General features: G+C 36.7%; 92 protein-coding genes and 1 riboswitch (1 of these 93 running past the window's edge). Of the genes, 50 read left to right on the top strand and 42 right to left on the bottom strand.

All coding sequences use genetic code 11. From position 1 onward, the window contains the following. Both DCO46_RS03790 and DCO46_RS03785 read left to right on the top strand, forming a co-directional pair. Positions 1 to 191 carry the 3' end of a biliverdin-producing heme oxygenase gene (locus DCO46_RS03790; RefSeq protein WP_165828827.1) on the top strand. Its footprint begins 415 nt before the window's first position, so the window shows 191 of its 606 coding nt (coding positions 416-606); its start codon lies beyond the left edge, outside the window; its stop codon occupies positions 189 to 191. Then, complete coding sequence (locus DCO46_RS03785) at positions 188 to 2,455, top strand: ATP-binding protein (protein WP_116751244.1); 2,268 nt, start codon at positions 188 to 190, stop codon at positions 2,453 to 2,455. The genes DCO46_RS03790 and DCO46_RS03785 overlap by 4 nt, the downstream gene beginning before the upstream one ends. Positions 2,456 to 2,466: 11 nt before the next feature. Here DCO46_RS03785 and DCO46_RS03780 read toward each other — a convergent pair whose 3' ends face one another. From DCO46_RS03780 to DCO46_RS03760, 5 genes are all read right to left on the bottom strand, one after another. Further along, positions 2,467 to 3,423, bottom strand: a complete 957-nt coding sequence (locus DCO46_RS03780) for a phytanoyl-CoA dioxygenase family protein (protein ID WP_243416248.1) — start codon at positions 3,421 to 3,423, stop codon at positions 2,467 to 2,469. A 107-nt stretch (positions 3,424 to 3,530) separates the two neighbouring features. Beyond that, on the bottom strand, positions 3,531 to 4,745 hold the full coding sequence (locus DCO46_RS03775) for a hypothetical protein (protein ID WP_116751243.1): 1,215 nt from the start codon (positions 4,743 to 4,745) through the stop codon (positions 3,531 to 3,533). A 49-nt stretch (positions 4,746 to 4,794) separates the two neighbouring features. Next, positions 4,795 to 7,152: a TonB-dependent receptor gene (locus DCO46_RS03770; RefSeq protein ID WP_116751242.1), complete on the bottom strand. Its 2,358-nt coding sequence runs from the start codon at positions 7,150 to 7,152 to the stop codon at positions 4,795 to 4,797. Positions 7,153 to 7,221: 69 nt separating this feature from the next. Beyond that, positions 7,222 to 7,692 (bottom strand): DUF4625 domain-containing protein, encoded by a 471-nt coding sequence (locus tag DCO46_RS03765; RefSeq protein ID WP_116751241.1) that lies wholly within the window; start codon positions 7,690 to 7,692, stop codon positions 7,222 to 7,224. A 10-nt stretch (positions 7,693 to 7,702) separates the two neighbouring features. Continuing rightward, positions 7,703 to 8,623: a DUF4625 domain-containing protein gene (locus tag DCO46_RS03760; RefSeq protein WP_165828825.1), complete on the bottom strand. Its 921-nt coding sequence runs from the start codon at positions 8,621 to 8,623 to the stop codon at positions 7,703 to 7,705. Between the two features lie 1,067 nt (positions 8,624 to 9,690). Here DCO46_RS03760 and DCO46_RS03750 point away from each other — a divergent pair. Continuing rightward, positions 9,691 to 10,290: a murein L,D-transpeptidase catalytic domain-containing protein gene (locus DCO46_RS03750; protein WP_116751238.1), complete on the top strand. Its 600-nt coding sequence runs from the start codon at positions 9,691 to 9,693 to the stop codon at positions 10,288 to 10,290. Positions 10,291 to 10,365: 75 nt separating this feature from the next. Here the strand turns inward: DCO46_RS03750 and DCO46_RS03745 are convergent, their stop codons facing one another. Together DCO46_RS03745 and DCO46_RS03740 are read right to left on the bottom strand one after the other, a co-directional pair. Continuing rightward, entirely contained in the window at positions 10,366 to 10,590 is a 225-nt protein-coding gene (locus tag DCO46_RS03745) for a hypothetical protein (protein ID WP_124019541.1), read from the bottom strand. Between the two features lie 132 nt (positions 10,591 to 10,722). Beyond that, complete coding sequence (locus DCO46_RS03740; protein ID WP_116751236.1) at positions 10,723 to 13,101, bottom strand: outer membrane beta-barrel family protein; 2,379 nt, start codon at positions 13,099 to 13,101, stop codon at positions 10,723 to 10,725. Between the two features lie 109 nt (positions 13,102 to 13,210). Here DCO46_RS03740 and DCO46_RS03735 point away from each other — a divergent pair, with 109 nt between their 5' ends. The 4 genes from DCO46_RS03735 (at position 13,211) to DCO46_RS03720 (ending at position 18,258) form a co-directional block, all read left to right on the top strand. Then, positions 13,211 to 14,851, top strand: a complete 1,641-nt coding sequence (locus tag DCO46_RS03735) for a histidine kinase (RefSeq protein WP_243416247.1) — start codon at positions 13,211 to 13,213, stop codon at positions 14,849 to 14,851. Continuing rightward, positions 14,848 to 15,543 (top strand): LytR/AlgR family response regulator transcription factor, encoded by a 696-nt coding sequence (locus tag DCO46_RS03730; RefSeq protein WP_116751234.1) that lies wholly within the window; start codon positions 14,848 to 14,850, stop codon positions 15,541 to 15,543. The genes DCO46_RS03735 and DCO46_RS03730 overlap by 4 nt, the downstream gene beginning before the upstream one ends. A gap of 68 nt (positions 15,544 to 15,611) precedes the next feature. Continuing rightward, positions 15,612 to 16,379, top strand: a complete 768-nt coding sequence (locus DCO46_RS03725; protein ID WP_116751233.1) for an AraC family transcriptional regulator — start codon at positions 15,612 to 15,614, stop codon at positions 16,377 to 16,379. A 79-nt stretch (positions 16,380 to 16,458) separates the two neighbouring features. After that, positions 16,459 to 18,258, top strand: a complete 1,800-nt coding sequence (locus DCO46_RS03720; protein ID WP_116751232.1) for a S41 family peptidase — start codon at positions 16,459 to 16,461, stop codon at positions 18,256 to 18,258. 54 nt (positions 18,259 to 18,312) lie between these two features. Here DCO46_RS03720 and DCO46_RS03715 read toward each other — a convergent pair whose 3' ends face one another. From DCO46_RS03715 to DCO46_RS03705, 3 genes are all read right to left on the bottom strand, one after another. Further along, positions 18,313 to 18,528 (bottom strand): hypothetical protein, encoded by a 216-nt coding sequence (locus DCO46_RS03715; RefSeq protein ID WP_116751231.1) that lies wholly within the window; start codon positions 18,526 to 18,528, stop codon positions 18,313 to 18,315. 162 nt (positions 18,529 to 18,690) lie between these two features. Continuing rightward, positions 18,691 to 19,182 (bottom strand): acyl-CoA thioesterase, encoded by a 492-nt coding sequence (locus tag DCO46_RS03710; RefSeq protein ID WP_116751230.1) that lies wholly within the window; start codon positions 19,180 to 19,182, stop codon positions 18,691 to 18,693. A 53-nt stretch (positions 19,183 to 19,235) separates the two neighbouring features. After that, on the bottom strand, positions 19,236 to 19,817 hold the full coding sequence (locus tag DCO46_RS03705; protein ID WP_116751229.1) for a TetR/AcrR family transcriptional regulator: 582 nt from the start codon (positions 19,815 to 19,817) through the stop codon (positions 19,236 to 19,238). Between the two features lie 175 nt (positions 19,818 to 19,992). On the opposite strand from DCO46_RS03705, the gene DCO46_RS03700 reads away from it, so the two are divergent. Next, the gene (locus tag DCO46_RS03700) at positions 19,993 to 20,598 is read left to right on the top strand and encodes a DNA-3-methyladenine glycosylase (RefSeq protein ID WP_116751228.1); all 606 of its coding nucleotides are present in this window, start codon (positions 19,993 to 19,995) and stop codon (positions 20,596 to 20,598) included. Here the strand turns inward: DCO46_RS03700 and DCO46_RS03695 are convergent. Then, positions 20,595 to 21,107, bottom strand: a complete 513-nt coding sequence (locus DCO46_RS03695; RefSeq protein WP_116751227.1) for a GNAT family N-acetyltransferase — start codon at positions 21,105 to 21,107, stop codon at positions 20,595 to 20,597. The genes DCO46_RS03700 and DCO46_RS03695 overlap by 4 nt on opposite strands. Before the next feature lie 200 nt (positions 21,108 to 21,307). Here DCO46_RS03695 and DCO46_RS23410 point away from each other — a divergent pair, with 200 nt between their 5' ends. Then, positions 21,308 to 21,748 carry a c-type cytochrome gene (locus DCO46_RS23410; RefSeq protein ID WP_410503660.1) on the top strand — a complete coding sequence of 147 codons (441 nt, stop codon included), beginning with the start codon at positions 21,308 to 21,310 and terminating at the stop codon, positions 21,746 to 21,748. A 90-nt stretch (positions 21,749 to 21,838) separates the two neighbouring features. Here the strand turns inward: DCO46_RS23410 and DCO46_RS03685 are convergent, their stop codons facing one another. From DCO46_RS03685 to DCO46_RS03655, 7 genes are all read right to left on the bottom strand, one after another. Next, positions 21,839 to 23,206, bottom strand: coding sequence for an alginate export family protein (locus DCO46_RS03685; RefSeq protein WP_116751226.1), 1,368 nt, complete (start codon positions 23,204 to 23,206; stop codon positions 21,839 to 21,841). Between the two features lie 2 nt (positions 23,207 to 23,208). Beyond that, entirely contained in the window at positions 23,209 to 24,231 is a 1,023-nt protein-coding gene (locus DCO46_RS03680; protein WP_124019540.1) for an MBL fold metallo-hydrolase, read from the bottom strand. Positions 24,232 to 24,471: 240 nt separating this feature from the next. Beyond that, positions 24,472 to 26,322, bottom strand: a complete 1,851-nt coding sequence (locus tag DCO46_RS03675) for an amidohydrolase (RefSeq protein ID WP_116751224.1) — start codon at positions 26,320 to 26,322, stop codon at positions 24,472 to 24,474. An 8-nt stretch (positions 26,323 to 26,330) separates the two neighbouring features. Then, a complete protein-coding gene (locus tag DCO46_RS03670; RefSeq protein WP_116751223.1) occupies positions 26,331 to 27,347 on the bottom strand; it encodes an alpha/beta fold hydrolase in 1,017 nt (338 codons plus the stop codon). 49 nt (positions 27,348 to 27,396) lie between these two features. Beyond that, positions 27,397 to 28,185, bottom strand: coding sequence for an alpha/beta hydrolase (locus tag DCO46_RS03665; protein WP_116751222.1), 789 nt, complete (start codon positions 28,183 to 28,185; stop codon positions 27,397 to 27,399). A 301-nt stretch (positions 28,186 to 28,486) separates the two neighbouring features. Further along, positions 28,487 to 30,433 (bottom strand): sigma 54-interacting response regulator, encoded by a 1,947-nt coding sequence (locus DCO46_RS03660; protein WP_116751221.1) that lies wholly within the window; start codon positions 30,431 to 30,433, stop codon positions 28,487 to 28,489. Further along, positions 30,418 to 32,700, bottom strand: coding sequence for a sensor histidine kinase (locus DCO46_RS03655; RefSeq protein ID WP_116751220.1), 2,283 nt, complete (start codon positions 32,698 to 32,700; stop codon positions 30,418 to 30,420). Before DCO46_RS03655 ends, DCO46_RS03660 begins: the two co-directional genes overlap by 16 nt. A gap of 327 nt (positions 32,701 to 33,027) precedes the next feature. Here DCO46_RS03655 and egtD point away from each other — a divergent pair, with 327 nt between their 5' ends. The 5 genes from egtD to DCO46_RS03630 all read left to right on the top strand — a co-directional run bounded on the left by egtD (position 33,028) and on the right by DCO46_RS03630 (position 38,161). Next, positions 33,028 to 34,023: an L-histidine N(alpha)-methyltransferase gene (gene egtD, locus DCO46_RS03650; RefSeq protein WP_116751219.1), complete on the top strand. Its 996-nt coding sequence runs from the start codon at positions 33,028 to 33,030 to the stop codon at positions 34,021 to 34,023. Positions 34,024 to 34,036: 13 nt separating this feature from the next. Then, positions 34,037 to 35,221: an ergothioneine biosynthesis protein EgtB gene (egtB, locus tag DCO46_RS03645; protein ID WP_116751249.1), complete on the top strand. Its 1,185-nt coding sequence runs from the start codon at positions 34,037 to 34,039 to the stop codon at positions 35,219 to 35,221. 295 nt (positions 35,222 to 35,516) lie between these two features. Beyond that, positions 35,517 to 36,014 (top strand): nuclear transport factor 2 family protein, encoded by a 498-nt coding sequence (locus tag DCO46_RS03640; protein ID WP_116751218.1) that lies wholly within the window; start codon positions 35,517 to 35,519, stop codon positions 36,012 to 36,014. 27 nt (positions 36,015 to 36,041) lie between these two features. Next, a complete protein-coding gene (locus DCO46_RS03635) occupies positions 36,042 to 36,995 on the top strand; it encodes a polysaccharide deacetylase family protein (protein WP_116751217.1) in 954 nt (317 codons plus the stop codon). Between the two features lie 29 nt (positions 36,996 to 37,024). Then, positions 37,025 to 38,161, top strand: a complete 1,137-nt coding sequence (locus tag DCO46_RS03630) for an alkene reductase (protein WP_116751216.1) — start codon at positions 37,025 to 37,027, stop codon at positions 38,159 to 38,161. A gap of 43 nt (positions 38,162 to 38,204) precedes the next feature. On the opposite strand, the gene DCO46_RS03625 is transcribed toward DCO46_RS03630, so the two are convergent. Beyond that, positions 38,205 to 42,167 (bottom strand): hybrid sensor histidine kinase/response regulator transcription factor, encoded by a 3,963-nt coding sequence (locus DCO46_RS03625; RefSeq protein WP_116751215.1) that lies wholly within the window; start codon positions 42,165 to 42,167, stop codon positions 38,205 to 38,207. Positions 42,168 to 42,558: 391 nt separating this feature from the next. Here DCO46_RS03625 and DCO46_RS03620 point away from each other — a divergent pair, with 391 nt between their 5' ends. The 17 genes from DCO46_RS03620 (at position 42,559) to DCO46_RS03535 (ending at position 74,011) form a co-directional block, all read left to right on the top strand. Then, a complete protein-coding gene (locus DCO46_RS03620; RefSeq protein WP_116751214.1) occupies positions 42,559 to 43,353 on the top strand; it encodes a hypothetical protein in 795 nt (264 codons plus the stop codon). Positions 43,354 to 43,535: 182 nt separating this feature from the next. Further along, positions 43,536 to 44,552: a family 43 glycosylhydrolase gene (locus DCO46_RS03615; RefSeq protein WP_243416246.1), complete on the top strand. Its 1,017-nt coding sequence runs from the start codon at positions 43,536 to 43,538 to the stop codon at positions 44,550 to 44,552. Between the two features lie 224 nt (positions 44,553 to 44,776). Next, on the top strand, positions 44,777 to 46,942 hold the full coding sequence (locus DCO46_RS03610) for a TIM-barrel domain-containing protein (protein ID WP_116751213.1): 2,166 nt from the start codon (positions 44,777 to 44,779) through the stop codon (positions 46,940 to 46,942). Positions 46,943 to 47,001: 59 nt separating this feature from the next. Next, the gene (locus DCO46_RS03605; protein WP_116751212.1) at positions 47,002 to 47,982 is read left to right on the top strand and encodes a glycoside hydrolase family 43 protein; all 981 of its coding nucleotides are present in this window, start codon (positions 47,002 to 47,004) and stop codon (positions 47,980 to 47,982) included. A gap of 761 nt (positions 47,983 to 48,743) precedes the next feature. Then, positions 48,744 to 51,866, top strand: a complete 3,123-nt coding sequence (locus DCO46_RS03600) for a SusC/RagA family TonB-linked outer membrane protein (RefSeq protein ID WP_116751248.1) — start codon at positions 48,744 to 48,746, stop codon at positions 51,864 to 51,866. 18 nt (positions 51,867 to 51,884) lie between these two features. Further along, positions 51,885 to 53,777 carry a RagB/SusD family nutrient uptake outer membrane protein gene (locus DCO46_RS03595; RefSeq protein ID WP_116751211.1) on the top strand — a complete coding sequence of 631 codons (1,893 nt, stop codon included), beginning with the start codon at positions 51,885 to 51,887 and terminating at the stop codon, positions 53,775 to 53,777. Between the two features lie 17 nt (positions 53,778 to 53,794). Then, the gene (locus tag DCO46_RS03590; protein WP_116751210.1) at positions 53,795 to 54,958 is read left to right on the top strand and encodes a SusE domain-containing protein; all 1,164 of its coding nucleotides are present in this window, start codon (positions 53,795 to 53,797) and stop codon (positions 54,956 to 54,958) included. Between the two features lie 278 nt (positions 54,959 to 55,236). Beyond that, positions 55,237 to 57,546 carry an RICIN domain-containing protein gene (locus DCO46_RS03585; protein ID WP_116751209.1) on the top strand — a complete coding sequence of 770 codons (2,310 nt, stop codon included), beginning with the start codon at positions 55,237 to 55,239 and terminating at the stop codon, positions 57,544 to 57,546. A 19-nt stretch (positions 57,547 to 57,565) separates the two neighbouring features. Then, positions 57,566 to 59,704: an RICIN domain-containing protein gene (locus DCO46_RS03580; protein ID WP_165828823.1), complete on the top strand. Its 2,139-nt coding sequence runs from the start codon at positions 57,566 to 57,568 to the stop codon at positions 59,702 to 59,704. 101 nt (positions 59,705 to 59,805) lie between these two features. Beyond that, positions 59,806 to 63,051 carry a TIM-barrel domain-containing protein gene (locus DCO46_RS03575; RefSeq protein ID WP_116751207.1) on the top strand — a complete coding sequence of 1,082 codons (3,246 nt, stop codon included), beginning with the start codon at positions 59,806 to 59,808 and terminating at the stop codon, positions 63,049 to 63,051. Positions 63,052 to 63,255: 204 nt separating this feature from the next. Continuing rightward, the gene (locus tag DCO46_RS03565) at positions 63,256 to 65,460 is read left to right on the top strand and encodes a TonB-dependent receptor (protein ID WP_116751205.1); all 2,205 of its coding nucleotides are present in this window, start codon (positions 63,256 to 63,258) and stop codon (positions 65,458 to 65,460) included. 236 nt (positions 65,461 to 65,696) lie between these two features. Beyond that, positions 65,697 to 65,900: riboswitch (cobalamin riboswitch) on the top strand. Between the two features lie 109 nt (positions 65,901 to 66,009). Next, positions 66,010 to 68,058 (top strand): TonB-dependent receptor, encoded by a 2,049-nt coding sequence (locus tag DCO46_RS03560; protein WP_116751204.1) that lies wholly within the window; start codon positions 66,010 to 66,012, stop codon positions 68,056 to 68,058. Further along, a complete protein-coding gene (locus DCO46_RS03555) occupies positions 68,055 to 69,200 on the top strand; it encodes a YncE family protein (RefSeq protein ID WP_116751203.1) in 1,146 nt (381 codons plus the stop codon). The genes DCO46_RS03560 and DCO46_RS03555 overlap by 4 nt, the downstream gene beginning before the upstream one ends. Before the next feature lie 5 nt (positions 69,201 to 69,205). Beyond that, complete coding sequence (locus tag DCO46_RS03550; RefSeq protein ID WP_116751202.1) at positions 69,206 to 70,492, top strand: PKD domain-containing protein; 1,287 nt, start codon at positions 69,206 to 69,208, stop codon at positions 70,490 to 70,492. A gap of 39 nt (positions 70,493 to 70,531) precedes the next feature. Then, a complete protein-coding gene (locus tag DCO46_RS03545; protein WP_116751201.1) occupies positions 70,532 to 71,776 on the top strand; it encodes a hypothetical protein in 1,245 nt (414 codons plus the stop codon). 4 nt (positions 71,777 to 71,780) lie between these two features. After that, positions 71,781 to 73,001, top strand: coding sequence for a hypothetical protein (locus DCO46_RS03540; protein ID WP_116751200.1), 1,221 nt, complete (start codon positions 71,781 to 71,783; stop codon positions 72,999 to 73,001). A gap of 65 nt (positions 73,002 to 73,066) precedes the next feature. Then, a complete protein-coding gene (locus DCO46_RS03535; RefSeq protein ID WP_116751199.1) occupies positions 73,067 to 74,011 on the top strand; it encodes a DUF4465 domain-containing protein in 945 nt (314 codons plus the stop codon). A gap of 103 nt (positions 74,012 to 74,114) precedes the next feature. Here the strand turns inward: DCO46_RS03535 and DCO46_RS03530 are convergent, their stop codons facing one another. From DCO46_RS03530 to DCO46_RS03495, 8 genes are all read right to left on the bottom strand, one after another. After that, positions 74,115 to 74,504, bottom strand: coding sequence for a hypothetical protein (locus DCO46_RS03530; RefSeq protein ID WP_116751198.1), 390 nt, complete (start codon positions 74,502 to 74,504; stop codon positions 74,115 to 74,117). A gap of 89 nt (positions 74,505 to 74,593) precedes the next feature. Next, positions 74,594 to 75,148 (bottom strand): YceI family protein, encoded by a 555-nt coding sequence (locus DCO46_RS03525; RefSeq protein ID WP_165828821.1) that lies wholly within the window; start codon positions 75,146 to 75,148, stop codon positions 74,594 to 74,596. A 5-nt stretch (positions 75,149 to 75,153) separates the two neighbouring features. Next, positions 75,154 to 75,537, bottom strand: coding sequence for a c-type cytochrome (locus DCO46_RS03520; protein ID WP_116751196.1), 384 nt, complete (start codon positions 75,535 to 75,537; stop codon positions 75,154 to 75,156). Positions 75,538 to 75,556: 19 nt separating this feature from the next. Then, positions 75,557 to 76,399: a DUF5777 family beta-barrel protein gene (locus DCO46_RS03515; RefSeq protein ID WP_116751195.1), complete on the bottom strand. Its 843-nt coding sequence runs from the start codon at positions 76,397 to 76,399 to the stop codon at positions 75,557 to 75,559. Positions 76,400 to 76,406: 7 nt separating this feature from the next. Beyond that, positions 76,407 to 76,811 carry an OB-fold protein gene (locus tag DCO46_RS03510; protein WP_116751194.1) on the bottom strand — a complete coding sequence of 135 codons (405 nt, stop codon included), beginning with the start codon at positions 76,809 to 76,811 and terminating at the stop codon, positions 76,407 to 76,409. A gap of 130 nt (positions 76,812 to 76,941) precedes the next feature. Continuing rightward, a complete protein-coding gene (locus DCO46_RS03505) occupies positions 76,942 to 79,476 on the bottom strand; it encodes a carboxypeptidase-like regulatory domain-containing protein (RefSeq protein ID WP_116751193.1) in 2,535 nt (844 codons plus the stop codon). After that, positions 79,477 to 80,376: a FecR family protein gene (locus DCO46_RS03500; RefSeq protein ID WP_116751192.1), complete on the bottom strand. Its 900-nt coding sequence runs from the start codon at positions 80,374 to 80,376 to the stop codon at positions 79,477 to 79,479. Positions 80,377 to 80,427: 51 nt separating this feature from the next. After that, positions 80,428 to 80,943, bottom strand: coding sequence for an RNA polymerase sigma factor (locus DCO46_RS03495; protein ID WP_116751191.1), 516 nt, complete (start codon positions 80,941 to 80,943; stop codon positions 80,428 to 80,430). A gap of 218 nt (positions 80,944 to 81,161) precedes the next feature. On the opposite strand from DCO46_RS03495, the gene DCO46_RS03490 reads away from it, so the two are divergent. Together DCO46_RS03490 and DCO46_RS03485 are read left to right on the top strand one after the other, a co-directional pair. Beyond that, the gene (locus tag DCO46_RS03490; RefSeq protein WP_243416245.1) at positions 81,162 to 82,160 is read left to right on the top strand and encodes a hypothetical protein; all 999 of its coding nucleotides are present in this window, start codon (positions 81,162 to 81,164) and stop codon (positions 82,158 to 82,160) included. A 420-nt stretch (positions 82,161 to 82,580) separates the two neighbouring features. Next, positions 82,581 to 83,870, top strand: a complete 1,290-nt coding sequence (locus tag DCO46_RS03485) for a hypothetical protein (RefSeq protein ID WP_116751190.1) — start codon at positions 82,581 to 82,583, stop codon at positions 83,868 to 83,870. Between the two features lie 110 nt (positions 83,871 to 83,980). Here DCO46_RS03485 and DCO46_RS03480 read toward each other — a convergent pair whose 3' ends face one another. Next, entirely contained in the window at positions 83,981 to 84,361 is a 381-nt protein-coding gene (locus DCO46_RS03480) for a winged helix-turn-helix transcriptional regulator (RefSeq protein ID WP_116751189.1), read from the bottom strand. Positions 84,362 to 84,484: 123 nt separating this feature from the next. Here DCO46_RS03480 and DCO46_RS03475 point away from each other — a divergent pair, with 123 nt between their 5' ends. The 3 genes from DCO46_RS03475 (at position 84,485) to DCO46_RS03465 (ending at position 87,429) form a co-directional block, all read left to right on the top strand. Further along, complete coding sequence (locus DCO46_RS03475; protein WP_243416244.1) at positions 84,485 to 85,279, top strand: SDR family oxidoreductase; 795 nt, start codon at positions 84,485 to 84,487, stop codon at positions 85,277 to 85,279. Between the two features lie 41 nt (positions 85,280 to 85,320). After that, entirely contained in the window at positions 85,321 to 85,641 is a 321-nt protein-coding gene (locus DCO46_RS03470; protein ID WP_116751188.1) for a nuclear transport factor 2 family protein, read from the top strand. Positions 85,642 to 85,956: 315 nt separating this feature from the next. Further along, positions 85,957 to 87,429, top strand: a complete 1,473-nt coding sequence (locus DCO46_RS03465) for a sensor histidine kinase (RefSeq protein WP_165828798.1) — start codon at positions 85,957 to 85,959, stop codon at positions 87,427 to 87,429. Here the strand turns inward: DCO46_RS03465 and DCO46_RS03460 are convergent. The 6 genes from DCO46_RS03460 to DCO46_RS03435 form a co-directional block, all read right to left on the bottom strand. Then, entirely contained in the window at positions 87,426 to 87,953 is a 528-nt protein-coding gene (locus tag DCO46_RS03460) for a PPC domain-containing DNA-binding protein (RefSeq protein ID WP_116751186.1), read from the bottom strand. The two genes, DCO46_RS03465 and DCO46_RS03460, sit on opposite strands and share 4 nt — an antisense overlap. A gap of 144 nt (positions 87,954 to 88,097) precedes the next feature. Further along, complete coding sequence (locus DCO46_RS03455) at positions 88,098 to 89,099, bottom strand: type I glyceraldehyde-3-phosphate dehydrogenase (RefSeq protein ID WP_116751185.1); 1,002 nt, start codon at positions 89,097 to 89,099, stop codon at positions 88,098 to 88,100. A 154-nt stretch (positions 89,100 to 89,253) separates the two neighbouring features. After that, complete coding sequence (locus tag DCO46_RS03450) at positions 89,254 to 90,192, bottom strand: ring-cleaving dioxygenase (protein WP_116751184.1); 939 nt, start codon at positions 90,190 to 90,192, stop codon at positions 89,254 to 89,256. A 312-nt stretch (positions 90,193 to 90,504) separates the two neighbouring features. Next, on the bottom strand, positions 90,505 to 90,855 hold the full coding sequence (locus DCO46_RS03445; protein ID WP_116751183.1) for a hypothetical protein: 351 nt from the start codon (positions 90,853 to 90,855) through the stop codon (positions 90,505 to 90,507). Then, positions 90,855 to 91,475 (bottom strand): alpha/beta hydrolase, encoded by a 621-nt coding sequence (locus DCO46_RS03440; RefSeq protein WP_116751182.1) that lies wholly within the window; start codon positions 91,473 to 91,475, stop codon positions 90,855 to 90,857. Before DCO46_RS03440 ends, DCO46_RS03445 begins: the two co-directional genes overlap by 1 nt. 148 nt (positions 91,476 to 91,623) lie before the next feature. Further along, positions 91,624 to 91,914 carry a GNAT family N-acetyltransferase gene (locus DCO46_RS03435; protein WP_116751181.1) on the bottom strand — a complete coding sequence of 97 codons (291 nt, stop codon included), beginning with the start codon at positions 91,912 to 91,914 and terminating at the stop codon, positions 91,624 to 91,626. 420 nt (positions 91,915 to 92,334) lie between these two features. On the opposite strand from DCO46_RS03435, the gene DCO46_RS03430 reads away from it, so the two are divergent. Further along, positions 92,335 to 92,934, top strand: a complete 600-nt coding sequence (locus DCO46_RS03430; RefSeq protein ID WP_116751180.1) for a murein L,D-transpeptidase catalytic domain-containing protein — start codon at positions 92,335 to 92,337, stop codon at positions 92,932 to 92,934. A 96-nt stretch (positions 92,935 to 93,030) separates the two neighbouring features. Here DCO46_RS03430 and DCO46_RS03425 read toward each other — a convergent pair whose 3' ends face one another. Both DCO46_RS03425 and DCO46_RS03420 read right to left on the bottom strand, forming a co-directional pair. After that, on the bottom strand, positions 93,031 to 93,837 hold the full coding sequence (locus tag DCO46_RS03425) for a helix-turn-helix domain-containing protein (protein WP_116751179.1): 807 nt from the start codon (positions 93,835 to 93,837) through the stop codon (positions 93,031 to 93,033). A 33-nt stretch (positions 93,838 to 93,870) separates the two neighbouring features. Further along, positions 93,871 to 94,866 carry an SDR family NAD(P)-dependent oxidoreductase gene (locus DCO46_RS03420; protein WP_116751178.1) on the bottom strand — a complete coding sequence of 332 codons (996 nt, stop codon included), beginning with the start codon at positions 94,864 to 94,866 and terminating at the stop codon, positions 93,871 to 93,873. A gap of 196 nt (positions 94,867 to 95,062) precedes the next feature. Between DCO46_RS03420 and DCO46_RS03415 the strand changes: the two genes are divergently transcribed. The 3 genes from DCO46_RS03415 to DCO46_RS03405 all read left to right on the top strand — a co-directional run bounded on the left by DCO46_RS03415 (position 95,063) and on the right by DCO46_RS03405 (position 98,438). Beyond that, entirely contained in the window at positions 95,063 to 95,968 is a 906-nt protein-coding gene (locus DCO46_RS03415; protein WP_116751177.1) for a LytTR family DNA-binding domain-containing protein, read from the top strand. A 101-nt stretch (positions 95,969 to 96,069) separates the two neighbouring features. Continuing rightward, on the top strand, positions 96,070 to 97,221 hold the full coding sequence (locus DCO46_RS03410) for an acyltransferase family protein (RefSeq protein WP_116751176.1): 1,152 nt from the start codon (positions 96,070 to 96,072) through the stop codon (positions 97,219 to 97,221). Positions 97,222 to 97,415: 194 nt separating this feature from the next. After that, entirely contained in the window at positions 97,416 to 98,438 is a 1,023-nt protein-coding gene (locus DCO46_RS03405; RefSeq protein ID WP_116751175.1) for an LLM class flavin-dependent oxidoreductase, read from the top strand. A gap of 73 nt (positions 98,439 to 98,511) precedes the next feature. Here DCO46_RS03405 and DCO46_RS03400 read toward each other — a convergent pair whose 3' ends face one another. Beyond that, entirely contained in the window at positions 98,512 to 98,958 is a 447-nt protein-coding gene (locus tag DCO46_RS03400; protein WP_116751174.1) for a carboxymuconolactone decarboxylase family protein, read from the bottom strand. Positions 98,959 to 98,982: 24 nt separating this feature from the next. Beyond that, entirely contained in the window at positions 98,983 to 99,741 is a 759-nt protein-coding gene (locus tag DCO46_RS03395; protein ID WP_116751173.1) for a hypothetical protein, read from the bottom strand. A 194-nt stretch (positions 99,742 to 99,935) separates the two neighbouring features. Here DCO46_RS03395 and DCO46_RS03390 point away from each other — a divergent pair, with 194 nt between their 5' ends. From DCO46_RS03390 to DCO46_RS03380, 3 genes are all read left to right on the top strand, one after another. Beyond that, positions 99,936 to 101,408 (top strand): PLP-dependent aminotransferase family protein, encoded by a 1,473-nt coding sequence (locus DCO46_RS03390; RefSeq protein WP_116751172.1) that lies wholly within the window; start codon positions 99,936 to 99,938, stop codon positions 101,406 to 101,408. Positions 101,409 to 101,526: 118 nt separating this feature from the next. After that, a complete protein-coding gene (locus tag DCO46_RS03385) occupies positions 101,527 to 101,961 on the top strand; it encodes a GNAT family N-acetyltransferase (RefSeq protein ID WP_116751171.1) in 435 nt (144 codons plus the stop codon). A gap of 85 nt (positions 101,962 to 102,046) precedes the next feature. Further along, the gene (locus DCO46_RS03380; protein ID WP_116751170.1) at positions 102,047 to 102,688 is read left to right on the top strand and encodes an FMN-dependent NADH-azoreductase; all 642 of its coding nucleotides are present in this window, start codon (positions 102,047 to 102,049) and stop codon (positions 102,686 to 102,688) included. On the opposite strand, the gene DCO46_RS03375 is transcribed toward DCO46_RS03380, so the two are convergent. Further along, positions 102,683 to 103,264, bottom strand: a complete 582-nt coding sequence (locus DCO46_RS03375) for a Crp/Fnr family transcriptional regulator (protein WP_116751169.1) — start codon at positions 103,262 to 103,264, stop codon at positions 102,683 to 102,685. The two genes, DCO46_RS03380 and DCO46_RS03375, sit on opposite strands and share 6 nt — an antisense overlap. Before the next feature lie 150 nt (positions 103,265 to 103,414). On the opposite strand from DCO46_RS03375, the gene DCO46_RS03370 reads away from it, so the two are divergent. Beyond that, positions 103,415 to 103,858, top strand: a complete 444-nt coding sequence (locus tag DCO46_RS03370) for a carboxymuconolactone decarboxylase family protein (RefSeq protein WP_116751168.1) — start codon at positions 103,415 to 103,417, stop codon at positions 103,856 to 103,858. Between the two features lie 81 nt (positions 103,859 to 103,939). Here DCO46_RS03370 and DCO46_RS03365 read toward each other — a convergent pair whose 3' ends face one another. Further along, positions 103,940 to 104,395 carry a DoxX family protein gene (locus DCO46_RS03365; protein WP_116751167.1) on the bottom strand — a complete coding sequence of 152 codons (456 nt, stop codon included), beginning with the start codon at positions 104,393 to 104,395 and terminating at the stop codon, positions 103,940 to 103,942. A 382-nt stretch (positions 104,396 to 104,777) separates the two neighbouring features. Here DCO46_RS03365 and DCO46_RS03360 point away from each other — a divergent pair, with 382 nt between their 5' ends. Then, on the top strand, positions 104,778 to 104,972 hold the full coding sequence (locus tag DCO46_RS03360) for a YqaE/Pmp3 family membrane protein (RefSeq protein WP_116751166.1): 195 nt from the start codon (positions 104,778 to 104,780) through the stop codon (positions 104,970 to 104,972). Between the two features lie 178 nt (positions 104,973 to 105,150). On the opposite strand, the gene DCO46_RS03355 is transcribed toward DCO46_RS03360, so the two are convergent. Continuing rightward, the gene (locus DCO46_RS03355; RefSeq protein WP_116751165.1) at positions 105,151 to 106,152 is read right to left on the bottom strand and encodes a hypothetical protein; all 1,002 of its coding nucleotides are present in this window, start codon (positions 106,150 to 106,152) and stop codon (positions 105,151 to 105,153) included. Between the two features lie 911 nt (positions 106,153 to 107,063). Between DCO46_RS03355 and DCO46_RS03350 the strand changes: the two genes are divergently transcribed. After that, complete coding sequence (locus DCO46_RS03350) at positions 107,064 to 111,020, top strand: WG repeat-containing protein (protein WP_165828796.1); 3,957 nt, start codon at positions 107,064 to 107,066, stop codon at positions 111,018 to 111,020. A gap of 26 nt (positions 111,021 to 111,046) precedes the next feature. On the opposite strand, the gene DCO46_RS03345 is transcribed toward DCO46_RS03350, so the two are convergent. After that, on the bottom strand, positions 111,047 to 111,742 hold the full coding sequence (locus DCO46_RS03345; RefSeq protein WP_116751163.1) for a pseudouridine synthase: 696 nt from the start codon (positions 111,740 to 111,742) through the stop codon (positions 111,047 to 111,049). A 220-nt stretch (positions 111,743 to 111,962) separates the two neighbouring features. Between DCO46_RS03345 and DCO46_RS03340 the strand changes: the two genes are divergently transcribed. From DCO46_RS03340 to DCO46_RS03325, 4 genes are all read left to right on the top strand, one after another. Beyond that, positions 111,963 to 112,646 carry a hypothetical protein gene (locus DCO46_RS03340; protein ID WP_116751162.1) on the top strand — a complete coding sequence of 228 codons (684 nt, stop codon included), beginning with the start codon at positions 111,963 to 111,965 and terminating at the stop codon, positions 112,644 to 112,646. Positions 112,647 to 112,774: 128 nt separating this feature from the next. Further along, positions 112,775 to 113,680 (top strand): hypothetical protein, encoded by a 906-nt coding sequence (locus tag DCO46_RS03335; protein ID WP_116751161.1) that lies wholly within the window; start codon positions 112,775 to 112,777, stop codon positions 113,678 to 113,680. A gap of 114 nt (positions 113,681 to 113,794) precedes the next feature. Continuing rightward, on the top strand, positions 113,795 to 114,424 hold the full coding sequence (locus DCO46_RS03330; RefSeq protein ID WP_116751160.1) for a hypothetical protein: 630 nt from the start codon (positions 113,795 to 113,797) through the stop codon (positions 114,422 to 114,424). 185 nt (positions 114,425 to 114,609) lie between these two features. Continuing rightward, positions 114,610 to 115,164, top strand: coding sequence for an REP-associated tyrosine transposase (locus tag DCO46_RS03325; RefSeq protein ID WP_116751159.1), 555 nt, complete (start codon positions 114,610 to 114,612; stop codon positions 115,162 to 115,164). Positions 115,165 to 115,343 lie beyond the last annotated feature (179 nt).

Here is a 115,343-nt window from a genome sequence, read left to right as displayed (position 1 = left end):
AACTTTCAGGTAATGAAGGAGTGTCCTATTTTAATGGTTACGGAGATAAAACAGGAAGTTATTGGAAAAACTTTCTTAATATGCTTTCAGAATATGAAAACACAAACAATTGTGCAGAAGAAATTATAGAAGGAGCGGTTTATGCGTTTGACAGTATTTACAATCATTTTGGGAGCAGACAGAAAGAATGAAGATTAAAGATATAGTAAATCGTGATATTGTTACGCTGACCAATTGCGAACATGAACCGATACATGTGCCGGGAAAAATTCAGCCTCACGGATTTTTAATAGGACTGACTCCGGACAGAAAAATAGATTTTTGCACGGAGAATATTTCAGGATTTGTAAGCATAACGCATGCAGAGACGCTTGGTAAAAATTTTGCCGATGTTTTTGGATCAGAAGCAGAACAGCAAATTTTTGAATATATAGGAGAAGATAATAAAGATGTATTTCCTCTTGAAATTGACCTGCTTGGAAACCTATTTCAAATCAGCATTCACAGAAGTTTTGATATATACATCCTCGAAGCTGAATTTAAGTTTACCGGAAGGGAAAAACTGGCAGATGTCTACACACAGACCATTCAGTTTGTGACCCAGATGAACAATACCAAATCACTTAAGGATTTATGCGCGCTTGTTGCAGAAGGAACCCGCGAGATAACGGGTTACGATCGTGTAATGATTTACCGTTTTGATGAGCAGTACAATGGCGAAGTTTTTGCCGAAAGCTGCAGAGAGGATTTAGAACCGTTTTTGGGATTGCATTACCCGCATACAGATATTCCGGCGCAGGCCAGGGAATTATATATTAAAAACCAGCTTAGGTTAATAGTAGATGTTAATTATGAGCCGGTTCCGATTTTTACAGTTGACGATTCAGAAAATAAAAACCTGGATTTAAGCCTTTCTATACTTAGAAGTACCTCACCAATCCATGTTGAATATTTGCAAAATATGGGTGTTGGTGCCACACTTACGATTTCACTAATACATCATGGACGACTTTGGGGGTTAATTGCCTGCCATCATTATTCAAAAAAGAATATCTCTCCGGAAATTAGGCTGGCGGCAAAACTTCAGGGACAGTTTATAACCTCTCAGATTGATATAAGACAATCTAATGATGAGAATTTAAACGCCCAGAATACAGCCGAAGCGCTTGAACAGTTAACAGGTATGGATTTTCAGTTTGTTCAGGATTCATTAGAGAAAATTATCAGCTCACCTGAATTACTGCATATTTGTAATGCTGCGGGTGTTTCTATTATTAGCAGGGGAAAAATCTATAAAAATGGCTTAACACCTTCTGATGATCAAATTCTAGCCTTAATAGAATCTATTGGGAACCTGAAAATCAATACAATATTTGCGACCAATAAGCTCAATGACCATTTTCCTGAATTGGAAAACTGCTCTACAATTGCCGGCATTATTTATCATTCTCTGGGAAGTACCGACCATATTATTTGGTTCCGTCCGGAAACGATATCCGAAATTAGCTGGGGGGGCGATCCGGAAAAAAGTATTGTAAAAGACAGCACAGGTCTTCATCCGCGAAATTCATTTAATATCTGGAAACAGATTATTAAAAATCAAAGCAGTATCTGGAAACAGTATGAAATTAACGGAGCAGCCCAATATGCCCACGTTCTTCATAACCAGCTTATGATGATCATGCTGAGTGAAGAGGAAGAAAAATACCGTACTCAAAGTGAAATTCTTCGCGAAACCAATTCAGAACTTGAAAACATCAACTGGATTAGTACTCATGATTTACAGGAACCACTCCGAAAAATACAAATGATTACTTCCAAAGTGATTTCTGAAATTGATGCTGTGCCTTTGGATTCAATTGCTCATTCGCTGCAGCGTGTATCAAAATCAGCCAGCAGAATGAGGGTTTTACTGGAAGATATTCTGAAGTATACCAGAATTAAGAACACACAAGGCATTCTTGAAAAAACGGATTTAAATAAAATTCTTCAGTTTACAATTGAAGATATGAGTGAAATGATTACAGAAAGCAAAGCTGTAATTCAGTATGAAAACCTTCCGGAAATTCATTCTATCACTTTTTTGATGAAACAGCTGTTTTCAAATATTATACAGAATTCGTTAAAATATGCATCAACAGAGAGAACGCCTGTTATCACCATTACAGCTTCTGACGAACCGGTTATAATCGAACACATGTTTAAAGTATATTGTTACTGGGTTCGTTTCTCTGATAACGGAATTGGCTTTGACCAGCAGTATGCTGAATCAATTTTTAAGGTTTTTACAAGATTGCACCATAAAGAAGAATATACAGGATCGGGAATTGGTCTGGCCTTGTGCAAAAAGATTATGCAGGCTGTAGGAGGTGCTATTTTTGCAGAAGGAAAACCCGGGAAAGGAACAGATATAACAATTTATTTTCCTTGTGATCCTTCAGATACACTTTTGTAAATTATACTAACTCAAATCCATTCTCCGGAAGTATCATAATCCTGAGGTAAATAGGTAAGATATTGTACCATTCGGGGTATTTTTCCCTTATTTGGAGTAGCGCAATGCGGTAATGTATTATTCCAGATTATAAAATCGCCGGCATTACCGGTTATCGGTTCAGGCTCCAGGGTTCTGATTGCTCTATCTCTTGGATTTTCATCAGGTTCCAGACTATTTAACCATTGGTTTATTTCGTTATGAAATCCCGTGACACAATGAAATGCACCATCATCAGGACCGCAATCCGTAAGATAAAGCAGCCCCTGCAATCCAAACGTAATGGGCTGGTTTAAACTGGTATCCCAATGCAACGGACTTCCTAAAAATTTAAATCCTTTAGTTTCGGGTGGATTAAAGCTTACTTTGTCTATGGTTTTGTATATTTTGTCTGTGTTGTAAAGTTGTTCATAAGCTTTTCTGATCCGGGGTGAAAACCGGTTTTTATTTAATGTTTCATGATCAGAAAAATTAAGCATTAACCCTTTTTGGTTTTCATGTCTTTTATACCAGGTTTCGGGATTGTCAGAATCCATTTTCAGGTAATTCCAGATGGCTTTCTGGGTGTCTTCGCAATCTTTTTTCGAAATAGCTTCTTTTACAATGATATAACCTTTTTTATTCCAAAATTCCAGATCCTCATCAGACAAAACGTTCGCAATTAAACTTTCAGATTCAGTTTTATCATGTTTTTGTCTGGCAGAAATCCAGGTTTTAAAACTTTCAAAATCAGGTCTTTCAATATAAAGAAACTGCAGCGTATCTTCCATACTAATGCCTAATTGATATAACGTTTTAATTTCCTTGTCCCAGTTTTGATTATCTGCTGTAATAGGAGCAGAGGGGTCTAAAATGCGTTTCCAAAAAGGTTCAAGAATGGTCCAGGGCATATTTTTGTAATTTTTAAATTCAAAAGTTTTATAACTCAAAAATAACCCTTTCGGTTTTTTCCATTTATAGTATAAATACCTGATTTTGTAATAAAAAAAGCAGGTATAGAATGTATACCTGCTTTTAAGTTTAATAATTAGTTTTTTTAGTGGCTTTCACTATTTTCATAACCAATAATCGTAATCATATACGGTGTATTGGATACTTTTATTTTCTTTGAAACAGCTGAAGAAAGGTCAAGCTGGATTAATTCTCCCGTATTTGGCGAAGTGATGTAAGCAAATCTTTCGCTAATTGCCAGTTGAGGTTTTAATGTTGCATCTGTTGCAGTTTCTGAAATCGGTTTTGTTTCTTTTTCTACTGCTAAGCTTGTAAGGTTAAAAAGTTTAAACTCGCCAGAATGCAAAAGAAGTCCCAGTTTTTTGTGATTGTAACTCACTTTGCATTGCATAATTGTTGTGTTTTGTAAAATTGGTTTTATGGTACTGTTTACAACATCAATTAAATAAGCACCTTTTGCTGCTGTAAAACCAACAAATTTTCCATTATCTGCAGTTTCCAGAATACTCCCAAACCAGGCCGTTCCAAAATCAGACGGAAGTGTGATCAATTTCTGGTTTCCGTTGCTTTCTACAACCAAAACCCCGTCAACAGAACCAAATACGGCATAAGTTCCGTCTGAGGCATTACCGTGAATTCCTTTTGTTGCGATTTTCGCAGCAAAAAGGGTAGCTCCCGTGTTGTTAATAATTTTTACTTTTTCAGGAAGCGTTCCCGTAACAGAATTATCTTTTTCGGTAATGGCATAAGTTCCGTTAGAAAATTGTGCCATGGCACCGTGATGTGCCAAAAGACCGGCATTTATGGTTTTAAAAACACTTCCGGATTTATTTACATCAGCTTCTTTACCAACAGATAAAGTACCGTCACCATCATTAAACGTTAAAATCTCACCCAATTTACTTTTAAAGTGTGTCGGCTTAAGCGACTGGCCAGTCAGAAATCCGAATTGTGGATTTCCGTCTACATCGATATGGTCACCATGCGTTTCAAAACCACTGTCAAAAGTTTCAACAGTATTATTATCCCTGTGCACAATTCCGGCATACCTGCCTGATCCGGTTGTATACAAAGCTGATTTGGCAAACTTTGCCGTAAAAGAACTGGTTTTCGCTTCAGCGGGATCTACCAGTGTCAGTTCTGTCGTTTTTTCGTCAGAAAGTAAAATTCTCAGGTACTTATGCTCTGTTACTACTTCTGCGGGCTCTTCGGTATTATTGTTGTCATCATCGTTGCTGCAAGAGGCAGAAAATAGAGCAAAAGCAGTTAAAAATAAAAATTTGTAATACTTGTTTTTCATTGAATTATGGATTAAAATTGATTAATATTTGATTTTAAATTTGGACTGATTATTGAATCAGAAAAGGAATTTTCATTGATAAAATAATATTCCTGCCAGCCTCAGGAAGTTCGATAAGCCTGTAAAAACTAGTGTGGTTGAGGTAACGGGTATTAAACAAGTTCTGAACCTGAAAACTTATGGTAATATCCTGTTTCCCTGATTGTATTTTTGTACCAAAAGCAAGATTAAAAACATGGCTTTCCGCTGTCTTTTTTTCCGGTGGTACAATATGATTCTGTTGGGCTGTAATTCGGTAATCCAAAGAGAAATAAGGTTCTTTTAGGAATTTAATCTTCGGATTATAAGTCAGTCCAAACAAAACAGATGGAGGAGGGGAAAAGGGCAGGGTATAGCCTTTTTTTCTTCCGGACTGTTGTTCGGAGTAAAGATATTCAGCAAGAATTTCTGCATTTAAAACTTCAGAAAACTGAATATTAGCCTGCAATTCTGCACCATAACGAAAAACCTCACTCTGTTGATATTCAAAAACCTGATTTCCTGCGCCATAATACGTATCATGCCCGGAAGTGGGATTCAGATAGATATAATTCGGGAAATAGTTGGCAAAAGGCGTCAGCTGTACAGACCAGGCCTGAGTTTTCCATTCCATTCCAAAATCCAGCTGATATGAACGTTCGGCATCAAGATTGGGATTTCCCTTTTCGAATCTGAAATAATGATAATTGACACCATTAGAAGCCAGTTCTTTTGCAATAGGCATTCTATAGCTTGTTCCCAAATTGGCTTTCAGCGAAAGATTTCCGGGATTGTAATTAACCCCGGCCGACCAGGTAAAACTATTGAACGTTTTCTCAAGTTCCTGTGAACGTTGTAGATATTCCGGACTATTTTGGTCTCCGTCAGGGACTTCACTCTGAAACCAATCGTAATAGGAATCCATTTTAATCATTCCGTGGTCCAGACGGATAGCGCCATTTAGCAGCCATTCGTCATTGAGGGCAATTTTATCATAAAGAAATATTCCTGCCTGAAATTGGGTAAACGCCGGAATCAGGAAACTCCAGCCGCCGATTTTATTTTGCTGATGTATCGCGTTGCCTCCCAAAGCCAGCTGATGCTTTCCCACAGCAAATTCATCCTTAGCCGAAAATGACCAAACCTGTTTGTCATACTGACGCTCTAAATTTTCCGGCGCATCAAGATTATTGGGATAAATCGGCGGCATGTAGCCATGATTTACATATTGACTCCATTCACGCCTGAAATTCTTCTGAAAACCGAATTGGGTTTCTATCGCATGATCTGCCCATTTAAAAGAAGTCGTATTACTGATCTTAAAATGATTGACTTGCTGGTAAGGAATCAGTATATCTCTGCTGGATTTGTCATGAATTCCGGTATCAACATTTCTGGGTTCAAGACCGTGCGCATTTGCAAAAAAACCGCTTTTGCTGTGTACATTACTGATATAAAAAACCGATTTAAGATTTTCGCCTGTAAAACCAGTACTAAAATGAAGATCCAATTCTTTTCCCGCAGTATTTCGCAGCTGATTTTTGTATAAAGGAACAGCATAATTGTACACGTGTACGGTGTCTGCCGGCACGCGGTAATCACCATAGTCCATTACGGTAATCCGACTGTCAAAAAACCAGTTTTCATTTCTTCCGAATACATTCAAAGAACCGCCAAATTGTTCATTATTGCTTTTTCCGGTAATATCTGTACTGCCTCCAAAAGTGTTTTTTGCAGGAAGCGGCAGCGGCTTAATATTAATGGCTCCTCCAATAGCTTCAGCCCCATAAATAAAAGACGAAGGACCTTTGATGATTTCAACACGGTTTACAGCATATTGGTCAATTTCCAAACCATGATCGGCTCCCCATTGCTGACCTTCGTGTTTAAGTCCGTTTTCTACCACAACTACCTGATTAAAACCCAGTCCGCGAATGAGAGGCTTAGAGCCGCCTGAACCTATAGAGATGGTTTTTATGCCCGGCATTCTTTGCAAAGACTGCATCAGGCTTCCGCCAAGGTTTCGCTGGATATAACCGGAGTTTACAATTTCCAGATTAAGCGATTCCTCTTTTTTACGTTTTTCGCCATAAGATTCTGTTACGATTACTTCTTCAAGTTCTTTTATTTCGGGTTTTAGGATAATATCATGCAATTGTCCTGATTGTTGATTTAAATCTGCTTCAAAAGTCTGAAAACCAGAAAAATGTGCCACCAGTTTCGCAGTTCCAAAAGGAATCGAGTCAAATTTAAATTCACCTTTTTTGTTGGTAATCACAGTAATTTTTGACGGATAAAGAGTAACAGAAGCACCTTCTAATGGCTTGTGAGAATCAGAAAGTATGCGGCCGGAAAGCACTGCTGTTTGCGCAAATGAGTGTTCAGCCATTGATAAACAGCATAGCAGTAACAGACAGTGTAACCTAAAAATGAACTTATTGTTTTTCATTCAGCTGAATTATAAAATTTTAATGCTTAAGCCTTTTAGAGTCTGCCATCCTTCCTTGTCGGTAAGGCGAATCATAAAGTGATAATCTCCGGGATCTGCATCGGCCGGAATATTGATTTCGGCTGAAGCTTCGTAATTTTTAACCCCGCCCGGAATGTCAATTGATTTTATAAAAAGCATGGGATTAACAGGTTTTTTTACAGCATCAGTCTCACAGTTACTCACTTCTGTGCTATGTGAATGGTGATCAAAATTGTGGTGAATGTCTAAACTGAAAGAGCCTAAAGCGGTATTGTCACTAAACTTTGCTTTAAAAATTATTTTCTGCCCGCGCGTGATCGTGCTGCATTGTACAGGAAAAGCATCTTGTGCTGTTAAGTCTATTACAGGATATTCTGTATCAATATCGCTGTTATCGCTGCTGCAGGAAAGCACAAGGATTAATGTAAATGCGGCAGCTAAGAGTTTTAATATTTTCATTTTGGGATAATTAAAGGGCTAACGGAATATCAATTGACTGCGAAAAGTTGATGTTGTAGGTGGTGTTTTTATACAAAGCCTTAAAAATATAATTTCCCGATACCCACGATTTGTTTGCAATTAAATCCTGCGCAACAGGAAAATTATTGTCTTTTGCAGCACCTATAAGCAGTTTCGGCATTTCTCTTGTAAATTCAGTTCCATTCCACGGTACGTTTGAGAACTCGCCAACTTCTGTCATATCCTTATGTTCCATAACATCGTAGACGATTACTTTGCTGAAATCAATCTGATCAATGCTTTCCGGATTGTGGCTGGCATTTTTATTAATCAATAGCAGATACATTTTACCACTTCCCTTGATACCTGTAAGCGTAACCTGCGATTGTAATAAATCTCCGTTTTTATATTGCGCTCCATCAGCTTTGTAAGCGCCTTTTCTGTAGAAAAAACCATCATTCAGGAATACGGTAAAAATGGAAGCAACCGGATTCACTGGCAGATTTTCCAATTTATAAATAGTAAGATTCCTTTTGATTTCAAGCCTGCTGCCATTTTGGTCATTTACGATAATGGTAAAATCATATTTACCTTCTGCTGCATCGGCTGGAATGTCAAAATGTTTGTGTACTGTGGCATTTTTTGCTCCGGCATACTGTGTCCAGACAATTTCGTGATTCCAGGCTTTAGAATACGTTTCAGTGCTTTTCTGAGTAATTTTAATCTGAACATCCTGGATTTTGTCGGCAGCAACAATTTCAGCGTTAAAGTGAAAATCCTGACCGATAACTCCCGTTTCGTTATTTCCGAGACCCAGTTCAATTTTATCAATTGTAGGTATTGGTTTCTGATCCTCAGAATTGTCGCTGTCACAGGCTGTAAAAGCCATTGCCATAAACATGGAAGCAAGAAATAACTTCGTGGTTTTCATCTTTTTTGATTTGATTCGAATCATTTTATAAATATTAAATTGAGTTACAGATAAGCTTTTCAATGGTAATTTTCCATTGAAAAAGGTTTTAAACAGAACAACAAATGACAGTGGCCAAAAAAATCAGCCCAAAGCAGGTAATGGTTGTGTGTAAGATGGAAGACTGAAGTACGCCAAAACGTGTAAACTGTGATGTAGTTTATGCTGCAGAGGGTTTTCGGGAATAAAACAGATAGCAGTATACGTTTTTACCGATAACTTCACGGAGTAACGGAAAAATGTAAATCAAAGATTTAAACAGATCATAGCAGTGTTCAAAAAGTAATTTGAACAGTATGAAATCCAATAAAGTTTTGAGTTTTATCTAATTTTAAACGCATAGAAAACCCAGCTGACAAGCAGTTTGGGAATACAATTTATTTTATAAAAACAGGAGGTGCCCTTAGGGAAAAGAGAGAGCCCTTAAAGAATATAGTTTGTTTTTTTGCATAAAAAGTGACATGCTGGATAACAGAACTATTTTTATAAAAATGAAAAGCCGTAAAAGTAAAAGTACTGCAGGCGCTGAATTTAAAATCGCAGATTGAACATTTTTCTGCTGAATGAAACTTTGATTTTAGCTGTGTATGTTCAGAAAATTCTATTTTTTCCTTACTGCCGGAATCAAGGATGTGTTCGTAAGAATGTATTACCGGAAATAGTATTGCAAACAATACTATTAATGGCATAAGAAGATTTATTATTTTAAATTTCTTTTTCATTCTAAAATTAAAATTGGCAGAAATAAAGCGTTATTAACGCAATAGTGTTGCAAATATAGAAATCTTATTCTTAAATGCAATAGTGTTGCAATTTAAAAAAGTAAAAATAGCATATGCTGTATGCGTTTTAAAAGTTAAATTTTATGTATAGGACAGATTTTCATATACTTACAAAATATTTAACATATAAACATGGGAATTATATAAAATTTTATACATAATTTTGCAACATCAAAAGTGAAAAATAGAAAAAGTAACGATTGATATGCCAAATCTTATTTAACTTGTAACTTCATAATACTGCATATGAGAATAGTTTTTATGGTATTGTTTGTTTGCTTTAGTTCTTTCACAACCTACAACGTGACAGATAAAAAAGAAATTCTTACTGAATTTGATGTTTTAAGACTTAGTGATCACGTTAATGAGATCAAATCCCTCGCCGTTACTGATCGTAAATACAGCAACAAAATTGCTTTTTTTGTGGATATGAAAATTAAATCCGGAAAAAACCGCTTTTTTGTTTACGACCTTCAAAATAATAAAATCATCGATCAGGGATTAGTAGCACATGGCAGCGGTTCTGAAACAGGTGTGCCGGGAGATTTAAAATTCAGTAATACTGAAAACTCTAACTGCACTTCACTGGGAAGATATTCTGTAGAAAAATCATATAAAGGTATTTTTGGAAAGGCGTTCAGACTTACTGGTCTTGATGAAACCAACTGTAATGCTGCTAAAAGAGCTATTGTACTTCACCAGTACTCTGCAGTTCCTTATGAAGAACAAGATCATTATATTGCGAGAAGCCATGGTTGTCCGATGGTAAACGAGATATTTTTTAAAAGACTTGAAAAAATTATTGAAAGTTCAAATTCAAAAATCATGCTTTACGTTTATTACTAGATAGTTGCAACACGTAAGTGATATATAAATATAAAAAAAGAGCTAATTAAGCTCTTTTTTTATATCATTCTGAGGTTAGCTATTGGTTGAAGCACTTCCTGAACTTCCTGCGCCTCCGCTGTTGTCATTCTGATCGTTGTCGTAACCTTCTTCGCTGGTACGATTGTCTTCACGTTCGTCATCCCAGTCTCCTGTATTTGCATCCTTATCTTCCGAATTGTTATTTTGAGTAGCATTTAGTTGAGCGTGATAAGGACATCTTGCGATGTTTTCGTTGTAATTATTGTCTGTATTTTCCATGTTTGCATTTTTTATCAATTTATAATACATTAAAATTACAGCTATATCATCTTTTTCATTTACAGTAAATTAGAGTTTTGTTATCAGATTTACATCTTTCGCGGAAGCATTATTTCAAAAGAGCCGATTTCATTAATCACGATTGGCACTATTGGCCTGTCTGATTGCTTTTGGATCTGTCAGGTTAAACCGGTAAACAAAACTTAGACGGTAACGAGCGGCGTTAGGAATACTATTTTCATGAATCAAATAATTGGCTCCGGTTGTGGTGCTTTTGTTTTGGCGTAAATCAAAAGCATTGCTGACATCAAAAACTATGGTGGCCTTATCTTTAAACAAAATTTTGCTTACGCCAAAATCAAGTGACTGTAATACTTCATTTTTGGTCTGGGCATTGCGCTGCGCACCGCGAAAGTTGTAACGTCCCTGAAAACGGAATTTAGAAGGCAACTTAAACTGCGTGCTTAATCGTGATGTAAAGTTTTCTCCTTTATAATCAAGATTTTTTTCCTGATAATTTCCTTTTTGCTGAAAGCGATAAAAATTCATTTCCAGATTAACCTGCAGCCATTTTAGCGGATTGTAAAGCGTGGAAAGTTCAATACCACTTCGTGCCTCGTAGTCGATGTTGATAGGCGTTGTATAAAAAACCTCATCTTCACGATACGTAAAATCCTGAATATAACCTTTCTCATGCTGGTAATAAAGGGATGGGTTTAACGTCAGTTTTTTCCAGGTTTTAAGAAAAGCGAGCTCGAATACATCTGAATAAGAAGGATTAAGTTCCGGGTTTCCGATATACTGTGCGTTTAAATCTGTCAATTCGTTAAACGGGTACAGATCATACAAAGACGGACGATTGATACGTTTGCTGTAATTGAGTTGTAAAGTAGCCTCTCCGAACTTATAACTCATATTGAGGGTTGGGAATAGCTTGTTATAATTTTTCTCATCATTATACGTGTTTCTGACATCCGTAATCGATATTCGGGTCAATTCTGTTCTTAATCCACCCATATAAGTAAACTGACCGATTTTGTCACTAAATTGTGCATAAGCCCCTGCAATGGTTTCGGAATAATTAAGATGGTTGTCAATATCCTGATACACTACCCAGTTATTGTCCTGCTGTTCTTCTGCCAGAAAATCACTCGAAACTTTACGGATTTCGGTTTTAATTCCAAATTCAAATACCGAAACACTGTCAACAGGCTGGATAAAATCGCTTTTGACAAGTAAATCTTTGCTGCTGCCCGTTGATCTGGTTCGAATTCCGGGATAAGCCAAAGCATCGGGAAATAAACGCTGTGTAGAAAGATTCCAGTTTTTATCGCTGTTCCACCAGTCGTACTGAACATCAACAGTCCATTTTTTTGTTGGCTGCTTAAAGGTTCGGGTGTAATTAAACTCAAACTGATTGTAATCTCTTTTTTCTAATGATTTTCCGTCTCTTGATAAAATACTGTCTTTTACTGCATTGTTGCCGCTATCATAATCATACATTAAATGGGTTTTATCATTATCATGAGTAGCGTTTTTCAAGAAAGCAGCTGTAATAGTCTGATGGTCATTAATAAAATAATCAGCGCCAAGGTATAGCAATTTACCATCATCATGACGATCTTCATTCTGAACACGGTTCATGTAATTTGGAATGTCATTTTCAATTGTAGATTGATTAGTGGTATAAAGACCCACATAATCCGTTGAACGTATGCTGAAATTAGAAAACAGGTTGATCTTCTCTGATTTGTAGTTAATGCTTGGATTAACACGACTATCATTGGGTGAACCCGTTACCAGCCGAACCTGACCGCTAAAGCCGCTTTTTTTATTTTTCTTCAAAACAATATTGATAATACCCGCAGAGCCGGCAGCGTCATACCGTGATGAAGGATTGGTAATTACTTCTATACGCTCAATCTGGTCTGCCGCTATCTGATCTAGTGCATTGGTTTGGGTAAGTCCCGACTGTCGGCCATTAATCAGTATCAGGACGCTGCTGTTTCCTCTAAGGCTTACGGTTCCAGTTGGACTTACGGCTACAGAAGGAACGCCGTTTAGCACATCATGGGCAGAGCCGTTTTGGGAGAGTACATCTTTACCAACCTCAAAAACCTTTTTGTCGAGTTTTAAGCTCACATTAGACTTTTGGCTGTTAATTTCTATGGCATTCAACTGTATGACATCGGTTTGTAAACCAATAACCCCAAGATCGATTTTAGTTTTTCCGGAACTAATTTCCAGAGGGTGAATATAATTTTGATACCCAATAATACTAAAAGTAACAGTCATTTTACCAACAGGTAGATTGTCAAGCTGAAATATTCCATGATCATCAGTTATGGCAATTACTACTGTTTTTGAGGCACTGTCTTTTACCGCTACAGTTACATACGGTAATACTTCTTTGGTTGTGTTATCCTGCACTGTACCGGAAACAGAGGCTTGCTGCGCTATGGCGGAAAGTGTAAAAAACAGGATAAAAATGGTGGTGGTTAGTGTTTTCATACTGCAAGATTAGCAGATAAAATTGCCTCATGCTTTCAAAAACATGTGAACGGCTCGTAAGTCTTTTGAAATGCATTTTTGCATTCGATATTTATTATATCTTTATCTCATGCGCCCGATTGTACTTTTTACCATTTTTCTGATGATTCTGTTTACTTCATGTAAGCAGAACATAGATTATACGGTGTCTGATCCTTCTTACTCCGTAAATAACGGCCCTCTGCGAAATTACAGGGGAGATACACGCGATTCGATTTTTAAAGCTGATATTAATGTAAGCATTCAAAAACGTAATATTTCTGAGCGACTTGGCGTCAAGATAAATGCATTTGGTTCCTTTGATGTTTACTGGGATAATGTTTTGATTGGAGCAAATGGCAAAATGGCAAAACCGGGCCGGACTGAAGTATACGGAACTGAAACAAAGTGTTATCAGGTTCCTGAAGAACTGTCAAAAAACGGCAAACATACTGTTACCCTAATCGGAACACAATCTGAAATGAGAGACGAAGACCGGGGGATTGACGTAAAGCTGGGCTGTTACGAGCGGCTTATACGTGAACCGCTAATTGCTATGTCTTTTGTAAATATAATGGCAGGTGCTTTTCTCATTGCGTCCATTTATTACTTTTTTCTCTTTATTAACAGCAGCCGAAAAGAAATTGCCCTATTGCTTTTTGGAATAATCTGTTTTTTCTTCTTCAGCCTGCTTATTTTAGAATATTCTAAATATTATATTGACATTCCCTACACTCAGTTTTACATCCGTCTTAAGCTGATCGGGTGGCTTACTTTTGTCATTTCGATATTAATTCCGTGGTGTTTTATGCTGCAGTTTGAATTTAAAAAGAAACGATTTCTTCTGCTTCCTTTTTTAACCATACTAATTGCCATTTATATTATTAATTACGGGCATTATGATTTTACCGCCGTCCTGTTTAGTTATACCATGTGGTTTGCGTCAATGATAATAGCAATAATAGCCGTAGTCAGAAAAATTAAAAGCGGATGGATTGTATTATCCGGATTAGTGCTCAGTGCGGTGGTTAGCAGATTTGTGTTTTATGATTTTGGTTTATTTATCACTTTTACCATCATTATCCTGTGCATGCTTTATATTCATACGATTAAGGCAAAAGCGATAGAAGATGCTCATCATGCTTCTTTGCTATTGTCTTCAAGGCTGCAGCTGGAGCTTCTGAAGAAAAATATCCAGCCGCATTTTCTTCGTAATACCCTGACTTCGCTTATTGACTGGATTGAGGAATCTCCAAAACAAGGTGTAGTATTTCTTCGTGCACTGGCAGAAGAGTTTGATATTATGAATGATATTTCCGAAGAAACACTTATCCCGATACGACAGGAAATCGAACTTTGCAGAAAGCATTTAGAGATAATGTCGTTTAGAAAGGAGGTCTGCTATAACTGGGAAGAAAAAGATATTGATGAACATGACACGATTCCGCCTGCGATTATTCATACCATTTTAGAAAACGGAATTACGCATAGCAAGCCGCCAAAAGAAGGCTGTATAAACTTTTGTCTCAGCTATGCTAAAAAAGACAATTACAAACAATATGAGTTGCTGACTGTGGCAGAAAACCGGAAAGCAATGAAAAAAAGCAAAGGAACAGGTTTTAAATATATAAAAGCCAGATTAAATGAAAGCTATGGAGATCACTGGGAGTTTGATTCTTATGCTACAGAACAAGGCTGGCTGACGACAATTAAAATTTTTGAAAGGAAATGAAAATTCTGATTATTGAAGACGAAGCGCGAATTGCAAAACGTATCGAAAGAATGACACGGAATTTTTTTGATAAGGATTTGCAGCTCATAGTTTGTGATTCCATTGAAAATGGGCAAAATACGATCGAAAATGAGGCTATTGATTTGCTGCTGCTGGATTTAAACTTAAATGGAGAAGACGGTTTTGATATTCTGGAAAGTTGCGTTGCCAGATCTTTTCAGACTATTATTATTTCGGCTTATACGGACAAAGCAATCAATGCGTTTGCCTACGGAGTACTTGACTTCGTACCTAAACCCTTTGATGAAGTCAGGTTATCGCAGGCATTTATGCGTTTTACGACCCCGGGAAAACAATCAGGTCGTGATACTCAGTTTCTGGCAGTAAAAAGAGCAAAGACAATCAGACTGGTCAATATCAAAGACATCCGATATATTAAAGGGGCCGGAATTTACACAGAACTGCATTTATCAGACGGACGTATAGAACTGCATGACAAATCGTTAGAGTCTCTGGAAAAATTACTTCCGCCCACATTTGAGCGAATTCATAAGTCGTTTATTCTCTGCTGGCATGAAGCCGACAGACTTATTGTAGAAGCAGGAGGTAAATACAGCATGCTGCTTAAAAATGAAGAAATTTTGCCTGTAGGCCGTTTAAAATATAAAGAAATCCGCCATAAATTAATTTAAGGTGTAATATGTTTGTAATCAGTATTTTATATTTGGTTTTTAAATTAAAGCTTATCATAAATTAAGTAGTGAAAAATGTAAATACATATCATAAACTTCCTATTCTGGATGGTCTTGAATTGCTCAACGCCCAAAATAATACGGTCAGCTTTCCGTATCACAGCCATGACACGTTTAACATAGCTTTGATCCTAAAACATACATTCGATACCAAACTTATTGATAAACATTTGCATGCGCCCGCCGGAACCTTGTCAATCACGAATCCGTTTGAGGTACATGCAACGCCGTGCGACTGGAATACCGGAAATTCGTTTTTTACCTTTTACGTTGCTCCCGATGTAATGAAAATGATAAATAAAAATAAAGCGGTGTTTTTTGAAGAGAAGATTATTTATGACGAAAATCTGTTTAAGGAGTTTTATTTTCTATCACAAAACTTTGAAAACAAAACCTATGTAGAAAAAAAGTTATTGCAGTTATTGGAAACGCTTGTGGTTAATTATGGAAAAAGCCAGAATTTTAAAAACAAAGAAATAAACTTATTTGCCCGATTTTTGGATGATCAGATAACTGAAAAATTTTCATTGGAAGTTTCAGCCAGGAGTTTTGGAATGGACAAATACAAATTTTTAAGGCTCTTCAAGCATGAAACCGGATTAACGCCCAATAATTATGTCATTTTAAAACGGATTGAAAAATCAAAAATCTTGCTAAATGATGGCTTTGAGCTATTGGATGTTGCCATTGAAACCGGATTTTATGATGCCGCACACTTTTCTAAAAAATTCAGGGAATTCACAGGAGTAACCCCTTTGCAGTATAAAACTTCATAACCGGGAAAGCAGTTGCAATATTGTACAATAGCTTTTCAGTAAAGCATTGTATTTTTGGATCATTCTAATTCAATGTACGATGAAAAATAGCTTTTTGGTAATTCTGGTATTATGTTTTTATACGTCATTAACGGCTCAGTCAAAAAGGGCGGAAATCCTTAAATTAAATCATCTTATTGAGGGTGTGGAGATAAAACAGAATGAAGCACATTCCTTTGAAACCAAACTGGAATATAACACTTATTACACCATAAATGTAATGCAGGAAGGAATCGATCTGGTGGTTTCTGTGATGGACAGCGAAGGAAAGGTCAGGGCAGAAGTAGATTCACCAAATGGTATGTTTGGTCCCGAAAAAATCTTATTTACTCCTGAAAAGACAGGGCAATTTAAAATCATCGTTAAACCTCTTGACGAAAATACAAACTCAAAAGCCGGAAAATATAAAATTGAGATTCAGAAAGTCTCCAAAAACCTGAAAAAGATTCCGGTAAAAGACCTTTTGGCCGATTTTAATTTGCTTCAGAATGCCTATTATGAAACCAGGGTTGGGCTTTGGTACAATTCCAGAACACAATTTGACAGTATTTGCAACCTGCAGAAAAATAAAATAACCGCACCCATGAACGCCCTGAAGTTTTACAGGATTCTGGCTCCGGTTGTTGCTTTTACAAAAGAAGGACATTCTAATATCAAAATTTCGGACGAGACAATTGCTTATTTAAAACAAAGCGGTACCTATTTGCCTTTTGGAGTTAAGATTCTGGATAAAAAAGTATTTATCATCAATGATTTGCCGGGATTTAAACTTAAAGGTTTGATTCTGTCTAAAATCAATGGCGAAACTATTGATAGCATAATGGAAAAAATGTTAGCCATCGAACCAGCTGACGGGTTTAATCTAACCAGTAAGTACCGTTGGATAGAAGGTTCATTCTCTAAATATTATGCCCGTTATTTTCCGCAATCAAAGGTTTTCAAATTAGAACTGACTGACCCTAAAACCGGTGAAAAAATAACATATGAAAACCTGCCCGCATACAATTCTAAAGATTTTGGTAATCTGAATGCGGAAATTATAAAATCAATTCCAAATTATAGGTATAAAAAGGCATCCGGTTTTTCAATTGACCTTTCAGCCTCAACAGCTGTTATTACAGTAAATACGTTTAATCTTGGCAGTTATACGAATAAAAGAAAAGGTTTTCAGACCTTTCTTGAAAAAGTATTTGATACGATTTCAGATAAAAAAATTAAAAACCTGATTATCGATATTAGAAAGAACGAAGGAGGAGAACAGGGCATGGAAGATCAGTTTTTATCTTTCCTGATTAATCAGGAATATAAAAAATATAAATATGTCGAAATTCCGGGATTTACATACTCTTTTTTGGAATTCACAAACTATCACAACCAGAAAGAGAATTTAATAAAAGAACTAAAGGAAGATTTTTATCTTGCCAACGATGGCAGGTATTTAAATATTGAAGGACATTACACAGGTCAAAAGCCTAATAGCCGGAACTTTAAAGGAAATATTTATTTTTTAATCAGCGGACTTACTTTTTCGGGAGGTTCAGAATTTGCAGCACTTGCCAAAAATAATACCAACACAAAATTTATTGGTGAAGAAACCGGAGGCGGATATTACGGAAATTCGAGCGGAAGCTTTCTGAGTTTTACCCTTCCAAACAGCAAAATTACCGGAAGGATTCCGTTATGCAAATTTGTTGTAGAGCCCAAAAAAGATATTGCAATTCCCTTTGGCCGCGGAGTATTGCCTGATTTTGAGATTCAGACCTCAATTGAAGATTATTTATCAGGATTTGATACGGAAATGGAATTCGTGAAAAAATTAATCGAAAAAAATAAATCATAAAACCTTCTGAAAGATGGTTTTATGATTTATGAATAGTATTGAATCTGAATAGATTTATTCTTCCTCTCCGGAAAATTCATCATCATTCAGTTCTTCGCTGTCGAAATCTTCATTATCGGGCTCTTCATTTATTAAATCTTCACCATAGTCAGGTTCAGCATTTTCTGAAATAGAATGATCCACTTTAGATAAATTATAAACTTCATACTGCATTTGATCAAACTGAAAAAACTGGTCTTCGTAACGGTAATTTGTTTCTGCTAAATTCATGATATTTTTTTTTAAATTAAACGTTTATTTTTAATCTGTTTTTATGGCAGAGACAAATTTAAAATTGCTGATAATCATAATTTTATAAGTGTAAGTTGCAATAGTTATATAATTCACACATCAATAAAATTTTCCAAAATAATAAATAAAGTTATCGTTTTGCTACACTTTCGCCATAGCTTTTAATTCCTGAATAATTTCAATAGTTCTGTTTTCAAAAACAGACTGATCGATGGGTAAGACAACCGATTCAAACAGTTTCATTAAATCCTCAGAATGACTTGCGGCTTTTTTTGTCTGGATATTGTACTGAATGAACTTTATCCATAAAACAGCCTTTAGCTCCGTTTGATCCTGATTCCACATTTTCATTTCAACCAGCAGAACGTTGTCGGTATATTTGATCAGTTGCGATTCAATTAGAACAGTTTCCATCGTAAAAGCAGGTTTTATATAACTGATCTGATTTGAGGCCACCACCCAGCTTAATCCAGTTTTCTTCATGTATTCAAATATATCAAGACCATAATTTTCTGCAATTTGGTCTTCACGTGCATTCAGGAAATATTCCAGATACTTTGAGTTGTTCAAATGATTAAAAGGATCGCAATCCTGAAACCTGATTTTTCTTTTTGTTTTGAGTACTTTTTCCATTTTTCTAATATATTAAATCAAATACCAATCGGTATCTTAAAAATTAAATTTTTTTACTCCCTAATATCAGGGATTATGACGTCATCAATCAAGTCCATACATGATAAAATATAGGATGGATCGTTATGGGTAAAAGCCAACAGTGAACTCCCTTCGATCAGGGATAGGATTATTTTGGCCTGTTTAACTGCATCAACATCCTGTTTGATTTCCTTATTCGTAATTCCGTCACTGATAATATTCGTCAGGCCGATGGTAAATTTTTGGGATAATTGCTGTGCAGCCTTAAATAATAATGGATTGATAAATTTGGTATCGACTCCGGCTCTTAACATCGGACATCCGCCAATTTCTTTTACCAGATCATAATAGCTTCGCTGGTATTTTGTTATAGCATTAAGTTTGTTGATGCTCCCTTTGGTGGCAGCCACTTCATGAAATAGAGGTGTAATGGCCAGATTGATATTTAACTGAAATGCTTTTAAAGCTAAATCTTCCTTATTGGTAAAATTGCAGTAAATAGCGCCCTTAGTCAGTCCCGTTGCATTGGTAATATCGCTTAAGCTGGTACCAATGTATCCTTGTTTGTTAAAAATCGGAGCTACTTTATCTAAAATAAATTCGGACGTATTCATGCTGTAGTTTTAAAAAGATTAAAACAAATATAATAATTAATACCGATTGGTATTTATAGAACTGAAATTATTTTCAATGAAATTACATTTTTGCAGTATTTACAGCACTACCAGAAGGTTTTAAAGGAAAATTAAATTGTAAATTTGAGTATCTGTTCATAAAAAATTACCCGATTTGAAATTACCATACTCTTATTATCTCAATCCCGACGTCTTTTTTTTAGCCAAAGACCTTTTGGGAAAAGTCCTTTATACACAAATAAACGGAGAAATAACCGCCGGAATAATTGTAGAAACCGAAGCTTATTATGGCATCAGCGATAAAGCTTCTCATGCGTACGGCAACCGACGAACCAACCGGACCGAAATTATGTATAGCCGGGGAGGCGTTTCTTATGTTTATTTATGTTACGGCATTCATTATATGTTCAACGTTGTAACTTCTGTAGAAAACGAACCCCACGCCATTCTGATAAGGGCAGTTGAACCTTTGGAAGGAAAAGAAATCATGGAACGCAGAAGAAATATGTCGGCTGAAAAAGCAGCAATCTCATCGGGCCCGGGTTCTGCAGCAAAAGCGTTGGGAATCACCATTTCCTTAAATACAAAAGACCTGGATGGTGAGGAAATCTGGATCGAAGATCATACAATCAGATATGCTCCCCAAGCTATTGCCGAAGTGCCTCGTGTGGGTATTGCTTATGCAGAAGAGCATGCGCTGCTGCCGTGGCGTTTTTTTGTAAAAGGGAATAAATATGTGAGCAAACCGAATAAATTTTAAACCTTTCGCACCATAGTAATTATTGTGGCATATTTTTCTACTATATGCGGATAAACAAGCTGGTTTATTTCGATTTGTACAAACCCGGCTTTTTCGTAAGCAAATAGTGCCGGACTGCTGTCCATCACTTTTAACCAAAGTACGGAACGATTTTTTTCCTGAGTCAGCGAAACGATAAAATTCATTATAACTTTGCCAATTCCTTTGCCGATATGTTCTTTCAGAAGATAAAGTTTATCCAGTTCCATGCATTCAGAGGCAGGATAAGAAGCAACGCCATTCTCTTTTATTTTAAAGAATCCTGCCGCAATGTCGTTGTCGTATACCAGATAATAATGAATGTCGGTTGCAGAAAGTTCTTCTCTGAAAGTCTCTTTCTGATAAAATTTTTCTAAGTAAGAAGTTCCGCCATCTTTCCAAAGATACTGATAAGTATCGTTGTAAGATTGTATCGCGATTTTGTGTAATAAATCGAGGTCGTTTGCCTCACATTTTTTGATAGTAACCAATTGAAGTTTTTATTAAGGTTTGTGAGTACAAAATTATAATAATTAAACGTTTCCAAATCTAATTCGCAAATATTATATTATAACATCAGCAAACAAATCTGTTCCAAATTCTTCCTTTTTTTGTTTTATAATTCGGGTGTTTTATTTGTTAAGTTTGTTTTAAAGATTACCTTTCCTTCGTAAAGAAATACCAATTCCCGATGCCTGATAAAAACAATATAAACCTCAAAAAAAGAATTAGAACCATCTTATTGTACAGTACAGGATTTTTGGTTTTTACAATGCTTGTCTTTTATTTTATATACATCAATAACAAACCCCAGCAATTTGTTTGCCGGATACCGGTTCCGGAATATTTCTGCGGAACACAGGCATTCCCACATGCGGTTGAAGGAAAAGATGCGTTTAATAGTGTTTGCGCGGCCTGCCATAAACTGGATGCGAGATCAACCGGTCCTGCTTTACGAAATATGGATTCCATCACGTATGTGAAATGGATAGTCGATAGAAAATCTAAAATTGACACCACGAAGTTTGAAAAGTTTGGAATTGATTATCATAGACATATATCAAGAGAAATCCTGGATTCATTAGATATAAAATATCTTTTTGAGTACACAAACAGGGAACCTGCTTATTAAAGACCCGATTCCGGTGATTTGTTAGAAATAAAACAAAATGGAGAAAGAATAATGAAATCCTTTCTCCATTTTTAATTTAAAATATTTGAATTAAAATTTAACCTGCATCGTAACTCCCGTAAAAAACATATTCTTACCGGCACCCGATGCTTTTAAAAAATCTCCTGCCTGAAACCAGGTTGCTTCAACGCGAAAATATAAGTATTGATTGAGCTGATATACGATTTCGCTTTCCAGCTGTTTACCAATTTCTTTTTCGTCGGTCGCATTTCCGGGATAAATCATGGCCGTGTTCGGGCCGTAGATTCCGTCCTCACTGCTGTATCTCCAAAATAGATCATAATCAATTACCCATTCCAGGTTTCTGGCAAGTTCAAGACTTAGTGACGGATGAAAATCTACCAGATTTGACGGTCCAATGACAGAAGCCAGACCGAAGTAAGCGCCTCGCGGAAATAAAGGATTAAATGTCCCCAATTCATTATCACCACTTGTTTTATCTCCGCTTATCACTTCTACCTTAAAGCCAATTTCGGGATGCAGCGGTACAGAAGTAATCCTGTAGCCTGTGTTTAACGAAACGGTCCAGGCTTTAATATCTTTAGAATCGACATCTCCAAACTGGTAAACGGCTTCGGCATCATAGCGCCAGTTATCATATTTCCCCCAAATACGGGTTCCCAAAGAATGACGGAGCTCTTTTCCGCTGGCATCATCAAAATTTGCATTGGCTCTTTCGTATCCCAAATAATAAAAATCGATGTTTTTAATCGCCGGAATTTTATTGATTACAAAATAACTTCCCCAGAATTGTCTTTTTTGGTTGGAATAATCGTCAAAAATGCCATCCTGCGCTACAACGTAATGGCTGTAGAATAAATCAGCGCGATAATTACCAAATGCTGCAATCGCTTTTACACCATCAAAAGACTGGCGATTGTTTGGCCCGTCACGCACCGCTACCAAACGCTGTGAACCGTAACTCAATTCCTGTCTTCCGGCCCTGAACAATAACTGGCGGTTTTTGTCCGTCAGCAGGTTAATATCAATAAAACCCTGATGTACTTCCAGCGGGTTGCTGTCTACCGGACTCGGATCGATTCTTCCGCTCGCATTGCTGCTTTGTAATTGCACAAAAGCACGAAAGTATTTGCCTGCATGAAAATCAGTATGAAGCAAAAGTCGGTTTAGGATGTAACCATCATTATCTACAGGATCATCGCCCCATTTTTCATTTTTGGCATAAAAATACTGGTACCGCACTTCGCCGCCAAAACTCAGATAAGTTTCGCCGGAAGAAGAGAGAGGCATGTATTTCATGCTTTTGTACCAGCTGTTTTTGGTCGTGTCCTGCCGTAAAACCGAATAGTTTTCATCAAAACGCATGGGTTTAAAATCCGGATACGATTGCGCATGAAGCCCGAAACAGCTGATAAATAAAAGAATAAATTTTTTCATGGCTATTTGCCTAAACTGTTTTTCTTAATATCGTTATAAGCATTCGGAATATTGAAATTGTAATGAAGCCAGTTAAAAAGCACATATCCTTTATCAAACTCTTTCATCGTTACCGAAGCTTTTACCTGATCTAATGTTTCACCTTTTTTAACTGCATTTTCTACATTTTGCTTCAGGGCATTTACATAATCAATCGTGTATTTGATGCCTTTTTTGTTTGTAATTCGGCCGTGACCGGGCACCACCACATCATTATCCCCAACCATGTCATATATTTTCTGCAGGTTGCGCACGGGTTCTAAAAAGTAACCATCAAACAGCCACGGAATTGCCGGGCTTTCAGCAATAAAAGGGTTTCCTGCCCATAATACATTTTTGTCTGAATCTTTCAGGAAAACAAACAAATCGGCTGGAGACTGTGCTGTTCCCGTATTGATGATTTCAACAATTTTTCTGCCGCCCAAATCGATTTTTATACTTTGATTTAAAGCAATTGTAAGATCTGCGGGACGATACACACTTTGCTCAATCCCGCGGTCTTTTCCAAAAAGCATAATCATAAATTGTTTGATATTGTCGTAGTTCTTAGCCAGGTTTTCTTTGCAGAATTCGTTCTGAATCAGGATCGTTTCTTTTGGCAATAAATAATTCCCGAAGCAATGATCGCCGTGGTCGCTTGTATTTACTGCATAAATAATTGGTTTTGGAGTTACGGAGCGAATCAGTTTATACAATTGGTCGTACAGCCTTTTACTCAGCATCGTTTCGATTAATAATACGCCTTTGTCCCCAACAATAAAGCCCGCCGAAGTAGCCTGCGGAATTCCTTTTGTCGTTTCGGTTTCGGTTGTCGAAGGTGAAACTGCGTAGACGTTATCAGAGATTTTATGCAATTTCAGTTGTACTTTATTTGCATCCCAGATCGGAACTTCAGGAGGCAAAGGGAATTGTGCATATGTATTTTGCGCCGAAAGAAAAACGACAGCAAAAAGTACTGTAAGTAGTATGGATTTATAATTTTTCATTTTGAATATTTTTATCAATGTTTAATTTTTTTGGAAGCAAAGACATTTGGCATTGTTGGATTCATGGTTCCTGCTCTTCGCTATATCTTTGCTTTTTTAAAGAAAAAAAACAAAGGATGCCGCTTCGATCAGGGCTAAAGGGAGAGAAATTGCTTTTTTGAAATCATCTCAAACCAGAGCTAAAAAAATCCGTTTAAATCTGCGTCTTCGCGAAAGCGAATCCGTAAAATCTGCATGCCATTATTTCTGATAACCGCCAAAATATTTCACCGGTGACCAGTCCGGAATTACTGCCGGAATTTCCGGATCCAGTGCTTTGTATTCCGCCGAAGCGTAAACAATTTTGCCGTTTACAATAGTCAGTACCGATTCAATTTTTCGGACATCATCCGGTTTAGCCGAAAAATAATCGTCAGATAAAATCGCCATATCGGCATACATTCCTTTGATGAGTTTTCCCTTTTCTTTTTCTTCGCCGGAAAACCAGGCACTTCCGTTGGTATACAACTGTAAAGCGGTGAATTTGTCCAATATTTGATCTTTTGGCCAGAACTGCATGCCGCCAATCGTTTTGCCTGTAAGAAGCCAATGCAGCGACATCCACGGATTATAGGTCGAAATACGCGTTGCATCTGTTCCGGCTCCGACAGGAATTCCCATTTCGAGCATTTTTTTGATCGGAGGAAGCTGTGTTTTTGGACTTCCGTACAGTTTATTGTACAGTTCTCCCTGATAATACATTCGGAATTGCACGGCAACACCTCCGCCTAATTTCTTAACGCGTTCCAGTTCTGAAGGTGTAATTGTTTCTGCGTGGTCAAAAAACCAGCGCAGACCGTTAAACGGAATTTCTTTGTTTACTTTTTCGAATACATTCAGCATTCTGTCAATAGATTCTCCGTAAGTCGCATGCAGGCGAAACGGCCATTTGTTTTTGGCCAATAGTCTGATGATTGGTTCCAGGTCTTTTTCCATTTCATCAGACAAAACAATTCTGGGTTCCAGAAAATTTTCAAAATCTGCCGCCGATGCTACGATATTTTCTCCGGCGCCTTCTTCGACATAACCGTTGGCGACCATCAGGTTATCGTTTTTATTGATTTGGGTTTCGGCAACCCATTTTTCGTAGTCTAGCAATTCTGTTCCCTTTTTTTGAGCAAACAGATAATAGGAAATTCGAAGGCTCAATTTGTTTTGTTTTGCTAAATCCAGTGAAGTAAGATAATCAGCCGGATAGTTTTGGCTTCCGCCTGCAGCATCAATAATGCTGGTAAGTCCAAAACGGTTGAGTTCATGATTAAACTGTATCGAACTGTTGATTCTTTCTTCGGGAGTCAGTTTTGTTGTTAGTCCCAAAGTAGTGTAAATGGCTTTTGGCGTTTCTTTGGCATACATCAGACCCGTAAGGTTCCCTTTAGAATCCTGTTCCAGAAGACTTCCTTCGTATTTGGTGTCTTTGGTATAGCCCAAAACCTCAATTCCTTTTTTGTTCAGGAAAGCTTTTCCGTATAAATAAGTGATAAATACAGGTTTGTCAGGAACAGCGGCATTGATTTCTTCAATTGTAGGCTGTCTTTTTTCTTCAAACTGAAATTCGTTCCAGCCGCCAATTACTTTGATCCAGACGCCGTCGGGAGTTCTTGCGGCTTGTTCTTTCAGCATTTCCATCGCACGTTTTAAGGTTTTTACGCCATCCCATCGCAATTCAGAATTGTAATTTAATCCTTCGCGAATGACGTGCATGTGGCTGTCATTTAGCCCCGGAATTACCGTTTTTCCTTTGGCGTCTATCAGTTTTGTTTCAGCTGATTTATAAGAAGCCAGAATGTTTTTTTCGGTTCCCGTGTCCAGGATAATTCCGTCTTTCATGGCAATCGCCTGCGCAAATTCGCCCTGTTTTTGCATTGTTGCAATTTTGCCATTATAAATGATCACATCTGCTTTTTGTTGTGCATTTACAAAAGCTGTTGCCAGAAACAATACCAATAGCAATGCTTTTCTGGTGATTGCAATACTTTTAGAAAGTATAATTTGATTATTACCGGTGCTTTGTGAAGCACCGGTAGTTAATCCTTTTTTGGAAGTTTTCATTACTTTGATTATTTAGCTAGAAAAAAGGCAAGCAAATCTTTCTGAACCTGAGCGGTATTTTCCTGAACGATCCAGTGTCCGGCTCCGGCAATTTTGGACTCGCTTACATTTTCGGCCACCAATTTTGAATGGTCTTTAAGAAATGCTGCTGCAAAATATTCGCCTCCCATGGCTAATAATGGCATTTTTAATTTTTTCTTCATTAAAATCACATTGTCTTTTCCGTCCTGGTCAAATGCTCCAAACCATTTAAAAGCTGCCGTTGTACCGCCTTCTACCGCATAAGCTCTGATAAATTCAGCAGATTCTTCTGGTGTAAAAGGATCTTTTACGTGTCCTACTACCGGCCAGAAATTAGTCAGGAATTCTTTTTCTTTTCCTTTTACAATATCTCCGGATGCAGGCCAGCTAAAGAAACCAAACCACCATGCAGATCCTTTTACATTAGACCAAACCGGTTCAACTCCAGGCAAAAGTGCATCCATAAGGGCCACTTTATTTACACTGTCGCCGTATTGCGCTGCATAGGCATAAGCCACCATTAATCCGATATCATGTCCGGCCAGATTGATTTTTTTGTACCCAAGCTGATTTACAAGTTCATGAATATCAGAGGCCATTGTTTTTTTGTCATATCCGCTTTCGGGCTTGTCAGATTCTCCAACACCTCTTAAATCTGGTGCGATTACGGTAAAATGTTTAGACAATTCCGGTAAAAGGCGGTTCCACATGTACCAGTTTTGCCCAAAACCGTGTACTAATACCAAAGGATCTCCTTTTCCTCCGATAACGTAGTGAATTTTGATTCCGTTTACGGTTGCCGTGGCGTGTTTAAAGTTTTCCGGCGGATTTGCAGGTGCTGCCTGGGCAGTTTCTGTTTCTGCAGGTTTTGTTTCCGTAACAGGAGTTTCTTCTGCTTTTTTAGTGCAGGAAATCAAGGTTAGTAATAAAAGTCCAAATGCTAAAAAGTGGAACACTTTTGTTTTGAATTTTAAAAAGTCAGGGTAAAATGAATTTGTCTTCATAATGTAAAAATTTAGTATTGATTATTGATTAAATTGGTTATTGTGAAATTTATGATTGTAATTTTCCGATCCATTCCTGGATGTAAACGGCAACTTCCTGCCATCCGGGCTGATTAAGGACGTAATGGTTTCTTCCGGTAAAGACTTTGTAATCTGTGATGGAGTTTTTGTCTTTGTATTTCTTATAGTTGGATAAATTCAGCGATTCGGGAATGGTATGATCTGCCGAACCTGCTATAAGTAACAGGGGTTTGTGAGGAAGATTAAAATCTACTTTGGCGACAGCAGTTATAGTATCGCGTACGATAAGTTTAGATTCGGGAATGGCTGATGTGTAATAGGCTTTTTCCTGCCATTCTTCCGGCATTCCGTTGGTAAAAGCATATTGCCACTGACTAAAACTCATCATAAATGTTTTTTTAGTCGAAGTAAAATAGCCAAGCGGACCCCATCCGGCTTTCAGAAAAGAGAATTTAAAAGTCATAATTCCCTGTGGCGGAACTGAGTGTATCGCAATGGCCGAAGAAGCAAGATGGCGCTGCAACAGGATTTGTGCAATAAGCCCGCCAATAGAATGACCGATGACTATGGGTTTTTGCGGTAGCTTTTTAGCAATATTTGAAAAATACTCAATCAATTCTGCCAATCGCAATCCCGCAACTTGTGAATCAGGGTGACGTTCACGAAGTACTTCTGCGGGAGCATCTTTGTATGGCCAGGCAGGCGCCAAGGTGTTATATCCTTTGTTTTCAAAAAATTCCTTCCATTCGTCCCAGCATTTATTGCTGACAAATGCACCTGTAATAAAAAGAATTGTTGGCGGGTTTTCGGTTAGCATAATACATTTTTTAATGTTATGCCAAAGACCATACGAAAACCAGACCTTTTATTTAACTATTTGATATTTAGTTATTTATGTAAAAATGAATACTTTGTGCCAAACTATATTTCGTTGGAAAACGAAATCCATGCAACTTTATATCGTCTTTTAAAATTCCAAAATCTATCCCGAAGCCTAGGGACTAAATTCCAAAGGTTAAATTCCATCCCGAAGCTTCGGGACCAAAATCTACAGTCTAAAATCTATCCCGAAGTCTCGGGACTAAAATCTATCCCGAAGCTTCGGGAGTAAAATCAAATCAAAAATGGCTTCTTTTAATTCCTAATTTCTGCATTCTGGAAGCCAGTGTAGTAGGGGGAAGTCCTAATATTTCAGAAGCTCCGCCTGCGCCTCTGATTCTACCGTTGCATTTTTCGAGTACGTTAATAATATGCTCCCTTTCGTTTTCCTGAATGGTTTTAAAATACCATTGAGAAGAAGTATTGCTAATTTTGATCTCATCTAAAACAGGAAGCGGAATATGCTCGATTGTATCTGTTTTTGCCAAAAGAATGCTTCTTTCGATAAGATTTTCCAGTTCCCGGATATTTCCCGGCCATTGATAGGATAAAAGGCTTTTTAAGGCATTTTCTGAAATTTCGGTTACATTTTTTCCCGTTTTGGAACTATATATGGCTATAAAATGGCGGGCAAGAAGTCCAATATCTTCTTTTCTTTCCCGTAATGGCGGAAGCTGAATCGGAAATACATTCAGCCTGTAATACAAATCCAGTCGGAAACGTCCTTCGGCTACTTCTTTTTCGAGGTTGCAGTTGGTGGCGGCAATAATCCTGACATTTGTTTTTATCGGTAGATTTCCACCCACGCGCTCGACTTCCTTTTCCTGGATTGCACGGAGTAATTTTGCCTGCATTTCGAGCGGCATATCGCCAATTTCGTCCAGAAATAAAGTTCCGTTATTAGCGAGTTCAAATTTCCCGATTCGTCTGTCTGTTGCTCCGGTAAAAGAGCCTTTTTCGTGTCCAAATAGTTCCGATTCAATAAGGCTTGGAGGCAAAGCAGAACAGTTGATTTTAATAAACGGTTCATTTTTTCTCGGGGAAAGCTGCTGAATACTGGTTGCAATGCTTTCTTTTCCGGTACCGCTTTCGCCTGTAATTAATACCGTCGTATCTGCCGGAGCAACCTGTATGATATGATCAAATAATTTTAGTAAGATGGGGCTTTTGCCAATAATGCCTTCAAAACCGTATGGATTTGCGGTCTTTTCTGCAGTATTATTTTTAGGACTGATTTTCTGATCTGATCTTTTATCTCGTGTCAGAATGTTTTCAATGGCATAGATTAAAGGTTCCTGAAGCCTTTCGCACAAAATAACATCACTTTTACTGTAATTGTTGGGTTGTCGGCTAAAAAACGAAAGATAAAAACCGCCTTTTTCGTTCAGCATTAAGGGTACCGGAAAAACAAAATTAGACTTCATGTTCATTGCATTTGCAATCACTTTTTTGATGGGGAATTTATCACATATTTTCCTGAAATCCTGATCGTTATAAAATGCGAATTCGGTTTCTATTTTGCTTTTTTGCTGCAATTCTTTTATCTCCGATTCCTTAAGGGCGCAGATATTCTGGAGTTCTTCCATGCCAATCTTCTGATATTCATGCAGGCCAACTCTTGCATAGCCCAGTGCACGGTGCGGTGTTTTGTCATCTGATGAAAAAACAGCCATCACCAGATCAAAAGAAATAAGGGATTGAAGCGACGTTGTGATTTTGAGAACGCGGTCATCCCAGGTGCCGTCTTTACTGGACATGATTTTGAGCTGTTTCTGAAACAGTAACTCTTTCCTGATCGAAGATTCAAGGCCGTATTCCTGATGATATTGTGCAATTTCAATAGTTACCAATAAGTCTTTTTCCCTGAATGGTTTTACCAAAAAACCGTACGGATGTGTAGATTTGGCTTTATTAAGAACTTCTTCATTGGAGTTTGCCGATAAATAAATAAAGGGAATATGGTTTTCCCTGAGAATTTCAGCAAGGTCAATACCAGTTTCTTTCCCCGAAAGAAAGATATCAAGCAAAACCAGTTCCGGTTTTTCCTGGGCAATATAATATTTGGCATCTGCAACCGATCTGGCCATTCCGGTAATAGAATGTCCTGCTTTTTTGAGCATCAGCCGCAAATGGTTTGCTTCTATAAATTGATCTTCTACGATGAGAATTTTTAATGCTTTTCCCATAATTCTAAAAAATTGGTTGTTTCGTCAAAAATAAATTCCAGCGTTATTTTTGTACCGTTATCCGACGTTATGTTAAACTGTCCTTTAATATCTTCTGAAAGTCCTTTCATTAAATTTATTCCTAATGACGGGTTGTTGTAAGGATCAAATTCCGGTGGAAGCCCGATCCCGTTATCATGAATTATTAAAGTTATTTTATGTTCTTCTTTCGCTTTAAGCGAAATAATAATCTTTCCTGTCCTGTTATTCGGGAAAGCATATTTTATAGAGTTGGTTATGGCTTCATTAAAAATCAGGCCAATTGGAATCGAGTGGGATAAAGGAAGGTCGAAGTTATCTATATCCACAACAAACAAAATTGATTTTCGAATGTCAAAGGAATCTTTTAGATACTCAGTCAGTTCAAAAATATACGAAGGCATATTGATCATCGATAAATTTTCTGACTGATACAGTTTCTGATGAATCAATGACATGGTCTGAATCCTGTTCTGACTGTCGTTGATGGCCTGAACGGCTTCTTTGTTTTTTAGGAATTCTGACTGACTCGCCAGTAAACCCACTACCATGTGCAGATTGTTTTTTACCCTGTGATGTATTTCTTTCAGCAGCCATTCTTTCTCGACCACCAGATTTTGCAGTTTTTTGTTTTTGGTATTAATTTCTTCCTGCTGCTCGCTCAAAATTTTGTTTGTTCGTTGTTTTAGTCTGTAAACACGGTACAGTAACATGACTATAATGAGTAATGATATGGTAATTACGATCATTAGATTATTGAAAACACTGGCATTGCGGAGCTTGTTTTTCTGAATGACCGAATTGTTTTTAAGCTGCATGATATTCTTATTTCTTTTTTCTGTTTCGTAAAGAATATTTAGCTGGTTAATCTGCTTAGTTTTATTTTCGTCATAAAGATTTTTGGAGTATTCAACATATTTTCGGTAGTTATCCATTGCAGAAGCCGTGTTTCCCTGTGCGGAATCGATACTGTATTTCAAAAATTTGGAATTTGCCAGATATTGTTTGTTGTTCAGTTTTTTGGCCATGCTGTCATAACGGAGCGAATAAATATCTGCGTCGAAATAATTTTTCTGAATTAATGACAGCTTTACAATTGTACTATAAGCCACCATTATGTCATTATAATCCTTTAGGCCTTTTACTTTTTCCTTGATCGGTTTTGCATAATATTTAGCCTTATCATATTGTTTCATACGGATGTAAATCTCCACGTACAGGCACTCCAAAGACGGATATGGTGTCAGATAAAGCTTCGGGTGCCTCTTTCTCATTGAATTTAAGAAAGACAAGGCATGTGCTGTCTGATTTTGTTTTAATAGTATATCGGCATAGTTATAGGTTAATTCTCTGATTGCCTGATCGTTGTTGTGCCACTCTGCAAGGGTAAGGGATTTAAAATAATATTTTTGTGCATTTTTATAATCCTGAAACTCAGAGTAAGCCAGCCCGATCCTGTTATAAACGGTGCACAGGTAAAGGCTTATTTTGTCTAGTTTTTCTCCCAGGTATGCTGCTTTTAATCCGTATTGGATAGCCGTTTTATGATCTCCCATATAGAGATAGCAGGAACCCAAAAGATCATACACTCCATAAATTTTGTCTGATAATCTTCTGCCTTTCAGTGCACTATTATATAAAACCAGTGCTTTTTTTAATGATCCAATCGCTTCGGGAGCATTTCCCAGTAAGAGGTAAACATCGCCATTTTCTTTATAACAGTCGCCCTCTCTTTCCTTATTGCCCGATTTTCGGAAGGCAGAGGCGGCATTTTCCAGTAAAGGAATTCTGTCCTCGTAGGAGGTACCCGTGAGAAAACTCGTTGACCAGTACATTACCCAGGATTCTCCCAGCTGATTCTGCATATTTAATGCTGTATATCGCTTTACGGCCTCTTTGGCGCAGATTTTTGCTTTTTGGTAGTCTTTGGCTTTTTGTAAAATAACCGAGAGTTTAAAATAACTTTCGGCGATACCTTCATCATATTTTATTTTTTTGCTAAGGGCAAGGGCTTTATAAGCAAAATAAAGTGATTTTCTCTCAATCGTTTCGGGTTTGTTGTTGTAATGATACCACGAACTTAAGTTTAATAATGTCTGTGCTTTTTCCTGATTTTCCTCCTGAGACAGAAGGTTCTTTTCTGCTACCGCAACTTGTCTTAGGTTTACAAAAGGTGTGGATGCATTTGAGCTGACTGCTTCAAGCAATAAAAAGAAAATAAAGTATATTTTGAATCGATTTCTAAACATCTCTAACAATTTAATTGCAATACGAAGGTATTGATTATATAGTGACTTTGATTAAAAATGTATCACTTTGACAAACGACGATATATCGTTGATGTAGATTTTTGAAGGAGCGAATATCTCTTTTTTTGTGTGCTGTTGTTTGTGAGAGCACCGGAGACGCATGCAAATTTTTTTACAGGAATTTATAACTAAAGTTGAAAAAACGGCAACTATCTCCACGAATAAAACGTATCTTTAAGTTAGAATAAGATACTGCTGCACATAGATTTAAGGAATTAATGGGCACAGTTTGAAATTATTACATTTAAAAGAATTAAAATTTTCAGAATGAAATCACAATTAAATACCGACACTATATATACAAAAGAAGAAGTTGAGAATGTCAATTATCAATTCTTAAAAGATGTTTTAGAGGGGCTTCAGCAAGATCCGAAACACCTGCAGTCCAAATATTTCTATGATAAAAAAGGGGATGCTCTTTTTCAGGAAATAATGGCAATGCCGGAATATTACCTGACCAGGTGCGAAATGGATATTTTCCAAAACAAAACGCAGCAGCTTGCCAGTATAATTATCGGTGACAACAGCCCGTTTGATCTTATAGAACTGGGTGCGGGAGATGCCTCAAAGTCATTGCACCTGCTTGAGTATCTAAAAAAAGCCGATGCCGATTTTACTTATATGCCCATAGATATTTCGGGTAATATATTGTCCGTTTTGGACCAAAAGCTTCAAAAAAACATCCCGAATCTTACCGTAAAACTTCTTGAAGGCGATTATTTTGAGATGCTCCAAAAAACAGCTAAAATCTCTTCCCGGAGGAAAGCGGTTTTGTTTTTAGGCAGTAATATCGGAAACATGGAACTTCAGGAAGCTTCTGATTTCTGTATTCAATTAAGAAAAAACCTCAATAAAGGAGATATTGTTTTGGTGGGATTTGATTTAAAAAAAGACCCTAAAATTATCTTAAATGCCTATAACGACCCAAGTGGTGTTACTTCCTCATTCAATCTTAACTTGCTGGAACGTATTAATATCGAACTTAAGGCTGATTTTGTTCTAAAGCAATTTGAGCATTTTCAAAGTTATGATCCTTTAAGCGGTGCCTGCAGAAGTTATCTGGTAAGTCTTGAAAACCAGACCGTAAATATTGACGGTCAGGCTGTCGATTTTAAAAAAGATGAAGTTATTTATATGGAAGTTTCTCAAAAATTTTCAATAACAGATATGGAAGAATTTGCCGCTTCGTCGGGATTCAAGACCCTAAACACTATTACCGACAGCAAAGAATGGTTTGCCGATACTTTTTGGATTGCTGATTAAACCATGGAATTTTATGAAAGAGACTGAAATACTTAAAAACAATACTGCACTTCTGTTAGAGCAGTATAAAAGAATACGTGCACATTCTGAAGAAATTTGCCGCCCGCTTGAGATTGAAGATTATGTAGTACAGCCCATTGTAGATGTCAGCCCGCCAAAGTGGCATTTGGGACATACTACCTGGTTTTTTGAAACTTTTATCCTAATCCCAAGCTTTAAGGAATATACGGTATATAATCCTGAATACAATTTTGTGTTCAACAGTTATTACGAAACTGTAGGAGCAAGGGTGGTGCGTACAGACAGAGGTAATCTGAGCCGTCCTTCGGTAGCTGATATTTACCGTTATCGTGCCTATGTAGACCAACAGATGGAAGCTTTTTTGCAGCCGGAGACTTTAGACGATGATGTGGCAAAATTATTAGAACTGGGACTGCATCATGAACAGCAGCACCAGGAGCTTTTATTTTCGGATATAAAATATATTTTGGGACACAATCCGCTTTTTCCACCATATAACGAAAGCATTGTTTTTGAAAAAAAAGCAATACAAAGTACAGACTTTATATTTGTTTCCTCTGGTATCTATGAAATTGGTTTTGAAGGAGATGGCTTTAGTTTTGACAATGAACTGGGAAGACATAAAACCTATCTGGATGCTTATGAAATTGCAGATCATTTGGTCAATAACGCCGATTACTTGCATTTTATAGAAGATGACGGCTATTCTGATTTCAGATACTGGCATTCTGAAGGATGGGAATGGGTAAAACAGCAAAACGCAAAAGCACCGCTGTACTGGCATTTTATAGACGGAAAATGGATGCAGTACACTCTAAACGGCTTAAGGGAAATCGATCCATTAGCATCAGTCTGCCATGTTAATTTTTACGAAGCCTCTGCTTTTGCTGCGTGGAAAGGAATGCGTTTACCGACAGAAGCTGAATGGGAAGCCGCAGCCGGTCTTTTTGACTGGGGCGAACGCTGGGAATGGACGGGAAGCGCTTATCTTCCGTATCCGAATTATAAAAAGGAACCCGGAGCCATAGGGGAATATAATGGTAAGTTTATGGTTAATCAGATGGTTTTGAGAGGTGCTTCTGTAGCAACTCCGCCAGATCACAGCCGCAGGACCTATCGTAATTTTTTTCATCCAAAACATCAGTGGCAATTTAGCGGCATACGCCTTGTCAAATAACAGCGATTTATACTGAACACAGAAAGTATTTAAAATTTTAATAGAAAACGGGTATAAGTGAAATTTCATTTATACCCTTTTTTTATTGGTCTTCTTTAAGCAAACTTCACTTTAAATTTTCCTCATTATAAACGAAATACCATGATTTTTTTTCGTTTTACGACGAAATAAAGTTGGCTATTTTTTATTTTTAAAAATATAAAAATTTGATTATCAATTGTTTAAATTTATTGTTCGGTTTTTGCACAAAGAAATACTTGTTTTAAAACCTTAAAATAATTTAAAAGAAATCAAGATGAAACAAATTTTTAAACAAGTAAAAAGCAATATAAAAGTAACCGTACTAATGCTGTTAATTGGTTTTTCAGTTCAGGCGCAGGTGTATACCGATCAGGAAATTAAAACAAAGCAAACTGCAGAAAAGTTCTTTGAATACATCACAGCCAAAAATCCTGAAAAAATAGCCTCAATGGTTTCAGAAAATGTGGACTGGTACATTTTTGAATCAAAATACATGCCCTGGACAGGACACCGCAGCAAGAGGGCAGAAATCTCAGAATTATTCACCACCCTGTTCAGCTATTTCATTGACGGAAGCGAAAAACTGGAAGCGAATTCTTTTTTGTTGAGAGGCAACGAAGTAGCGGTTTTTGGTACTATAGAAAGAACCGTTAAGAAAACAGGAAAACATTTTAAGATGCCTCTGGCCATTCATATTACAATTGAAAATGATTTAATCAGCAAATTTTCATTGTATGAGGAAACATTAATTATTGAAAAAGCCCTTAAATAAATTCAATCAGATTTAATTCAGACGAATATGAAAGACAGAAGAACATTTCTTAAAGAGGCCGGTATTATTGGACTTGCAGGAATACTGCCAACAAATACACTGCTTGCCGGAGATTTAAAAGAAGATACACTTACCAAAGATACTGTTACCAGCTGGGCAGACGGCTCACGTTTGTTAGTATCGGTTTCAATGCAGTTTGAAGCCGGTGGTCAGCCGGTAAACTCCGAAAGTCCGTTTCCGCAAAATATGCAGAAAGGATTTGTTGATCTTCCGGGAGAAAGCTGGTATCAGTATGGATATAAAGAAGGAATTCCGAGGATGCTCGACAATTGGGACAAACTTGGAATAAAAGTTACTTCGCACATGGTCGGCTCAGCGGTTTTAAAAAATCCGGAGCTGGCCAGGGAAATTGTACAACGCGGACATGAGGCTGCTGCGCACGGTATGGACTGGGCAACGCAATATTCGATGCCGTATGAAACCGAAAAAAAGTTTATCAAAGATGGTGCGGAAGCGATTAAAAAAGTTACGGGTTTTGAACCTGTCGGGTATAATGCCAACTGGCTCAGACGTGGTACCAATACGCTTGAAATTCTTCAGGAACTTGGTTTTAAGTACCATATTGATGACTTAAGCCGGGATGAACCGTTTTTAGTAAAAGTAAAAGGAAATGATTTTGCGGTAGTTCCATACACCATTCGCTGTAATGATATTGTATTGATAGAAGGAAAAAACTTTAGCGCGGATCAGTTTGTGCGTCAGGTGATAATGGAATTTAACCAGCTTTACAAGGAATCTGAAAAAAAGCGCAGGCAAATGTCAATAAGTTTTCACGACCGTATTGGAGGGACGCCGCAAATGGTTGCGGCAACTACAGAAATCATCACCTACATGCAAAAACACAAAGGAGTCAGCTTTAGGCGAAAAGACGAAATTGCCCAAATGGCTTATGAAGATAAGAACATTATACGTGAATTATGAAAAACAGTACTTACTAATAAGAATAGAAAATGAAATACCAGAACTTATTTCAGCAGTATAATTTAAGCGGAAATCAATTAAAAAGCCGTTTTTTAATGGCTCCGATGACCCGTTCGAGAGCCTCACAGCCGGGAGATATTCCAAATGCTTTAATGGCAGAATATTATGCCCAGCGCAGCTCTGCCGCTATTATAATTACAGAAGCAACCCAGATTTCTTTGCAGGGAATGGGGTATGCCAATACACCGGGAATTTACAGTCCGCAGCAGATAGAAGGCTGGAAATTAATTACTGACGCGGTACATAAAAACGGAAGTAAAATATTTCTTCAGTTATGGCATGTGGGCAGGGTAAGCAGTTCAAAAGTAAACGGATTACAACCAATTGCTCCTTCTGCCATAATTGCCCAGAATACCAGTGTTTATATTTTTGACGGGGCTGCAAATGGTGATGCCACTTTTGTACCTACAGAAGAACCCAAAGAAATGAGCAAAGCCGATATTGACAAGGTAATTGGAGAATTTGTACAGGGAGCAAAAAATGCTATTGAGGCCGGTTTTGACGGTGTCGAAATTCACGGTGCAAATGGTTATCTCATTGATCAGTTTTTAAGAAGCAACAGTAACAAAAGAACTGACGAATATGGCGGTACGAAAGAAAACAGAACCCGCTTTTTGATCGAAATTACTGCAGCTGTTGCAAAGGCAGTTGGAAAAGAAAAAACAGGAGTAAGGCTTTCTCCATTTATTAGCTTTAAAGATATGAATGATCCGGAAATACTAGAGACTATAATTTTGGCCGCCAGAAGATTAAATGAGCTTGAAATCGCTTATATACATCTTTGCGAAGCAGACTGGGATGATGCCCCGCAAATTCCAAATGATTTCAGGACAGCACTTCGGTCTAATTTTAAAAATACCATTATTGCCACAGGAAACAAAACTCCCGAAGAAGGCGAAAAACTGATTGATGATGATCTGGTAGACTTAATTGGTTACGGCAGGAAGTTTTTAACCAATCCGGATTATCCGGAACGGGTAAAACTTGATGCGGTATTAAATGAAATTTCAGACAATCATACTTTGTTTGGTGGAGGTACCGCCAGAGGGTATACTGATTATCCTTTTCTGAATGTGCTAAACGGAAACATGAACCTAAACGGATAAGAAATAAAAAAAGTCCTAATTTTCATTAGGACTTTTTCAGGTATTATTTTATTTCCTGATTTCCATTATTAATAAAATCCGAAGGCGACATGGAAAAGCTTTTCTGGAAATTTCGGCTGAAACTGGATTGCGAATTGTAGCCGACTATTTCTGCAATTTCATAAACCTTGTATTTCCCCGAAAGCAATAATTCTGCGGCTTTTTTCAAACGGGCATTATTAATAAGCTCGTTTGGGCTCAGATTGGAAATATCCTTTATTTTGCGGTACAAAGTAGAGCGGCTCATGTGCAGGATATCGGCTAATGATTCAACACTTAAGTTGGTATCAGCCATATTCTGATCGATAATATCGTCCAGTTTTTTAATAAATTCTTCGTCAATTTTATTATGGGCAATGGATTTTAAATGTGACAAAGGAGAACTCGCATAATATTCCATAACATGGCGCCTGTTCGATAATAAGTTATCGATTTGTGCCAGTATAAAGTCCATCGAAAAAGGTTTTGAAATATAGGCATCCGCTCCCGATTCCAAACCTTTGATTTTGGATTGTACTGCGCTTAAGGCTGTAAGCAAAATTACCGGAATATGGCTTGTTTCAATATTAGATTTAATACGGTCGCATAATTCGATTCCGTCCATTACCGGCATGGTAATATCGCTGATTACAATATGAATCGTTTGGTTATGAATCACTTTTAAAGCTTCTTCGCCATTTGCGGCTTTAAAGACTTTATATTCTTTCCCCAGTTCCTTGCTCATAAAATTAAGCAGTTCCAGATTATCTTCAACGATAAGGATTTGTGTTTTAATATTTTTCGCTATGATTTCATTTTCAAAATCTTCATTGCTTTCTTTTGCAGCTGCATCAGAAGCATCTTTGTATAAATGAAACTCACTTTGCTGACGCAGCGGTAATTGCAGCACAAAAGTATTCATGGAATCGTCTAAAAACTGCAGTTTCAGGGTTCCGTTATGCAATTCAGTCAGTGAATGAGCCAGCGAGAGTCCAATTCCCGTACCGGTTTGTGTTTCAGAACCTAATATTCTGAAGAAAGGTTCAAAAATTTTACTTTTAAGTCCTTTTGGAATTAAATTTCCATCATTTTTAACGATAAACTCCAAAGAGTTTTCATCCCGGAACAAAGTAATGACAACTTCACTTTTGGCATATTTTATGGCATTACTGATTAAGTTGCTCAGGATTTTCCGAATAGCTTCTTCATCTACAAAAGCATACACGTTTTTTTCTCCCAGTTCCAATTCAACATGAATGTTTCTTTCTTCAATCAGAGGGGTAAATTGGGATAGTAATTGCCGAACCAGAACAGATATATTGGTTTCCACAAAAGTCAGACCCAGTCCTTCTATTTCTGTCTTTCTGAAATCAAGCAATTCATTCACCAGATTTAACAGACGGGAAGTGTTTTTCTCCATTATCGATAAATTCGGAATAATATCAGGAGACTCATAGGTTTTCTTTAACAGGCTTTCCAGAGGACTTTTGATCAAAGTCAGAGGAGTTCTGATTTCATGCGCCACATTGGTAAAAAACTCAATTTTGGCATGATAAATTTCCTTCTCTTTTTCGTTATTGAGATGTGCAATTTTTTGGTTACTTTCCCTGATATTCATGTTATGATACCTGCGTAAAAGCCAGTAAAGACAACCCGCTATTAACAAAAAGTAAAGAAAAAAAGCATAACCGCTTGCCCAGAACGGAGGCAAAATTGTAATTCCGACAACAGCTTCTTTGCTCCATATGCCGCTGGCACTTAATGATTTTACCCTGAATTTATAATCACCTGACGGAAGTTCCGTAAAAAAGACCTTATTGTTTTTATTCAGATACACCCAGTCATCGCTGATACCGTCTAATTTATACCAGTATTGCGTAAGCTCCGGAGCTGTATAACTCAGGGAGGCAAAATCAATATTAAAATTGGACTGATGATTTTTTAACGTAATTTTCTTTATATAAGAAACAGATTCATCCAGTGGAGAATCCTCATCATTAACGATTACATCCTGATTATTGATCTGAAGCCCGGTAATAAATATCGGAGGATTGTATTTATAAGTACTGAAATTTTTAGCGTTAAAACTAATCATCCCGTTCAGGTTTCCAAAATACATATCTCCATTGGAATCCTTAAAAGCCGAACTGTAATTAAACTGATCACTCAGCAATCCGTTTGCCGTGGTAAAAATTTTAACTGACTTTGTTTTATAATTAAATTTAACCAGCCCTTTTGAAGTGGTTATGCATAAATTCTGATTTTCATCCTGCAAAACAGAGTAGATCACATTACTGGAAAACCCGTCTTTAGTGGTGAATTTTTTAAACTCTTTTTTCTTTACATCAAATAGATTCAGGCCGTTTTCGGTGGCAATCCACAGGTTATTCTGCTGATCCTGAAAGATAGAAGTGATAAAGTCATTACTAATGCTTTTATCATTATTAAAATCATGCCTGTAAACTGCTTTTTCTTTTGTTTTTGGATTGTAGTAAAATAATCCGTCACGATAAGATCCTGCCCATAAATTTCCGTCCTTATCTTTAAACATGCAGGTATAATGCGTGCTTTCTGAAAAATTATCTGAAATTGTAAAACTGTCATTTTTATCATCATACAGATAAATCCCAACAGAAGTTATGACGTATAATTTCTTTTCAGGAGTTTCATAAAACGAGACAATAAAATCGCTTTTAAAATTACTCGTCGTATGGTCATAATGTTTGATTACTTTTCCCGAATTGACGTCCATAATATCCAGGCCATGCTCAAATGTGCCTAACCAGATTTTGTTCCCTCTTGGCAAAACACCATGAATGTTATAGAAAGAAAGCCCTGATTTTGTTCCGTCCGGCTGAAAATTAACGAATTTCTTTGTCTGTAAGTTAAACTTATTAAGTCCGGCATCTTCAGTACCAATCCACAGATTTCCCTGATCATCTTTGTGAATTTCACGTACCGCACTTCCCACAATTGCATTTTCACTTTTTCGGGGAAAATATTTCTTAAACTGATCGTACTGTTTCTGATGGTAATTGACACCGCCGAAATACGTTCCGATCCAGACACCATTTTCCTTATCAATCGTAATGCAATAGGCCGCATTATCTGAAATCGCATAAGGATCACTCGCACTCTTGCGTAAATTTCTAACGGTTTTATTTTGTAAATTATAAATGTAAACCCCGGATTCGCTGGCAATCCATAATTCATTTTTGTTTTTGTTAAACTGTCGGACAAAAACCGGTTTTTCCGCGCCATTCATAAACGGAGTTGTTTTTCCGGTTGAAACATCATATTTATAAATACCATGATCACGGGTTCCGATTAAAATAGAATTGGCATCTAATGCATAAATCACAGAGATAGAAAAGGTACTATTGGGCAATTGTACCGTGATTTTATCAAAACTCTGGGTAGCTTCAGAATAGCGGTACAAATCATCATAAGAGGAAACCCAGACTACGCCATTTTTATCACAGGTGATAGAAGTAGCATAAAAGGAATTTCTGCCGTCAAACATGGTAGTCTGTTTGGTGTCGACATTGTATTTTATCAATGTTCCGATAGAGATAAACCATAAATTGTTTTTAAGGTCATTATCAATATCGTTGATGCGATTATTAATGGCCTCATTTATAAAACTGAATTTCTCTAACTTTTTATCATACGAATAGAGTCCTTTGTCTGTACCGACCCAAATGTAATTTTTGAATTCATGCAGTGACTGGATGTAGTTTATTCCCAGTGAAGTTTTAGGATCTTTCCCGCTGCGGAATGTTTTAAAATGATATCCGTCAAAACGATTCAGACCATCTTTAGTCCCAAACCACAAAAAACCATCTTTGTCCTGAATGGAGGCCAAAACAGTATTGTTCGACATGCCATTTTCTACTTTGTAATGTTTGAAATAATATTCCTGGCTAAAAACGGTAGTGGACAAAAACAAAAGACAAACGAGTGTCCTTATTTTAAAAAAACTTTGCATGTAAATGTTATATTAATTTTTTATATAAAAATAACTCCTTTGGTTGTGTCATATGCATACCATTTGGTTTAAAATGAATATTGACAATATTCTGAGGTATGATTTGAATCATTTAAACACAATTGTGAAACAAAATGGGATTACAGTTATATGATCAATATCCTATTTTGGTCAAAAATTAAAATGATATTTTTTTAATATATAATTTATGGTATTAATAAAAAATAATCAAAATATTTTAAAAGAACTCAAAATTAACACCATTAGAGCGCTTGCAATATTAGTTATATTTTTAAAAATACAAAACGAAATTTTTAAAAGTTGTCTTTTAATCTTAGTGTATTCATCCTATCTGTTTTCAATAATTAACTGACCTGTAAATATTATACTTATGAAAAAAATAATGCTGTTTGTTGCCGTTATTCTGTTTGGAAGCAATGCGATTGCCCAAACAAAAACCTATTTATTATTTGAGTTTATGAAAATAGCTCCGGGACAGGAATCAGCCTATCTGGAAACGGAAAGCTTTTGGGAAAAGATACATAATCAACGTGTTGAAAACGGCGAAATTACAGGATGGCAACTTTGGCGTATGGAATCAGATAATGTGAATTCCGATTATCAATATGTGACCGTTCATGTTTTTAAAGATTCAATTAAAATGTTCCAGAACGGTGGTGGTAGTTTTTTAAAAAATGCAAAAAAAGCATTTCCTTCCATGTCCGATGCAGACTTAGAATCAAAAAGAACGGAATCTCTTAAAAGCAGAGATGTAGTGGAAACATTTTTTCTTAAGCAAATTGACCAGACTCAGGGAAAATTTCAAATGTCCTTAGGAGCTGTAATGTTCATTAATTTTATGAAAGTTAGTCCTGACAATAATGTGAAGTACAGAGAGGCAGAATCAAAAATATTTAAACGTGAATGGCAAAGCAGAGTAGATGCTGGTACTACCGGCAATTGGAGTTTGCTAAAAGTGATAACTTCTAACGAAAATGCTTTAAATCGCGAAGCTTCATACGTTTCCCTCGATAAGTTTAAAGACCTAAATCACCTATTGGGAAATACTAATTATAACACTATTAAGACAGCAGAAGATGAAAAAGCATGGATGGAGGCTTTTAAAACTCGTGAAATAAATTCGTACAGAGTAGTGTTGATTAAAAAGACAGGTAAAGAAAAATAGATGCTTTTTTTATAATAACTGTGGTTGGTTATTTTATGGATTCAAATTATCGGAATGATTTGTTCCGGTAATTTGATTTTTTATTTAACCTTTTTAGACAAAAGTATTAAAGACCATTGTTTGATCGTTTTTCACAACAAATTATACCGAAACTAAATATAAAAAACAATCAATATTTACTTATGAAAAAAAAATATTACCTATTACAACTAACATTATCACTTATTTTGTCCGGTATCGGAAGCTATACTGTCTCAGCACAACAAACCTTCACCAATCCGCTTTTAGAATATGGGGCAGATCCCTATAGCACATATTACAATGGGTATTACTATTATACGCATACTATGCAGGATCGCCTGGTTCTTTTGAAAACCAAAAGTCTGGCAGATTTAAAAAATGCAGAAAAGAAAACGATTTGGGTTGCACCGAAAAATACCGATTACTCTGCCGAAATATGGGCACCTGAGTTTCATTTTTTTAATGGAAAATGGTATGTGTATTTTGCTGCAGATAATGGCTCTAACAATACACACAGAATGTATGTTTTGGAAAACAGTTCAAAAAACCCGATGGAAGGCGAATGGGTATTTAAAGGAAAGATTGCTGCAAAAACCGATAAATGGGCCATTGACGGCAACGTATTTAGCTATAAGAAACAATTGTATATGATTTGGTCCGGCTGGGAGGGAGATACAAACGGGCAGCAAAATATTTATATCGCCAAAATGAAATCTCCTACTCAAATTGACGGAGACAGAGTTCTGATTTCCAGTCCGACAAAACCTTGGGAATTGCACGGCGCGCTGCATGATGACGTAAACCCTGCACAGGTGAATGTAAATGAAGGGCCTCAGTTTTTGACACATAAAGATAAAGTGTTTATTGTCTTTTCAGCAAGTGGCTGCTGGACGGATAACTATAGTCTGGGCTTACTCAGTTTTAGAGGAAAAGAGAATTTGCTGGATCCGTTGGCCTGGGTAAAATCAGAAAAACCAATTTTGGAACAATCAGACAAAACGAAAGTATATGCTCCGGGACACAATTCGTTTTTCAAATCACCAAATGGAAAAGAAGACTGGATTCTATACCATGCAAATTCAAACCCGGGAGAGGGATGCGGGCAGAAGATCGCCAAGGATGCAGCAAATCAAATGGGACGAAAACGGAAATCCCATTATTGGAGACCCGGCACCTGAGGGAACTCCATTGGTTATTCCAACGATGTAAAAAGAATGTTTTTAATCTGATATAAAGAAATAATAGATAGAAAATTAACATATTTATTATCATAAGCATTTTAATAGCTTATCATAAATTCACTTACCATAAAAAATATTGAAATTTTTCAATATTTTTTATAATTATACTAAAACGTTTTAGTAGATTTGTAATCGCACTTTACTAACCATAAACCATAACCATGAACTTGAAAACCTTATTGTCGTTCATTTTTATTTCAATTGGAATAATAACATCCAGCGCTCAGGAAGTCCCATTACTTAAAACCTCATTGGTAGGCGACAGAATTGTGGAGTTTATTCCAAAAGGCTTTGATAAAAACAAAACACCATCCTTAATACTTTCCTCAGAACCAAAATCGAAAGCAAAGGCACCGTCAGACTGGTCGTTAATTCCGGAATTTGCCTTCAAAAACAATAAGGCAAGCGCTGTTCTGAACCTAAAAGGAGATATCAGTTTGTACGGAGGAGGAGAAGTTACAGGACCGCTTCTGCGTAACGGACAATCTATCAAATTATGGAACACGGATACAGGGGCTTACAGTGTTGAAGGTGGAAAAAGATTGTACCAGACCCACCCGTGGGTGATGGGGGTTCGCCCTGATGGTTCTGCTTTTGGGATTATCTTTGACAGTACCTGGAAAGCCGAACTGATCACCAACTCAGATCAGATTATTTATAACTCTGAAGGCGCTTTGTTCAGAGTGTATATTATCGATAGAAAATCACCTCAGGAAGTCATAAAAGGACTTTCGGAACTAACAGGTACCATAAAATTACCGCCACGCTGGGCATTAGGATACCACCAGTGCCGATTCTCTTATGCCAGCGAAAAACGTGTAATGGAAATTGCAGATACCTTTAGGGAAAAGAAAATCCCGTGCGACGTGATCTGGATGGATATTGACTATATGCAGGGGTACAGAGTGTTTACTTTTGACAGTATCCGATTTCCAAACCCGAAAGTATTAAACGACAATTTGCATAAAAAAGGCTTTCGTGCCGTTTATATGATTGATCCGGGTGTAAAAGTAGACAAGGATTATGGCGTTTATCAATCCGGTTCAAAAAGTGATGTATGGGTAAAACAAAACAATGGAGAAGAATACCACGGTAAAGTCTGGCCGGGAGATTGTGTTTTTCCTGATTTTACAGATTCTAAAACCAGAAACTGGTGGGCAGGACTTTATAAAGATTTTTTAAACACAGGAATTGATGGTGTCTGGAACGACATGAACGAACCTGCTGTAAACGATAATGATTTTCCGGAGGACAAACGTCTTGGGACTATGCCGTATGATACCCCTCACAAAGGAGGCGGAAATTTACCACAAGGTTCACACTTACTTTACCACAATGCGTACGGTCGGTTAATGGTTGAGGCCTCTTATGAGGGGATTTTAAAAACAAACCCAGCCAAGCGTCCTTTTCTTCTTACGAGATCAAATTTATTAGGAGGTCAGCGTTATGCAGCAACCTGGACAGGTGATAATTATGCAGGCTGGGATCATTTAAAACTTTCAGTACCCATGTCACTGACATTAGGATTATCAGGTCAGCCTTTTAGCGGACCGGATATAGGAGGTTTCCTTGGAGATACAAGCGGCGATTTATGGGCAAACTGGTTAGGCTTTGGAGCTTTTATGCCTTTTGCACGCGGACATGCCTGTGCAGGAACAAATGATAAAGAGCCTTGGGCTTATGGCGCAGAAATCGAAAAAACATCAAGAATAGCTTTAGAGAGACGTTACCGTTTACTACCGTATTTATACACTCTTTTTTATGAGTCTTCTAAAACCGGACTTCCGGTAATGGCTCCGGTATTTTTTGCAGATCCTAAAGATTCACGCCTTAGAAATGAAGAACAGGCATTTTTGCTTGGAGAAAACCTTTTGGTCGTTCCGGCATTTGCCAAAGATCCGATACTTCCTTCCGGAATATGGGAAGAATTAAATTTGACAGAAGGTGAAAAACAGGATAAGTATCAGGCAAAACTGAGTATAAAAGGCGGAAGCATTATCCCTGCGGGTAAAATTATACAGAATGCAGGAGAAAATTCTTTTGATCCTTTAAGTCTTTTTGTTTGTCTTGATAAAGAGGGTAAGTCAAAAGGAGAATTATACCTTGATGCCGGGGATGGTTTTGGATTTCAGAAAGGGGATTATGCCCTGATCACTTTTACTGCAGAAAAAAAGGATAATTCCGTTATCGTAAAAGTTTCTGATGTAAAAGGTAAAAGAAATATCAGCACGGAAGTAAAAGAAATAAATGTAAATTTAATTCTTGACGGTAAAACATATACAGGTTCCGGAACGCTTAAAGATGGAATTACGATTGTTTTAAAGTAATTAAAAATGAAAGTAAATGCCGAGCCCGTAAATACATGGTCAAACTAAATGATTTTCCTATGAAACAAGTTTTAATTTTTCTGCTTATTAGTTTCTGTTCAAAGGCCGTTGCACAAACGGATTCTGGTCAGACAAAAAATAATAACCCCATATTCAAAGGCTGGTACGCCGACCCCGAAGGAATTATTTTTGATAAGACTTTTTGGGTGTATCCCACATTTTCCGCACCGTATGAGAAACAGGTTTTTCTGGATGCTTTTTCCTCAAAAGATTTGACACACTGGACAAAACACGAAAGAATTCTGGATACTTCGGCCATAAAATGGGCAAAAAAAGCGATCTGGGCACCTTCAATCATTAAAAATAAAAACAAATATTTCTTGTTTTTTGGTGCAAATGATATTCAAAGCGATAATGAATTGGGAGGAATTGGTGTTGCAGTCGCCTCCAAACCCGAAGGACCTTACAAAGATCATTTAGGAAAACCACTGGTTGATAAATTTTATAATGGTGCACAGCCTATTGATCAGTTTGTTTTTAAGGATAAAGATGGACAGCATTATTTGATTTACGGAGGATGGAGACATTGCAATATAGCGAAGTTAAAACCTGACTTCAAAGGCTTTATTCCTTTTGAAGATAAAACCGTTTTCAAAGAAATTACTCCCGAGAATTATGTTGAGGGGCCTTTTATGTTTATTAAAAATAACAAATATTACTTTATGTGGTCCGAAGGAGGCTGGACAGGCCCTGATTATTGCGTTGCTTATGCGATTGCAGATTCTCCGATGGGACCTTTTAAAAGAATTGGTAAAATCTTAGAGCAGGATCATAAAATTGCAAACGGGGCAGGTCATCATTCGGTTATAAAAATGCCTGATTCCGATACCTACTTTATTGTTTACCACAGAAGGCCACTTAGCGAAACAGATGGAAACTCAAGGGAAACCTGTATAGAAGAAATGCATTTTGATGAAAACGGTTTTATAAAACCTGTTGTTATCACCAAAGAAGGAGTAAAATCGCATTTGATAAAATAAAAAAAGATAGCCACAGAACGTTAATTAGTGTTTGTTTTTATATTGTTTAGTAATAATAAGGTCTCGCTTACAAATGGCAGTTTTTGTGCCTTTTCAAAGTGAGACCTTTTTTTTACAGTCAAAATATAATCCCTGATTCAGTAAAGCGGGCTTTAATCTCTTCTAACAGATTTGTTCTATACGATCATACCGGAATGACACAATACGATTTTTTCTAAAACGGCTCTATTATTTCCTTATTAAAATGACTTCTTTTTTAAGGTCAGCGCAATAAATGCCTTTTTAAATAAATGATTTATAATTTATAAGAATGAATCACGGTTTCATTATCGAAAAAGCCATAGAAAATCAATAAAAATAACCGGTATTAATGTTTACAATAATTATGATTCAGGCTCGTGATTAAATAAGTTTTGATTTGGTTTCTATAAAGCAAGTGTTTTCTGTTATATTGCTTACTTACAGTGTTTTCCGTGGCTCTATGAACGATTTCAACATAATTTTGAAACAAAATGAGATTAAGAATATGTTATCATTACCCTAATTTGGTCAGAAATTAAAAGGGAATTTTTGAGATGTAAATTATTATATCAATAAAAAACAACATGATTTTTTATCATGTATTAAAAAATAAGAGTTTTAAATCATGTAATCGCATTTATGATAAATTCTTAATTATTGAGACAGATAACGAAATTTCAGAATTCATTTTTAATTAGAAAAACTAACTAACCAAAAAAACTAACCAAATGGAAATTAAAATGACTTGGAAAACATCCAATCATTTGAGCTTATTTACCTGGAGTAAATTAAAGTTCAGGACTGGATTTATTTGTTTACTGTTCCTAATGCTCTGTGCAGGCCAAAATTATGCACAAAACGCTAACTCACAAAACGCCGTAAAAATAACGGGAAATGTAGTTGATTCAAAAGGTTTGTCACTACCCAGTGCCACTGTAATTGAGAAAGGCACAAAAAACGCAGTGAACACAGACTTTGACGGAAGTTTTACAATTACGGTATCTTCACCCCAGGCGATACTTGTATTTCGGTTTATCGGAATGAAAGAGGTCGAAAAACCTATAAACAACAATAAAAAAATTACGGTAACGATGGTTGAAGAAACCAGCGATCTTCAGACCGTTGTAGTGGTTGGTTTTGGTACTCAGAAAAAAGCATCGGTTGTTGGTGCTATCAGTACCATAAAGCCTTCGTTGTTACAGGTTGGTACAGCCCGTACATTAGGAAACAACCTGGCAGGTCAGATTACAGGTATAATGGCCGTGCAGCGTTCGGGTGAACCGGGTTATGACCAGTCGGATATCAAGATTCGTGGAATTTCTACCTTTAAAGGAGGAACAAATCCGCTTGTACTGGTAGATGGAATTGAAAGAAACCTAAACGACCTTGATCCTTCAGAAATTGAATCTTTCTCTGTTTTAAAAGATGCGGCGGCCAGTGCTGTATATGGAGTAAGAGGTGCAAACGGGGTTATTCTGATCAATACCAAAAGAGGTTTTGTTGGTGCACCAAGAATACAGGTGAGAACGGAATATTCCATTCAGGAGCCTACTAAGTTACCGGAATTTATTGGTGCTGCACCTTACATGAAACTTCTGAATCAGCTGGCTGCCGAAAAAGGTATACCGGAACTATATTCACAAGATCGTATTTCAAAAACAGCCAGTAATTATGATCCGGATCTGTATCCTGACGTAAACTGGGTAGATGCCATAACCAAAGATTATGCTTTTACGTCAAGATCTAACCTGAATGTTGCCGGTGGATCGGAAATTTTGAGATATGCCCTTACTGCTTCCTACTATAGTGAAAAAGGTATTATGGCTACAGATCCAAAACAAACATACGATTCAGAAACAAGGTTAAACAGAGCTAACGTTCGTACAAACGTAGATGTAAACGTATCAAAAACTACTTTATTGAGAGTAAATATTGGAGGTTTTTTGCAAAATCTTAATAAAGGAAACAGCAGTACTGATGACTTATTTAATAAAGCTTTTGAAACAACTCCTTTTGTACATCCCGCCATATACTCAGACGGAACTATTCCAAGAGTTTTTGCACGTGAAAATCCATGGGCGATGAGCACGCAGCAGGGATATTACAAACAAGGAGGCAGCAAAATCGAAAGTCTGGTATCATTAGAACAGGATCTAAAAGATATTACACCCGGTTTAAAAGCCAAATTCACGTACTCGTTTGATTCCTATTCTGAAAACAAAGTGATACGCGGAAAATCACCTGATTATTATAACGTAGCGACACAAAGGGATCTGGACGGAAGCTTAATACACGGAACTGTTCAGGCATACGGACAGGAATATCTGGGATATAAAACTGAAGCCGGATTTGGAAACAGACGTATTTACCTTGAAGCGAATACTACTTATAATCGTGCTTTCGGAAAACATGATTTTAGCGGTTTGTTTTTATATAATCAGGACAGCTACCAGGATGACAGGCCTCCGCAGGCATTTAAACATCAGGGAATTGCCGGAAGAACCTCTTATACATTTGACAGAAAATATATTGGGGAATTTAACTTTGGATACAACGGATCTGAAAATTTCGCAAAAGGAAACCGATACGGATTTTTCCCTTCTGTAGCTATGGGCTGGATCGCCTCCGAAGAAAAATTTATGGAGCCTCTTAAAGATGTTTTCAATAAAATCAAATTTCGCGGTTCTTATGGTTTAGTCGGAAATGATAACATTGGAGCAAACAGAAGATTTGCCTACCTGACAACCATTAGTGATAATAATGATTCAGATTATACTTTCGGTACAGGGAATGGGGTAAAATTTGAAGGAATTGAAGAAGGTGAAATTGGGGTAACCAATCTGACCTGGGAAAAAGTAGCCAAATTAGATTTTGGTCTGGAATTAGGATTATGGAATATGATTGACCTGACAGTAGATGTATTTCAGGAAAAAAGGAAAGATATCTTTATTTCAAGAAATACTGTTCCGACTCAGGCAGGATTTATCAACGCGCCTTATGCCAATTATGGAAAAATGGAAAATAAAGGTATTGAGGTGGCATTTAATTTAAACAAACAGGTAACTCCTGATTTCTTTATGAGCTGGCGTGCCAATTTCACTTTTGTTGAAAATAAAGTGACAGAAAGAGATGAACCGGACAGTGTAAAAGGAACATACCGTTCCGGAACAGGTATTCAAAATAATACATTATGGGGTTATACCGCAAAAGGGCTATATACCAATGAAGACTTTTCTGCACCGGGTGTATTGGCTCCGGGACTGCCTGTACCAACATTTGGAACAGCATTACGTCCGGGAGATATTAAATATGAAGACAGAAATAATGACGGAATCATAAGCGGATTAGACGAAGGGTTTATAGGCGGTACAACGGATCCTCAGATTGTATACGGTTTTGGAACTAATTTGAAATACAAACAATTTGATTTGAGCTTTTTCTTTCAGGGAGTAGCAAAATCAGAACGAATGATTGGAGGGGCTAATTTTATCCCTGGAAGCGGTACAGGTACTTTAGGAAATATTTACACTAATTACGAAGACCGCTGGACAGAACAAAATCCAAGTCAGGATGTTTTCTACCCAAGACTGAGCTATGGTCCTAATCTTAATAATTCTGTTGCATCAACGTGGTGGAAAAAAGACATGAGTTTTGGCCGTTTAAAGACAATGGAAGTAGGATACTCATTTGATAAAAAGGTACTGGAAAGATTTTATATGCAAGGGTTAAGAATTTATGTCAGTGGAAATAACTTGTGGTATGCTTCTAAATTTAAACTATGGGATCCGGAATTGGATACCGGAAATGGTTTAAGATACCCATCAACAAGATCAATTCTTTTCGGATTATCAATAGGACTATAATTTTAAAAATCTATTAAAATGAAAAATATATACATTAGAGCGATATTCCTTTTTTTAGGATTATTATTATCGTCATCCTGTTCTGATTATTTAGATAAAGAGAGCGATACCGAACTTACTTTGGATGGTGTTTTTGAGAGTAAAACAAAAACTGAAAACTGGCTGGCAAGCTGCTACTCAAGAATTCCGGACCCTACCTGGGGATACACCCGCAGTCTGGGACAGGAAATTTTAGCAGACGATATGACTCCGTCAGAAAGATGGCGCCAGTATGACTGGCAGGTTATACCATTTGCCCTTGGCGACTGGTCGGTAGGTTCTCCATGGAGCCCAAGTTACTGGAATGGACTTCCGCAAAGAATAAGAGAATGCAACATACTTATACAGAACATTAAGCCAATACCGGAACAAAATTTAACAGAAAATGAAGTTAGGTTAATGATTGCGGAGTGTCGTTTTCTAAAAGCCTACTATTACACATTACTGATAAATACATACGGTCCGGTTCCTTTTAACCCGGATGAAATTACACCCGTAGACTATAACCTTCCGGACTTACAGGTTGGCCAGACGCCTTATGATGATATTGTAAAGTGGATTGATAAAGAATTGAAAGAAGCAGAACTGGTTTTACCTGCATCGTATTCTGATGGAAGAAAATTTGGACGTGCCACCTCTATAATGTGTAAAGCTGTCAGAGCAAGAATGCTTCTTTTTGCAGCAAGCCCGCTTGTTAATGGAAATTCAGAATATGCAAGTCATATTACTAAAGACGGAAAAGTGTTATTTAATTCTACATATGATGCCAATAAATGGAAAATTGCTGCAGATGCCAGTAAAGATTTAATTCTAAGTGCAGAAGCGGCAGGTCATAAACTATATACTGAAATGAATGCTGCCGGAAAAATTGATCCTTTTTTATCCTGCCAAAACCTGCATCTTATAGAAGCCAGCAAAGGAAACGGAGAAGTACTTTTTGCCCGTGTGGCGGTTGAATCAAAAGAATATGACAGACATACAGCACCAACTGGTGCCGGAGGTGCCGGAGGATATGGTGTAACGCAATCATTGGTAGATGCTTTCTTTACAGCGAATGGTTTACCAATAACCGATTCCAATTCCGGATATGTAGAAACAGGTTTCTCTAATCAGGATGGATACTGGCCTAATGGGGTAACAAAATTTAATGAAGTAAAAAGCCCGGGACTGGTTACGCTGGCAGGTACGTATAATATGTATTGCAATCGTGAACCAAGATTCTACCTGGCAGTTAATTTTGACGGTGCATGGTATACGGATGGAGACAATGCCGGAAAAGATAAAGGAAGAAAACTGGAATTCTTTAACGGTAAAAAAGATAATAATGGTACACACGATGCACCACAGAATGGCTATTTAGCCAGAAAAAGAACAGATCCAACCAGAAATCCTATTATCGATTATTTTGCACCGCGTCACGGTATTTTATACAGATTGGGAGAAGCTTACCTGAACTATGCAGAAGCACTGAACGAATCAGATCCCAACAATCCTGATATCTTGCTTTATCTTAATAAAATCAGAACAAGAGCAGGTGTAAGAACCTATACAACAGGAGGAACAGACGATCAGAATATACATGTAGACAGTGATCAGGCGAGTATCAGAAAGATAATCAGAATGGAAAGACGAGTGGAACTTTGTACGGAAGGTATCCGTTATGATGATTTAAGAAGATGGAAACTGGCCGAAACTGTTTTGAATGGTCCTGTTTACGGAATGAATTTTAACGGTAAAGACGCCTCCGAATTCTACAAAAGAACAGCTTATCAGACAAGAGTATACAGAAAGTCTTTTTATTGGTTCCCGATATTTCTGGCAGAGATTGAAAAGAATCCTAATTTAATCCAGGCACCTTTCTGGGACAAATAATTAAAATCAGAAAAAAAATGAAAAATATAAAAAATATTATCTCATTTATAATAATGAGTTTGGTTCTTGTCTCTTGTGAAGACAAAGGACTTGAAAATGTGGACTGGCTTAAGGATCCCAATTTCCCGAATCCGTTAACTATAAATCTTTCAAAAAAGGAAGTTGTACTGGTAAAAGATAATGACGACGTAAATGCGATAACCTTTACCTGGACACAAGCCAATGACAGAGGAGAAGGAACGAGCCTGACTTATTTTTTTCGTATGGATATCCAGGGAAAAAATTTCAGCGAAGGCCTTCCTCCTGAAGAAATTACAGCAGTTACAGAAGAAGTTCCGGCAGGGGTATTTACAAAATCCTATACTGTAGGAGAGTTGAATTCTTTATTGCTGAAAAAATTCAAACGTCCCGGAGGTGTTGTTACGGATCTTGAGGTACAAATAATTGCAAGAGTAAACAATAGTGTACAGTTTCAGAAACCGGAAGTATCTACCTCAAGTTTTGCTGTTACAAGTTTCAGCCCCGGACCATTGCCGCTTTTTATGGTTGGAGATGCGATAAGTGGTAGTTGGGATTATACTACAGGAAAAAGTTTACCAGAAAAAACAGAAAGAACAATTTATAATTTTATTGGAAATTTTTCAGTTGGTGAATTCAAGGTGATCAGAAACCCGGGCAGCGAACTGCCTTCTTACGATCCTGCTCCTGAAAATAAAATTGTTTATAACCAAACTGAGCCAAGAACAGCTGATAATGTTTTCAAAGTAACCAAAGCAGGACGCCATTACTTCTATATGGATATAGAACAAAAAACCTATGCTTTAGGATATTTTCCTTACGACAAACTTGCTTTGGTTGGAAAATCAGTAGATGGCAGGGAATGGGATAAAGACAATCCTAAACAAATGACCTGGGATAGAACAAATGTTGAAGTGTTTACCTGTAAAGTAAAACTTGGACCTGGCGAAATAAAAATCTTTGTTAACAATCCCGACTGGAATGGCGAATTTTTAATGCCAGTAGTAGCAGGTACGCCAATTAATGGAAGTGCCAGTGACGACACAAGAGTGAAGTATGTTGCAAATGGTCATCCGGATGATAAATGGCTTATTACCGCTGAGGGTGATTATGAAGTTACCGTTAATACAGCAAAAATGACTATTGTGTTCAAAAAACTGTAATGATTAAAAAAAAGAAAACAAAACTTTTCAGTCCATACAAGACTGAAGGGTTTTGGATTCTTTTTTAATTTTTTCAGTCAGACATACTATTACCTACACATTTTTTACATTCTTATCTAAATACAAAATTTTATATACACTTTTTTTATTGATTATCTACAGGCCAAATTAGGATTAAAACAATGGGTAAAGAGATATTGCTAATACACTACTTCGCTTTAGTGTATTTACTTTTTTAAATAAAATAATATTTAAAGTGAAACAAAAAATACTAGTATATGAAAAGTAGGAACATATTTGGAGTGATGCTCTTTTTGATCATGGGAGCCAGTACATTTGCACAAACCGCTGATCAACGGGCAGAAAATCTACAGAACGGTACCAATACCATTTATATGTCTGCGGATAAAAGTTATTACAAGCACAACAGTGCCTCAGATAACGATCCTTACGGGTATGGTTACTGGATACAGGCACATACGCTGGAAACACTGGCAGATGCTTATCAAAGAACCCGCAATTCGGTTTATAAAGACAGAATGAAAAGCATCATTGCAGGAATCAGAAAATACAATTCCTATGGTGCAGGAACATACCATAATGATTTTTATGATGATCTGGAATGGCTTTGCCTGGCAAGTTTCAACTGTTACAATGCTACCAAAGATCCTGAGTTTTTAGATGCGGTACACCAAATGTGGACAGAAATCAAAACGGGTTATTCTAATGGCTCAATGTCATGGAAAAAAGGCTGCACAACTCCTTGTAAAAACTCGATAGCAAACAGTCCCGCAATTGTGATTGCAGTTAAGTTATATCAGTTGGAAGGAGATAACACCAACCTTCAGATGGCAAAAGATATTCATACCTGGATGAAAGCAAATGTCCTGAATGCTCAGGGCGGTATCTGGGATTCTCCGACAAATTTTGATCCCGACTGGCAATTTTCGTATAACTCCGGCATGTTCATCGCTGCTTGTTTAGAACTTTATCTGGTAACGGGAACGCAATCGTATATGGATGATGGAGTAAAGGCTGCAGAGTTTATGATGAATTACAGGAATTATAACGGTGGTGTATTTTTTCTCAATGAAAACGGGCAGGGAGATGGCGGATTGTTTAAAGGAATTTTTGCAAAATGGCTGATAGAGTTTGTCCGTCTGGGAAATTTAACACAAACACAAAAAGACCGGTATTTAAGCGTAATAAATTATACAGGAAATTATGTATGGGCCAAAGCGGTTAATAAATCTAACTTTTTAATTAATGCAGATTGGAATTCACTTCCCAATGGTACAATTGATTTATCAACTCAAACGACAGGCCTTCATTTATTTGAATCAGCAGCCAGTTTAAACAAAGTACATGTCTATCAGAATATTAATTATTCGGGATTTTATTCGCAGCTTTCAATAGGAAACTATACATTGGCACAGCTTCAGGCAAGAGGCGTTTCGGATAATGATATTACTTCGCTGTCCGTTCCTTCCGGTTATGTGGTAACCGTTTATGAAAATGATAATTTTACAGGAACTTCAAAAACATTTACGGCAAACTCCGCCTGGCTTGCAGACTGGAATGATAAAATTTCTTCCATAAAAATAACAGATACCAACACTTCTTTGGTCAATGTATATCAGGATGTCACGTTTGGAGGATATACAGCAGGTCTGAATATGGGAGATTACACCCTGGCACAACTTCAGGCAAAAGGAATTTTGGACAATGATATTACCTCATTAAAAATCACTGAAGGCTATAAAGTAATAGTCTATGATGGGGATAATTTTAGCGGTGCTTCAAAAGAATTTACAGCCACTGCTGACTGGACCGGAGACTGGAATGACAGAACCACGTCATTACGCATTCGGCCGAACGGAACTCCCAATTTAGGGAATATAACCTATTACCTGCAAAACCGCCACAGCGGCTTATATATGGACGTTTGGGCATCCAGCACTGTTGATGGCGGTAATATCGCACAAGGGAATTATACCGGAGCCAGTAATCAAAAATTCAAATTTATTGATGTGGGTGACGGAGCTTATCAAATTCAGGCAGTCAACAGCGGAAAATCAGTAGATATTGCAGGAGTCAGCACAGACAACGGAGCCAATGTACATCAGTGGGCGTATGTAGGCGGAGCTAACCAGCAGTTTATGGCCGTATCGACAGGTGACGGTTATTACAAACTGATCGCCAAACACAGCGGAAAACTGGTTGAGGTAGCCGGTTTTAGTACCGTAAGCGGTGGAAACGTCCAACAGTGGCAAAACGAAAACCAGGCCAGCGGACAATGGAAACTGATTTCGACAGGAACAGCCAAATTAGCAAAATCAGATGTAAAAACCCAGGATGATATTGATGCATCAGCGATAGACATCTATCCGAATCCGGTCGAAAGCACATTATTTTTCACTTCTCCAATGACAGGAACGCATGTGAGCATTTTTTCTTCTACAGGAAGTTCCGTTTCACAACAAAATGTAACTGATAATTTAAATGTTTCAGGTTTAGCATCCGGAATCTATTTTATAGTCTTTGAAAAGGATGGAGAAAAAATTACAAAACGATTTATTAAAAAATAAGATCAAAAAACTACCAATTATGATACAAATAAAACTACATAATTATAATCTGATTGATAAATTAAAACTGCGTTTTGTCTTAGTTTTAATGTTTGTAAGTTTTGCCGGTTCTTTACAGGCACAGACGAGTGGTAATCCTTTGTTTACAGGAGCTGACCCGGAAATTCATTACTTCAACAATAAATATTATATCTATACCACTGCCATTTACGGTACACAGTTTCATGCCTATTCCTCAACTGATTTGACCAACTGGCATGATGAAGGTCTTATTTTTGACCTTTTCCCGGATAGCCCGTGGGCACAATACAATGGCTGGGCTCCGGCTGTGGTGTTTCGAAACAATAAATATTATTTCTATTATACTGCCGAAACCAAAATAGGCTTGGCAGTGGGTAATACACCTATTGGCCCTTTTACAGATATTGGGGCACCGCTTATTGCAACAGATCCTTACACCGATGATATTATTGACGCCAATGTCTTTATTGACGATGACGGACAAGCATATATTTATTATGGAGGATCAGGAAAAAGCAGAATGGTAGTTCGTAAATTAAACGCAGATATGGTTTCTTTAGCCACTGGCCCTACGGATATTACACCCCAAAATTATACCGAAGGGCCTTATATGGTAAAACGAAAAGGAGTGTACTACATGACCTATTCTAACGGAGCATGGTATAATGATACTTATAATGTGCAGTACTCAACATCCAATTCCCCTATGGGACCCTGGACTTACAGAGGCAAAATATTGAGTTCTAATATAGAAGACAAAGGCCCCGGACATCATGGTGTATTAAAAATGGGAAATTGTGATGAATACTACATCGTTTACCATCGTTACGAAAATGGTACATCAGGAGACAGGAAAATTGCCATTGACAGAATGTATTTTAATTCGAATGATTTGATTGAACCTGTTAATATGACCAATTATGGTGTGGCACCCAGAATACCGGATCAATCCTGTCCGACGCAAAGCATTGTTTCGGGAGGTATTTATAAGTTAACGCACAAAGGAACCAATCAATGCCTGGATGTTTTTAATAACAGTAATCAGCCGGGAGCAAACGTACAGCAAAGTACAGATAACGGCAGTGATGCACAACGCTGGGTGGTTACACTCGAAGCAGATGGTTTTTATAAACTGACGCACAAAGGAACAAATCAGTGTCTGGATGTTTTTCAGAACAGCAGTGTTCAGGGAGCAAATGTACAGCAATCAACAGACAGCGGTAACAATGCACAACGCTGGAAAATCGAAATCATGTCAGACGGCTATGCTAAGCTGACTCACAAGGGAACTAATCAATGCCTGGATGTGGATAACAACAGCAGTCAGTCTGGTGCGAATGTACAGCAATGGACAGATAATCCCAACGCTAATAATGATGCCCAAAGATGGAAACTGGATCTGATTGAAGTTCCAATTGTTTCCGGTGGAATTTACAGGCTGACACATAAAGGAACAAACCAAAGCCTTGACGTGAGCGATGGAAGTATCCAACAGGGAGCAAATGTACAGCAATATACCAGCAATGAAACTGACGCTCAGCGCTGGGTTATTACAAAAGAATCGGATGGCTTTTATAAATTGACACACAGGGGAACCAATCAGTGTCTGGATGTAGATAACAACAGCAGTCAGCCGGGAGCTAATGTACAGCAATGGACCGATTTGGGTACAGATGCGCAACGCTGGAAAATTGAACTGATGAGTGACGGTTATTTTAAGCTGACCCATAAAAACACGAATCTGTGTCTTGACGTTGTAAATAACCTTGCAGAACCGGGAACCAATGTACATCAGTGGACTGATAATAACAACGATGCGCAACGCTGGAAACTGGACTTGCTAAAACCAGTAACAACTTTAGGAACAGCCCAGTTTTCGAAGCCTTCAGTACAAAATCAGAACCTGACTGCAGCAGAGGCAGTAAATGTGTATCCTAATCCGGTAAAAAACACGCTTTTTTTTAGTTCTGAAATGAAAGGAATCAGCGTTCATGTTTTTTCTGAAACTGGAAGTCTGGTTTCCCAACAAATCATAAAAGAAAACAGTATAGATGTTTCAGCTTTGGCAACCGGAATTTATTTTGCTGTTTTTGAAAAGGACGGAACAAAAACGACAAAACGATTTATTAAAAAATAAAACCCGGAATAAGTACTAAATATTTCAAATCATCTCATTAAAATGATAGCTTTATGAAATGATTTGAAATATTTATTTAAGATTAATTTTTAAAATAAAATATGAAAACAAAACAATTTTTAGTTACAATTTTTTGTCTCGCATCCGCAGCTTTATCGGCTCAGGAATATAAACCTGAAGCCAATCCGCAGGCAGTTGTAGTTTCAGGAAATGCAAGATTTACAGTACTTTCTCCACGTGTAATCCGTATGGAATGGAGCTCAGATGGTAAGTTTACGGACAATGCTTCGCTGACATTTGTAAACCGAAACCTTCCGGTGCCGTCTTTTACCAAAAAAGAAAGTAACGGTGTACTGCAAATTGTAACCAATGTCGTAAAACTGAAGTACAAAACAGGTTCAGGCAACTTTAACGACAAAAATTTAAGTGTAGATTTTATGGTAAATGGTAAACCTGTTTCATGGAAACCAGGTTTGGCCAATACTAAAAACTTATTGGGAACAACCCGTACTTTAGACGGTGTTGACGGTCCCGCAAAGGAACTGGAAAAAGGAATCATTTCACGTGATGGCTGGTATCTGATAGACGACAGCGAACGCCCGCTTTTTGATAATTCAGAGTGGCCGTGGGTTATGGCGCGTCCGGGAGAGAAACCGCAGGATTTATATCTTTTTGCCTATGATTCGGATTATAAAACAGCTTTGAAAGACTACACCGATATTGCAGGTAAAATAGCCATGCCGCCACGATTTGCCTTTGGTGCATGGTGGTCGCGATACAGAGAATACTCTGATACTGAATTTCGTGACCTGGTGAGCGAATTCAAAATGCATGATGTGCCTCTGGATGTATTTGTAATCGATATGGACTGGCACGTAAAATCATTGCCTGAATTTTTCAAAAACGGACAAAGACAAAGAGACCAGGCCGGAGAAGATTCGGGATGGACCGGTTTTACATGGAATAAAAATTTATTTCCTTCTCCTGAAAAATTCTTAAAATGGACGAATGAACAACACCTTAAAACCTGTTTAAACCTTCATCCGGCGTCAGGAATTCAGCCTTTTGAAGAAGTGTATCCCGAAATGGCAAAAGCTATGGGAATTGATCCGGCTTCAAAGAAATATGTTCCTTTTGATATTACCGATAAAAAATTTGCAACCAATTATATGAATCTGGTATTGCGTCCTATTGAAAATGCGGGCGTAGATTTTTGGTGGCTGGACTGGCAGCAATGGGGAAGTACCAATATTCCCGGAGTTAATCCAACGATTTACTTAAATTATGTGCATTACAGCGATATGGAACGTCAAAACAAGGTACGTCCACTAATCTTTCACCGTTGGGGCGGACTTGGAAATCACAGATATCAGATTGGATTTTCGGGAGACACACATGTTTCCTGGGAATCATTAAATTATCAGCCTTATTTTACGGCTACGGCAGCCAATGTAGGATTTGGATATTGGAGTCACGATATCGGCGGACACCAGGGCGATGCGGGTACGGCAGAATTGTATACCAGATGGATTCAGTGGGGCGTTTTTAGTCCAATATTCAGAACACACGCTACTGCAGCACCACAACACGAAAGACGTATTTGGGCTTATCCACTGGATAATTTCCTGATCATGAGAGAAGCTTATCAGATGAGGTATTCTCTGGTGCCGTATTTATATAATGAAGCAAGAAATACCTATGAAACAGGAGTTTCTACCGTTCACCCCATGTATTACGATTATCCAAAAGAAGAGAACTCGTATGCTATTCCAAACCAATACATGTTTGGCCGTGATATGATCGTGAATCCGATTACAAAACCAATCGGTAAAGGAAATGTTTTCGTATCACAGGAAACCTGGCTGCCTGAAGGTAAATGGTACGAAACCAGTACCGGAAGCATCATAAAAGGCGGTAAAAAAATTACGATGCCTTTTACTTTGGGTGATATTCCGGTTTTTGTAAAAGAAGGTGCAATTATTCCGATGCAGTCAAAAGTGGAAAGAACAGATGAAAAACCATTAAATCCGCTAATTCTTGCTTTTTATCCGGGCAAAAAAGGAATCCTGAAACTGTATGAAGATGAAGGGAACAATAATAATTTCAAGAAAAATGCTTTTACCAACACAACGGTAACTTCAGAACAAACAGGCAATAAAACCAGTATTGTGATAGGAGCTGTAGAAGGATCATTTCCCGGAATGTTAACTTCAAGAGGTTATGAACTACGTTTTCCATGTTCATTTCCTCCAACAACCGTGTCGGTAAACGGACAAAATATTCCATACAGTGAAGAGCCTAAAGCAGGAAGCTGGTCCTATGCCGGAAACGATTTTGAAACACGTGTGTATTTACCTGAATTTTCTACGAATACAAAAGTTTCTGTTGAGGTACAATTCCCGGATTACGATCAACAATTGCTTTCAGGTAAAAAAGGGCAAATTAAATACATGAAAAATTTCGAAGCATTTCGTTTGTTAAACGATTGGAATGACGGATTATACAGTCCTTTCGAAATAATGTCACTTTCTCAGTTTGGCCAAAACCTGGAGTATAACATTACAGATATTAAGAAAGAAATTGATGGTTTTTCTAATCGTTGGAACAGTGCGCTCTTAACCATTCAATCCATCAGCGAAGCCAACAAGGCATACAAACCATATTATGAATTACTTAAAATGTATGGAAAAATTGCCGAAAGACCTGAATTTGCAAACACACCGGAATTAGAATCTGATACAAAAGCAAAAGTTGAATTTATTCAAAAAGGAACCGATAAAATATATTATACCACAGACGGTTCTGTTCCGACACGCAATTCACAACTGTACACAAAAGCATTTGAAGTTGCAGTCCCGGTGCGTGTAAATGCGATTGCGGTTCCGGCAGGCGAGGGGTCTAACAGTTCTGTTATTTCAAAAATATTTTATAATAAAAAAACAGGCCTGAATTACAGTTTGTACAAAGGGAAATGGAGTAAAATGCCGGATTTCAGTACACTTACTGCAGTTGATAAAGGATATGCTCCTGATTTTGACCTGAACAAAATTAAACATGATTCCAATAATTATGGTTTGGTCTATAATGGATTCATAAACATCCCAGAAGACGGAAAATATACTTTTTATATTTCTTCTGATGACGGAAGTAAACTTTATATAAACGACCAATTGCTTATTGACAATGACGGATTACACGGCTTCAATGAAAAAAGTTCTGAAATAACTTTAAAGAAAGGACTGCTGCCAATTCGTTTAGAATATTTTCAGGAAAGTTACGGCGAAGGTTTGTCAGTTGAATTTTCATCAGATAAAATTGCCAAAACAAGTCTTTTTCCTTCCATTTAAATAAAAATTAATTAAAAGCTGTTGATTAGCAGCTATATAAAAAAAGGATGAACAATACTGTTCATCCTTTTTTCGTTGAATTAATTATAACATTGCCAATGCTTTCAGCCATTGGAGAGAAAAGCAAGAAAAAAATCCAGTTCAGAAAAAGGTATCTAATTTTATTATTTGGTTATTTTTGCGCCTCAATTAAGCATAAGTTTCATGAGAATATTTTTCTTTTTTTTAATTTTTGGTTTCATTTTAAACAGTAATGCGCAGTCGGTAAGTGGTGTCGTGAATAATGCCGACGGAAAAGCCTTGTCCGAAGTTTTAATCCGTGATCTTAATTCCAAAACACATGCACATACTGATGCAAACGGAAAATTTACCTTAGAAGGAGCTCAGATAAATGACAGCTTAGTGATTACAAAACAAGGATTTGCTACTCAGAAAATTAAAATTATTTCTTTTGATTTTATGACAATTGCAATTGATGAAAAACCATTTTTACTGGAAGAAGTAACCATAAGCAATAACTTAAAATATTTAAATACAATTTCTAAAATTGATCTTGAAATTCAGCCTGTTTCAAACTCTCAGGATTTATTGCGCAAAGTTCCGGGACTTTTTATCGGACAGCATGCGGGCGGGGGAAAAGCAGAACAAATCTTTTTAAGAGGTTTTGACTGCGATCACGGAACCGACATTAATGTCACGGTTGACGGAATGCCGGTCAATATGGTTTCGCACGCACACGGACAAGGTTATGCAGATCTTCACTTCGTAATCCCCGAAACCGTTGCCAATATCGATTTTGACAAAGGATCTTATTTTGCCGAAAAAGGAGATTTTACCACCGCCGGATATGTTGGTTTTAATACCAAAAATGCATTACAAAACAGTTCTGTTTCTTTTGAGGGAGGACAGTTTGATACTTTCCGTACCGTTGCGATGTTCAATTTACTGAACGAAGAAAAACAGTCGGCCTATATTGCGGGAGAATACATGATGACCGATGGTTATTTTGATGCGCCACAGAACTTTAACCGAATTAATTTGTTTGGGAAATACAGTGCTAAAATGGCTAATGGCAATCTTATTGCCTTATCGGTTTCCCATTTCAAAAGCCAGTGGGATGCAAGCGGACAGATTCCGGATCGTGCCGTAAATGACGGCACCATTTCACATTACGGAGCCATTGATTCCAATGAAGGCGGTACTACCGGAAGAACCAATTTAAATCTGCAGTACGATGCCAAAATTGATGAAAATACACAGATAAAAAATACCGCTTATTTGAGTAAATACGATTTTGAGTTGTATTCGAATTTTACTTTTTTCTTAAATGATCCTGTAAACGGAGACCAGATCAAACAGAAAGAAAACAGAACAATTGTGGGCTTTCAGTCAGAATACAATCAGAAATTAAGCGAAAAATGGCGTTTTAAACTGGGTGCGGGATTGCGAAATGACAATAATAAAAATGTAGAATTGTCGCATACATTAAACAGAAAAACAGTTTTAGATTATCTGAGTTTAGGAAATGTAAACCAGACTAATTTGTTTTCTTATACAAGTTTTGATTTTACATCAGGAAAATGGCTGATCAATGCAGGTTTACGTTTAGATTATTTCAAATTCGGCTATGAAGACCAGCTAGCTCCGACTTATACCAATCAGACACAGACTAAAGCAATAGTGAGCCCGAAACTGAATTTTTTATATACAGAAAATGACAAGCTACAATATTTCTTCAAATTAGGAAAAGGATTTCACAGTAACGATACCCGTGTAGTTGTGGCTCAAAAAGGAGAAAAAATCCTTCCGGAAACATACGGAGCCGATTTAGGAATTAACTGGAAACCATTCCCGAGAATGATTGTCAATTCTGCAGTTTGGTATTTGTATCTGGCACAGGAATTTGTCTATGTGGGAGACGAAGCCGTTGTAGAACCTAGCGGAAAAACACAAAGAAAAGGTTTCGATTTTGGATTCAGATACCAGCTTACCAACTGGTTATTCTGGAATACCGATTATACGTATACACATGCAAGGACAATGGATGAACCTAAAGGGAATGATTATCTGCCTCTTGCTCCCGTAAATACCCTGACAAGCGGACTTTCTGTAAAAGATTTAAAAGGGTTTTCAGGAAGTATAAGAACCCGTTTTTTAGGCGACCGTCCGGCAAATGAAGACAACTCGGTAGTGGCAAAAGGATATTGTATCACTGATTTTTCTGTGAATTACCAGATCAAAAAAGTCTCAATCGGACTAAATATTGACAATATTTTTGACACCAAATGGAAAGAAACACAATTCCTGACCGAATCAAGACTGGCCAGCGAAACCGAACCTGTAGAAGAAATTCATTTTACTGCGGGAACTCCGTTTAATGCACGGTTAATTTTAAAATACAGCTGGTAATTTTTTTAAAATTCCAATATCATCCCGAAGCTTCGGGACCAAATTCCATCTCTAAGCTTCGGGCTAAATTTTAAATTTCAATCTTAGCTTAAATCTCCAAAAGGCCTTTAGTTTGTGACTCGATAAAGAATTTTTGGTCTTAAATTACAACAATAAAACACCCTGAAATTTAAGATCCGGATTACATAAATTTATTAAAAACGCAATTCCGGCTTGCAGAACCATATAACAATTATATCTTTGCGACTGATTTTGGTCTGTTTTTTCATCAGAAAAAATAGTTAAAAGGGAATCAGGTGCAAATCCTGAACAGACCCGCTACTGTAAGTTCTACACAAAGTCTTTAAACATTACTAATGCCATTGTCCCGCCTTGCGGGGTGAGAAGGCCGTTTAAAGATGGAACAAGTCAGGAGACCTGCCACGATCATATAGTTTAAAACTTTCGTGGTATGAAGTTGATGACAAAGATGGTAACCTGCTAATATAGCGGGCTTAACTCTACGTTTTATAATTACTACATCACAGAAAGTTTATTTAATTAATCGTGATGTATAGTTTAAAAAAAATATTTTTTTCTGTTTTTATTTTAGTTGTTCCTTTTCTGCTTCATTCTCAGGCAGTGACTGATAGCTCGCGTGTTTTAAAAGAAGTTATTTTAAAAGGAAAACCGTATCAGGAAGTTATTCCTGTTCAAAGTCTTTCGGGCGTTCTGCTCGAAAATCTGGCAAGCCATAATGTGGCCGATGCGCTGCGCTATTTTGCGGGAACACAAATCAAGGATTATGGCGGTGTCGGCGGACTTAAAACCGTTGATGTCCGAAATATGGGAACGCATCACGTCGGCGTTTTTTATGACGGAATACAGCTTGGCAATGCCCAAAACGGCGTTACGGATCTTGGAAAATATTCGCTTGACGATATGGAATCGCTTACGATGTATAATGGTCAAAAGAGCGAAATTTTTCAATCGGCTAAAGATTTTGCTTCGGCTTCTGCCATTTACATGAAAACAAAACGCCCTGTTTTTACGGGTTCTAAAAAATCGAATTTACTCGTTCGGTATAAAACCATGTCAATCAATTATCATGATCCTTCTTTTAGATGGGAACAAAAGCTGAGCGACAAAGTAAGCATGAGTGTCAGTTCTGAATATATAAAATCGAATGGTCAGTATAAATTCAGGTACAAAAGACATAATCAGGACGGGACTATCGCTTATGATACCACGGCAACCCGCTGGAACAGTGATATTGAAGCTTTGCGATTTGAATCGGGTGTTTACGGGCAACTAAATAACGGTACCTGGGATGCCAAAGTCTATTATTATGATTCAGAAAGAGGCGCACCGGGAGCTATTGTAGAAAATAAGTTTTCGGATGGATTCAGGCAGTCTGACAAGAATTTTTTCGCACAGGCTTATCTGGTCAAAGACGTTTCTGAAAAATATAAATTTCAGGTAAAAGGAAAGTTTGCTTACGATTACACACATTACATCGCAAGGGATACAACGACCGTTTTGGACGAAACCGTAACCGAAGGCGCACAATCGGATGATAGTTATTTTCAGCAGGAAGCTTATTTCTCAGCCGTTAATATGTACAGCATTTTACCCACCTGGGATGTTTCGCTCTCAACTGATTTTCAATACAATAAATTAAATGCAACCAGAAGAGGAATCCAGACGCAGTTTTCTTTTCCACAGCGTTATACGGCACTTGTTTCTCTGGCCAGTTCATATCGGTATGAAGGTTTTAAGGTTTTAGGAAATGTACTCGGAAGCCGTGTGATCGAAGAGGTCAGGTACAATGCAAAAGCGCCTAACAAAACCGAATTTACACCTGCTTTATTCCTCGGTTACACTCCCTTTAAAAAATATGATTTCAATCTAAGAGCCTTTGCAAAGCGAATTTTCAGGATGCCGACTTTTAATGATTTGTATTACACAATGGTTGGTTCCAGTACTTTAAGACCGGAATATATGAACCAGTATGATGTTGGTTTTACTTATGCTATTCCGTCAGGAAAATATTTTTTTGATAAACTTTCGCTTCAGGCCGATGCCTATTACACCAATACCAAAGATAAAATTGTCGCAGCACCGACCGGAAATTTATTCCGCTGGATGATGACCAATATCGGGCAGGTAAAAGGAAAAGGAATCGAAACGGTGCTGAATCTCGGAAAAAACATCGACAAGGTAAATCTTTCTGCAAATCTTACTTATACCTATTCACAAAGTCAGGATTTTACAAAGTTTGCCGGATTAGAATTGTCTTCTTATGGCGACCAGATTCCGTACACACCCTGGCATAGCGGATCGGGAATTCTAAATGCGGGCTACGAATCATGGAATTTCAATTACAGTTTTATCTACGTTGGAAAACGCTATAACGGTAACGTCAATAATATCAAAGTGAATGAAGTACAGCCGTGGTACACACATGATCTGGCGGTGCAAAAGTCTTTCACTTTCAGTAAATGCAAATTAAAGGGTACGGTTGAAGTCAACAATGCTTTCAATCAGCATTATGAAGTCATCTACAATTATCCCATGCCGGGAAGAACATTCAAATTTATAATCAGTGTTGAATTATGAAAAGGAACATTATAAAAATAGTATTTGGTTTACTGATAACCGTTTCGCTGGTTTCATGCCGGGAAGAAGAAACCGTTTTTCTTTCCTCTGACGTAAGTGTTGCCGCACCTCGAAGTGATGGCAATATCGAAGGATTTTATTTGCTGAACGAAGGTAATATGGGAATGAACAGGGCAAGTATAGACGTGTTCAATTACAGAACGGGAAACTATACCACAGATGTTTATTCCGAACGAAACCCAAATGTTGTAAAAGAACTGGGAGATGTTGGAAACGACATTCAAATCTATGGCAACAAGGTTTATGCGGTAATTAATGTTTCCAATAAAGTTGAAGTGATTGATAAATGGACGGCAAAACGCATTAAAAAAATCGATATTCCAAATTGTCGTTATGTGACTTTCTACAAAGACAAAGCGTATGTAAGCTCGTATTCCGGTCCTGTGGCAATTGACCCAAATGCAGAAGTTGGTTTTGTTGCCGAAATCGATACGACTTCTTTAGAAATCAGGAGAAAAGTAAATGTGGGTTATCAGCCGGAACAAATGGTCATTCGTAACGGGAAATTATATGTTGCAAATTCCGGAGGGTACAGGGTTCCGAATTATGACCGAACGGTTTCTGTAATTGATCTGGAAACTTTTACAGAAATAAAAAAAATAGATGTCGGCATTAATTTGTACGGTATGAAGATTGACAGCCGCGGAGATATTTATGTGAGTTCCAGAGGAGATTATTACAACACGCCTTCGAATCTTTTTGTAATTGATACCCAAACCGACGAGAAAAAAATGCAGCTCGATATTCCGGTTTTAGGAATGTGCCTCGTCGATGACCTTCTTTATTATTACAGTGTTTCGTGGAGTTATGTCACCAACAGCAATAAAATTTCTTATGGCATACTCGATACCAAAACAAAAAAAGTAATAGCAGATCAGATTATTACAGACGGAACCGACAAAAAAATAATGATTCCGTACGGACTTCAGGTCAATCCCGAAACAAAGGAAATCTACATCACCGATGCACAGAATTATGTAGTGACGGGCTACATCTACTGTTTTACACCGGATGGAAAATTAAAATGGAAAACTACAGCAGGGAATATTCCCGCGCATATTGCCTTTATAACCAAAAAATAAAAAATATGGATCAAAGATTTAGTACATACTTCCGATTAATACTGGCTGTTTTTTTTGCCATACTACTGACCAATTGTTCTGGCGGTGATAATGATAGTTCAGGATCGGGTGGAGGAGAAACGAATCAAAATGAATTTAAAACCTCTCGTTTTGCGATTGTAACGTTAAGTGCAAAAACAAATGCGGGTGCAGACGCAACTTACAACTGGACGGTGGAAAATGTTTCTTCAGAAAAATATTCCCTGACCAATACAACTTCAAAAGAAGCTTTGTTTGCAGCTGCAGCAGAAGGAACATATCAGTTTAATGTAGTGATCACGGACAAAGGTGTAACTCAGACAGAAAAAGTAACCATTACGGTAACTGCTGAAACCAAAGAACTAAAAAGCTACATCTCAAAAGTATTCGAATTTAAGCCTGCACCGGGACAATTTATCAATGACCTTCCGGCGGCAAATGATGGCGATACGGAAGAGCGAATATTGACAAGGGCAAATTCCTATCTGGCTAAAAAAAGCGGAGATCTGATTTCGCTTGGTGCATTTGGAGGTTATGTGGTTTTTGGTTTTGATCATAGTATTGTCAATATAAAAGGGATACGCGACTTCAGGGTTTTAGGAAATGCGTTTTGGGCGCAGGCCAATCCAAATCCGGATGCCGGAATGCGTGGCGGAAGCAGCGAAGCCGGCGTAATCATGGTTGCCTACGACAAAAATAAAAACGGACTTCCCGATGATGAATGGTACGAAATTGAAGGTGCCGGCCATAAAATGGAAAAGACCATTCACAATTATGAAATTACCTACCATCGTCCGGATCCTAACAAAATCCCGGTTCCGGGTGGTGGAACCGGTACTGTACTTTTTCCGGATATGGAATACATCTACTGGAAAGACAATCAGGGAAAAGACGGTTATCTGGCGCAAAACAATGCCTATAATCATTCATTGGATTATTGGCCAAAATGGCTGAAAAATCAGGCTACAATTACTTTTAAAGGAACAAGATTACCGGATAACGCCGTGGATGAAAGCGGCAACGGAAGTTATTTTGTGCAATATGCTTTTTTATACGGTTATGCCGATAATGCTCCAAACAACGACGACGATTCGGCCATAGATATTGACTGGGCGACAGACAGCAGCGGAAAAAAAATACAGCTTCCGGCGATTGATTTTGTAAAGGTTTACAACGGACTGAATCAGCAGGCGGGATGGCTCGGCGAAACTTCAACCGAAATTATGGGTGCTACAGACCTGCATCTTTCGGGAGAAATTATTCCAACCCGATAAAATTTAACTAGTATCAAATCAAATTATTATATCCAAATTATGAAAAAAAATGTTACCCGATTTTTATTGCTGGCAGTTGCATTTGCCTTTGTGGGATGCAGCAGCGATAATGACAAAGCTGATGAAAATGCGAATGTAATTGACATTGCGCTTCAGGCAAAATATGAAACACCAACATTTACGGTTTTAGATATTACAGCTTCTGCTGCCGGTGCGGCTGCAAAATATGAGTGGATTATGACTAAAAATCCAGTGAACAAAGTGACAGATTCTATTGTCGGGGATACCAAAGACCTTCGTTTTACGGCTATTTATGCGGGTTCTTATGAGTTTACACTGAATGTAACGGCAGACAATAAAAAAGGAAGCAAAAGTACCATTGTCAATGTAACGAATGAAGCAACCAGTTATAATCCGTACATCACAAGTATTTTTGACTTTGATCCTGCACCGGGAATGTTTGTTAATGACGTGTACAAAGAAGGTTTTTCTAAAGAAGATGTAATGAAAACGGCATTAGGAAGAATCAATGAAACCAATGTTGGGTATTTATTAGACTTAGGAGGTTTTGGAGGTTCGATTACGGTTGGATTTGACCATACAGTTGTCAATGTTCCGGGATCAGTTGACTTTGTAGTTTATGGAGGAGATGTATCAAATCCGAAAGGCTCAAAAGCAAATCCGCCAGCACCGGGATTGATTTATGTGGCTTATGATAAAAATAAAAACGGAAAACCGGATGCAGACGAATGGTACGAAATTATAGGAAGTCAGCATGCTAAAGCAAATACAGTTAAGAATTTCAAAGTGACTTACCATAAAAAAGGAGCAGAAGAGCCTTTGGTTTCAGGAAGTGCTCTTTTTTCAGATTACGAACATATTTTCTGCGAAAATAGTGACGGGGAAAGTTTTTACCTGGCAAGACCCAAATCCAGAAAGGAATTTTATCCTTTATGGGCAACTCAGACCGTGGTTAGTTATGAAGGTTTAAAGCTTGATGTAGATTTTGCACCAGCACGCGCCAACCAGACGACTTTATGGAATTCTAACCCTCCTGAATGGGGATATGTAAATGCGATAAATCCGAATATCGATATTGACTGGGCCGTTGATAAAAACGGAAACAAAGCAAATCTACCAGGAATAGATTTTATAAAAGTAATCAACTGTGTGAGCGAGCCAATGGGGCTTTGCCAGCAACAATCTTCAATGGCTACTGTATTTTCAGGAGCAGGGGATCTTCATATCATAAAAAAATATAATCTAAAAAAAGCAAAAAAGTAAGACCATGAAAAAGTATTTAAAGTATAGTTTATTTCTAATCGCTTTTGTTTCTTTTTATTCCTGCAGCAGTGACGATTCAAAACCGGAAGAGGTTATTGAAGAACCGGTTAAAGACCCGACAATTGCTATAAAACTGGCTTCAGAGTTTGCCGTGCAAAAATATGATGTTACAGAAATAGCTCCTGAAGTAATCATCGAAAATGTGAACGGAAAAACTCCGGTATACCAATGGTCAGTTAAAGTTACCGATAAAGACGGTGCTGCTAAAGATTCCATCATTGGTGACAGCAAAACGTTACTGTTTATTACATCAAAAGCAAATGATTATGTGGTAGATTTTACCGTAACAGTAGATAAAATCGTAAAGCAGGTTTCTACAAAAGTTACCGTTTCTGAAAGCGGAAAAACCTATAGCGGAAAGGCATTAACGCTAATCGACTTTTTACCTGCGCCCGGCCATAATATTGAAAGTTACAGTACCAGAGAAGAAGCTTTACAGCTTACTCAGGAAAGTATGAACGATGGCGGATCGGTTTCCCTTGGAACATTTGGAGGATATATTGTAACGGCTTTTGACCATACGGTTATTAATGTGTATGGAAAACGCGATTTTACTGTTCAGATGGCAACAGGATCTTCAGCAGTTAAATACTCTCCCGTGAGCATTGCCGTGGCTTATGATGCGAATAAAAACGGAGTTGCAGATGCAAATGAATGGTATGAAATCGCAGGAAGTGAATATAATAAATCTACGACAGTCAAAAATTATGAAATCACTTATCATAAACCAAATCCTGATGCAAGTCCTGTAGCCGGAGCAGCAGCCTGGCAGTATGATACAGCCTATCTTTCCTGGACAGATAACAAAAACGGATCGGGCAAAATCACCAAGACCTTTAACCGAAGAAGAAATAATTATTATCCGGAATGGTTAGGAGATACTTATACTCTAAAAGGAACTAAAGTAGCTATCCCTACAAAAGATGTAAGTGACGGTGCGGGTACTGCTTATAATGTCGGGACTTTTGAATGGGGTTACGGCGGTATAAAAGATCCTTCTATAGATATCAGCTGGGCAGTGGACAAAGACGGAAAGAGAGTTCATTTACCGGGAATTGATTTTATAAAAGTATATGTGCCAACATTTGCTGCACTGGGCGCCAACGACCTGTTGACAAGCATTTTTGAAGAAGCATCAGATTTGAATTTTACTGAAGCAGAATAATTTATAATGCCCTTGTATTTCGAGAATAAGTAACTAATTAATATTAATCCCTAAAATTTATAATTATGAAAAAAGTAGTTTATTTTTTGACATTAGGTTTGCTGATAGGATTTTCGTCGTGTAGTAGTGATGACGAAGTTGTAAGCAACGAAACTTCGGCTTCGGTACTGAGTAACTCAGGCAAAACAGCAAAACTTGCCGTAACGGATCCTGCAATAGGAACCACTACAACGCTTAATGTAACCAGTTCTCTTTTGACAAGTGGTACCACAACAACAGGAGGAAAGTACTGGCAAAATACTTATGTAGCCAATACAAACTTGACGGTTGATATATTTAAATTTTCGCATACGGCAACCTCTGTAGGATACAACTACTGGGACGGGTTTATTGTTTCGAATGTAAATGACATTACCAATTACGGATCTGCCGGTTCAGGCGGATCAAACAACTGGGTAGCGCATCAATGGGGAACAATGGCAGGAAGTGGTTCCGGAACTTCATCTACGATTACTCCGGGCACACCGGGAACGACCGGAGATCCTTATATTGTGGCGTATTGGTCCAGTTATTTAGACCCTCAAAATCCACAGGGAAGTACTTTTAGTGAAGCTAATTTTTCTAACTGGATTAAAATCGGAAACACAGGACTTTATCAGGTAAAAGGTTTAAAAATCAATATTCATCCATGGCCTTATTATGGCTGTAAATATGGAGATGGATTTGCAAGAGCATTTACATCAGGAGATCACTTTGAATTGTTGATTTACGGGGTTACTCAGTCGGGTGTGATTACAAGCCCGATTGTACATTCATTAGCAAATTATACAGGGTCTTCTTTGGTTATGCCAACAGGCTGGGTAAATGTGAGCACATCAAATCTGGCTACTTTGGGAGATGTAAAATATTTGATTTTCCAAATGGCTTCTACAGATTCAGATCCAACTTATGGAATAAATACAGCGGCTTACTTTTGTTTAGATAAACTATCGGTAAAACGTATAAACTAAACCGCAAAAAACAAAAAGAGCCAATTATGGCTCTTTTTTTTTGAAAATAATCTTGTAATAAAACCTGTCTGCCAATTTAACTGCGTCAGATAAGTGTTTCTGCTTAATGGTTAAAATGCCGGCGAATTTGTGCTGGCGTCGTTATTATCTGTCCCAGAGTGTGATCAAACCATTTTACTTCCTTACTGACTTCTGCACAGCATTCGTTTTTGGCGTTGAAGAAAGAGCTTTTAATATTGATTTTGTCATCTATTTGGCAATGTTTCATTTCAACAAAAAAAGACTCGGTAAACATGAGGTTCCTATAGCATATAAATTCATTATCGGCTTCCTGAAGACCCAAATGCAGGGCATTGAGTTTCTCCCTTGAAAATCCGTTATCAAATAAAAAATGATACAATAATCTAATGGTGTACGCAATATAAGCTGTACTTTCCATTTCCATAATATCATTTACATCTTCTCCCGAAACAGTATAATTTTTACAGATCATTTAAATTCAGTTAAGGTTAGTAAAAAAAGAGGCCAGCGAAGTATGGGACCGGCCTCATCATAAATGTCTGATGCTTAAACAGCAAACATTTATTTACTCAACAAAAAATTGTAATCAATTTTTACTTTATCAGCAATTTTCTTTCTGACCAAACCCGGTATTTCGATATCATAATCTTCCGGTTTTGCTTCAAAAGAGCCTGTAATATTCACACCGTTGGCCGCTTTGGAAACTTTCAGTATTATGGTTACAGGTTTTGTTTTGCCGTGAATCGTAAGGTCTCCTTTCAGGGTAAAATTTTTGGGCGTATTTGAAATTTTGGAAATATCAAAATCGGCTATTTTTCCTTTTAAGGTCGCTTTTGAAAACTTTTCAGATTCCATATAATTTTCGTTGAAATGTTCCTCCATCAGGGCAACCTTAAACCGAAAACCTTTTATCAGGACCAAAGCAGCAAAATCTCCAGTTGACTGTTCCAGTATTGCAGATACACTTTTGTTTTCGGCAGCAACTTCTTCGTACGAGGGCATAGAAGCCTGAAATTTTATTGTCCCGATTTTGGTTATCAGTTTTTGTGCTGATATATTCGTGGTTACAGCGACAATCAGCGATAAAAACAGGATATTAATAAATGATTTTTTCATACTGATTAATTTTCTTTTAGCCCGTCTGTATTCCATTTTACGATTACATCAATATTTGTCTGAGACATTCTTCCGCCTTGCGGCATAATTCCCTGTTGGCCATTTTGAAGCTGGATACGGGTTAAGAGACCTGCATTTTCTACTGCCGCTTTAACTTCTGCATAAGTGGTCAAAGGTCTGAATGCGGCAGATCTTCCGGTCTGGTGGCATCCTACGCAGTTGCCATCTATAATTGCTTTTACATTTTTGGAATAACTCACTATTGTTGGTTCCGTAGGCGTTTCCGGAGTTCCCGTTGTTGGTGGTGTTTCGACATCCTGATACGTATCAGAATCGCTGCAGCTTGCTAAAGTGGCCAGTAAAATCGTTAATGCTATTGCTTTTTTCATAGTTTTTTATTTATAGTTATTAAAATACTCGGTATAAGTTAAATCCAAAAAAGAAGTCTCCTTTGCCCCAGTCTCCTGACGCATTTGTAAGGTATCCGCTTTCGCTCATGGATTGTGAATTGGTAAATATGAGCTGGAAAACGTGTCCGCCGGTTTCTACATCAAGGCCTACTGACAATGGGTTTTTGTAAAAATCAGGTTTGTCAAAATTGTGCATGTACTCTAAATTGACAGACAACCTTTTAGTGATTTTATAACGTCCGCCGCCGCCAAAAGAAAACTGATTATCATTTTCCAGATCAGGATTGTAAAGATTCTTGTGTATAAATGAAGGCACTACTTCAAAGGATAGTTTTTGGCTGATTTTTCTTGAAATCAACAACTGCTGAACATAAGTCATACGATGTTTAAACTCTAAGCCCGGATATTGGTCTTTTTCTAAAAAAGTATTTATATCGGCAACACTGTAACCGACAATATCTACAGGAAAATGATCGCCCTGTCTGGCCATTCGGTATTTTATTCCCGTTTCATACATTTTGTTTAATGTATGTCTGGAAAGGCTGACAGATAACCAATCGGTAACGCCATAAATACCACCAAGTTTTGTAGTGGCATTATCAAGTCCAAAAAAACTGTCAAGACCATCTTTTACAGTACCAAAGCGATGCGAGACTACAAAATAGAACTCTTTCTTTGCTGCCATTTTTGTTGTTTGCAAGGTGACCAGCTGCAGTGCTTTAAAAGTTGCTGTAGAATAGTTGTCTTCTACCTGAGTAGAATCAATACTGCTTAGTAAATCATCTTGTGAATATGCCATGGTAGCCAAAAAAAGGCAGATCGGAACTAAAAATTTTTTCATAAATGGATTAATTATGTGGTTTAATAATGGTGCACTGGTCTAGTTTTATTTCCTGAAATAATTCATCATAACCAATACATTTGCCTTTGACAACTGCGTTATGATCAGAAACTTTGTTTTTTATTTTTTGGGTAAAAAGACAGAAAACAGCTTTTTCGAGTATAAGGACAGAATCAGTTTCTTTGGTTATCTGACCTGTCAGTTCAATAGTTTTGTTGAGATACAACGAATTTGCTTTTTCCGGATTGGAGTTATAGTCTTCAATTAGTTTTGCTGCGGTAATGCTGAAGTCCGGCATTTCTGTTTCGATGTTACGGGCTTCCTTAAAGAGAAAGCCGTAATAAAAATAAATGCCTCCTGCAGCAGCTATGAGCAAAGCTGCAATTGCAATCATTATTTTTTTTCGTTTCATTTTATTCTTTTTGATAGGGTTCAATAGTAAAACAGCCTTCGTGCAGATTACCCTACCAAAAAAATGTGATTTTTTGAAAAAAAATAAAAAAGAAAAACAAGAGTTGGCTATGTCTCTCGTATAAAAGGAGTTATAAAGAAATCCTGAAACTCAGGTTTGGCGTTCTCTGAAGCGAAAAGGTTTCTACTTCTTCGATAGAATTGGTTAACGAACTTATTCGGTAGTATTCGCTAATCTCATTTTTTCGGTTTAAGATGTTCAGAATGGATATTCCTATTTTGTATTGAATTCCATTGGCGGTTTCCCATTTGTAAGTCGAGGAAAGGTTAACCTGCGAAAAAACATGCAGATTGGTATCGTTTGGTTTGTTGTAAACGACTACGGGATCTGAGAGATCAATTTTTGAAATATCCGGAGAAGTTTTTGGCCTGCCGGAAGACCATTTTGTTCCCAAAGCGATTTTGAAATTATTCTTTTCATACATAACAGCCCACGAAAGGGTATGGGTTAACTCAAAATTATTGGGAAAAGTGCTGTATTCATAATCAGAAAAATGATAATTGTTGTTATTGTAAGTATAGCTCAGCCAGGTCAGAAAGTGGTCCATTTTTTTCTGAATAAGGATTTCTGTTCCCAAAACTTCATAATCTCCGGTAATTCGGATAAACTCTAACTGGTTCTGAAAACCCTGACTGGACGTGGTGATTCCGTGAACTTTTTTATAAAAATTTTCTATATCCAGCAGCCAGTCATTCTTTTTATAGAATAAATTCAGGGATATCTGCCTGCTTCTCTGAATGGGAATTGTGGTATTATTGGAGATAATCCAGCGTCTTTTCTCAATTCCGAAATAATCTTTTTGCAGATCAATGATTTGTTGGGAGTTTTGGCTTTTGAGCTCTCCTAAAAGTTCTACATTCAGGTTTTTGTTGATACCGTAGCCAAATTGTATTCGGGGCTCAACAATATATTTTTTGAACTTTTCAATGTAATTCATTCTTGCTCCGGCCTTTACATATAGTCTGGTAATTGTATCATTATACTTTCCTTCTACAATCAAGGCATGGGTTCTCAGCACTTCCTTAACGTTACGATAGAAATCCGGATTCGTTACCTGCTCTAAATTTGTGACCCCGATTTCATTAAACTGATAACCATTGTTTAAACTAAATTTTGAGGTAATTCTATGTTGGTTTTCTAAATTAAAACCATTATTGTTAACGCTGTTTTTCTGAACAACAATTTGATTTTCAGTACTTGTTTTTTGATTGCCAAAAAGTTCATAGGCTGAATTATAAATATTGATTTTTGTGGTATTATAGCTGTTCCAGTTTCTTTTCCATGACAAATTACCGCCATAATTCTGCTGGCGCAATGTATTGTTTTCAAACTTGTATATGTCATAGACTGTGGCACTCTGAAAAACTTCGAGATTGTCCTGAATGGTTATTAAATCTAATATGATTTGGTCTTTGCTGCCTATTTTCTGGGCATATTTCAGGGTAGCATCATAGAAGCCAAATTTTTTATCACTTTTATAATCGATATCCTGGTTTTGTGAAAAGTCAGTAATAGTGGTGTTCTGAAAAACTTTGTTGAAGTATTCCTTATAAGTTGGTGTTTCCACAAAATCAGTAATAGACTTGCGCGCAGAAATTTCGATAAAACTCTTTTTCGAAAGATTGTACTTTGCGTAAACATCTGCATTGATCATATTTATCCCTGCGCTAAAACTGTTTTTTTCGGTAGTTTCAGGAGTAGAAGAAATATCGACGACACTTGATACACTTTCTCCAAAAAAGGCAGAACTTCCGTTTTTATAAATAGAAATAGTATGCGCCAGATTAGGGTTAAATACGGATATCAATCCAAAAAAGTGCCCTGTCTGATACATTCGGATCCCATTCCATAAAAATAAATTCTGGTCGTGCGTGCCCCCGCGTACATTAATGCTCGAAACACTTTCGTCGATACTGTTGACGCCCGGAATTTGCTGCATGGCCTGCAAAGCATCGGGTTCGATAAGTCCGGGTAAAATACCAAATTTCTTGGGTTTAATTTCAAATGCCCCGTCGGTGTTTTTAGAAATACCCGAGGCAAGAATGGCATTGGCTTTAATTTCTTTTAGTTCTGTAACTTCAGGTTCTAATAGTATTTGCAGGCAATTTTCAGCATCCTGATTAGCGGCTGAAATCCTTTTGGATGCGAATCCGATATGCGTAATCAAAAGGATACTTTTACCTTCTTTTTTAAATTCAAAATAGCCGTTAGAATCTGCCCTGATCTGTGTTTTGTTGTTTAAAATGATATTGGCGCCTTCAATAGGTTTTTTGTCCGCAGCAGAAAAAAGATAACCGCATAATACCCGCGATTCGTCCTTTTTTTTGTAAACATTAATGAATTTGCTGTCAATATTTTCAAAAGATAAATCGGTGATATTTGACAGGTATTGCAGTTTTTGATTTAATGAAAGAGATCTTTTCGGAGGAGTAAGCTGAAGCCCCGCAATATCATCTTCCAGATAATTAAAACTTACCTGATGCAGCTGTTCAATATCAAGTATAATTTTCCTGATAGGCACAGCTTTTCCCTTGTCCTGAGCACAAAGACAGAGGGCAAAGAAAAACAGGAAAAACAAAAAATGAAATTGTTTGGGGAGCAACATTTATTTTTCGTCAATAATTATTTTATTTTTTGAGACTTTCTGAATCTTCAAATGATAAGTTGTAGCAATAATCTGCAAAGCCGTATCTAAATTTTTAGCCGGTAATTTCCCTGTAAACAGCGAAGTGGTGTCTTTTGTATTTAATTCGATATCAATATTATACTGTCTTTCCACCTCGTCTAATATGGTTGTGATGTTATCCTTGTAAAAACTGATCTGATCCTGCATCCATTCCGGTTTTGATGAAGAAATCTTCATGGTAATCTGCTTTCCGTTTTCAAAACTAACGCCTTGCCCGTGAGTCAGCAGGATTTGGGTATTGGCATAATTTACTTTGACGCGCCCTTCATAACATACTACATCAAACCTGTTTTTTCTGGTCTTGACATTAAACTGGGTTCCTAAAACAGAAACTTTACCTAATCGGGTCTGTACTTCAAAACGTCTGCCTTTTGAAACTCTAAAATAGGCTTCTCCCTTAAGTTCCAGATGCCTCTGATTGTCCCAGTTCCATTTTTTATAGTGTATTTCTGAACCGGAATTCAATACCACTTCTGAGTTATCAGGTAATGAGAAAGTTGTTTTTTCTCCAAAACTGGCGGTTTCTGTCTGCTGTACCAAAACCTTAAAAGCAAAAGTAATTCCGAGAGCCAGAACAAAGACAGCGGCTGAGCGAAATATCCATGTTTTGTACAAAGGAACTACTTTTGGAATCTCTTTTTTCTGTTTAAGAATATTAGACAACATGCTATTTTCATCGAAGTCATCTACTGCCAGATGCTCCGTGTAATTTTTAATTTTTTGATATTTTTCGAAATCAGGACTGGCTTCAAATGCAGCTAATTCTTCTTCTGACAAATCATTGTTTAGCCATTTGGCCAATAATTGATTTTTTTTCATTGTACTGGTATTATGTTATTAAAACAGTTAGAACTAAATTTACCCTACTTTTTACAGATCAATTTCTTTACGTAAGCTTAACAAGGCCAAATGAATGCGTTTTTCTACCGCTTTTACGCTGATATTTAAATCCTGGGCGATTTCGCTGTATTTTTTTCCGTCAATCCGGTTCATCAAAAAGGCAATTCGCTGCTTTTCGTTTAAGTTTTCAATAGCTTTTAATAGTTTTGCCTGAAATTGTTTTTCTTCCATCAGGTATTCAGGAGTCTGGTTGGTTTTATCCAAACCGCTAAAATTTTTTTCGTATTTCAAAACAACTTTCTGATGGGCAATTTCATTGAGACTGCTGTTGTTTGCAATCGTGTAAACATAGGATTTCGCTTTTTCCAGCGGTACAGAAGAACAGTTTTGCCAAAGCTTTAAAAAGGCTTCCTGTGCCACATCTTCTGCTTTTTCCATATTACCAAATTTGTAAAAAAGAAAATTGCGAAGTGCTTTTATCTGACTTTTGAAAAAAGACGAAAAAATTATTTCGTCACAAGTATTTGACTGGGGGTTATTTGGCATTTAGATCAGCAATTTGTAAGATGCAAAAGTATTTGTTTTTAATTTAAGTAGGGTAAAAGTATTGCTGATTGTTTTATAGTAACAAAAATTGATTTTCGGTACGATTGCAAAACGGAAGTGGTAATATCGAAACCTTTGATGCCGAATTTATTAAAAAGCAATTCTTTAAAATTTATTACCTTTGTAAAAATGTTAATATGCTGTCTTTAAAAAAATATTTGTCAATAATTTTCATCCTGTTTTTATTGTCCTGTCAAAACGAAACAGATGAGCAGGATTCTAATACACAGGAGACAGTAACAAATGCTTCTCCTTTAACTTCGTATTTGCAAAGAGTCGCTATGGTTCCCACTGTGCAGGACAATGTAATTGATAAATCGAGTTACTGTACCATAAAATTTCCTTATAAGGTGATCGTAAATAATGAACAGATTGCCGTTAATTCTTCTGCCGATTTTCAAAAAGTCTTTGATAATATTAATGCCAGCAATACGGATGATGATATTGTAAAAATAGATTTTCCGGTAACGATGGTTTACTACAATTATATAGAAAAATCAATTCCGAATCAGGCTGATTTTGATGACTTAATTGATTACTGGAATCTTTATCCGGATCTTTTGTCCAAAATCAACGGGCTAAACATTCATTATCCGATAACGATCAATAAATATAACAGCTCGAATCAGGTAGCAGGTTCTGTTTCTATAGCAAGTGACCAGGCATTTTTTAGTTTTATAAAAAACCTGAACGGCAGCGAGTATATTTCCTTAAAATACCCTATTTCCATAACAGATTACAATTATCAGACAAAGTCAATTACCAGTAATGCAGATTTCGAAAATGCCATCAAATATGCTATAGACAACTGTCCGGAAAACAATAATACATCTCTTGACTTTGAAGAAACCTTAACAAATGGTTCCTGGACAATACCTTATTTTTTTGATGAATCGGATAAAACGTCCTCTTACAACGGATATTCATTTGTATTTAAAAGCGATAAATCGGTTGTAGCTACAAAAAGTGGCAGTTCAGAAACAGGGCAGTGGGAGTGTACTTATAACTACGGTGTTCGAAACTTAAGATTAAACTTCAGTTCAGCATTGCTTGGAAAGCTGAATACAAATAACTGGGAGTTGTTTGAGTACAATAATTCACAAATACGATTACGAAACACGGGTTACGGTACTGATTATCTTTACTTCGAAAAATAGAAAAATACAGAAAAGCATCAGTCTTTTTCTAAAACAGAGCCCGTTATGGCTCTTAATTTAATCAGATAAAACATGTAAAAACAGATTGGTAAGTCAGAATATACTGTTTTTATTTTTAAAAATATATTTTAGATATAGCTGACAAACTAAAGAATTTATCACAAAAAAGAATAAATTTTTTAATGATAGCCGTGTTTAGTTCCAATTAAATCCTTTTTAAGTTTTTGATATATAATAATTTACAGGTTTTTGTTTCTCCTGTAGTGATAAATGCAATTTTTTGAATCTTCCATCTGACCCTTGATGCGGTCAAAAAAAAATAAATAAAATCGAGCGGAAGTTTAATTTAATTTACATATTTTTGTTAATACACTGACAATAGGTGTATGCCCTAAATACAAATTTAATACCCCCCTTATCATGAAAAAAATTACTCAAATCATCTGCTTTCTTTTGATCGCTGCAAATGTGAGTGCACAACAGGAGAAAGGAATTATTGGCTACAGCAACTGGTTAAACAACTGGACAGAATTTAAGCCCCATAAAGTACAATATGGAGACCCAAATCAAATTCTTGCTGGAAACATATCAGTAAATACTAAATTACTGAAGAAGAATGTGTATGTGTTGCAGGGAAATGTATATGTGACCAACAATGCTGTCTTAACAATTGAACCGGGAACTTTAATCATAGGTGACTTCGAATCTAAGGGAACTCTTGTAGTAACAAAAGGTGCGCAGTTAATCGCAGACGGTCTTGAAACTGACCCGATTGTATTTACTTCAAACCGTAGTGTAAAAAAAGCCGGAGACTGGGGTGGAGTAGTTATTTTGGGAGATGCTCCGATCAATAAATTAGGAAATGTAGGTTCTTATAACCTGGACCTTGATCCAACACTTACAAATTATGGTGGTAACAACGCTGCTTCAAATTCAGGAATCCTGAGATTTGTGAGAATTGAATTTGCAGGAAAAAAAGTAAAAGGTGTAGACACTTTTAACGGTTTAACTATTGCAGGAGTTGGTAACAAAACTATTTTAGATAATGTAATGGTAAGCTACTCTGGTGGTGATTCATTTGCCTTTTTCGGAGGAGATGTAAACGCTAATCAGTTTGTTTCTTACAAATCAATAAATGATGATTTTAAATTTACACAAGGAGCACAATGTCGTTTGTTCAATTCTTTGGCAGTAAGATCATCTTACCTGTCAAGTAACAAAGATGGTTCACGTTGTATGGAAGTAAAATCATATGAAAAGAAAAACGAAACTGACTTTACGAAAAAAGGAACTCAGGTAGTAGCTTCTAATATTACAATGTTAAATGACAGTGAAAATATTAAGGCTGATATTCAGGCAGGTTTAGTAAAAGAGGCAGTTTATGTTGCCGAAAATGCTTCTGTAGAGATGAAACGTAGCGTAATTTCAGGATTTAATCCAGCTGTATTGATAGACAGCAAAACGGAAATCAATGACGTTAACCTTAAGAAAATCAAATTTGAAGAGATGTTCTTCAACCTTTGTAACGGAAACATCTTTACTGAATACAACTCTAATAATGAAGATTTAGAGAACTGGTACGGAAACAGTCTGTTCTTTAACGTTTATTCTCAAAGTGATAACAAGGAAACGTTTGTGGATATCTTCAATCCAAAGAAACCGGATTTCAGGTTACAATTAGGGAAAATTACTGCTTCAAGCGGAAGATAATTTCAGAGATATTTAAAATCTATAGCATAAAAAAAGCCCGGAAAGTTAATTTCCGGGCTTTTTTATTTTAGGGTAATACGATTTTTTAAAACTCGCGGCAGTACGATGATTTAGTCATCTTCAGTAGGGCTTACAGGCGTAAATTTTTTAATAATCAGCATTCTAAGCCGTTCCTGATGCTCGTCGCCCCAGCGCCCAAGACTTCCTATTACGGGAATAAGGCTCATTCCAAATTCCGTAAGGCTGTATTCCACTTTGGGTGGTACTACCGGATATATTTTCTTGACAACCAGGTCGTGTTCTTCCAGTTCATTCAGCTGTATATTTAAAACCCTGCGCGAAGCATCAGGTATCTTTCGCTGTAGTTCACTTGGTCTTTTATGTCCTTCATTAATAAACCAAAGCAAACGAATCTTCCATTTACCGTAAAGAACTTCACCAATCAGGTCAAGTCCACAGTTTAAGTTCGGTATTATTTTTCTCTCATACATATTGTAAAGGTAAACCTATGTTCCGATTTGTACAATAGGGGAATAATTTATCCCTATGTGATTCGTATTTCCGTACTTGTCTGGTAATGTTATACTTCCCAAATTTGTACAAAAGAAATTATAATGGAACAAAAAATGGAATATCAAAACGAATTGTCAGGCAAAATTGCTTTGGTGACAGGTGGAACAAAAGGGGCCGGAAGAGCCATTGCGGAACGATTAAAAAATGCGGGTGCTACCGTAATTATAACTGCAAGAAATCATCCCGAATCACCCGATGCAGATTTACACTTTATTTCGGCTGACCTGAGTAAACCGGAGAGCGCAGACACAATAGCATCTGCTATATTAGAAAAATTTGGAAGGGTAGATATCCTGGTAAATAATCTTGGGGCATCTGAAACCCCCGCAGGCGGATTTTCAGTATTGACAAACAAAGACTGGGAAGAAACCATACAAACCAATTTACTTGCTCCGGTTCGACTGGACAAGGCTTTTCTGCCGCAAATGGTCACAAATGGCGCAGGTGTAATCATACATATTGGATCTATTCAGGGAAAATTGCCGCTGTATGATTCTACACTTCCTTATGCAGCTGCAAAAGCAGGGCTGATTAATTACAGTAAAGGACTATCAAAGGAAGTTTCTTCCAAAGGGGTAAGGGTACTGACAGTTTCTCCAGGCTGGATTATGACCGATGCTTCTATAAGAATGATGGAGCGTATTTCAGAAAGCAGCAACATATCTCTTAAGCAGGCTGAAGAAAGTGTTATGGCAGCTCTGGGCGGAATACCTTACGGAAGGCCTGCGATGCCTGAAGAAGTAGCGGAACTGGTAGGATTTCTTGCCTCACCGAGAGCCGGTTACCTGACAGGAGCAGAGTATATTATTGATGGAGGCACAGTACCCACAATTTAATATTTAACAAATCAATTATCAAACATTAAAACAGATAAAATATGAAACTACCAGAAGTAATACAAGACTTAATTGACGCACAGAACAATGCTGACAGCACAGCTTATGCCAATTGTTTTTCGGAAATGGCAAAAGTATTGGATGAAGGAAAGACCTACATCGGAAAAGCGGCTATAGAATCATGGATAAATGAAAGTAATGAAAAATACAGTGCGGTAATGAAACCTGTCAGTTTTGAAGGTAATACAGCAAAAGGAGTTTTAAAATCGGAAGTTTCAGGGAATTTTCCCGGTAGTCCGATACTTCTTCATTACAATTTTGAGTTTGAAGAAGAACGTATATCATACCTGACAATCAACTAAATTTTTCGAAGGATTTTACAAAAATGATTTCAATAATTTATCTAATCTTCATTCAGTATATAATGTAAAAATGTAGCAGGATAAATACTAACCCGGGCAATTGTCCCGGGTTTAGTATTTCTGGAATGCTGCACGAAATCAATACAAAACAACGATATATCGTCTTCTCAAAAAAAAGGGATTCCCGACCGTTATAATCCAATTTATTGATAATTTTGATACTTTCAATTTAACTCCTGACACAAATAAATGATACCGTCTTCTTCCAAAGGATACATGATGTTTGTCCTGTTGTTCATAGGATATTCCCTTAATATGGATGCACGGGAAGGAGCTTATACACCGGGACAGGTTAAAAGCGATGAACGTGCCCTGGCCTGTTTACAGGGAATTGACAAAGTCAACACTTTATTGCTCTTAAGTGACTGGTATGAAGCCCAAAATTATAAACCCCGACAACTCCAGAAAGCATTCGATTATGCCCATCAGGCCCTTCGTCTCAGCCGGTCTCTGCATTCTGTTCTTTATCAGGGCAAATGTTACCTGCAGCTTTCCATGCTGTATCAGCTCCGTAACAACAATGAGATGATTGAACGATCTGCCAAAGAAGCGATTGCATTACTGACCAGTACAAATCATACAGACGAGCTCGCAGAAGCCTGGGTGATGTTATGGTCGGCTAAAATGCGCAATGAAGCACCAATGAACGAGAAATTCATACCGATTCGCAAGGCTGCCGCTTTGTTTGCGCTTTCGGGAAATATAAAAAGAAGGAGTGACTGTTACAGGGAGATTGGCGAATTGTATTACCGGTACAAAAATTTTCCCAAAGCAATGGCATCGCTGGAAAAAGCAATGGTTTTATATAAAGCGGCCAATCTGGAGGAGAAGGATTTTTATCCCATTTACACCAGGCTTAATATTCTTTATGAAACAGAAAAGAAAAATAAAGATATTATCATCCTGCGCAATAAAACCCTTCTGCAGCAGAATGAACTTAGGAATGCTGCGTTTATACGGAATTCCATGATTACCTTTCTGGGACTTTTACTTATAATTCTGGGACTGCTTTACAAGAGTTTTAAGTTCAAGAAAAAAACAAACAGGACACTTGAAGGGCAGCAGGAGGAGATTAACCAAAAAAATGCCACCCTCCAAAATATGCTCATTGAAAAGGAATGGCTGTTGCGTGAAATTCATCACCGGGTAAAAAATAACCTGCATATGGTAGTGGGACTTCTGGCAAGTCAGGCAGAATTTCTAAAGAATGAAGAAGCGCTGCAGGCAATCAGCAGCAGCCAGAACCGAATTCATTCTATGTCACTGATTCATCAGAAGTTGTATCAGTCGGAGAATTTATCGATTATTAACATGCCGTCCTATATTTTCGAATTGTCAGAGTATTTAAAGGACTCTTTTCATATGGAAAAGTCGGTGCGGTTTGTTCTGGATATCGATAATTTTGATTTACCGCTGTCTCACTCCATACCTATTGGTTTGATTTTCAACGAAGCGGTGACTAATTCCATAAAATATGCGTTCCCAAATAATGTTCAGGGCATCATTGATATTTCTCTTAAAACCGGCGATAACAATACCTTTACCTTACAGATCAGTGATAATGGTATTGGGCTTCCCGCAGATTTCGATCCTTTCCATAATACTTCTTTGGGACTCAAATTAATGCAGGGGCTTGCCAGGGATATCGATGCTGAATTCGAAATTCGCAGTAAAAACGGAACTTGTGTACTCTTAAAATTTACTTTGACGGAAACGGCTAACTATTAGTGGATACCCAGGCAAGGTAGCTGAAGTACATTGGCATTCAGCGGCTGTTCTTTTTTTCTTTGGAGTTTTTCAGTATAGGGCGTGATATAGATTTCCATAGAACCGGTTCCCACAGTAAGGCCCAGTATATGTCCGCCGTTAGCATCAAATTTTTCATCGGTCGCTACTCCGTGCATATGCAGGGAAGGTTCTTTATCATTCCAGGCAATGGATCCCGTCAGGCTTCCCATTTCTACTTTACGAAAAGTTTTGGGATTAAATTTCTTTTTTTCAAAGTCATAAAAGCCAAAGGTGGCCTCTTTTGCAAAACCTATTCCGGTGAAGTGCGCCGAGGGAATCTGTTGTTCTCTGGCAAGGTTTTCAAGCAAAGCTAGGACATTGTCACCTTCGCGCAGCACCATCAGGTAACCGTCCGCAGTTTTGGTATACCGGCATTTGTCGGCGTCTTTTTCCTGAGCCTGTACCAAATGAAAAGCCAGGCAAAAGAATAGGGCAGCAGTGATTTTCTTTATTGTTATGTTCATGAAAATTTAAATATATGAGTTAAAAACCACGATTACGAATGTTTATAAATACTGGTTATCCATTTGACGTGGATATTCATAAAGATAAGTCATAAAAATTAAAAAAGCCATCTAAAAATTAGACAGCTTTTTAAAGAATACTACTTATATTTTTTGAGCAATATATTGGGCAGCTTCAGCAAGTCGGTTGGCAAAGCCCCATTCATTATCATACCATGCAGCTACAGAAAGTAAATTTCCCTGCTTAGTGGTAAGCGGCAGATCGATAATAGAAGAATGCGGATCTGCTACAATTCTGGCAGAACTCCATTGTTCTTCCAAAACATCCAAAACCCCTTTTAACGGGCCTTCTTTTGCTGCTTTTCTGAAAGCGTCATTTACTTCTTCTACCGTACAGTCTTTGGTTGTTACCAAATTCAATTCGGCAATACTTCCTGTTTTGGTTGGCACTCTGTAGGCTTTCCCTGTAATCTTCAAATCACTCCAGATAAACTGCAACGCTTTTGCAGCTCCGGATGATGACGGAATGATATTTTCTGCTGCGGCCCACGAATCGCGTCTGTCTTTCATTGGCTGGTCTGTCAGCGATTGTGTATTGGTGTAGGAGTGAACCGTTGAAAAAAGTCCGTATTCAATTCCGAAATTTTCTTTAATCACTTTTACAACTGCAGCCAGTGCATTTGTAGTACAGCTGCCCATACTAATGATTTTATGGTTTGAAGTATCAAACTGATCCAGATTGATACCTTTTAAAAGTACTGCATCACAATCTTCCAGAGATTTACTTGGTGCACTTACCAAAACGTATTTTGCACCATTATCGATGTGTTTTTGTGCATTATCTCTTGTAGTGGCCCGCCCGGTACAATCTACAACCAGATCAACTCCTAAGGCTTTCCAATCCGGAATTTCCAGCTTAGAATTCTTGTACGGGATTTTTCTGTCTCCAATAATAAAATTTTCATCTGCTGTTTTTACTTCTTCGTGCCATCTTCCGTAATTGGAATCGACACTAAAAAGCGCACCGAGCAAATCAATATCCTGAATGTCAGCAATGACTTCAGGAACAAAAAGATTGTTTTTTAAGGCGATACGAAGAAATTGTCTTCCGATTCGGCCAAATCCGTATAATGCTATTTTTGCCATGATATATTGTTTTATGGATTACTTATTGGTGTGGAATTAAATGCAGCAGATAGAAACATAGAATTAAAACAGTATTTTAAAATACTGACTGTCAATTTATTGTAATAAAAATAGTCAATTTTATGCTTCTATTTGCCGACATCCGTGTTTTTGATTAATTAATTTTAACCAAATGCGCTTCAATAGCCGCTCTTTGAGCTTCGTACTGAGCAGGAAGTTTTAAGTTTAGACCTAATTCTTCTAAGCTTTCATCTACAGTAAATCCAGGATTATCAGTAGCAATTTCAAACAAAACGCCTCCCGGTTCTCTGAAATACAAAGAGTGGAAATATTGTCTGTCTATCTGTGGTGTAATTGACAATCGGTAAGCCTCGATTTTTTCACGGAAGTGCATTAAAATTTCATCATTTTTTACACGGAAGGCAACGTGATGAACAGTTCCATTTGCATTCAGACCGCGTTTTTCATCAGCCAACTCTACCAAATCCACAATTGCGGCGTTTTCGACAGCAGTTGTAGCATAACGGTAACGGTTTACATCCTGGTCAATCAGTTTATAACCAAATATTTCTGTTAAGACTGCGGCAGTTGGTTTGATATCATTTAAAGTCAGCGTAATGTTATGAAAACCTTTAGTAGCCACATCTGCTTTTACCTCATCAGTTTCCCAGCCTTTTCTGTTATCGTCTGTTTTAGATTCGATTAACTCTAATTTTAAACCATCCGGGTCTAAGAAAGTAAGGTATTTTTCGCCGAATTTTTCAGACGGTTTATTGTAAATCACATTGTATTGTTCAAAACGTTTTTGCCAGAACTCAAGACTTCCTTTTGGAACAGAATAGCCAATTTCTGTTGCCATTCCGGAACCTTTTCTTCCTTGCTGGATTCCTTCTCCCCAAGGGAAAAAAGTCAAAATAGTTCCTGCGCTTCCAACCTCATCACCAAAGTAAAAGTGATATGTTCCCGGATCGTCAAAATTTACCGTTTTTTTGATGAAACGCAATCCTAATATGTTTGAATAAAAGTTGAAGTTTCGTTTAGCGTCACCTGCAATTGCAGTAATATGGTGTAAGCCTAAAATTTTATTTTCCATGGTATTGTACTATTAAATTGTTATTGATTTCTTATACAAATTTACTTTAGTTATCGCTCCGGATCGATTAACCTAGATTAAGAAATAAAAGCCTCTTTTGTTATTCGTAAACTAATAACCAAATAATATTCCAACTCTGTTAAGGTGTTGTTTGTGAGTATTTTAATTGGTTTTTCGGTTTTTGCTTTTACGATATATCGCCATTTTATAAATGAAGTCGTTTTATTTAGAATACAGTCCAGACTATTTCCAGATTTTCTAAAGAGCAAATGAATTATTGAGAAATAAAAAAGCCGACAGAATGCCGGCAGTTTATAGTTTTATAAATATTGATTTTCGAAGTTTAGGTTCAATATTTTTTGTTTTGTGTCCTTTTCCCGTGGTATCTTCAACCAACAGAATGGATCCGGTCTCAAATTTTCTTTTTTCTCCTAAAGAAGTTTCGATTTCTACGCCGCCTTCCAGTAAAATAATGTACTGGCGGTCTGGTGCATTGTGAAAATCATAGTCATAAGAAGGTTTAACTTCTCTGAATACTATAGATTTTACAGGTTCATCATCAGATAAAAATCCGATATCACCATTATTTTTCAACGGAACTTCGAAGTCTTCAAAATGACTTTCTCCGCTGGTATCGCTGTAAACCCGGGTTATCTGGATCATTATTTTTTTGTAAAAACAAGCTCGTTAGCTAAATTTATTTCATCCTGACTTATGTTATGTCCCATGTCCGGGTAGATTTTTTTAGTTACGGATGCGCCTAATTTTTTAAGAAGAGCCTCAGATTCATTTACTCTTTCAACAGGAACATGAAAATCAGGATCACTTGTTCCGATGAAAATAGGGGTGTTTTCGAAATTTCCGCTATAATGATTTTCATATACTTTATCGCCGATAAGCCCGCCTGTAAAAGCAACTACGCCTCCGTATTTTGCAGCATTTCGGGCTGTAAATTCTAATGCCAGACAAGCACCCTGTGAAAAACCGAGAAAGTAAATATTCTCTTTTTTGATTCCGTTTTGCTGAATGGCGACAACAACCTGATGAATAGCTTCCAGTGATTTTGAGAAAGAAGGCTCATTTTCGTTAAGTGGAGCTAAAAATGAGTATGGATACCAGGTCCTGTTTTCTGCCTGAGGGGCTATCAGTGCAAATTTATCTACTTTAAGATGTTTGGCAATGGAAAGGATATCGTGAGCGCCCGCACCACGGCCATGAATCATGATTAAAGCTTTTTTAGCCTCGTTTAAAGGCACGCCGTCGGTTAAAATATCGGTATTCATATTGTTATATTTTTAAAATTAGGAAAGGTGAATTTTTTCACGCAGATTTAGCAGATTTAATTTATCGCTTTACAATTTTCAGGTTGTAACCTTTTAATCTATACAATTCTTATAATGCTTATATCTATGGACTGTAAAGATTTTGTAATTATTTTTTCCAGATATCCTGATATTCTTCCGGATGTTTTTTGAATTGTGCGTGAACGTACGGACAAAGCGGTAAAACCATCAAATTATTAGCACGAACATAAGATACCATTTCGTCCAGCATTTTTTTTGCATATCCTTTTCCTTCTGCTTCCGGTTCGACTCCTGTATGATAAACAGTCAGTAAATCTGGTTTAATGCTTACTGTCATTTCACCTTGTTTTTTATCATCAGCATAAAGATTAAAAGCGCCGTGTTTCTTTTCGTCTAATTCTAGTTTTATGGTTTCCATATTTTTAATTTTTTTATTTGGTTAAATATTTAATTTCTTCATACTCGATTATATCTAATTTTAATTTAGCAGACATTATCAAATCACTTGTACAAAATTAGAGAAGTAACCAGGATCAGTTGATTAATCTAGATTAAGAAAAAAACAATCCATTATCCTCTGTCATCAATTTAAAAGCATTTCAGTTGCTAATTGCAAAAGAATAAAGATACGACAGTGAGATGTTTTTGTCGCTTTCAGAAAAATAATTAGTCATAAAATGCATGTTTTCAAATATTTATACTATATTTAACACATGAACATGGGAATTGTGTAAAATTTGTTTATAATTTTGCAACATCAAAAAGAGAAATACAAGACAATATCTGTTTTTGATAAGCAATCCCAAATCTGCTGTTAAACTAAATTTTATTGTTGCATATGAGAATATTTTTTATGGCACTGCTTTTTTCTTTAAGTTCTTTTGGTACTTTCAAAACGGACAAAAAAGAAATTTTAACTGAAATTGAATTCGCAAGACTTACAGATCATGTAAGTGAAATCAAATCGTTTACTTCTTCAAACCGCGGGTATAGCAAAAAAATAGCTTTTCTTGTGGATATGAAAATCAAATCAGGTAAAAACCGTTTTTTTGTTTATGACCTTGAGAATGAAAAAATAATAGATCAGGGGCTTGTTGCACACGGCTCAGGATCGGAAACAGGAATAAAAGGCGATATTCTGCAGTTCAGCAATGAACCAAATTCCAACTGTTCTTCACTAGGACGCTATTGTATAGAAAAATCATATAATGGTGTTTTTGGAAAAGCTTTCAGGCTTAATGGCCTGGACCAGACTAATAACAATGCCATGAAAAGAGCTATTGTTCTGCATCGTTATAAGGAAGTTCCTGATGAAGAGAAAGAGTATTATATCATCAATAGCCACGGCTGCCCAATGGTAAGTGACGTATTTTTCAAGAGACTTGAAAAAGTGATCGATAGTTCAGATGCCAAGATAATGCTTTACATGTATTACTAGTTACGACAAAACAATAGATAAAAATAAAAAAAAGAGCGATATCGCTCTTTTTTTTTTAGTCTCGTTTCAGTTTTTATTGTTTTACTTATTTGAACCTCATTTGCTTACGGCAGTTGGCGGATAACCAAACTGCTTTTTAAACGCATAAGAAAAATGCGATAGATTTTCAAACCCGATCTCATAATAAATATCTGCCGGTTTTTTATCCTTTTCAGATAGCTGGTAATGTGCTGATTCCAGTCTTTTCAGCGTAAGCCAGCGCTGTGGTGTGGTTTGGAAAGCCTTGTAAAAATCCCTTTTGAAAGTGGTCAGGCTCCGTCCGGTTAAATACCCAAACTTTTCCAGTGGCATATTGAACATAAAGTTTTTCTGCATGAAAGCCACCAGATCGATTTTGCCGGGATCCTCAAAGTTGGCCAATACGGAGTCTATATCCGGATCGATAGTACTAAGTATGGAGATGGCTTCCGTAATTTTTAGCGAAGCGATATTTTCCGGAAAATTATCCTGTATTTCAAAATAGGGAATCAGTGATGCCAGACAGCTTTCTAATAACGGATGCTTATGAAAACTGAAAATTTTTGAGGGAACAACCGTACCAGTTTTTGCATTTTGGTGATGATAGAATTCCCGGAGCCTTTTTGCCGACAGGTGCATGGCTACTGCTTTGTGCGGCAATCCGTCCTTTTTTGTATTAATGATGGTGGCCAACTGGTTTCGGGGGATAAGGAAAGTACTTCCAGCCCCAAAAACAAAACGCTCGTCGGCCTGAATAATTTTCGTTTCCCCCGAAATCAGCCACACCAGCAAATGGTCGCTAAAAGCTGCTTCGGTCTTAAACAACTTTCCGGTGTAACAGGAAAGTTTAAGTTCCGGGCTGATATAATTTACCTGATAATCCATAAAAGTTGTGTTGTTATTGTAAAGCTACAAATATTAACTGATATCGAAGTTTATAGCTGTCATCTGCTCGCTCAGTTGCCACAATTTCTTTGCACTGGCCTGATCTAAGGAATAAGGTTTAATGCCTCCAATAAGCGATACATCTGCGACTAAAGAAGCAACATCTGCATTTTCACAATAAACACCGCCAATAGTGTTAAGCAATTCGCTTGTGGCTGCCCAGACTGTTGTGGCTGCTCCCTGTGGAATGGTTTTTAATGAGGCCGCTACTTCTGGCAATATATTACCCTCAGCATCACTGTAACCCAGTTTGTGAAACAGGTCAACTGGGGCCTCGCGTGATAATTCCGTTTCGCCAACTGCACCCGGGCATAACGAATAGCTGCGCACATTAAAGGCTTTGGCACGGGTGTCCAGTTCTACTGAAAAAAGATTCACCGCTGTTTTAGATTGCCCATATCCCTTTAGGGTTTCATACTCCCGATGCAGGAAATTCGGGTCTTCAAAATCAAAATCTGAAAATTGATGACCGCCCGAAGATACATTGACAACTCTGGCTCCATCTGCTTTTTTTAATGCTGTCCATAATCGGGCTGTGAGCTGAAACATCGCCAGGTAATTGGTGGCCAATTGCGATTCATACCCTCTATGATCCCTTCTTAACGGCACCCACATAATTCCTGCATTGTTAATGAGCAGATGCAGCGGCCTGCCCGAATCCAGAAACTTTTGAGCAAAAGCATCAACGGAATCTGGCTGCATCAGATCCATTTTTTCTATTTCTACATTAGCAATGCCTTTCAGATTTCTTTTCGCCTTATAAACATCCCTTGCCGGTACGATCACTACTGCGCCTGCCAGTGATAATGTTTTAACGGTTTCCAGCCCGATGCCGGTGTTTCCGCCCGTTACAATGGCAATTTTTCCTGTAAGGTCTATTCCTTTTATGACTTCGCTTGCTGCAGACTTCGCGTTAAATCCGGAACCTGTAGTTCTCTGTAACGCTCCCTGATAATTGTTCTGTTCCATTTTTTTAAATTTAAGTTGTTTTTACTGAGACAAAAATAGGGCGTCTGAATCACAGCTACTTTGTTTAAAAGTCCGAATATACTTTGTTCAGACGGCTGTATTTCATCAGTTGCCAGTAATCTGCAAGACTGTAAAACGGTATAAAAAATCAAACACTGCTTTTTTTCGTATTTTTGGTACTAAACAAACTTTGATCATGAGATTTTATATTAATAAAGAACATTTAGTTAAGGAAATTGATTATCCTAACCGATATCGGTCTCAAAATCTCATCAAAAGTTCAGTGGTTGTATTTCTTGTCGCTCTGATGTTTCTTTTATTGTTCAGGCCATTTGGAGTTTATGATCCGGAACTTAAAATGCACTATTTGTTCATTTGTTTTTTTCACGCTTTTGCTCCGGCATTAATCCTGTTGGCTTATTTTGGCGGCTTGAATCATTTCAGAAAAACAATCCGTAAAGTCAAATGGAATCTGATTGAAGAATATATTCAGATCGGAATAGTATTAGTCTTAATTGGTATATCAAGTTTTCTGATGCGTGATTTACTTTATAATAATCCGAACAACTGGTCATGGAATTATTTTTTTGAAGAAATAAGAAATTGTTTTGTGGCAGGTATCTTTTTTTATTTTTTTATAAGGATAGCCGGCTTTTATTTTGAATCAAAGAAAGGATCTCCATTTGTGCTTCAATTTATTCCTTTATCAGTTGAACCTGAAAAGGTAACCTTAAAATCAAATCTCTTTATCAGTACACAGGTCAGACAAGATGATTTTAGTCTGGAAATAGATCAGTTGCTTTTTGTAAAAGCGGATGGCAATTATATCGAATTAACAAAATTGAATAATAGTCAAATTACCACAGAAGTAAAGAGAATTTCCTTAACTCAATTTGAAACTCAGATAAAAGATTATCCACACCTTTTTAGATGCCACAGAACCTATTTGGTAAATATGTTTAAAATTGAAAAGGTATCTGGAAACTCACAAGGTTATTTATTGTCATTTAATGAAACGGATTTAAAGATCCCGGTTTCAAGAAAGCAAATCGATAATTTTAATCACTATTACCAGGAGCTTCGCAGTAAATACATTGCCTAAATTTGTTGTTCGTCACAAAAGCTAGTTATCAGTAACAACCCTCACTTTGACGGTGTTTTGTTGTTGTATGTTTGCCATCAATAACACAAAAACAATTTATTATGTCAACTGCAACTGCTGCCACGAATGGGGATTTACGTCCTGACAAATTATTATATATTGACAACATCAAAGTTCTTTTGACCATATTGGTCGTGCTTCACCACACTTTAATTGCATACAGTTCTTCCGAAGGCTGGTATTATAATGAAGAAACCCGTTTTTTAGGGGCGCGTATTCTTATGACGGTATTGATCAGTATAAATCAGTCTTTCTTTATGGGGTATTTCTTTCTCTTGGCTGCCTATTTTACCAATTCTTCTTATTCCGCAAAAGGTGCTTTAAACTTTATTAAAGGCCGGTTAATTCGATTAGGAATTCCTTTAATATTCTACTCCTTTATTCTTACGCCATTCATTTGTTATTTGGTTTACTATTTTGCAAAAGAGCATCACATTTCTTATTTTGACTATTTAAGCGGATATGACAGCTGGATTGACTTAGGAGTTACTTGGTTTGTAGCTGCGCTTTTACTTTTTACATTTTTTTATGTAGCGATTAGAAAAACATTCAGGATCAGTTTCAACAAACCTCTGGCAGTACCAACTCCGGGTAAAATATTATTATTTGCAGCCGGACTGGGAATTATTAGTTTCCTGATTAGAATTATTTTTCCTGTTGGATGGATTCTTGAACCAGTCGGATTTCAACTTGGGCATTTTCCACAATATATTGCCCTGTTTGTTATTGGATTACTGGCAGCAAAAAACAACTGGTTTGACCAGCTTTCTGAAAGAACAGGCAAAATGCTCAAAAGATCAGCATGGTTATGTTTATTACTTTTTCCGGTATTTTTTATCATAAGATTTAAATTAAATACGCCTTCTTCATGGTTTTGCGGCGGTTTTCACTGGCAGGCATTACTATATGCAGTGTGGGAGCAATGGATTGGAATTTCTATAATTACAACATTGCTGATTAAAGGAAGAATAAAATGGAATAGTACTTCAAAACTTCTAACGAAAGTATCCCGCAGTAGTTTTGCGGTTTACATTTTTCATCCTCTGGTGATTGTTGTGATTACTTTGTTTGCAGGAAACTGGGCTATTGATCCTGCAATAAAATTTTTGGTGGTTGCGACATTGGTCGTATTGGGCAGCTTTGTATTCGGATCAATTATTTTACTGATTCCGGGAATTAAGAAAGTTTTATAACTGCAAATACCCCCAATTCTGTATCATAAGAGTGACTAAAAAGGGAAGTACATAATTTTCAGGTACTTTTTAAAAGGACAAAAGTATTGCCGTAGTTTTTAGTTTAAATGAAGGTGTTCTTAATTTATTGTAATAACTTTAACGGATGTATTTTTTGTACATTTTTAGAATTGTAAATAATAATAATGCTATCTATGAAAAAAATAGGATTTTTATCGTTTGGGCATTGGGCCAATCATCCTTCTTATAAAGCCCGTACGGCAAGCGATACGCTTCTTCAGTCCATTGATTTGGCTGTTGCTGCAGAAGAAATCGGCTTAGATGGTGCTTATTTCCGGGTACATCATTTTGCACGACAGCTGGCTTCACCTTTTCCGTTACTTTCGGCAATTGGTGCCAAAACGAGCAAAATAGAAATCGGAACCGGGGTTATCGATATGCGGTATGAAAACCCATTATATATGGTAGAAGATGCCAGCGCTGCAGACTTAATTTCAGAAGGCCGTTTACAGTTAGGTATCAGCAGGGGATCACCGGAACAGGTCATTGACGGCTGGCGCGCTTTTGGTTATGAACCTGCAGAAGGGGAAACAGATGCCGATATGGGGCGTAAAAAAGCTTTGGAATTTTTGGAAAGATTAAATGGTGAAGGATTTGCTGAGCCAAACCCAAATCCAATGTTTCCAAATCCGCCAGGTTTATTGCGTCTGGAACCGCATTCTGAAGGATTAAGAGAACGGATCTGGTGGGGAGCTGCCTCTAATGCTACTGCTGTTTGGGCGGCCGAAAATGGAATGCATTTGCAAAGTTCTACCCTGAAGTATGATGAAAACGGTAAACCTTTCCATGTCCAGCAGGCAGAACAAATCAGGTTATATAAAGAGGCCTGGAAAAAAGCCGGACATCAGCATGAACCAAGGGTTTCTGTAAGCCGTTCGATTTTTGCACTGGTTACAGAACAGGATCGGTACTATTTTGGAGAACAGGGAAAAGGTGCCGACAGTTTTGGTTATATCGAAAGTGATAAGCGGGCAATCTTTGGAAAAAGTTATGCAGCCGAGCCGGAAAAACTCATTGCAGACTTAGCACAGGATGAAGCTATTCAGGAAGCCGATACGTTACTATTGACAATCCCGAATACTCTGGGTGTCGATTATAATGTACATATACTTTCGTCTATATTAAAATACATTGCCCCGGAATTAGGCTGGCGTTGATTTTTTGAACAAATAGAAATAAAGCTCTCTTTTTAAGGGAGCTTTTATTTTTAGATGACAGAAAAAACCGAAATCACTGTTCAAAAAGATTTATTTTAAGAGAAACACCAATTCTGTTCCATCCGTTTATGTTGGCTATTGCCATAATTAGTCTTAAGGTTTTCTCTTTGCCAAAAGTATCCAGCGTGGCATTATAGATTTCGCTGCTTAGCCCGTGGCCGGATATGGTGGTGATTTCTTCTAATAAAGTCAAAATAAGCTGTTCCTCTCTGCTGAACCATTTTTTGGCTTGTCTCCAGGTATTCAGCATCGAAATTCGTTTAGGGTCTTCGCCATTGTTTATTGCATCATCTGTATGTATCTGTATACAAAAATCACAATTATTAATCTGCGAAGCTCTGATTTTTATAAGTCCCTGTTGTACTTTGTCGACGCCTGAATTTGAAACAAAGAGATCGAGCTGACTTAATATTTTATAGGAATCCGGAATAAAACTTTTAAAATCTAGTGTACTTAACATCGTATCTTAATTAAAATGTTTATATTAAAATTTGGAATATTTATTCAATCTTCTTGCCGAGGTTACTATGTGCTCCAAATTATCCCAGTGCTCTGCAATTTTTCCGTTCTCAAGCCGGAACAGGTTATAAAATGAGGTGTGTTTATAATGATGATAACCTTCGCTCATTGCCAATACAAAGTTGCCTTCACCTAGAATTTGATGAATTGCCTGGTATTTTGTTTTCTTTCCATGTTCAGCCCATCTGCGTAAAACATCAAGAACAGATCTGACATCATCCGAGAGCTTTGGATTATGCTGGATATATTTATTTTTGTTAAAATAGGAAAGTATGTTATAGGTATTTTCATTAAAGAATACATCTGTAATATAGCTTCTTACAATAAGCTTGTTTGCCCTGGAGTTTTGTGTTTCTTCAATTTCGGTTGTACCGTCAATCATGCTTCTGCCACTGGGATTTACAGGTTCTTTTTCCTGATAATTGTCCCAATGCTCTATAATCTGATCTTCCTGAAACCGAAAAACATCAAATCCGATATATTCATCATCGTCAGTAAATTCGCTGTGTGCAAAAACATAATCCCCATCCTGAAAAATACGTTTTACATTTCGTTTGGTATAGACGGATCGGGACGTTAGGTTTTCGATAAAATGTCCTTTGTTTCCAAGAGTATATTGGTTATGGTCTTTAAAGTCAGGGTGCAGGTGATCAGCAAAATTTTTATCGGTAGTTTCATTAAACAACAGCAGGTCTTTTACCAGCTGCTTTCTTATGTAGTTCATATAACTTGTATTTTATTTGTATGTAAGCACAGAAACCTGATTTTAAATAGTACAGCATCTTCTTTGCTTTTGGTATTGCAAAATTATTATGCATGAAAACCTGAATTGTAGACCAGGAAATATTTAATAAGTAGTCCAGTTTTATTATATTTGAAGTTTATCATCAAATACTCAACTGACTTCAAAATATTCCTATGCTTCCGTATAAAAATCTTATCATAATTGATAAAAAAGACGTTCTTCCGGTTTACAGGCAGATTTCACAACAGTTTATCACCTTAATTCAGGAAGGAAAACTTCCTCCCGGGTCTGTGCTTCCAAGTACCCGCAATCTTGCTTTTGATCTTCAGCTTCACAGAAAAACAATAGTCGCAGCGTATGAAACCCTTGTTTCTGAAAACTGGGTAGATAACCTTCCCCGCAAAAGCTACACCGTATCGCCAAATCTGCCAACAGTAAGACCAAGATCGTATAATAGTAAAAGGGTGAGCCCGTTTGCAGAAGCAGGAAATTTTGATTTTGACCATTATGAACTTGTAATGCCTTTATCCCGTTCGTCAAATAACTATCGGATAGAGATCAATGATGGATTTCCCGATATTTCACTGCTTCCTGATCAGGCTATATCAAAGCAGTTTAAGAAAGCTTTGGAATTTTCTGCTTCAGGCAGACATCCCGGGGTAAATTTAGACGGAGGTTCCTCCAACTTCAAGACTTCGCTGCGTTCATTTCTTAACCGGACACGAGGGATTGATATGGAAGAAGAGAACTTATTTACAACCCGCGGCGCTCAGATGGCGATTTACATTGCAGCATCGCTTATTATAAAACCCGGTGACAAAGTTGTGGTTAGTGAACCGAGTTATTTTATAGCAGAATCACTTTTTGAGAAGCTGGGTGCCGAACTTATCCGGGTGCCAATGGACGGCGACGGAATGTGTACGGACAGACTGGAAGCTATTCTTAAAAAAAATGTCATAAAAATGCTTTACATCATTCCGCATCATCATCATCCTACAACAGTTACAATGAGCATGAAAAGGAGAAATCATCTGATGGAACTTATTACGGCTTATAACTTTGCGGTTATCGAAGATGATTATGATTATGATTTCCAGTTCAAGTATGATCCCTATTTGCCTTTGGCCAGCGGTGATCACGGAGGGCGTATTATTTATATAGGCTCGCTGACAAAAGTTTTGGGTTTTCCTTTTCGTCTGGGCTACATGATTGCTACTGCTGATTTTCTGCAGGCTGCTGCACGAATGCGGACTCTTATTGATTTGAGAGGTGATTTTATAATGGAAGAAACAATTTCGGGCATGATAGCTAATGGGGATCTGACCCGTCATATTCAAAAAACCAATAAGCTCTATTCACAAAGGTGCGATTTCCTGTCTGATTTGGTAAGTACGGAACTGGGCGACATGATCGACTTTACGAAACCGACAGGCGGAATGGCTTTATGGCTTAAATGGAAACCTCAGTATGATTTATCTAAAATCATTAAAAAGACTGAACTCAAAGGAGTTGCCATAAGAGGCAGTGCCTATTGCAACGGAAAGGATGCTCATTTTAATGCCTTCAGGTTTGGTTTTGCTTCCTTAAATGAAGAAAAACTTGCAGAAGCTGTTCATATCATAAAAACTTCGGCTCAGGGTCTCTGATATTAAATTTTCATATTCTATTTTATTTTTTCGTGGACTAGCTTATTATTATAATCTGGTCTCTGAAGGGCATTTTTATGGGTTTTAATTTTGCCTCATTAACAAATAAAATAAAATTATGGAGATAATAAATGTTCAGACAATTGCAGAAATAGAATTGGCAAAAGAGGCAATTTTACAGTTCAGAACCAATTTAGAACCGGATCGTGTGGTGCAACAGGTTCTTGAAATGATTACAAACGGAGGCTTTCAACTGGCGTGCATACTATCTGATGACGGAAGTAAGGGCGCAGCGTTTGCAGGATTCAGAAATATTGATATGCTGAGAACCGGAAAAATGATCTATATCGATGATCTTTTTACATTGCCTGAATACCGTGGGCGTGGTTATGCCGGAAAACTGTTGGATTATGTAGATCAGCTGGCGGTGCAGAAAAATATAAAATCGGTGCATCTGGACAGCGGTTTCCCCCTGCATCCCGCTCATAGGCTTTATTTAAGCAAAGGATACTTTCTGGCCTGTCACCATTTTACAAAAATGATGGAAGTATAGTCAGGTAAAATACTTTAGCTGTTTCTTCAACTACATTAACTTTTGCAATAAACCGTCAGGCTAGATTTGCATTAAAATTATCAATATGAAAAAAATACTAGTAATAAACGCAAGTGCACGCGGGGAAAGATCTCACAGTAGAAGGCTTACGGATGTTTTTGTGGAATATTACAAAGAATGTAAGCCGGAATCGCCCATAAAATTCAGGGATTTAGGCACAAGCAATATTCCCCATATAAATGAAAAATGGATAGCCGGTGCGTTTAAACCGGAAGGAGAAAGAACAATCGAGGAAACAGAGGCACTAAAATTTAGTGCAGAACTTATAAAAGAGCTGAAAAATGCTGATGTAATTGTTCTTGGATCTCCAATGTACAACTGGTCTGTTCCAAGTGTACTAAAAGCTTATATCGATCAGGTTTTAAGGGTAAACGAAACCTGGGAAGTCAATCGAGAGGATCAGAAGAATCCGTACATTGGACTTTTGAAAAATAAGTCGTTGTATCTTCTTCTTTCAAGAGGTGCGCAGGGTTATGAAAAAGGAGGTTATAATGAGCATATGAATTTTCAGTCTGATTATTTGAAGACCGTGTTCAATATTATTGGCATCACCGATATTGAGGAAGTAAGCGTCAATGGCGAGGCTTTTGGTAGTGAAGAATTTGAACTTGCAAGGAAAAATTCAAAAGCCCGAATAAAAGAGCTTATCAAAACACAGTTATTATAATTCTTTTTTTGCCCGCAGCATACTCATAAACTGCGGTGTAAAACCCAAAAATGAGGCCAGCATATATTGCGGAACAATCTGAACGAAATCAGGAAACGAATTTATAAACTGTAAATATCGTTCTTCAGCAGATTCGCAGAGAATCAGCTCCATTTTCTTCAGGGACGCAGTATATGCTTTCTGCATCATCAATCTGAAATAGGTGTTGAGTTCAGGAACTTCAGTAAACAGCTGTTGATAATCGGAACGGTTTAGAACAAGCATTTCTGTATTTTGTACTGCCTGTATGAAATATTCAGACGGCTTTTCGGTCTCAAAACTCTGAAAATCACTTATCCACCATCCCGAAATAGCAAATTGTAATATCTGCTCAAATCCATTCTCTGTATTTCGATAAAACCGCAGGCATCCTTTGGTTACAAAATAGTAGGAGGAACAGACTTCGTATTCTTTGAGCAAAAAATCTTTGCGTCCTGCTTTTCGGTATTTTATTTTCGAGAGCAGCAGCTTTTCCTGATCCGGACTCAGGGTTGCAAATCTTTTGATATGACTGAACAGTATTTCGTGCGGATTCATAATGCTGGATGTTATTTGATGGACTTCCTTCGGATATTTCCTGAAACCAAAGATAATTTTTGTCTAAAACTTATTTCTTCAAGTACTTTAATTTTTTAGAACTGCAGTATACTCAATTTTGCATCATTAATAACTTAAATACAGAATAAAATGAGTCAAAGAGTAATTATCAGTGAAGTTGAGCCTCAGGCTTATGAAGTAATGTTCGGGTTTGAAAAATACCTTGCAAAATCCAATCTGGACGCTTCACTAAAAGAATTGATTAAAATTAGAGTATCTCAAATCAACGGCTGTGCATTTTGTATCAATCTGCATACAAAAGATGCCAGAAAAGGAGGAGAGACAGAACAAAGAATTTATGCCTTAAATGCATGGAGAGAAACTTCTTTTTTTAGCGAGATGGAAAAGGCAGTACTGGCGCTTGCCGAAGAAATGACTTTTATAAACAAAGGTGTTTCTGAGAAGACCTACAATGATATCGCCAAACTCATGGACGAGGTTACACTTTCTCAGACCATTATGGCTATAATCACCATAAACGCCTGGAACAGAATTGCCATTACCACGCATCAGCAGCCGGTTCTGGACCAATAGAAGTTTAGTTTTCAGTCACCGTTTTGAGTAAAAATAAACTGAAAACGGTGACTGAATTAATATTTACCGCCAGAATCTTGTTTACAGGTTGATTCCTTCTGATTTATTCATATAACTGTCAATACTCCATTTAAAATTATTCAATGTAGCAAGCAGTAATGCGCCTCCTGTAAAAACAAAAACCGGATATTGAAAAGGTGCACCAATTCCTGATGCAAAAATCATAAATACGGCAAAAGTCGCTGTTATAAGTGCTGCCCCGATAGCGGCCAGTTTTGTTTTAAAACCTGCTATTAAACAAATTCCGATAATAACTTCTGCAATGGTAGCCGTAAGTCCAAATATATTTGCAACAGATCTTCCGGCAAACGGAATAAGGGTATTCGTATAGTCTATAAAATGCTCCCAGTCTCCCCAGGCAACTTTACCTGATCCTGGAAGTCCCATTAATCCGATTCGGTCCATAACCGGTAAAATAAAGCCTAATCCCAATGCGATACGAAGAAACAATTGTGGTATTTCGTTTGAATTTTTCATTTAATGATTTTTAAAATAGTTAGGAAATTCGTATTTTTTATTTTGGCAGCTCAAAATTAAGAAGGGGCAAGGCGAGGATTTTAGACCAGTTTTGGTTTGTTAAGTAGTCCAGAATATATTAAAAAAGGATAAACATTTTCTGCCATGCTTTTGAGGTTCGATTTAGTTTTAAAACCGCCAGAACAAAGCCTGCAAAAGGATAAGGAGAGTGTGACAGCAGCCTTTGAAAAAATGATAAAGAAGATAAGGGTGAATTGATATCGAAAAGGATTTAATATTATATTTGAAAACGGCAACTCAGCAATACAGAATAAATTTTCGGGTTATTTTAAAATTAAGCTGTACGAGTTGTTGCAATGTTAAATCATCAAACAAATCAATTATGACTTTAATCGCTATTTTCTTTCCGTGTATTTCTTTCCTGTTAAGGGGAAAGATCCTGACCGCAATTATTTGCCTGATTCTTCAGGTAACTTTAATAGGCTGGATACCTGCTGCCATATGGGCCGTAATATCATTACAAAATTCAAGAGCCGACAGACGCAATAACAAGTTAATAAGAGCAATGAAAAAATAATACCCTCATTTGGTACAAAGAAGCTCAGGTAAAGTGATATATTTATTACTTCTCCTGAGCTTTTTCTTTTACTAAAATGGTGATTTCCTGCATGTTTATAAAACAATAAACAGGTTTAGCCCAAAAAAAATAACCTGCCCGGGATAGGGCAGGTTATAGTTATGCTATAATTTATTTTCTATAGAACATAAGTGGCAGTTCCGTAATTTGGCCACAAACTAGTTGCAGTTGCAAGAAAAATTGAATTAACATGTATTTTTAACCCAAATTTATTTCCACTGAAGTTTTGGCTATTAATAGTATTAGCAGTAGCACTTCTCATGTATAAGTCAGTTAAGAATGTATTGCTATAACATTGTAACATGGTTAACTTCGTATTAGAATCAAAGTTCAATGTTACCCATTTGTTAGAAGAAACATTTGTTAGTGTAAGATTAACATAAGGAGCAAAATTAAATGATGTTAACTGATTTCCCTGAATAAAAAGACTTGTAATTCCTGTATTACCATTTAAATTCAATGTAGTTAACGAGTTACTGTAACACCATACACCCCATAGGTTTGTAGAGGAAGGAAGGATAAGACTTGTTAAAGCATTGCTATGACACCAAATCTCAGACAATTTAGTATTTGCAGTTAAATTCAAGGAGGTAATTTGATTGTAATGACACTCTAATATTCTTAGGTTTGTTAACCCTGAAATATCCAATGTTGTTAAGTTATTTCCCGTAACAGTTAATTGAACTAACGATGTAAAGCTGTTAATCCCGGTTAAATTTGAAATTCCTTTGCTTGCTAAATACAACCCGCCGCGTGTATTATCTATTTCAATATAATTATCTCCAGGGGATAATACATCCGTAGCCGCACCTAAATCTAACAAGGCTTGTCGAAATGCTGCATCTGGTACATAGGTAGTTACAAAAGCAGCTTTTTTGGCAGTTAATGATTTTTGCTCTTTTTCCAGATCTTTTCTGGACTCCAAAAACTGTGGATGCTTAGCTTTTAGATAATCGTCAGGCTCCGGCGCTGGATTAAACGAATTTTTACTTAAGGAAGTAGTAGATGGGGTAGATTCATTTGTACTTTCATTTGTACTTTCATTTGTACTTTCATTTGTACTTTCATTTGTACAGGCAATAAAATTGAAAACCAAAACAATTAGTAGTAATTTTTTCATAATTTTAATAAATTTAATAAGTTATTTCGTAAAAGTAACTATTATAAATGTATTAATTACGTTTTTATGTTAATTTTTTGTAAATATTTTTAGACAATATTAACATTTCCTTTGTTTATAAGCATTCGCGCGATTTTTTATTTTTTTTTGTTAAAATTTAAAATATATAAAAAAGCGTTTGTGTTTTTTAGCACTGGTTTCGGCTTTCATATTCACTTCATAACCGTAGCCAAAGGCAATTAATTTACTGTTCGTTAATCCGCTATTCCGCAATACATTATTTATCCTGTAAGACCTATGATAAATGGAATAGGAGTACGGTAAGAAATTTGAGATTCAGACTAACTAAGCTCTTAAGTTTGTTTTACAAAAACAATAAGCCGGTAAATACTAGTGGTCGCATAATTTTACTATAGGTTAAAAGGTTAGATTGTTTGGGCAGCTTCAAAAATAGGATATATTTTCTTATAAAAAAAAGCGATTGAAAGTATAGTATTTGAAAAGAAGTTCTTACATTATGCAAATTCTTATCGCTAAATAATTCTGCTTTTTAACTGCAAACACCTATTGTTGCTGGGTTGCAGAGACAAAAAATGTACTATGATAAAAGAAGTCAGGAAATGATAATCTATTATAAGTTGATTTTTTTGTTACGTCTCCCAACCTTTTTCCATTTTGATGCATCTATGTTTATAAGAAGGACATTTAGTTTAAAGATTTTTGTTTATTAATCCTGTAATGGAATAAATTTCGTTTTTTTACTTCTGTAAAAAGTTGAAAACATAAAAGATGTTTGTACAGCATATCTTATTAGATTCAGTAATAAAAACAGATCGCATTCATGGATGAAATTGAACAACAAAAAACTAAATAAGGATTTCAAAAAACCGATACCATTTTATCAGCATTCCATGAAAAAAACATTACTATTCATACTTGTCTTAATCCCTTTAATTGGTTTTTCTCAAAACAGCGAAGCTTTAAGAGAACAAGCCATGCAATTTTTTAATCAAGGAAAATTTAACGAATCGCTGGCAGGTTTTGAAAAAATACAAGACAAAGAAACACTTGAAAATACGAATGTCAATATATGGAAAGAACATATTTCGGACATTCAGAACCTGAAGTTTGTACCCGGCCAAAACTATAACCAAAAACTGGGAATCGTTAGTATTAAAACAGGCTTATTGGAACATTACGGAGTTTATGATGCTACTGCAAAGCAATTTGTAATTCCTCCGGTTTATGATCAGATTTACCCTATGGATGGTTATGAGAATGGCTTCCTGGTTTACAAAGGAAATAAAACAGGGCTATACAATGCCGAAGGCCAGTTTATTATTCCGTTGGGAAATCATACCATGCGATTTTGGGCCTCCAGCAGGCTCATTAATACGAAGCAATTCAAAATCAGTCCGTTGTCGGATGAACAGAAATACGCTATTTATGATCTCAATGGTAAATTATTGCTTGATAATGCTGAAATCAGGTATGATTACTTTAAGCCTTTAGTTATCATAAAAAACAATAAAAACCAGTTTCAGTTATATAATGCAGAGCAGAATAAAATTATTTTAGACAATTGTTCTGAGATTAAACCTGTTCCGTTTGATTACAGCGGAGATTTTGATTTTGTTTTGGTTCGAAAAGACAATCAGAGCTTTTTTTACAATACAAAAACCAATACACTTCAGCCAAATCCTGATTTTGAAACGGTAATTGATATTGATTCTGAAGATCAGCAACAGGCTTCTTATATTCTGAATCTAAAAAACGGAATTACAGAAGAATCAGCATACGAAAAATACCTTTTTGTAAAGAAAAATAACAAAACAGGAATTTATAACCTCAAACAAAAAAAATATTTGTTTCCGGCGGTTTACGATTCGATTTCACCTTTATTGAATTGTCTTAATGATAATGTATGGAAAAACCTTATTTACGATGAACCTGTCACAAAGGCTTTGGGATATAGTATTGAAGGGTTAAAAAATAATCTGGCGTTTTTTGTATTCTCCAAAAATGGAAAGTACGGCGTAAAAAACATTTACGGCGATAAACGATTAGAACCTGAATATGATGAAGTTGATCTTTCTTCACGGGTTTTAATTTTTAGAAAAGGAAAAAAATGGGGTTTTTTGGGACGGGACAATAAAGTAACAAAACCAAAATTCGATTATGCCGAAGGAGATGGTAATAACGTCAAAGTGTTTAGTAATGGTAACTGGTATACCTATCAGTATAATTATACGAAGAAGAAGTATGATATTACAAAACCTGAAAAAGAAGAAGATGACCCGGAACGCAAAGCCGAACGTGAGTTAAACCGAAAAAGAAAAGATCCGAATTTTATAGAATACTCAGACTTAGATTATGACGGTGATGATGACAGGAAGATCAAAAGAAAAATGATTAAAAAAGGCAATCTGTATGGCATTGCAGATTTAAGAAATAAAGAAATTATTCCCCCGGTTTATAAAGCTGTTTATCTGGAAGGTGATAAATTCCTGATACAAACTAACGATAAATGCGGAGGTTTACTAGATCAGGACGGAAAGGAAATTATTCCGTTTGTTTATGGAGGCGTAAACCTTTTGAGAAATAATTTGTACAAAGTGTATGAAGGGCTCAAAACCGGCGTATTTGATATTGCAGCCAGAAAAGAGATAATTCCTCCCGTATACAATGTCATACAGGCAATTAATGACGATCTGTTTTTGGCTATGAATGATCAGGAGTTATACGGCATTATCGACAAGGAAAACAAAATAGTTTATCCATTTGCAATTCAGCCGTATGGTTTGACCGATTTGAGGTTGTCTTCCAATGATTTTTTTGTTTTGTCCAGATTCAAAGATGCTGAGTTTTCAGTGGCTTCATTAATTAGGATTACCAACGGAAAAGCCACAGATGTTTTTGATCAGGAAGTACTGTCGCGTTGCTTTTTGGGGTATTCCAAAAGAATGTTATGGATTAAGGAAAAGGATGCCATTCGTTTTTATGACTTATCGAAAGCTGAATTTTTGGATCAGCAATTCAGGGAAAGTATTTATATAAAAGAAGAAGACCGTTATTTGTTAAAAAAAGACCAGCTTTTTGAATATCAGATCTATAGATCAGAAAATGTAACCAAACGAACCGATCCTGTCGTTGCCCGGTATAATGAATATTATTTGTACGAAGAGAATAATAAAATGGGGTTAATCAATAAAAAGGGAGAAAAATCTAAAGTCGCTTTTCCTAAAGTTTCCTTTTTAAATTATGTACCACAACCCAAAACGTTGTTTAAATATTATGTAAGCACGACATCAGAGCGAAACGGTTTGATTGATTTTGACGGAAATGTTGTGGTAGAAGCAGAAAAGTATGATGATATCAGGCCAATAAGCAAGTCCGAAATTGGTTTGCCGTTTCCGGATAGTGAATTTAAAGCCGACGAAATTAGTTTCATTTTCGCCTGTACAGACAAATCAGATTCGGACTATGACATCATCGATTATATTTCTTTGAACGGGAGAAAAATGGCTACTCAAAAAATAGAAAAAGGATATGAATCGTATTACGTTCAAAACCAAAAAGGATTGCTGTTTTTTAAAACAAATGATGCTCTTCAAATGTTTGATTTAAAGACAGGTAAAACAGTATTGAAAACAAAAAGCGCTTTTATACAGGGAGATTATACCCGAAATATTTTTACCAATTTGTATTATACAAATCAAAATTCAGGAGAAAAAGAAAGAAGAATACAACTCATAAACAGTAACGGAACCATTATAACCGACATAAGCTATAACTCCGCTGATGAACAAGCTGATCACAGCAAATACGGCTACAGCAGAATCAAAACATGGGAAAATCCATTGATTGCCAAAAGAGATAATAAATACGGTCTGGTCACTTTTGAAAATAAAATACTATACCCGTTTGTTTGTGATACCATTAGTTATACAGAAAACAATTATTATGCTTTTCTGGAGGCAGAGAAAAACGGCAAAAAAGGAATATTAGACACCAAAGGCCGGGTTTTGCTCGACATTAAATACGATCAATTTGAGTTGGTGAATTCGTATGAAACTAAAGAAAACCGCGATGATGAAAGACACCTTTCGCCCAGAACATTTAATATAATCGTAAAGGAAAAAGACAAATACGGACTGCTGGACAGCCAGTTAAACCCAATTTTAGAAACCGATTTTGATCAAATTGAAATAGGGAGTAAAATCATTACAAGCCCGATAGTAGTCAGAAAAAAAGAGTATTCAGTCGTTTTTGACAATAAAGGCCGATATCTGTTTCAGGTAAAATGTGATTCGCTTCGGGAGAATTATAAACTGGACTATTTTGAAATTTTTAAAGACGGCAAACAAGGCATTTTAGACAATAACGGAAATTTAATTTTCGATTACAAATACCCGAATGTTCGAAAAACAGAAATCGATAAACGCTTCATCATTCAAAAAGACAACAAGGAATATCTCATTGATGATAAAGGAAAAATACTGTCTGATGGTTTTAAGGAAATCAAAACCCTGGAGTACAGCAATGAGGAAAATTACCGATCTAAATTTTATTGCATTCTGACCAAAAATCAGGACAATAAAGTGGGGATGATCGACCAAAAAGGAAATACCATAATCCCGAACGAATATGATTCGATCACAGAAATTAGTGATTTACAATACATTCACGCCATTAAAGATGGCAAGTATGGTATTTTAGATTTCAGTAACCATATCGTTTTGCCATTTAAATTTACCGACAGAATATATTATCACAACTATAAAAAGTCTTTTGACTGTGATCGGGAAGATATCGAATATCGAATTACGCCCCAGAATGTTATATTAGAAGAAAGATATTCAAGATAAAAATGGCCTGATTTGCTACGGAAATTCTATTGATACTTACTCAGATCCAGATTAAGAATAGTGCCTACTTTGCTAAACTCTTCATTAACCTTGGCATTCAGGATTAGCTGTTCGTTGTTTATGGGATGATTAAAAATTAACTGATGGGCATGAAGCATCATTCCTTTGAGGTCAAAATTTTCCAGCCATAATTTATTTTGTTTGTTGCAGCCATGTGGGCGGCTTCCTAAAATGGGATGAAAAATATGTTTGAAATGTTTTCGTAACTGATGCATACGTCCGGTTTCGGGAATCGCTTCTACCAGACAATATCGGGAAGTGGGTTTATTGTTAAATTCTAACGCCACTTCGGCATTTTGCAAACGATGAAAGTACGTTATGGCATTTTGTGTAACGTCATCATCATTCGTTAAATCATAATCAATCGTTAGTTCTTCGGGTGACCAGCCACGTAAAATGGCTAAATATTTTTTTTCGACTTCGCGTGTGGCAAAACGATCATTCATAATTTTGAGAACGGCTGTATCCAGCGCAAATAACAAAACACCGGATGTTTTGCGGTCTAACCGATGAACAGGATAAACATGTTGCCCAATTTGATTTCGCAATTCCTGAATGGCATACACTTTTGCATCGCGCGCATAAAATGATTTGTGAACCAACAACCCGCTTGGTTTATTAATGGCGATAATATATTCGTCCTGGTAAAGAATTTCTAACATTCGGCAAAAGTAAACGAGATTTCGATTGAAATGGCTTTTAAGGAGTTATTTATTTCTGTCGTTTTCTTTTTTATTTTTATAAGGTGAATTCAATATGAAAAAATAAAATTGAGTATAAATTGAATAATTTTTAACTGCGCAAAATAACTGCGTACTGCTTAAATATCTTTGAATTATTAATCTTTATGAATGATTTTATAAATTATAAAAACACAACATTATGGACAAATCAATTACATTTATGGAAAAATTATCCACTGGATATTCGTTTACTGAACTTGGATACAGAGATTATATTGCAGCGCGATTTTTACTTAATAACCATTATATAGTTCAAGGGCTCACTCTTGCCAGCATAGCCGTAGAAAAATATTTGAAAGCTATAATTGTTTTTAATCTACAGGAAAGAGAATGGTATAATTATCATTTTGACAAATTCGAACAGCTCAAAAATCTTCTGGTTAAAGTTAACAGTGACGTAACTCAAAAATTTGATCCCGTTTTCGTAGCAATATTAGAAAAGGCATTTAAAATCAGATATTACGATAAAATTGAAAAACCGATTTTTATGGGTTTTTACATTAATCAATTTATAGGGGAATTAGATTATACAATTGACTATTTGGAAAATTTTATTTTTAATACTCAAAGTTGCAGACAACCCATAACAGTATATAACAAAGCTGTTATAAACAAAGATTCAGGTCTATATTATAATAACTTTATACTAAAGAAAGAGAATAAAAAGTATTTTATGGAAAAACCTGATATAGGTTTTTCAATTTATATTAGCGTTGGATCTGTAGTTCATCAAGAAAAAATAGTAAAAGGTGGGAGTACACGAAATAAATATGAAGGACAAATAGCAGAATTCACCGAATTTGGTCCAGAGTTTATATTGTAATAATATCTTTTTCATACGATAGCTCGAATTTGCACAACGATAGCACGGAAGTCTGCCTAGATTTCAGAGATGTTCAATTGAAAAGCAACGTAAATGTCTCTGAATTTTTACATCTAATTACAAAGAAAATGATACACTTTGACTTTTACAATGATTTAAAAAACGAAATTTCCAAGATATTGAATGATTCTGGATTAAAGATTTCTTTAGATCAGAATATTCATAAAATATTAATTGATTTTTATAATTTAAATTCAAAGATTTTAGAACCGAAAAAGAGAAATGTTTTAGTAGTTCCTGACTTTGATAAGCAAATTTGTTTACACCACAAAAAATTAGAAATTCAAACAATTATTCAATTGGCTCAAGATGGGGGAAATTTAAATTGTTTCCAAACACATAGGATTATCCAATCCAAACAGATTGATCATTTAAGTAATGAGTGGAATATTTTTCATTTTCATCTATCATTGGAGCCTGACAAGAAATCTAAATTTGTAAAAAGAGGCAACCTTTTATTATTTGCTTATGTTAATGAAAAGGATATTGTATTTCTTGGACTTGATAAACATAAAGATTCATTTAGCGATATAAAGTGGCTTGAAATTTTGGAGAAAAATTATCCTCACATAATGAAAAAGTTTTTAGCACCAGATTTGCCACTAGTTGAACAAAATTTCACGACTTCGGATATAGAGAAAATGTGGCAAAGTGGTATATCATCTGGTTTTATGAATATTAATGGGAAAACATATTTATGTCCAGGATTTGGGAAAGTCACCAGTGGTTATAATATTAAAGTTGTTAAGAAAAGTAGCGATATTATAAATTGGATTACTCATATACAAGATATCATAAAAAAAGAAAATGATTTTTTTGATAATGAATTAATTAATTTGAAATTAAGGATTGGTGAAAAAACAATCGAAATATATGAAAATGAAAAAGGATATATATTTTTTGAATTTCCAAGTTTTGAGAAAAAAATAACTCACTACAAAAGCTATTATAATGAATTTGGGCAATCGGATTAATGAAAAGATGATTTTGTATTTGGGAGATTTGGCAAATCCCAAAATAGAATTAAATTTAATCTCAAATCTGCTATAGTAGCAGGGCATTAGTGCTAATCTTGAAAACAATCAAATATGATAAGACTTCCCGAAATACTAAAAGTGCAAATAAAAGAATCTATAAAATTGAATTCTATAAAAGGTGAAAAAGGTTGGAGGTTTTCAAAAGAAGATGAAGACTCACTTCTAGGACATTTTTTAGCAAATTTAATAACTGAGAAACAATACTTTGAGCAATCAGATAAAAAATATGAATGGGAAATTATTTATAATAAATTCAGAGGAAAGGGAAAAGATGCTTTGGAAAGTAAAATTGGAGCTGATGCAATTATTACCTTTGAAATTAAAAATAACATAACAAATCGGAAAACTATAAAATCTATTTTATTTCAGGCTAAAAAAGAAGGGAATAGAAGTGGACTCAGAGAGCAAAAAAATCTTATGGATAAGTTTGCCAAAGGCGGAAATTTCATATTTACTTGCGGTCCTAACGGATATTTTGCGCAAGATAACTTGGATGCTGAAAAAGTTAGGATTGGTGATTTTTTAGCAGACCAATTTGTAGCTTGTTTAATTGGAATTGAAGGTATGTTTTATGATGAAGACAATAAAGAATTAATTACAAGAAATAAAATCAAAACTAATTATTCGATTAAAGATGAAATCGTCATTGAAGTAGAAATTGATAAAAAAGACGACCGCTAACATCTACTACAATAGATTTGGAAAAACAGTTATTTAAAAGTAGATGTAACATAACCCGATCACGAGGATATATTTCCGCAACGATAGCGCAGATTTGCAATCTGTGCCCGCAAAGTATTTCTTCAAAACATAAATAAAAAATTAAAATTTTCCGCTATATCTTTTATTTTTGTAAGAAAAAAGATATGTCTACAAAATACAAAGCAACAACAACTGAGGAAGCATATTTTATAACTATAACTGCTGTAGGATGGATAGATATATTTACAAGACTAAATCAGAAAAATATTTTAATAAATGCTTTAAAATATTGCCAAGAAAACAAAGGTTTGGAGATTTATGCCTACTGTATTATGAGCAGTCATATTCATTTGATTTGCAAAGGGACGAATGGTTTTGTATTATCTGATATTATTAGAGATTTTAAAAAATTTACATCAAAAAAAATAATACAGACTATAATAAATGAACCTGAAAGCAGAAGAGAATGGATGCTTGAATATTTTCAAAAATCATGCGAGCATTTAAAAAAGGATCAGAATTATAAAGTTTGGCAAAATGGTTACCATGCAGAACATATTTATAGCAATAAGTTTATTAAGCAAAAAATAGATTACATCCATAATAATCCTGTAAAAGATAAAACTGTTAATTCGGCTGAAGATTATTATTTTAGTTCGGCAAGGAATTATTCCGACTTAGAAAATGATTTAGATATTGTTTTGTTATACTTATTTTAAAATACTCAACTACTGTCTTTACTTAGCTTTGCGGGCACAGATTGCAAATCTGCGCTAACGGTTCGCTAAATATGCATAACGATAGCGCGGATTTGTAATCCGTGCCCGTTCCTATATTAACATGAATGGATGTAAAGTATATAATTAAAAACTAGGCTTTCTGTTTTTTAATCTGTTAA

Origin of the sequence: Flavobacterium sp. HTF (assembly GCF_003105115.1) — a bacterium.
Classification (GTDB): domain Bacteria; phylum Bacteroidota; class Bacteroidia; order Flavobacteriales; family Flavobacteriaceae; genus Flavobacterium.
The sequence above is the reverse complement of the archived record's forward strand: the minus strand, read 5'-3'. Positions and strand labels throughout refer to the sequence as shown.

What these genes read in the sequence shown, in the direction of transcription:
- DCO46_RS03785 (WP_116751244.1), top strand. Translation starts at nt 188, where the DNA reads ATGAAGATTAAAGATATAGTAAATCGTGATATTGTTACGCTGACCAAT.
- DCO46_RS03775 (WP_116751243.1), bottom strand. Translation starts at nt 4,745, where the DNA reads ATGAAAAACAAGTATTACAAATTTTTATTTTTAACTGCTTTTGCTCTA.
- DCO46_RS03770 (WP_116751242.1), bottom strand. Translation starts at nt 7,152, where the DNA reads ATGGCTGAACACTCATTTGCGCAAACAGCAGTGCTTTCCGGCCGCATA.
- DCO46_RS03765 (WP_116751241.1), bottom strand. Translation starts at nt 7,692, where the DNA reads ATGAAAATATTAAAACTCTTAGCTGCCGCATTTACATTAATCCTTGTG.
- DCO46_RS03760 (WP_165828825.1), bottom strand. Translation starts at nt 8,623, where the DNA reads ATGAAAACCACGAAGTTATTTCTTGCTTCCATGTTTATGGCAATGGCT.
- DCO46_RS03750 (WP_116751238.1), top strand. Translation starts at nt 9,691, where the DNA reads ATGAGAATAGTTTTTATGGTATTGTTTGTTTGCTTTAGTTCTTTCACA.
- DCO46_RS03745 (WP_124019541.1), bottom strand. Translation starts at nt 10,590, where the DNA reads ATGGAAAATACAGACAATAATTACAACGAAAACATCGCAAGATGTCCT.
- DCO46_RS03740 (WP_116751236.1), bottom strand. Translation starts at nt 13,101, where the DNA reads ATGAAAACACTAACCACCACCATTTTTATCCTGTTTTTTACACTTTCC.
- DCO46_RS03735 (WP_243416247.1), top strand. Translation starts at nt 13,211, where the DNA reads ATGCGCCCGATTGTACTTTTTACCATTTTTCTGATGATTCTGTTTACT.
- DCO46_RS03730 (WP_116751234.1), top strand. Translation starts at nt 14,848, where the DNA reads ATGAAAATTCTGATTATTGAAGACGAAGCGCGAATTGCAAAACGTATC.
- DCO46_RS03720 (WP_116751232.1), top strand. Translation starts at nt 16,459, where the DNA reads ATGAAAAATAGCTTTTTGGTAATTCTGGTATTATGTTTTTATACGTCA.
- DCO46_RS03715 (WP_116751231.1), bottom strand. Translation starts at nt 18,528, where the DNA reads ATGAATTTAGCAGAAACAAATTACCGTTACGAAGACCAGTTTTTTCAG.
- DCO46_RS03710 (WP_116751230.1), bottom strand. Translation starts at nt 19,182, where the DNA reads ATGGAAAAAGTACTCAAAACAAAAAGAAAAATCAGGTTTCAGGATTGC.
- DCO46_RS03705 (WP_116751229.1), bottom strand. Translation starts at nt 19,817, where the DNA reads ATGAATACGTCCGAATTTATTTTAGATAAAGTAGCTCCGATTTTTAAC.
- DCO46_RS23410 (WP_410503660.1), top strand. Translation starts at nt 21,308, where the DNA reads ATGCCTGATAAAAACAATATAAACCTCAAAAAAAGAATTAGAACCATC.
- DCO46_RS03685 (WP_116751226.1), bottom strand. Translation starts at nt 23,206, where the DNA reads ATGAAAAAATTTATTCTTTTATTTATCAGCTGTTTCGGGCTTCATGCG.
- DCO46_RS03680 (WP_124019540.1), bottom strand. Translation starts at nt 24,231, where the DNA reads ATGAAAAATTATAAATCCATACTACTTACAGTACTTTTTGCTGTCGTT.
- DCO46_RS03675 (WP_116751224.1), bottom strand. Translation starts at nt 26,322, where the DNA reads ATGAAAACTTCCAAAAAAGGATTAACTACCGGTGCTTCACAAAGCACC.
- DCO46_RS03670 (WP_116751223.1), bottom strand. Translation starts at nt 27,347, where the DNA reads ATGAAGACAAATTCATTTTACCCTGACTTTTTAAAATTCAAAACAAAA.
- DCO46_RS03665 (WP_116751222.1), bottom strand. Translation starts at nt 28,185, where the DNA reads ATGCTAACCGAAAACCCGCCAACAATTCTTTTTATTACAGGTGCATTT.
- DCO46_RS03660 (WP_116751221.1), bottom strand. Translation starts at nt 30,433, where the DNA reads ATGGGAAAAGCATTAAAAATTCTCATCGTAGAAGATCAATTTATAGAA.
- DCO46_RS03655 (WP_116751220.1), bottom strand. Translation starts at nt 32,700, where the DNA reads ATGTTTAGAAATCGATTCAAAATATACTTTATTTTCTTTTTATTGCTT.
- egtD (WP_116751219.1), top strand. Translation starts at nt 33,028, where the DNA reads ATGAAATCACAATTAAATACCGACACTATATATACAAAAGAAGAAGTT.
- egtB (WP_116751249.1), top strand. Translation starts at nt 34,037, where the DNA reads ATGAAAGAGACTGAAATACTTAAAAACAATACTGCACTTCTGTTAGAG.
- DCO46_RS03640 (WP_116751218.1), top strand. Translation starts at nt 35,517, where the DNA reads ATGAAACAAATTTTTAAACAAGTAAAAAGCAATATAAAAGTAACCGTA.
- DCO46_RS03635 (WP_116751217.1), top strand. Translation starts at nt 36,042, where the DNA reads ATGAAAGACAGAAGAACATTTCTTAAAGAGGCCGGTATTATTGGACTT.
- DCO46_RS03630 (WP_116751216.1), top strand. Translation starts at nt 37,025, where the DNA reads ATGAAATACCAGAACTTATTTCAGCAGTATAATTTAAGCGGAAATCAA.
- DCO46_RS03625 (WP_116751215.1), bottom strand. Translation starts at nt 42,167, where the DNA reads ATGCAAAGTTTTTTTAAAATAAGGACACTCGTTTGTCTTTTGTTTTTG.
- DCO46_RS03620 (WP_116751214.1), top strand. Translation starts at nt 42,559, where the DNA reads ATGAAAAAAATAATGCTGTTTGTTGCCGTTATTCTGTTTGGAAGCAAT.
- DCO46_RS03615 (WP_243416246.1), top strand. Translation starts at nt 43,536, where the DNA reads ATGAAAAAAAAATATTACCTATTACAACTAACATTATCACTTATTTTG.
- DCO46_RS03610 (WP_116751213.1), top strand. Translation starts at nt 44,777, where the DNA reads ATGAACTTGAAAACCTTATTGTCGTTCATTTTTATTTCAATTGGAATA.
- DCO46_RS03605 (WP_116751212.1), top strand. Translation starts at nt 47,002, where the DNA reads ATGAAACAAGTTTTAATTTTTCTGCTTATTAGTTTCTGTTCAAAGGCC.
- DCO46_RS03600 (WP_116751248.1), top strand. Translation starts at nt 48,744, where the DNA reads ATGACTTGGAAAACATCCAATCATTTGAGCTTATTTACCTGGAGTAAA.
- DCO46_RS03595 (WP_116751211.1), top strand. Translation starts at nt 51,885, where the DNA reads ATGAAAAATATATACATTAGAGCGATATTCCTTTTTTTAGGATTATTA.
- DCO46_RS03590 (WP_116751210.1), top strand. Translation starts at nt 53,795, where the DNA reads ATGAAAAATATAAAAAATATTATCTCATTTATAATAATGAGTTTGGTT.
- DCO46_RS03585 (WP_116751209.1), top strand. Translation starts at nt 55,237, where the DNA reads ATGAAAAGTAGGAACATATTTGGAGTGATGCTCTTTTTGATCATGGGA.
- DCO46_RS03580 (WP_165828823.1), top strand. Translation starts at nt 57,566, where the DNA reads ATGATACAAATAAAACTACATAATTATAATCTGATTGATAAATTAAAA.
- DCO46_RS03575 (WP_116751207.1), top strand. Translation starts at nt 59,806, where the DNA reads ATGAAAACAAAACAATTTTTAGTTACAATTTTTTGTCTCGCATCCGCA.
- DCO46_RS03565 (WP_116751205.1), top strand. Translation starts at nt 63,256, where the DNA reads ATGAGAATATTTTTCTTTTTTTTAATTTTTGGTTTCATTTTAAACAGT.
- DCO46_RS03560 (WP_116751204.1), top strand. Translation starts at nt 66,010, where the DNA reads ATGTATAGTTTAAAAAAAATATTTTTTTCTGTTTTTATTTTAGTTGTT.
- DCO46_RS03555 (WP_116751203.1), top strand. Translation starts at nt 68,055, where the DNA reads ATGAAAAGGAACATTATAAAAATAGTATTTGGTTTACTGATAACCGTT.
- DCO46_RS03550 (WP_116751202.1), top strand. Translation starts at nt 69,206, where the DNA reads ATGGATCAAAGATTTAGTACATACTTCCGATTAATACTGGCTGTTTTT.
- DCO46_RS03545 (WP_116751201.1), top strand. Translation starts at nt 70,532, where the DNA reads ATGAAAAAAAATGTTACCCGATTTTTATTGCTGGCAGTTGCATTTGCC.
- DCO46_RS03540 (WP_116751200.1), top strand. Translation starts at nt 71,781, where the DNA reads ATGAAAAAGTATTTAAAGTATAGTTTATTTCTAATCGCTTTTGTTTCT.
- DCO46_RS03535 (WP_116751199.1), top strand. Translation starts at nt 73,067, where the DNA reads ATGAAAAAAGTAGTTTATTTTTTGACATTAGGTTTGCTGATAGGATTT.
- DCO46_RS03530 (WP_116751198.1), bottom strand. Translation starts at nt 74,504, where the DNA reads ATGATCTGTAAAAATTATACTGTTTCGGGAGAAGATGTAAATGATATT.
- DCO46_RS03525 (WP_165828821.1), bottom strand. Translation starts at nt 75,148, where the DNA reads ATGAAAAAATCATTTATTAATATCCTGTTTTTATCGCTGATTGTCGCT.
- DCO46_RS03520 (WP_116751196.1), bottom strand. Translation starts at nt 75,537, where the DNA reads ATGAAAAAAGCAATAGCATTAACGATTTTACTGGCCACTTTAGCAAGC.
- DCO46_RS03515 (WP_116751195.1), bottom strand. Translation starts at nt 76,399, where the DNA reads ATGAAAAAATTTTTAGTTCCGATCTGCCTTTTTTTGGCTACCATGGCA.
- DCO46_RS03510 (WP_116751194.1), bottom strand. Translation starts at nt 76,811, where the DNA reads ATGAAACGAAAAAAAATAATGATTGCAATTGCAGCTTTGCTCATAGCT.
- DCO46_RS03505 (WP_116751193.1), bottom strand. Translation starts at nt 79,476, where the DNA reads ATGTTGCTCCCCAAACAATTTCATTTTTTGTTTTTCCTGTTTTTCTTT.
- DCO46_RS03500 (WP_116751192.1), bottom strand. Translation starts at nt 80,376, where the DNA reads ATGAAAAAAAATCAATTATTGGCCAAATGGCTAAACAATGATTTGTCA.
- DCO46_RS03495 (WP_116751191.1), bottom strand. Translation starts at nt 80,943, where the DNA reads ATGCCAAATAACCCCCAGTCAAATACTTGTGACGAAATAATTTTTTCG.
- DCO46_RS03485 (WP_116751190.1), top strand. Translation starts at nt 82,581, where the DNA reads ATGAAAAAAATTACTCAAATCATCTGCTTTCTTTTGATCGCTGCAAAT.
- DCO46_RS03480 (WP_116751189.1), bottom strand. Translation starts at nt 84,361, where the DNA reads ATGTATGAGAGAAAAATAATACCGAACTTAAACTGTGGACTTGACCTG.
- DCO46_RS03475 (WP_243416244.1), top strand. Translation starts at nt 84,485, where the DNA reads ATGGAACAAAAAATGGAATATCAAAACGAATTGTCAGGCAAAATTGCT.
- DCO46_RS03470 (WP_116751188.1), top strand. Translation starts at nt 85,321, where the DNA reads ATGAAACTACCAGAAGTAATACAAGACTTAATTGACGCACAGAACAAT.
- DCO46_RS03465 (WP_165828798.1), top strand. Translation starts at nt 85,957, where the DNA reads ATGGATGCACGGGAAGGAGCTTATACACCGGGACAGGTTAAAAGCGAT.
- DCO46_RS03460 (WP_116751186.1), bottom strand. Translation starts at nt 87,953, where the DNA reads ATGAACATAACAATAAAGAAAATCACTGCTGCCCTATTCTTTTGCCTG.
- DCO46_RS03455 (WP_116751185.1), bottom strand. Translation starts at nt 89,099, where the DNA reads ATGGCAAAAATAGCATTATACGGATTTGGCCGAATCGGAAGACAATTT.
- DCO46_RS03450 (WP_116751184.1), bottom strand. Translation starts at nt 90,192, where the DNA reads ATGGAAAATAAAATTTTAGGCTTACACCATATTACTGCAATTGCAGGT.
- DCO46_RS03445 (WP_116751183.1), bottom strand. Translation starts at nt 90,855, where the DNA reads ATGATCCAGATAACCCGGGTTTACAGCGATACCAGCGGAGAAAGTCAT.
- DCO46_RS03440 (WP_116751182.1), bottom strand. Translation starts at nt 91,475, where the DNA reads ATGAATACCGATATTTTAACCGACGGCGTGCCTTTAAACGAGGCTAAA.
- DCO46_RS03435 (WP_116751181.1), bottom strand. Translation starts at nt 91,914, where the DNA reads ATGGAAACCATAAAACTAGAATTAGACGAAAAGAAACACGGCGCTTTT.
- DCO46_RS03430 (WP_116751180.1), top strand. Translation starts at nt 92,335, where the DNA reads ATGAGAATATTTTTTATGGCACTGCTTTTTTCTTTAAGTTCTTTTGGT.
- DCO46_RS03425 (WP_116751179.1), bottom strand. Translation starts at nt 93,837, where the DNA reads ATGGATTATCAGGTAAATTATATCAGCCCGGAACTTAAACTTTCCTGT.
- DCO46_RS03420 (WP_116751178.1), bottom strand. Translation starts at nt 94,866, where the DNA reads ATGGAACAGAACAATTATCAGGGAGCGTTACAGAGAACTACAGGTTCC.
- DCO46_RS03415 (WP_116751177.1), top strand. Translation starts at nt 95,063, where the DNA reads ATGAGATTTTATATTAATAAAGAACATTTAGTTAAGGAAATTGATTAT.
- DCO46_RS03410 (WP_116751176.1), top strand. Translation starts at nt 96,070, where the DNA reads ATGTCAACTGCAACTGCTGCCACGAATGGGGATTTACGTCCTGACAAA.
- DCO46_RS03405 (WP_116751175.1), top strand. Translation starts at nt 97,416, where the DNA reads ATGAAAAAAATAGGATTTTTATCGTTTGGGCATTGGGCCAATCATCCT.
- DCO46_RS03400 (WP_116751174.1), bottom strand. Translation starts at nt 98,958, where the DNA reads ATGTTAAGTACACTAGATTTTAAAAGTTTTATTCCGGATTCCTATAAA.
- DCO46_RS03395 (WP_116751173.1), bottom strand. Translation starts at nt 99,741, where the DNA reads ATGAACTACATAAGAAAGCAGCTGGTAAAAGACCTGCTGTTGTTTAAT.
- DCO46_RS03390 (WP_116751172.1), top strand. Translation starts at nt 99,936, where the DNA reads ATGCTTCCGTATAAAAATCTTATCATAATTGATAAAAAAGACGTTCTT.
- DCO46_RS03385 (WP_116751171.1), top strand. Translation starts at nt 101,527, where the DNA reads ATGGAGATAATAAATGTTCAGACAATTGCAGAAATAGAATTGGCAAAA.
- DCO46_RS03380 (WP_116751170.1), top strand. Translation starts at nt 102,047, where the DNA reads ATGAAAAAAATACTAGTAATAAACGCAAGTGCACGCGGGGAAAGATCT.
- DCO46_RS03375 (WP_116751169.1), bottom strand. Translation starts at nt 103,264, where the DNA reads ATGAATCCGCACGAAATACTGTTCAGTCATATCAAAAGATTTGCAACC.
- DCO46_RS03370 (WP_116751168.1), top strand. Translation starts at nt 103,415, where the DNA reads ATGAGTCAAAGAGTAATTATCAGTGAAGTTGAGCCTCAGGCTTATGAA.
- DCO46_RS03365 (WP_116751167.1), bottom strand. Translation starts at nt 104,395, where the DNA reads ATGAAAAATTCAAACGAAATACCACAATTGTTTCTTCGTATCGCATTG.
- DCO46_RS03360 (WP_116751166.1), top strand. Translation starts at nt 104,778, where the DNA reads ATGACTTTAATCGCTATTTTCTTTCCGTGTATTTCTTTCCTGTTAAGG.
- DCO46_RS03355 (WP_116751165.1), bottom strand. Translation starts at nt 106,152, where the DNA reads ATGAAAAAATTACTACTAATTGTTTTGGTTTTCAATTTTATTGCCTGT.
- DCO46_RS03350 (WP_165828796.1), top strand. Translation starts at nt 107,064, where the DNA reads ATGAAAAAAACATTACTATTCATACTTGTCTTAATCCCTTTAATTGGT.
- DCO46_RS03345 (WP_116751163.1), bottom strand. Translation starts at nt 111,742, where the DNA reads ATGTTAGAAATTCTTTACCAGGACGAATATATTATCGCCATTAATAAA.
- DCO46_RS03340 (WP_116751162.1), top strand. Translation starts at nt 111,963, where the DNA reads ATGGACAAATCAATTACATTTATGGAAAAATTATCCACTGGATATTCG.
- DCO46_RS03335 (WP_116751161.1), top strand. Translation starts at nt 112,775, where the DNA reads ATGATACACTTTGACTTTTACAATGATTTAAAAAACGAAATTTCCAAG.
- DCO46_RS03330 (WP_116751160.1), top strand. Translation starts at nt 113,795, where the DNA reads ATGATAAGACTTCCCGAAATACTAAAAGTGCAAATAAAAGAATCTATA.
- DCO46_RS03325 (WP_116751159.1), top strand. Translation starts at nt 114,610, where the DNA reads ATGTCTACAAAATACAAAGCAACAACAACTGAGGAAGCATATTTTATA.